This is a genomic window from Bacillus cereus, assembly GCF_025917685.1.
Taxonomy (GTDB): domain Bacteria; phylum Bacillota; class Bacilli; order Bacillales; family Bacillaceae_G; genus Bacillus_A; species Bacillus_A cereus_AT.
Genome location: NZ_CP089518.1, coordinates 535,001 through 650,343 on the forward strand (window position 1 = coordinate 535,001; position 115,343 = coordinate 650,343).

Below are 115,343 nucleotides of genomic sequence, written 5' to 3' on the forward strand. Positions count from 1 at the left end.
AGGCGCCCAAAGGTTCCCTCAGAATGGTTGGAAATCATTCGTAGAGTGCAAAGGCATAAGGGAGCTTGACTGCGAGACCTACAAGTCGAGCAGGGACGAAAGTCGGGCTTAGTGATCCGGTGGTTCCGCATGGAAGGGCCATCGCTCAACGGATAAAAGCTACCCCGGGGATAACAGGCTTATCTCCCCCAAGAGTCCACATCGACGGGGAGGTTTGGCACCTCGATGTCGGCTCATCGCATCCTGGGGCTGTAGTCGGTCCCAAGGGTTGGGCTGTTCGCCCATTAAAGCGGTACGCGAGCTGGGTTCAGAACGTCGTGAGACAGTTCGGTCCCTATCCGTCGTGGGCGTAGGAAATTTGAGAGGAGCTGTCCTTAGTACGAGAGGACCGGGATGGACGCACCGCTGGTGTACCAGTTGTTCTGCCAAGGGCATAGCTGGGTAGCTATGTGCGGAAGGGATAAGTGCTGAAAGCATCTAAGCATGAAGCCCCCCTCAAGATGAGATTTCCCATAGCGTAAGCTAGTAAGATCCCTGAAAGATGATCAGGTTGATAGGTTCGAGGTGGAAGCATGGTGACATGTGGAGCTGACGAATACTAATAGATCGAGGACTTAACCATATAATATGTAGCAATGTTATCTAGTTTTGAGAGAACATAAAAAAACTTGTTGACTTTTAAAGTGGATAAGTTATAATAATGATTGTCTCAAAAGAATAATGTCTGGTAATGATGGCAGAGAGGTCACACCCGTTCCCATACCGAACACGGAAGTTAAGCTCTCTAGCGCCGATGGTAGTTGGGACCTTGTCCCTGTGAGAGTAGGACGTTGCCAGGCAATATTATTCCGCAGTAGCTCAGCGGTAGAGCTATCGGCTGTTAACCGATCGGTCGTAGGTTCGATTCCTACCTGCGGAGCCATTGGAGAGCTGTCCGAGTTGGCCGAAGGAGCACGATTGGAAATCGTGTATACGTCACAAGCGTATCAAGGGTTCGAATCCCTTGCTCTCCGCCATAAGGATTTATAATATTTGGCCCGTTGGTCAAGTGGTTAAGACACCGCCCTTTCACGGCGGTAACACGGGTTCGAATCCCGTACGGGTCACCACTTTGGAGGATTAGCTCAGCTGGGAGAGCACCTGCCTTACAAGCAGGGGGTCGGCGGTTCGATCCCGTCATCCTCCACCATATAAATTTTATATGAATAGTATTATCGCGGGGTGGAGCAGCACGGTAGCTCGTCGGGCTCATAACCCGAAGGTCGCAGGTTCAAATCCTGTCCCCGCAACCAAATGGTCCCGTGGTGTAGTGGTTAACATGCCTGCCTGTCACGCAGGAGATCGCCGGTTCGACCCCGGTCGGGACCGCCATTTTAATAAGGCTCGGTAGCTCAGTCGGTAGAGCAGAGGACTGAAAATCCTCGTGTCGGCGGTTCGATTCCGTCCCGAGCCACCATTTATCTTAATAAAATACGCCGGCTTAGCTCAATTGGTAGAGCAACTGACTTGTAATCAGTAGGTTGGGGGTTCAAGTCCTCTAGCCGGCACCATGTAAGTTTCGGAGGGGTAGCGAAGTGGCTAAACGCGGCGGACTGTAAATCCGCTCCTTCGGGTTCGGCAGTTCGAATCTGCCCCCCTCCACCATTTACATAGGGGCATAGTTTAAAGGTAGAACTGAGGTCTCCAAAACCTCCAGTGTGGGTTCGATTCCTACTGCCCCTGCCAAATATATTTACACAACATGGCGGTTGTGGCGAAGTGGTTAACGCACCGGATTGTGGCTCCGGCATTCGTGGGTTCGATTCCCATCAGTCGCCCCATTTTTATTTTAAAAATTACAAATAATCTAATTGATACTTACATATAATTAAGTAAGAAATCGATGGGCTATAGCCAAGCGGTAAGGCAACGGACTTTGACTCCGTCATGCGCTGGTTCGAATCCAGCTAGCCCAGCCATTTTTGCGGAAGTAGTTCAGTGGTAGAATACAACCTTGCCAAGGTTGGGGTCGCGGGTTCGAATCCCGTCTTCCGCTCCATTAAAATTTCATATGGCGGCATAGCCAAGTGGTAAGGCAGAGGTCTGCAAAACCTTTATCACCGGTTCAAATCCGGTTGCCGCCTTTATTATTGTGCCGATGTGGCGGAATTGGCAGACGCGCACGACTCAAAATCGTGTTCCTTCGGGAGTGTCGGTTCGACCCCGACCATCGGTATCATGAACGGCGTAATAAAAAGACTCTACACCAAATGTGTAGAGTCTTTTTATGTTTTCATCGCACTACAAAATAGGCACTAATAGTATGTACGAGCTAGTGTGTTGGTGAAATAGTTATAAATGAATAAGATAAGTATAAAATTTTTCTCTATCAAAGCCCATGTTATACAGTTGAAGCAGACTGTGAAACACTAAAGGGATAAAAATGAACATTCATTTTTATCCCTTTATATAATTCCATTTTATAGAGAATCTCTCCATCCTGGTGACATGAAGTTAAATCCGACACCACCAGTAGATATTAGCACATTATCAACTGTTAATTTTGTAATTTCTAAAAACCTCTTTTCAAACTCTTCTCTGTTGTACTTGTACATAGTTGAGTGGCACGACCACATTGGCGTTGAAGTACTCAACCAGTCCCCTAATCCCTTTAATTCAGGAAACGACTCAAATTGAATTGGTTCATCTAATTTCATGAATCTCACTTGATAGATAGTTGGGTTTAGTTTTTCTCCTATCCCTTTAAGACCATGTGCTTTTTTTTCATTTGAATGTGTCATAATAACTCTCCCCATCCCTCTTTCAAATTTTTGAATTCCTAAAAAAAATTTCCTATTTTAATTATACAGCAATAGGAAGTAATCAGGGGAAGTTATGGTAACTTTTCCCTTTTCCTTATTGTTTAGCGAGAAATAAAGTAATAAATGAAATATAATAAATTTAATCAAGGGAGAAATGAAAGTAAAAAGTATCAGTTATTTATTGTGATTCCATTTTGGCTCCGTTTCATTTTAATTTATCATGTTTAAAGAAGCTCAAAATTTTTAAAATGCTTTAAAATAAAGGATTTTAAGGGGAGCACTCTATATAACTATATAAATGTCACCTAAAAAGGCTCAAAATCGTGTTCCTTTGAGAGTGTCGGTTCGACCCCGACCAACGGGGTATCGACGATGTAAAAAGACTCTAACAGAAATGTTAGAGTCTTTTTTGTTAAATTATGCTATGTGATTATAAAATTCGTAATAAACTTAGGAATTCATGTATAATATAACTTGTCGAAAGAACAAAATGATAGTGATTTATATTATGTCTGTAATATGAATCAAAAATGAACTTTTTATATTTCTTTTAAAAATGTGTTGAATACACATTATATTTTATATTAATATTTTTATGTAGATTTAAAACGGGAAAGAGAGTGGAAAGTATGGGCCGTAAATGGAACAATATTAAAGATAAAAAAGCATCAAAAGATGCAAATACAAGCCGTATATACGCGAAATTTGGACGTGAAATTTATGTGGCAGCAAAACAAGGTGAGCCAGATCCAGAATCAAATCAAACACTAAGAGTCGTATTAGAGCGTGCGAAAACATACAACGTGCCAAGAACAATTATTGATCGTGCGATTGAAAAGGCAAAAGGCGGTTCAGAAGAAAATTATGACGAGCTTCGTTATGAAGGCTTTGGACCAAATGGATCTATGGTAATTGTAGATACACTGACAAATAACGTAAACCGTACTGCAGCAGATGTACGAGCTGCATTTAGCAAAAACAGTGGTAACATGGGCGTAAACGGTTCTGTAGCTTACATGTTTGATGCGACAGCTGTTATTGGTCTTGAAGGTAAAACATCAGATGAAGTTCTTGAAATTTTAATGGAAGCAGATGTAGATGCACGTGACATTCTAGAAGAAGAAGATTCTGTTATCGTTTATGCTGAACCTGATCAATTCCATTCAGTGCAATCTGCACTTAAAGATGCTGGTGTTGAAGAATTTACAGTTGCAGAATTAACAATGCTTGCACAAAATGATGTAGAACTTCCTGAAGATGCTCAAGCACAATTTGAAAAAATGGTTGATGCATTAGAAGATTTAGAAGATGTACAGCAAGTTTACCACAACGTAGACTTAGGAGAATAATAAGACAGAAGATCCTTTCGTTTAACGAATAGGGTCTTTTTTTTGTGAAGTTAATTAAGATGATGAATTATTAAAGGTGTATTGTTGTAGGTAGGGAATATGGTTATAGATTGTACATGAAATAATTGTATTTCTAGGAGGCATTTCTATGGAGCATAAAACACCAAAGCATATTGTTGCTGTATCAGGTTATTTAACAAATGAGAAGAATGAAGTACTTTTAACAAAGGTGCACTGGCGAGCTGATACGTGGGAAATGCCTGGAGGCCAGGTAGAAGAAGGAGAAGCCCTCGATCAAGCTGTTTGTAGAGAGATAATGGAGGAAACGGGCTTAACGGTGAAGCCAATTGGAATTACAGGAGTGTATTATAACGCTTCTATGCATATTTTAGCTGTTGTCTTTAAAGTAGCATATGTTAGTGGTGAAATAAAAATTCAACCTGAAGAAATAAAAGAAGCCAAATTTGTTGCTTTAAACGAAGAAAATATTGATGAGTATATAACGCGTCCGCATATGAAATCAAGGACACTCGATGCGATGAAAGCAACGCAGTTCATTCCATACGAAACATGGGAAGTGCAGCCATATAATCTTATAGGAAGATTGTAACGTTTAGGTTAGTTATTTGAGGACACCTCAAATTGCTAACCTTTTCTTTATGTATACTGTTTCAGAAAAAGGTCACAATAATAAAGTGTGGGCTATTAATGAGTGGGAGAAGTTGTATTGTCAGCCAATAGTGAGACAGTATGATAGCTAGTATTGATTTTAGGAACGTTTGTTCTGTATAATAGTGATATATCGTATATACTTAGATTGCTAGATGTTTAAAAGTATAAATTTATAAATGATATAATAAAAGAATAAAGTTAAATTAAGCTTTTTTATGAAGATAGTTATGGAGGTCTTAATTCTTTTTCTGTTACTAATTATTAAGGAGAGTCCTACTGCCTGCCTATAAATAATGTATATTCAACATTTCATATGAATAGTAGATAAAAAAGGACTGTGATACAATACATTTTTACACCTTACAATGTTGTAAGGTACGTGTAAGAGAAATCGATGGGATATTCTTTTACAACAATGTATTCTTAAGTTAAGAGTTATATATGCTGTGTGGAAAAGAGGTGTTCGAGATGAAAGAACGAGTATTATCTAGAGTGAACTATCATCAAAAAGTTGCATTAAATCCATTAACTAAATTTCTTTATAAAGCCATTATATTATTATTATTGTTAAGTTTTGCATTATTATTCGTTGGAAATGTAATGATTGAGCGAAGTGATATTAGTAAATTACATGTACCTGCTAATTTAGAGGTGCCAGAATCATTAACACACGCATTTATTGCGACAGAAGATAAAAGATTTTATCATCATAACGGTTTAGACTATATAGCGATTATCAGGGCGTCTATTGAGAATATAAAAGCTGGTGGTGTTGTGCAAGGAGGAAGCACGATTACACAGCAGTTATCTAAAAATGCTTTCTTATCTAATGAACGTACATTTTCTCGGAAGTGGAAAGAAATTTTTTATACGAAAAAGATTGAACGTACATTCACAAAGGATGAGATATTAAAATTGTATGTAAGTAATATTTACTACGGAGAAGGCGCATGGGGGATTGAAAAAGCAGCAAACCTTTACTTCGGTAAAAAAGTGAATCAATTAACACTGGCTGAAAGTGCAATGATGGCTGCTGTAGTAAAAGCACCGGCTTATTACTCACCTGCACAAAATTATGATAAAGCAGTTGAGAGACGGAATGTAGTTTTAAGGTTAATGGAGAAAGAAGGGTATATAAATCATGATGAATATGTGCAAGCAGTTAGCGAGAAACTAGTAATTCGTCATGATATAAAAATAGAGCAATCAATGTTAAATAGTGCGCGTAAAAAAGCAGTAAGTTAAGAGAAGTTCCTACAGAGGAGCTTCTTTTTTTGAATAAATTGTGACAAATTGTGACACAATATCGTCACAATTATTGTGTTTTTGTAATTTATGTGAGCGTGTTCATTGCGTGACGTATATAAGTGTTGATATTATGTGTATTGTGTACAATGCTGTATACAGAATATGAATTTAAAGAGGAATGTATATGAAATCAAATAAACTCATGGTTCTTGGTGTAGTTTTTTCTATCGCAGTATTGATTGTAATTGGAACAATTGCGTATAGCATCATAAATGACAAGAAAGATAAAGGGAATGAGATGTTTGCTTATTCTACGCAACAATCTCTAGGGAAAGATGATGCCCCAGTTAAGGTAGTTGAGTTTGGAGACTTTAAATGTCCAGCTTGTCGTACTTGGGATGTAACAGCATTACCACGATTAAAAGAAGAGTATATTGATAAAGGTAAAGTGCAGTTATATTTTATTAACTTCCCGTTTATCGGAAAAGACTCTGATTTAGGTGCAGCCGCTGGTGAAGCGATTTATAAACAAGATCAAGATTCATTCTGGATTTTCTATGATGAGATTTATCAAAATCAAAAGAAAGATACGGAAGAATGGATTACAGAAGAATTACTTCTTAATATTGTGAAAGAAAAGCTTCCGAAAATTAATGTAGAACAGTTTAAAAAAGATTTACACAGTAAAGAAATGAAAGACAAAGTACGTAAAGATTCAGATCGTGCTCAAAAATTAAAAGTTCAAGGTGCTCCTTCAGTATATGTAAATGGAAATCTTGCAAACCCTGATTTCGATAGTATGAAGAAGGCAATTGATAAAGAATTGAAAAAGTGATGAGTTATCTCATCACTTTTTCGACTTTTTTCGATAAAATTCTTGCTTCGTATTTTTTTACATGCTATACTACTTTACATAAGTTATTTTAATATCTTATATTTATTTCATATTTGCGGGTGTAGTTTAGTGGTAAAACAAGAGCCTTCCAAGCTCTGGTCGAGAGTTCGATTCTCTTCACCCGCTCCAAATTTTATTTAATGTTTTTCTAATAAATTGTGATCAACGCAGTGTTTCGTTTCTAAGATAAACGAGGCATTGCGTTTTTTAATGTTTGAAAAGCGTAATTGTATGCGAAAATAGAAGTAAAGAATAGTATTCCAAAAGTGAATTACTAACCAATATAGTCGTTACATAAGGGATGGATTCATCGGAGGAGGCGATAAAGAATGGATTTTGAACAATTAAAGCAAGAAGTAATTGCGTATAGTAAAACGATTGGTATAGATAAAATAGGGTTTGCTAGTGCATCACCATTTGAGGAATTAAAGCAACGATTAATCCAGCAGCAACAATTAAATTATCAGTCTGGATTCGAAGAGCCTGATATAGAGAAGAGAACGAATCCACAGCTTTTACTACCTGGTGCAAAATCAATCATTGCGATTGCTTTAGCGTACCCTTCAAAATTAAAAAATGCACCATTAAGTAAGCGTGGAGAGCGCCGAGGGATTTTTTGTCGTGCTTCGTGGGGACAAGATTATCATCTCGTTTTACGAGATCGTTTGCAAAAGTTAGAGGCGTATTTAATCGAGAAACTTCCGGATATAGAAGTGAAATCAATGGTCGATACAGGTGAACTAAGTGATCGAGCTGTATCAGAGCGTGCCGGTATTGGATGGAGTGGTAAGAACTGCGCTATTATTACGCCGGAATTTGGTTCGTATGTATACTTAGGAGAAATGATTACGAACATCCCATTCCCTCCGGATCAGCCAATAGAAGATCAATGTGGAAGTTGTACGAAATGTATTGATATTTGTCCTACAGGTGCTTTAGTACAGGGAGGACAGTTAGACTCGAAGAAATGTATCGCATTTTTAACACAGACAAAAGGGTTTCTGCCTGAAGAATATCGCGATAAAATAGGAAACCGTATATATGGATGTGATACATGTCAGACGGTTTGTCCAAAAAATAAAGGAATGGATTTCCACAATCATCCTGAAATGGAGCCTGACCCTGAGTTAGTTAAACCGTTATTAACACCACTTTTAACAATTAGTAATCGTGATTTTAAAGAGAAGTATGGAATTATGTCTGGTTCATGGAGAGGTAAAAAGCCATTGCAACGAAATGCTATTTTAGCACTTGCACATTTTAAAGAAACAGCAGCAATTCCTGATTTAATCGGTGTTATGAAAGATGACCCAAGGCCAGTACTTCGCGGAACAGCAGCATGGGCACTTGGGAAAATTGGCGGAGATGGAGTAGGCGAAGCAATTGAAAAAGCGATGGAACGTGAGAAAGATGAAGAGGCTCTTCATGAAATGAATCGTGGACTTGAATTGTTAGCGCAGAAAAAAGAGTAGATAATATTTCCCTTTTTCATATTGTAATATGGGAGGGAGACGAAATGATTGTAAAAGCGAATATTGAAAAGCAAGTACAACAGTTTTTAGCATATATCACAGAGAAACGAACTGATGTGGATGGTATTGCTGAAGATTTATTACGAATGGTACAGAGAAAGAAACAATTGTTTCAAAAACGTAGTGCAGATATAGTGAAAGCAACTGCGGATATTTCTTTCATTAGACAATTAAATAGTAGTGAGCATCAAGAAATTGATTATCAAGTACACTTGAAATATTTAATTAAGCATAAAGAATTATTTTATATCGAAGAGGAACAATTAAAACGGCGAGTTTGTTTAAAAAATAGTCGTATAATAGATGATTATGCTCTTGAGGTGTCAGAAGAAATAGGGATAGGTGAAAAGTTAGAACGAGAAGTCACGAAAGAAAAATACGGTTCATATCAATATAATCGTTTAGAGGCAGTGAAATATGCAGAGCGTTGGTGGGATGATCGCAATCCTGCATACCGTAATTTCCCTGATAATTGTACAAATTTCATTTCACAATGTCTGCACACTGGAGAAGTGCCAATGAACGGACATCCTAATATTCGTAAAGGGTGGTGGCAAAGGGGAAACCAATGGAGTTGGAGCTGGGCTGTAGCACACTCTTTTTATTGGTATTTGTCAGGTGCTACAACAGGGCTTCGGGCAGAAGCGGTAGAAAAGCCAGAAGACCTAATTCTTGGCGATGTAATTGCGTATGATTTTGAGGATGATGGTAGGTGGAATCATACGACAATTGTAGTAGCAAAAGACGCAGATGGTATGCCGCTTGTAAATGCACATTCAGCGAATAGCCGTCGGCGTTATTGGAATTATGAAGACTCTAGTAAATATACACCGCAAATGAAATATAAATTCTTTCATATCATTAATGGGTAGAGATTTTTCATTCAAGTGGTATAATACGTAGTAGACAAAAAATAGAGGTGAATATCGCGTGGGAGTACATGTTGTTTTATATCAACCAGAAATTCCAGCAAATACAGGAAATATTGCACGTACTTGTGCAGCAACTGGAACAGAATTACATTTGATTAGACCGCTTGGATTTTCAACGGATGACAAAATGTTAAAGCGTGCAGGATTAGATTATTGGCAGCACGTAAAAGTTACGTATTATGATTCAATCGAAGAATTTTATGAGAAAAATAAAGATGGTGAATTCTTCTATTTAACAAAGTATGGCGAGAAAGCTCATACAGCATTTGATTATAGCAAACGTGAGAAGGATTACTATTTCGTGTTTGGAAGAGAAACAAATGGATTACCAGCTAATGTAATTGAAGAAAACTTCGATCATTGTTTACGTATTCCAATGACGGATAAAGTACGTTCATTAAATTTATCTAATACAGCAGCAATTTTAATTTATGAAGCGTTCCGTCAACAAAATTATCCAGGATTAGATTTAGAAATCGTTTATTAAAAGTCGCCATTTGGCGACTTTTTTATTTTTTTTAGAAAATATGTAATCATACATTTTAAAAAAGGTACATATTCATATAGAATGAGGTATATGAATAAAAATAGATAAGACGGGTTGAGATAAATATGAAGGAACAATATAATAATCAAAATACCTTTTTAAGTATGATAGATATGGATTTAGTAAGACAGGGACTGCTACATGCTATTCAAGATTTAGTTTTTATTGTGAAAGTTATTGATGATGAAACTTTTAAATATATTTATGTAAATAAAATAGGGATGGATCATGCCAGGCTAGGAACAGAATGTTATGGGAAAACTTTTGCAGAAGTATTACCAGAAGATACGGCAAGGGTATTACAAAGGCAATATGCAAAAGTAATGAGAGAAGCGAGAGCAAATACATTTTGTGATGTAATTAGTTTGCCAACTGGTAATATACATTATGAATCTTTACTTAATCCAGTATGTGATGTAAATGGAATATGTCAGTTTATTATTTGTATTACTAGGGATATTACAGCACAGGTTAAGGAAAAAGTGGAAATAGAAGAAAAACAAATGTTATTTAAGTCATTATTAGAATATAATAATGACTCCATTGTATCTGTAAATTCTATTGGTAGAATTACATATGCAAATCCAGCAACATATGAAATATTTGGATATCGATATGAAGAACTAAGTAATCAATTTGTTTTTCAGTTTATAAATAAGGAATATGAACAAGCTTTTCAAACTATATTTAAGGAGGCTTTACAGGGAAGAGCAAAACAAATTGTTGCAAAGAAATATATTCATAAAGAAGGATATGAACTTTATATTTCCGTTAGGACAATCCCCATTATTGTGAATAGTGAAATCGTCGGGGTGTACATAGTTACGAGGGATGTTACAAGGCAAGTATTAAATGAGATGAAAACAGAATATTTGGCTTACTTCGATCAGTTAACGGGGTTAATGAATAGAATATCATGTACAAATAAACTAAATGAATTTTTAGCTGAGAATAAAAAATTCGCATTGGTTTTTATAGATTTGGATGAATTTCACCTTATTAATGATACATTTGGTCATAAAGAAGGAGATCAAGTCTTAAAAAAAGTTACTGAATGCTTACGGGACGTAAAAATAGAAGATATGCATTTATTTAGAGAACATGATGATCAATTTGTTATGTTAATAGAAAATATAACGAGAGAATGCGTAGAGGAAGTTGCACAAACAATACTAAAAAAAATTAGTGGGCATTTTGTACTAGAAGAAGAGGATGTTTATTTGAGTGCATCAATTGGGATTGTAATGGCCCCAGAAGATGGAATGGATGAAAAAATACTTTTCCAAAGAGTCGACTCAGCTTTGGAAAAAGCCAAGGAAAAAGGAAAAGGGTATTATCATTTCTATTGTAGTGGATTAGATTGTGAACGTGAACAAAGGTTTATAATAGAAAATCAGTTACATCGTGCTATAGAGAAAGATGAATTTTTCCTATATTATCAACCTCAAATTAATATTGAAACGGGAAAGATATCCAGTATGGAAGCATTAATAAGGTGGGAGAATAAGGAGCTAGGATTGGTCTCGCCAAATCAATTTATCCCACTTGCTGAAAGAACAGGATTTATTATTAAACTTGATGAATGGGTAGTACATCAAGTGTGTAAACAAATACGTGAATGGTTAAATAAAGGATATGAAGTTGTACCAATTGCAGTTAATATTTCAGCTAGACATTTTCGTTCTATTACATTGATAGAGATGATTACACGCGCTTTAAACAAGTACAATGTACCCCCTCATTTATTAGCAATAGAAGTTACAGAAGGGGCTCTTATACATAAAGATGTATCGAAAAGAGTGCTATTGCAGTTAAAAGAACAAAATTTAAAGATTCATTTAGATGACTTTGGAACGGGATATTCATCTTTAAGTTATTTAAAAACATATCCGATTGATACGTTAAAAATTGATCGTTCTTTTATGGAAGGTATACATATAGATGAAAGAGATACGAATATTACGGCTGCAATTATTCATTTAGCACATACTCTAGGATTAAATGTAATTGCAGAAGGAGTAGAAAAAGCGGAACAAATACAATTTTTAAAGGAAAAGAATGTGAAACTCGTACAAGGTTATTTTTATAATCGTCCTTTATCGATATGCGATGTGGAAAATATTTATTTTAAATAGTTTATAAAAACAAGAAAAAAAGTGATGTGCTAAAAAGCACATCACTTTTTATGTGTACCTGGTTTATCGTTATAACCAGATGTGAAAATAGCTGTAAGAAATGTGAGTGATACACCTAAAATTAATAATAACTTCATACTAATTTCCTCCTTACTTTTTCGGTTTACGAATCCTATTTGTGAATCGAAATGTATGTAAGGTTCCTAGAAGAAAAGAATTTATTTACAATGAATAGTAGCATGAAAACGTTAATACCCTTATTATACAGAATTTTCTTTGAATTTTGGAGAGAATTTTATAGAGCTATTATATATTTCGTTTTGATTTAAAGAATGTTTAAGGACATCCTAGCATACCTTTTATAATAATCCGATTGAACAAGGAGATGGGGGAGGAGCTATAATGGATATTCTAAAAAAGATTGAACAGCATCGAGCAGCAGAAGAACGTTTACAATGGGAAGGTACGTTTGCGGAGTATTTGGAGCTTGTGAAAGAAAGACCATGGGTGGCTCAAACAGCACACTCTCGCATTTACAATATGATAAAAGATGCCGGAATTGAAGAAGTTGATGGTAGAAGGAAATATAATTTCTTTAGTAATCAGCTGTTTGGATTAGAGGATGCATTAGAACGCCTTGTAGAAGAATATTTTCATCCATCTGCAAAACGATTAGATGTTAGAAAACGTATTTTATTATTAATGGGTCCTGTTAGTGGTGGTAAATCAACTTTAGTTACGATGTTGAAACGAGGATTAGAAACATATTCACGTACAGATCGTGGAGCTATTTTTGCGATTAAAGGCTGCCCAATGCATGAAGATCCATTGCATTTAATTCCGCACCATTTACGTGATGACTTCTTTGATGAGTATGGAGTAAGAATTGAAGGGAATTTATCACCATTAAATGTGATGCGTTTAGAGCAAGAATATGGATCAAGAATTGAGGATGTAGTTGTAGAGCGTATTTTCTTCTCTGAAGATCGCCGTACAGGGATTGGTACATTTAGTCCGTCAGATCCAAAATCACAAGATATTGCCGATTTAACAGGTAGTCTAGATTTTTCAACAATTGCAGAATATGGTTCAGAATCAGATCCACGTGCGTATCGATTTGATGGAGAATTAAATAAGGCGAACCGCGGTATGATGGAATTCCAAGAGATGTTAAAATGTGATGAGAAATTTTTATGGCATTTATTATCGCTTACACAAGAAGGGAATTTCAAAGCAGGAAGATTTGCGCTTATTTCAGCAGATGAATTAATTGTAGCTCATACGAATGAAACAGAGTATCGCTCATTTATAGCGAATAAGAAAAATGAAGCATTGCATTCAAGGATTATTGTAATGCCAGTACCATACAATTTACGAGTTAGTGAAGAAGAACATATTTATGAGAAAATGATTCGTGAAAGTGACGTGTCCAATGTTCATATTGCACCGCATACACTTCGTGTTGCAGCAATGTTCACTATTTTAACTCGTTTAAAAGATCCGAAGCGTCCGGATATTGATTTAATTAAGAAGATGCGTTTATATGATGGAGAAACGGTAGAAGGTTATAATGCGATTGATGTAGAAGAATTGCAACGCGAATATCAAGATGAAGGTATGAAGGGTATTGATCCTCGTTATGTTATTAACCGAATCTCTTCTACAATTATTCGAAAAGAGGTACCATCTATTAACGCACTAGATGTACTTAGATCGTTAAAAGATGGATTGGATCAGCATCCATCGATTAGTAATGAAGACCGAGAGCGTTATATGAATTTCATCTCATTAGCGAGAAAAGAGTACGATGAAATTGCTAAGAAAGAAGTACAAAAAGCGTTTGTTTATTCATACGAGGAATCAGCTAAGACACTCATGGATAACTACTTAGATAACGTTGAAGCGTATTGTAATAAATCAAAATTACGTGATCCGTTAACGGGAGAGGAAATGAGCCCGGATGAAAAACTTATGCGTTCGATTGAAGAGCAAATTGGAATTTCAGAAAATGCTAAGAAAGCATTCCGTGAAGAAATTTTAATTCGAATTTCTGCTTATGCCCGTAAAGGAAAGCGCTTTGATTATAATTCACATGAACGTCTTCGTGAAGCGATTCAGAAAAAACTATTTGCTGATTTAAAAGATATAGTGAAAATTACAACATCAACGAAAACGCCAGACGAAAATCAGCTTAAGAAAATCAATGATGTTGTTGCACGCTTAATTGATGAGCATGGATATAATTCTTCATCTGCGAATGAATTATTACGCTATGTAGGTAGTTTGTTAAATCGATAGTTTGATAACAAAACGCTGTCTCTTGTTCTTGGGACGGCGTTTTGTTATCTATTGATACTTGTAAAAAGTGTCATAGCTTGTCCAAATATAATAAATTAAGATGCGATTTTATGAATTTATTGTCAATTATTTTTACAATATGCATATGATAGAGTAACCAACCATTCATACGAAAAAAGCCAACACAATACAATATGTTGCAATACGAAAATGTGTGCAACAGTGCATTGTGTTTCTTTCTTATCAACGGCTGAATGTTTCTTTCTATTATGTGAGTGGCAAAATTTTGTTTAGGGTGCTCGGAGTATTGTATGAAAAACGCTATATATGTTTATGGGATGATTTTCAATGGGCAGTTACCTTTCAAATATTCTAGTTTGGCATATTACAGAACAAAATTTATAGATTGCTGTTCATAGAGGAAGACAATTACAGTAAGGAGGGAAAGGAATGGGCGAAGAAAACCAACCAAATTATACAATTTCACAGGAAAACTGGTCCCTCCATCGCAAAGGATATGACGACCAACAACGCCATCAAGAAAAAGTGCAGGAGGCAATTAAGAATAATTTACCCGATCTTGTAACAGAAGAAAGTATTGTTATGTCTAATGGCAAGGATGTTGTGAAAATACCGATTCGTTCTTTAGATGAATATAAGATTAGATATAATTATGATAAAAATAAACATGTCGGGCAAGGAAACGGTGACAGCAAAGTTGGTGATGTCGTTGCGAGAGATGGATCAGGTGGTCAAAAACAAAAAGGCCCAGGAAAAGGGCAAGGTGCAGGAGATGCAGCTGGGGAAGATTATTATGAAGCAGAAGTCTCAATTTTAGAATTGGAGCAAGCGTTTTTCAAAGAATTAGAGTTACCTAATTTAAAGAGAAAAGAAATGGATGAAAATCGGATTGAACATATTGAATTTAATGACATTAGAAAAACAGGATTGTGGGGAAATATTGATAAGAAACGAACGATGATATCAGCGTATAAACGAAATGCGATGCGTGGTAAAGCATCCTTCCATCCAATTCACCAAGAAGATTTAAAGTTCCGTACTTGGAATGAAGTGTTAAAGCCAGATTCAAAGGCTGTTGTATTAGCGATGATGGATACGAGTGGATCGATGGGAATATGGGAGAAGTATATGGCACGTAGCTTCTTTTTCTGGATGACGAGATTTTTACGTACAAAATATGAAACAGTTGATATTGAATTTATTGCTCATCATACAGAAGCGAAAGTCGTTACAGAAGAAGAGTTTTTCTCAAAAGGAGAAAGTGGGGGAACAATATGTTCTTCTGTATACAAAAAAGCACTTGAGTTAATCGATAATAAATATTCGCCAGACCGCTATAATATTTATCCATTCCACTTTTCAGATGGTGATAATTTAACTTCGGATAATGCGAGATGTGTAAAGCTTGTGGAAGAGTTGATGAAAAAATGTAATATGTTTGGATATGGGGAAGTGAATCAGTACAACCGCCATAGTACGCTAATGTCAGCTTATAAAAATATTAAAGATGAGAATTTCAGATATTATATTTTAAAGCAAAAAGCAGATGTATTCCATGCGATGAAAAGCTTCTTTAAAGAAGAATCGGGTGAAAAGATGGCATAATCCCTTTTAAAGGGATTATTTTTTTGTGAAGTTTTTGCGAAATATTTATATTGTTAGTTGACAATGAAAATGAAAATCATTATCATTTATTCGAGAAATGATTACATTTTGATTTATATATTTTGGAGGAGATGTAAAGTTGAAAAAAAATAAAAGAAAACGTATAAATGCAATGATTATAGCGGCGGCGTTATCACTCCCGTTTGCTGTGTATTCAACACCTGCTTTAGCAGCAGTAGCAATTGAGGCGAATAAAGCTGGACATGCTTTAGAAGATGGTACATATGATGCTGTTATTAAAGCGTATAAAGATAAAACAAATGAAGAGTCCATGGCAGCTGTTTATATAAAGGATCCGAATTTAACAATTGAGAATGGAAAGAAAATTATAACGGCAACGTTAAGTGATAGTGATTTCTTTCAATACTTGAAAACAGAGGATATTCATACTCCTGGTGTGTTTCATGATGTGAAAGTAATATCTGAGGATAAAAAGAAAAATGGGACGAAAGTGATTCAATTTGAAGTTGGAGAATTAGGGAAAAGATACAATATGCAGATGCACATTTATATTCCGACAATGGCCTATGATAATAAGTATCAAGTGCAGTTTGAAGTAAATACATTAAATTTAGAAAACAATGTTCCAGAAGAACAAAAGGAAAATAAAGAGGATAAAGTGGAACAACAAGATGAAGGTGCGAATGTAATATTAGATAAGCAATTACAAATGCATATTAATAAATATAATTTAAATAGAGAGAATCTAAATACTCCAATAACTAAGGAAGATTTATTAAAAGTTAAATCTTTAATAGTTGTTGAGGCAAAAAATAAAGGAATACAAGACGTAAGCGGTCTAGAATATATGACGAACTTAGAAAACTTAACGTTGGAAGAAGTTAAGTTAGAAAATACACAGTTTATCTCGAAGTTGAGACAATTAAAATCATTAAGTATAACCTATGGTGAAATTGAAGATATTGGACCTTTGGATGAGTTAGAGCATATTGAGAATTTAAGTTTAAGAAACAATAAAATTTCAGATTTAAGCCCATTGAGCCAAATGAAGAAGATTAAAATGTTAGATTTAAATAGTAATTATATAAAAGATATAACACCACTGTTTACAGTAACTTCTTTAAGGACTCTAACTTTGGCAAATAATCAAATTAGTAATGCTAATCTTGCTGGGATTGAGCAATTGAAAAATGTAAAAAATTTATCTTTAAGTAACAATGGACTTACTAATATCGAGCATATTACCTCAATGAAAAAGTTAGTGGAGTTAGACCTTTCTAAAAATGAATTAAAAAACATCGAACCTTTATTAAGATTATCTACTGTACAATCACTTAATTTAGAGGAAAACTATATTTCAGATATAACGCCACTTAGTCAATTAACAGGTTTATATGATTTAAAGCTGGGCTCGAATGAAATTCGTGATGTTAGACCTGTTCAAGAATTAGGAAAAAGAATGTACATCGATATTCAAAGACAAAAAATCTTTTTAGATGAAGCAAGTGTAGATGAGGAAATAAAAATTCCAATATACAATCTTAAAGGAGAACCACTTCAAAATATTAATTTGAAAAATGAGGGTGCTACTCTGAATAACGGATTTATAAAATGGAATAGTCCTGGAGAAAAAATATATGAATTTAAACTAGATACGAATTCTGCTGAAAGTAAAATAAGATTTAATGGGATGGTTATACAGAATATAGTTGAAAAACAAAAAGACAGTAAAAATGTAATTCTTGATAAAACTCTACAACAACATATTAATAAAGAAAATTTAGGTAGAGAGAATCTCAATGCCCCTATAACAAAAGAAGATTTATTACAGATTAAAGAATTAGAGATACTTAAAGAAAAAGGAAAAGAGATAAAAGATGTAACAGGTTTAGAGTACATGACGAACTTAGAAAACCTCACTTTAGAAGGAGTAGGCTTGAAAAATATTGAGTTTATCTCAAACTTAAAACAATTGAACGCTATGAATGTATCTCATAATCAAATTGAAGATATAACACCGTTATCTTCATTGAAAAATCTACAGTGGTTAAATCTTGCAGACAATCGTATAAAAGATGTATCGGTTCTTGGCTCAATGTTAGACTTACTTAGTTTAAAATTAGCTGGAAATGAGATTCGTGATATAAGGCCGTTAATACAATTAGGTCAGTGGTTTACAATTGATGTCGGAAGACAAAATATCGTTTTAAATGATGCAAAAGTAAATGAAGAAATTCAAGTTCCTGTATATGATTTAGAAGGAGAAATCATTGAAAATATAAAACTGACAAGTGAGGGTGGAACGCTTAATAACGGAGTAATAAAATGGAGTACTCCAGGCGAAAAGGTATATAAATTTGAATTAGATTCTGATGAAATTAGTATAAGATTTAACGGAACAGTTATCCAGAATATAGTTGAAAAAGAAGAAGTTGAAGAACCCAAAGAAGAAGTGAAAGAACCAACAAAAGAAGTTGAAGAATCAAAAGAAGAAGTGAAAGAGCCAACAAAAGAAGTTGAAGAAACGGAAGAAGAAGTAAAAGAGCCAACAAAAGAAGTTGAAGAAACGAAGGAAGAAGTAAAAGAACCAACAAAAGAAATTGAAGGATCAAAAGAAGAAGTAAAAGAACCAACAAAAGAAATTGAAGGATCAAAAGAAGAAGTAAAAGAACCAGCAACAGAAGTTGAAGGGCAAAAAGAAGAAGTGAAAGAACCAGCAACAGAAGTTGAAGGGCAAAAAGAAGAAGTGAAAGAACCAGCAACAGAAGTTGAAGGGCAAAAAGAAGAAGTAAAAGAAACACCAAAAGAAGTTGAAGAAACGAAAGAAGAAGTAAAAGAACCAACAACAGAAGTTGAAGAAGCGAAAAAAGAAGTGAAAGAACCAGCAACAAAAGTTGAAGGGCTGAAAGAAGAAGTGAAAGAATCAGCAACAGAAGTTGAAGGGCCGAAAGAAGAGGTAAAAGAATCAGCAACTGGTTTGGATCAAGAGACAAAAGAGGATAATCAAGTTGGGCCAGTGACAATCGTAGGACAAGAGAGTGCGAAAGAAAAAGATTCAAATAAACAACATGCTAATAAGCAAGAGGAAAATAAGAAGTCTTTAGCAGCAACTGGTGGTCAAGCTAACACATCGACTTTATTTTCTGGATTAGCACTTGTTCTTTCAGCACTAAGTATGTTTGTATTTAGAAAGAGATTATTTAAGAAATAAAAAACGTTTTATCTTATTATTATATAAAATGATTATATGAGTTTCTGAGAAGACCTTGTCATAGCAATTTCATGTTGAAATATGCTTATGATAAGGTCTTTTTGAATAGGGGAAGGATATTGATACGAGGATGTTTCGATCGCTTAAATAATGGAGCGATTGTAGCAAAAATTGTAAGTCCTTTTCGTTCACTATATGTTCAAAATGTATGAAGAAATAATATGAAATATTGCATTTTATATTATTTTATCTGGATAATATGTTAAGTTCGTGAATGGAATATTTACATAGGGGGAAATGATATGAACAAGAAATCAAAGATCAATAAAGTCATGCTTAGTATTAGTACAATGGCTCTATCGTTAGGGGCAATTCAAACTCATGTGTCAGCGGAAGAAAAAGTTCCATATAATGTATTGCATTCGAAACCAGTTGGAATTGAAAAACCGGTAGATGAGATTGGACACAATTCTAAGGTTGATGAAACATTATCTTTTCAAGAACGTTTAAAAGTAGGAGACTTTTCACAGCGACCAGCAGCTATTATGAAGAGTTCAGAAGTAAAGCAAGTTAAAGAAAGCTATTCGATGGCTGATTTAAACAAAATGAATGATCAAGAATTAATTGAAACTTTAGGAAGTATTAAGTGGAATCAAATTACAGACTTGTTCCAGTTTAATGAAGACGCGAAAACTTTTTATCAGGACAAAGGAAAAATGCAAGTAATTATAGACGAATTAGCTCATAGAGGTAGTACATTTACGAAAGATGACTCGAAAGGGATTCAAACGTTTACTGAAGTATTACGTTCGGCGTTTTACCTTGCATTTTATAATAAAGAATTAAGCGCTTTAAATGAAAGAAGCTTCCAGGACAAATGTTTACCAGCGTTAAAAGCTATTGCAAAAAATCCAAACTTTAAGCTTGGAACAAATGAGCAAGATACAGTCGTATCTGCATACGGTAAATTAATTAGTAATGCATCAAGTGATGTTGAAACGGTGCAATACGCATCGAATATTTTAAAACAATATAATGATAATTTTAATACATATGTAGACGATCGTATGAAAGGACAAGCTGTGTACGATATGATGCAAGGCATTGATTATGATATACAGTCTTACTTAAATGAGGCTCGTAAAGAAGCGAATGAAACGATGTGGTATGGAAAAGTAGATGGGTTTATTAATGAAATAAATCGTATTGCTCTTCTAAATGAAGTAACGCCAGAAAATAAATGGCTCGTTAATAATGGAATTTATTTTGCTAGCCGTTTAGGAAAGTTTCATAGCAATCCAAATAAAGGATTAGAGGTTGTTACACAAGCAATGCATATGTATCCACGTTTAAGCGAACCGTATTTTGTTGCGGTAGAACAAATTACAACAAACTATAATGGGAAAGATTATAGCGGGAATACGGTAGATTTAGAGAAGATACGTAAAGAAGGCAAAGAGCAATACTTACCAAAAACGTATACATTCGACGATGGATCTATTGTGTTTAAAACTGGGGATAAAGTGTCAGAAGAAAAAATTAAGAGATTATATTGGGCTGCGAAGGAAGTAAAAGCGCAATATCACCGCGTAATCGGAAATGACAAAGCTTTAGAACAAGGTAATGCAGACGACGTATTAACGATAGTAATCTATAATACTCCAGATGAATATCAGTTAAATAGACAATTGTATGGATATGAAACAAACAACGGTGGAATTTATATTGAAGAGACAGGTACATTCTTTACATATGAGCGTACGCCAGAGCAAAGTATTTATAGTTTAGAAGAGTTATTCCGTCATGAGTTCACTCATTATCTTCAAGGGAGATATGAAGTTCCCGGTTTATTTGGAAGAGGAGATATGTATCAAAATGAAAGATTAACTTGGTTCCAAGAAGGGAATGCAGAATTTTTCGCAGGATCTACTCGTACAAATAATGTAGTACCGAGAAAGAGCATCATTAGCGGATTATCATCTGATCCTGCAAGCCGTTATACAGCAGAGCGTACACTATTTGCTAAATATGGTTCTTGGGATTTCTATAACTACTCGTTCGCATTGCAGTCTTACTTATATACGCATCAGTTTGAAACATTTGATAAAATTCAAGATTTAATTCGCGCGAATGACGTGACAAGTTATGATGCATATCGTGAAAATCTAAGTAAAGACTCTAAGCTAAATAAAGAGTATCAAGAGTATATGCAGCAGCTAATTGATAATCAAGATAAGTATAATGTACCGGAAGTAGCAGATGATTATTTAGCTGAACATGCACCAAAATCGTTAACAGAAGTGAAGAAAGAAATTAGTGAGACGTTGTCTATGAAAGATGCAAAAATGACAAAACATGAGTCTCAATTCTTTAATACATTTACATTAGAAGGTACGTTTACAGGTGATGTAACAAAAGATGAATCAGAAGACTGGAACGCAATGGGTAAAAGAGTAAATGAAGCTTTAGAACAATTGGCGCAAAAAGAATGGAGCGGCTACAAAACGGTTACAGCATATTTCGTCAATTACCGTGTGAATAATTCCAATCAATTTGAATATGATGTAGTCTTCCATGGTATCGCAAAAGATGACGGAGAGAATAAAGCTCCGACAGTTCATATAAACGGTCCTTATAATGGGCTTGTAAAAGAAGGAATTCAATTCAAAAGTGATGGATCAAACGACGAAGATGGAAAAATCGTTTCTTATTCATGGGAGTTTGGAGACGGAAGAACAAGTACGGAAGTTAATCCAGTACATGCATATGAAAAAGAAGGAACTTATAAAGTAGCGTTAAGAGTAAAAGATGATAAAGGAAAAGAGAGTAGAAGTGAAACAACTGTTACGGTTAAAGATGGAAGTTTAACAGAATCTGAACCAAATAATCGTCCAGAGGAAGCAAATCGTATCGGACTAAACACTACTATAAAAGGTAGCCTTATCGGCGGGGATCACACCGATGTTTATACATTTAATGTAGCATCAGCGAAAGATATCGATATTTCTGTTTTAAATGAGTATGGAATTGGGATGACGTGGGTACTTCACCATGAATCAGATATGCAAAATTATGCTGCTTACGGTCAAGCTAATGGAAATCATATAGAAGCAAAATTAAATGCAAAACCAGGTAAGTATTACTTGTATGTATATAAATATGATAATGGCGATGGAACGTACTCATTATCACTAAAATAAGTACTCTTCCAATGTATGTTTAACTTTACTTTTTGTGGAAAATAGTATATTATATAGATATACAATATATCGGTTATTTACTAGGAGGAGCCTGTCACAATGGGTTTCTCCTGTTCTTTTTTAGAGACCTGTCTTACAGGTTTTTCTTTAAAAATTAAATAACTGAAAATTAAGATTAATAATCTTTGAAAGAGGTGAGGCATACACATAACAAAAAAGGGATTGTTTAAGAAAGGGGGATAAAAATGATGTTGTTCGGTTATCCACTTGAAACAATTTATTTATACGGATTTATAATTGCAACTATACTTACTGTTATTTATATCTTTTTTGGAGATATTTTTGAATCAATATTTAGTGTTGGGGGCGGATCTGTATCCGTTGTAACGTTGCTACTTAGTTTTTTCGCCATGTTATGTGGACTTAGTTATATAGGAGAATATTTATACTCCTATAACAGTCTCGTTATTTTCGGGGCCTCATTTGCTATATCTTTTATCGGTGTTTTCATAATGAAAATACTAATTTTAAAACCAATTGCAGAAGCAGAACAAAATACTGTCCAACGCATGGATGAATTTATAGGATGCAAGGGAGAAGTCATTACTACAATCCCTAGAGAAGGATTTGGAGAAGTGTTAATCTCCTCTCAATTTGGAAGTAATGCAATACCAGCGAAAACAATTGGAAAGAAAGATATTTCACAAGGAACCGAGGTCATTATTGAGGGAGTTCAAGATGGTGTTTTACTTGTACAAAACATCGCTTATTCTTTAAAAAAACCAAAATTATAAGGGGGAATTTACATGACGATTCCATTAATTATCGGTGGAGTTTTACTCGCAATTTTAATTCTACTTATTTTAGTATTCATTACGAAGTATCGAACAGTTGGCCCGGATGAAGCATTAATTGTGACAGGGAACTGGCTTGGTGGTGGAAAGAATGTTGTTACTACTGATGACGGAAAGAAGATTAAGATTATCCGCGGTGGTGGTACTTTCGTAGTTCCAATTATGCAAAGAGGAGAGCCTCTTAGCTTATTAAACTACAAATTAGAAGTTGGAACACGTGATACGTATACGAAACAAGGTGTACCGATTACAGTAAACGGTGTTTCTATTATTAAAGTAGGATCGACAATTGAAGAAGTATCTACAGCAGCTGAACAATATTTAGGAAAAGAAACGGAAGAGTTAAAAATAGAAGCAAAAGAAGTGTTAGAAGGGCATCTACGTGCTATTTTATCTTCTATGACAGTAGAAGATGCTTATAGTAATAGAGAGCAATTCGCACAAAAGGTACATGAAGTAGCTTCTACTGATTTGAAGAAGATGGGTCTTCGCATCGTCTCCTTTACAATTAAAGAAATAATGGATAAAAATGGATACTTAGATGCGCTTGGTCAGCCACAAATTGCAATGGTTAAGCGTGATGCAACAGTTGCGAATGCAGAGCGTGAAAAAGAGGCACGAATTGAAAAAGCTCGTGCTGAGAAAGAAGCAAAAGAAGCAGAATATCAACGTGATGCACAAATCGCTGAAGCTGAAAAACATAAGGAATTAAAAGTACAATCCTATAAGAGGGACCAAGAACAAGCTCGTGCAGATGCGGACCTTTCTTACGAATTACAACAGGCGAAAGCGCAACAAGGTGTTACAGAAGAGCAAATGCGAGTTAAAATCATTGAGCGTGAGAAACAAATTGAATTAGAAGAAAAAGAGATTGCGCGTCGTGAAAAGCAATATGATGCAGAAGTGAAGAAAAAGGCAGATGCAGATCGCTATGCTGTTGAACAATCAGCAGAGGCTGAAAAAGTAAAACAAATGAAAAAGGCAGATGCAGATCAATATAAAATTGAAGCAGAAGCAAGAGCGCGTGCAGAAGAGGTACGTGTGGAAGGTTTAGCGAAAGCAGAAATTGAAAAAGCGCAAGGTCAAGCGAAAGCGGAAGTACAAAAGGCACAAGGTACAGCGGAAGCAGATGTTATCAGGTTAAAAGGTTTAGCAGAAGCAGAAGCGAAACAAAAAATTGCAGAGGCATTTGAATTATATGGTCAAGCGGCAATTATGGATATGGTTCTTAAAATGCTTCCAAGTTACGCGAAAGAAATTGCAAGTCCACTTAGCAATATTGATAAAATTACAGTTGTTGATACAGGCGGCGGTGGTAAGAATAGCGGTGCCGGGAAGGTTGCAGGATATGCGACTGATTTAATGGCAACAATGCAAGAAACATTAAAAGCTTCTTCTGGTATTGACTTAAAAGAACTATTAGAAGGATTTGCAGGGAAAGGTGCCGTGCAACAACTATCAAATGATAAACCTGTAGTATCAGTAGTAGAAGATGAGAAAAAAGCAGTAGAAAAAGATAAAGAATAGTAAGACGGAAAGAACCTCTAGTAAATGGCAGTAGAACTACAAGAAATGATTGATAAATTTAAAGTGTAATAACAATTATTAAGAAACGAGGTAGTAATTTTACTTCGTTTCTTTTTTTATGCAGATAAAGATAAAGAAATATATAGTAACCGTGTTATGATTAAACGTGATAATAAAAAACTGTATTTTCTTTAAATTCTATCTTTATTCATGTTAGGGGAATGGTTTTGACATTTAAAAAATTAAAGCTACAACCGAGAATTACATTAACTATTAGTACACTTATTCTTGTTGTACTGCTGTTAACAAGTTATTTATTTTACTATATATTATCTGAAACGGTAGAGGAACAAATTGGAAAAAGGGCGTTGCATGTTGCAAAAACAGTTGCTGCTATACCGGAAATCGGGGAAGCTTTTCAAAAAGAAAATCCAGCTTCTATTATTCAGCCAATTGCAGAAAAAATTCGAATCGAAACAGATGCCGACTTTATTGTAGTTGGAAATAAAGATGGTATTCGTTACGCACATCCTATGCGGGATAAAATAGGAGAGAGAATGGTTGGTGGAGATAACAAAGGGGTTCTATTAGAGGGGAAGTCTTACGTTTCGGAAGCAACGGGATCATTAGGGCCTTCATTACGAGGAAAAGCCCCAATTCGTAATCAGGATAATGAAATTATTGGCGTAGTTTCTGTTGGATTTTCAATGGATGATATTCATGGAGCGATAGAAGTATATGGAAAGCGTGTGTTTTGGATTACAATAATAGGTCTGTTAATTGGGATAATTGGCTCTATATATTTAGCAAGAAGTATAAAACGAATGATGTTTGGAATGGAGCCAGAGGAAATTTCATCTTTATATGAGGAGCATAGTACAGTTATTCAATCCGTACGTGAAGGGATTGTAGTAATCGATAAAAATGGAATGGTTAGTTTAGTAAATCAAGCAGCACATGACATTCTTTCTTTAGATAAACAACAAAATATAATGGGAGAATTTATTTTAAATGTTATTCCTAACTCATCGATACTGGATGTACTTCAAACTGGCGAAGAACAATTTGATCGTCAATTAAATATAAAGGGACAGGATGTTATTGCCAATCGCCTACCTATTAAAGTTAATAATAAAGTAACTGGTGTAGTATCCAGCTTGCGCTTGAAATCTGAGATGGATCAATTAACAGCGGAATTATCTCAAACACGGCAGTATACAGAGGCATTACGGGCGCAAACGCACGAATATAACAATTTATTGTATACGCTTTCGGGTCTTATTCAATTAGAGTCTTATGAAGATGCTTTAGAGCTTATTCATAAGGAAACGGCAGTATATCAAGAGTTCGTTCAATTTATTATGAAAAGAATTCGAAATCCGTGGTTAGGTGGGATTTTAATTGGATTTTATAATAGGGCACGAGAGTTGAAGATTGATTTTACGCTAGATCGAGAAAGTAGTTTAGAAAATTTAAGTCCACATATTGAGAGTAATTACGTTGTTTCTATTTTAGGGAATTTGATCACGAATGCATTTGAAGCAATTGAAAGAAATCAAGATTATGATAAGAAAGTAAGAATGTTTGTAACAGACATTGGGGAAGAAATATTAATTGAAGTAGAAGATTCAGGACAAGGTGTTCATGATGAAATAATTACAAGCATATTCTATAAAGGTTTTTCGACGAAAGTGGGCGGAAAACGTGGATATGGATTAGCAAAAGTGAAAGAGTTAGTAGAAGATTTAAATGGGAGTATTGCGATTGAAAAAGGGGATTTAGGTGGTGCTTTATTTATCATTGCATTACCGAAAGAGAGAGGCGAATTGTAATGAATGAGGGGATTGAAGTATTGATTGTAGAAGATGATATTCGGATTGCGGAAATTCATCGTCGCTTTACTGAAAAAATTGAGGGATTTAAAGTAATTGGAACAGCAACGACTGGAGAACAGGCGAAGGAATGGTTAGAATTTGTAAAGCCGCAGCTCGTTTTATTAGATGTATATTTACCTGATATGCAAGGGACTGAACTCGTCACATATATTAGGCATAATTTGCATGATACAGACATTATTATGATTACAGCTGCGTCAGAAACAGATGTCGTACGTCATGCTTTACGAGGAGGAGTAACAGATTATATCGTAAAGCCACTTATGTTTGATCGATTTAAAACAAGTTTAGAAAATTATCAAAAGAAGATTATGCAGTTAAAGAGAAATGACCAATTATCACCAGAACAAATTGAACATCTCTGGTCCCAAAGAGGGGTGAAGGGCAACTCAATCGAATACGCCCCAAAAGGAATAGATCCTTTAACTTTAGCAAAAATAAAAAAGCATATGTTAACAGTTAATGAAGAAGGTATTACCGCAGAAGTGTTAAGTTCAATGGTCGGAGTGAGCCGATCAACAGCGAGGCGATATTTAGAGTATTTAATATCTGGAAAGAAAGTACATGCAGAGCTTATATATGGAAGTGTAGGGAGACCGGAGAGAAGGTATTTTCTTGTTTCTTCATAACAAAAAAACAGTAGAGGATTTTATTTTCTCTACTGTTTTTTACGTCTTATATTGGAATAATCCCAATTACAATTCCGGTAATTAGCATTACCATTGTCGTTCCAACAGCCCAAAGTAAAGTAAAGCGTTGATGTTCACCAAAATCAACTTTTGCCATACCAACTAATAAATAAGTAGAAGCAACGAGTGGGCTTAGCAAGTGAACAGGTTGCCCGAGTAATGAAGCGCGTCCCATTTCAGCTGCACTAATTCCGTAAGCAGCGGCAGCTTTTGTTAAAATAGGTAGTACACCGAAGTAAAAAGCATCATTGGACATGAAAAATGTGAACGGCATACTGAGAAGAGCTGTAATAATTGGTAGTTGTGGTCCAAGAGCATCTGGTATAAGAGTCACTACACTTTGAGCCATTGCATCTACCATTTTTGTCCCTGATAAAATACCAGTGAAAATTCCAGCGGCAAATACGAGAGAAACAACCGCTAATACGTTTCCAGCGTGAGAAGCAATACGTTCTTTTTGTTGTTCCAAGTTTGGATAATTAATCATAACCGCAATAGCAAAAGCGACTGTAAATAAAACAGGTAACGGCATAACTTCTAGTATGAGACAGACGAGTAGGGAAACAGTTAATAAAAAGTTAATCCATAGCAGTTTCGGGCGTTTATGTATTTCTGCTTCGACTGTCGCAGCTTGCTCATCCATTGTTTTCATGTGTTTTAAATATTGTACATCCATAATTCCTAAACGTTTTCTTTCTTTTTTTCCAAGATAGTAGGCAACGAAAACTACCCAAATTGCACCAGCAATCATTCCTGGTATAAGTGGTGTGAAGAGCTCTGATGCATCAAGTCCAAGAGCACTCATAACCCGAGCAGTTGGTCCACCCCAAGGTGTAAGATTTGTAACACCTGCCCCTAACATAACAACCCCAGCTAATATAAGCGGATTCATCCCAAGACGTTTATATAGTGGATACATTGCGGAAACTGTAATCATATACGTTGTTGTTCCGTCACCATCTAATGAAACGATAATAGTAAGAATAGCTGTACCAACAACAATTTTTAAAGGATCTCCTTTTACAAATTTTAAAATTTTACTAATGACAGGATCGAATAAACCGCTATCAATCATAATTCCGAAATATAAAATGGCGAACATAAGCATAATACCAGTAGGTGCTAGCTTTTGAATTCCTTCTAACATCATAGGGCCCATATTGGCATAAAAGCCACCAATTAATGCGAATATAATTGGAACTAGTATTAATGCTACTAGTGCAGACATACGTTTCGTCATAATCAAAAACATAAAGACAAATACCATTGTAAATCCGAGTAATGCTAACATGTAATCTCCCCCTCTAAAAAATGATTGCGCTTTCAGAATAAAATAAAAATTCAGATAAAAGGTTTTTTATTTATAATAAAAGGTTCAATTTGAATGGTAAATAATTTGAAAAATAACATCATTAGAAGCATAATCTTTATTTTGATCATTTTGTTCACAGGGTAATTTTGAATTTTTAAAAAGATAAATGCCTTCGTACAAGAATGGTAGAATAAGATGGAAATAGCGAAGCGTGAAGTAGGGAGTAGATTTTGCATGCAAACAAGAATAGAAGAAATTTATAGTTCGTGTAAAGGAAAAGTAGAAGAGATTTTTATTAATGAATCCTCTTACGTATATGAATGGGAAAAGTTAATGATGATCCGAAAAAATGACGGTGAGATTGAAAAAGTCGCAGTAGGGATCAGTGGGAATATAAGATTAGTAAATGTAGAAGTTGGACAAAACATTGATACGGATACATTATTAGTTAAGTTAGAAGATGATTTATTAATTACTGGTTGTGAATGATGAGAGATGTGTAGAAGTAACTGCACATCTCTTTTTTGTTCCATATATTACAAAAAGAACATTGTTTTTTCACAAATCTCACACAGTTTCTTGATATTCTTCTAGTTGAGTATAAATGTAACGAAGAGATTTTTTAGAATAATGTATTCTCGTTGAGGGGGATTATATTTTTTAGGGAGGAAATAGGGATGAGAGTAAAGTATGCTGCACTTGCTATATGTTTATGCTTCGTGTTTACAGTAGTAGGGTGTGGAAAAAAGGAAATAGAAGCTGTTGCAGTTGATGAGAAAAATGATAAGTGTGATATTTGTCAAATAGGGGTAATGGATAATCAATTCGCAACAGAAATTATTTTGGAGAATGGAAAGGCGTTAAAGTTTGATGATATCGGTTGTATGTATAAATGGATGGAGATCAATTCAGGTGAAAAGACGAAAGAAAAATTTGTTCGAGATTATGATTCGAAAGATTGGGTTTCGTTAGAAGATGCTACTTACGTATATGATAAAACAATAACGACACCGATGGCTTATAATGTCATTTCATTTAAAAATAAAAAAAATGCAGAGAGTTTTGTATCTAACTATAAGGGGAAAGTTCTTTCATATAAAGAGCTATCAGAGCATAAATGGGAAATGAATAAAGAGATGATGGGGAAATCGAAAACAGGGAATCACGGTGGGCATCATTAATAATAAAAAAAGACAACTATATAGTTGTCTTTTTCTATTATTGCTCAGGTGCAAATATAGAAAAGGTGTAAAATTTTTAGAAGAACGGTTACAATGGAATGTAGTAACCTAAAGCAATCATTTATCCCTCTATTGGTGGGCAGTAAGACCCTGTCTCAAAATGCTGCGAAAGCAAAGGAGTTAGGTGGGGATCAACTGCCCGTAAAAGCCCGATTGGTGTGGGCTAATAATCAGTGGGGGATGAACAAAACCCCCACTGATTAAAGTTTCACTTTATGTACTTTTTAGAAATGTATACAAATGCGGTAAAAACGTGCTAAACTAATTGCTTCATAATGTTAATGATGAGGCCATCAGGCGTATCATTCCAATAGGTTGAGAAACATAGTATAAGTTTAAGATAATCCGATTAAAGAAGGAATCTAAAGGGCTTATGGATAAATGTACTCAAGAAGAGTTATTGTATGTGATGGAGGAATGGTTAAGAAAACATTATCTTTCATAGGAGCTGTAGTTGTGAGAAAACAAAAAATTTTATTATGTATGTTATTAGGACTTTTAATGACGGTAGTGGCTTGCGATAAGCAAGAAGAACCAGAATCGAAACCGGTTCATGTGAAAAACGAAAAGAAAAAGGAAAAGCATAAAGAACAAGAAGAAGTTAAAGAAGAAAAAAGTATAAATTTAATGGACAAACAGTTGTTACTTTCAGCGACTCTTGGAGACACAGAGACAGCTATGAAGTTGATTCAGGATGGAGCGAATATAAACGTAGAAGGTGACAACGGAGAAACGCCTGTCCTTGCAGCAACGTATCAAAATCATGTAGAGACAGTTAAAGCATTAATTGGTGCAGGTGCTAATATTGAAAGTAAAGATGAGAAACAAAGTAATCCATTTCTTTATGCAAGTAGAGAAGGATATACAGACATTGTAAAGCTACTAATTAATGCAGGGGTTAATACAAAAGAGACTACTAAATCAGGCGGAACAGCACTCATTTCAGCATCTGAACGTGGCCATGTAGAGGTCGTAAAAGAATTATTAGAGCATACAGATATTGATGTGAATTATAGAAATGCTCGTGGTGGAACAGCTTTAGTAGAAGCAATCGTATTAGGAAATGGTAGTGAAAATCATAAGAAAGTAATTCAAATGCTTATTGACCACGGGGCAGATGTAAATATGGCCAATAAGGAAAATATTACGCCGCTGCAATGTGCTGAAAAAAGAGGTTTTAAAGATATTGCGAATATGTTGAGGATGGCTGGAGCGAATGAAGTAGTACAGCCGCAACCACAACTGGTGGAATAACAAGCTGAAAAAATAAAAAGTACGAAATAATCCCATTTAGATAGACAGAATGAAGAAATCAGTTAGTATGATGGATTCAGTAATGTGTATTTGAATGGGATTTTTGTTTTGAAAAAATTATTTAAAAAGAGGAATAGATAAGGAATTCTTATGTACGTATTCTATAAAGCTTTGCTAGATGGTATTTATATACATAGTAACTAAGGAGGCTACAAATGAAATTTTCAGAACTTGAGTTAATGGCAATTCAAGCAGAGGTTTTATTTGTTCATAATCAAGTAGGAAGAATAAAGTGTGTAAATGAAAATGGAGATCTGAAAGCACCACGTTTTTTTCTTAGCAGAACTCGTGAAGGGAATATAACGAGATATCATTATAACCTGGATAGTGAAATGATAAGTAAGATTGAGAAATTAATTCGAGAACACTCAAATCACATAGAGATAGCGAAGGTCATTAAAGTATTAAATGAAGAGAGAACGGTGGAGAATATTTGGATGGGTCCTGCTTTCATGTTCCCTAATAATTTACATAAGCCAACTAGAACAATACAAATAATAGAGAAGAATAAAGAGCTTTTGCGAGAAAATTTTCCTAATTTAATAGAGCAGATGGAATGGAGGCAACCTTATTTTGCAATTGTAAAAAATGAAAAGGTAGTTTCTATATGTTGCAGTGCAAGAAGTACTCCCGCAGCTGCTGAGGCAAGTGTGGAAACTTTAAAAGAGTTCCAAGGAAATGGATACGGTGCTGATGTTGTTACAGCTTGGGCAATATCAATACAAGAGGAAAACCGCATTCCGCTTTATAGTACTTCTTGGGATAACTGTGCCTCGCAAGCAGTGGCGAGAAAACTAAAACTCATTAACTATGGAATGAATTTGCATATCGATTGAATTTTAAACATTGCTGTGTTCTGTTGAAGTTTATTCGTATATTTAGATTATTGTAAAAGGAATATGTTGAATATTAACATTCGGTTAACACCTAATTAACAATTTATCAAAACTGACTTAATAAATGCGTAATATAGTAAAGGTAACAAAATAACTAGGGTAGAGAACATTTGAGAACACCCGCTTACATATAACGTGCCACTTTCTTAAGTGTGCTCTATTCCCTAGAGTTCAAATAAGGAGAAAGGTGTTCTATGTAAGTAGGTGTTTTTAGTTTGGATAAAAATAGAAAAGCTAGGTGGAATCAATGTTTAAAGAACCTTATATTGCGATGATAAAGGATTGGAAAGGGTATAAAACATACAAAAAATTACCGAAAACAGTTTTTCTTATGACTGGTTCAATGCTGGAGTTACCAGAGCGTGTATATGAATTACAGAAACATGGACATGATGTATTTCTTCATTGTGATTTTATACAAGGATTAAATACGAACACAGAGGAAGCACTTTTATATATTCAAGATGTTATCGGAGCACAAGGTATTATTTCGACAAAGGGATCGACAATTCGAAATGCCAATAAAATTGGATTGAAAACGATTCAACGTATTTTTATCGTTGATACTTTATCTCTTACAAAATCAATTGAAAATTGTAAAACGACTAAACCGAATGCAGTAGAGATTATGCCTGGTATTATGCCTTCTATCATTAAACAGCTAGCAGAGGAAATAGAATTTCCTATTATTGCAGGCGGACTAATTCAAACGAGAGAAGACGCGGAAATTGCAATTCGTGCAGGAGCAAGTGCAATTTCAACGAGTCATTATGAAGTGTGGATACAAGAAGAAAAAAGGAGTGCAACCTTGTGATTGAATTGAAAAATGTTTCAAAGGTATATAAAAATGCGGAAGAGACAGCGGTTAAAGGTGTATCGGTTCAAATTAAGAGGGGAGAATTTTTTGTTTTAGTTGGCCCTTCGGGATGTGGAAAAAGTACATTATTACGAATGATTGCTGGCTTAGAAGAAATTTCTTCGGGGAATTTAATTATTAATGAACGTGTTGCAAATGATTTGGAGCCGAAAGACCGTAATCTATCAATGGTATTTCAAAATTATGCATTATATCCACACTTATCTGTAGAAGAAAATATTTTATTTGGGCTTAAGGTAAGAAAAATACAAAAAGAAGAGCGGCAAAAACGATTAATAGAAGCTGTTGAAATGGTAGGACTGAAAGAGTATGTGAAAATGAAACCGGGGCAATTATCAGGTGGACAAAGACAGCGTGTTGCGCTTGCTAGGGCGATTGTGAGTCAAGCACCGATTTGTTTAATGGATGAACCACTTTCGAATTTAGATGCGAAATTACGTGCGCAAATGAGGATTGAAATTAGAGAAATTCAGCAACGATTAGGAATTACGATGATTTACGTTACTCACGATCAAATAGAAGCAATGACTATGGGAGATCGTATCATGGTTTTAAATAAAGGAAGTATACAACAAGTTGGAACACCGCTTGATATATATAACGAACCAGCAAACGAATTTGTTGCGAGTTTTATAGGTTCTCCTTCTATGAATATAAATGATGGAGAGGTGGATAAAGAAAAAGGGGTATTACATATAGGGCAATTGCAAATTCCATTATCTATTGGACAGTTAAAGCGATTACAAGAAGGAACAATTCGAATAGGCATGCGTCCTGAGCATATTGCATTGTCTGAGGAAGGACAAGAAGTTACGCTACAATCTATAGAAGTATTAGGAAATGAATCTATATTAAACTTTGCGGTAAATGGTGCAACTTGGAGTGCGAAAGTTATCGGGCAGTTACTTCTGAACAAAGGTGACAAAGTAAAATTATTATTCTCGCAAGATAAACTATGCTTCTTTCATCATGATACGAATGAACGATTAAAAGTGGTAGAAGAAGAGTTGAAAGTGGTGGCGAAATAATGATTGAAGTAAGTAAGTTACCAGCTCAAACAAAAGTGTCAAACAAGAAAAATTTATGGGGCAGAACGAAAGATTTAAGAATAGGATTATTGTTTTTGGCGCCATCTATTTTACTATTTTCGATTTTTCTTTTCTATCCATTGTTTAGGACGATTTACTATAGCTTTTATTTAACAGATATACATGGAGAAGCTAATCTTTTCGTTGGCTTAGAAAATTATCAATATTTATTTTCTGATCCTGCTTTCTACAAAAGTATAAAGTCAACTTTACTATTTGTTTTATATACAGTGCCTACGAGTATTATATTTGCTTTGTTTCTTGCATTGATTGCAAATGGCAAGGTAAGAGGTATTGGGTTATTTCGAGTCCTGTTTTCTTCAACGATGGGAATATCAGTAGCTGCTAGTGCAGTGATTTGGCTATTTTTATTTCATCCAAGTGTAGGATTATTTAATAATATATTAGCCTCTATGAATCTTCCTGCAATCGCATGGTTAACGAGTCCGGACTGGGCACTGTTTTCTGTATCGGTTACAACGATCTGGGTGAATACAGGATTTGCATTTTTAGTTATATTAGGTGGTTTACAAAATATTGATACGTCTTTATATGAGAGTGCATCTATAGATGGTGCTAGCTATTTATATAAGCTCCGTCGCGTGACATTACCGATGCTATCACCAACTCTATTTTTTATCGTGACAGTAACGTTAATTAGTGCGTTCCAAAGCTTTGGACAAATTGATATTTTAACGCATGGTGGACCGAATGATGCAACGAATTTAATTGTGTACTCGATTTATAAAGAAGCATTTGTGAATCATCAATTTGGAACAGCAAGTGCACAAGCGATGGTATTATTCGTTTTCATTTTTATTGCTACATTGATTCAATTCAAGTTTGCTGAGAGAAAGGTGCATTATAAATGATCGTTAAACAGTGGAAACAAAATTTCCTATTATACATGCTGCTCATTATTAGTGCAGTAATGGTGTTTTTTCCTGTACTCTATGCGTTTTTAATAAGCTTTATGACACCAGATGATATTCAAATGAGAAGGTTATTTCCGACCCAATTTACTTTCGATAATTTTATTAATATCTTTCAAAAAGTACCGCTTTTTACATACTTGTACAACAGTTTAATTGTATCAACGATTGTTATGATTGGACAACTTATCGTATCCAGTTTAGCAGCTTATGCTTTTGTTTTTCTTCAGTTTAAAGGGAGAAACGTAATTTTCTTCCTGTTTATTTCAACGATGCTTATTCCGTGGGAAGCAACGATGGTACCGAACTTTTTAACGATTCAAAGCTTTGGTTGGATCAATAGCTTTGCTGGGATGACAGTGCCATTTTTTGCAACAGCTTTCGGTATTTTCTTACTACGTCAACATTTTATGACACTTCCGAATGAACTGAAAGAAGCTGCTTTTATTGAAGGGATTGGAAATGTAAGGTTTTTATTCAGCGTTGTAATTCCGTATTGTAAAACGAGTTTTATTACGCTTGGAGTATATAGCTTTTTAACAACATGGAATATGTATTTATGGCCACTTTTAGTGACCACTGATGAAAAAGTAAGAACGGTTCAAATTGGTGTGAAGCAGCTTCAGTCACAAGAAGTTGCAACTGATTGGGGAAGCGTAATGGCTGGTGTTACGGTTATCGTTATTCCAACATTGATTTTACTATTTTTAGGACAAAAACAATTACAACAAGGATTAACAAAAGGTGCAATTAAATAACTAAGAGAAGGTGAGCTTAAAATGAGTTTAGTAAAAAAAGGTGCTGCTCTATTAATGGCAGCAACAATGGCATTATCTAGTGCCGCTTGTTCAAATAGTAAAACAGAGGGAAAACCTGAGGCGCAGGCAAAAGTAGCACCAGTTGAAAAAAATGGTGATAAAACTGTAATTCGCTTTTGGCATGCGATGGGTGGAAAAACACAAGGTGTACTAGATGGTCTTGTTGCAGACTATAATAAGTCACAAAATAAATACGAGATAAAGGCAGAGTTCCAAGGGACATATGAAGAGTCTTTAACGAAATTTAGAACGATGTCTGCAACGAAAGAAGCGCCAGCTCTTGTTCAATCGAGTGAAATTACAACGAAATATATGATTGATAGCAAAAAAATCACACCAATTGATAGCTGGATAAAAAAAGATAAGTACGATACGTCAAAATTAGAAAAAGCAATTACAAATTATTATTCAGTTGATGGAAAAATGTATTCTATGCCATTTAATTCATCTACACCAGTATTAATTTATAATAAAGATGCTTTTGCAAAGGCGGGCTTAGATCCAGAGAAAGCTCCGAAAACATATGCGGAATTACAAGAAGCAGCGAAAAAGTTAACGATTAAAGAAGGTGGAAATGTAAAACAATATGGATTCTCCATGCTTAACTATGGTTGGTTCTTTGAAGAATTGTTAGCGACACAAGGTGCTTTATATGTAGATAACGAAAACGGCCGTAAAGATGCTGCAAAGAAGGCGGTATTTAACGGTAAAGAAGGACAGAAAGTATTTGGAATGTTAGATGATTTAAATAAAGCTGGTGCGCTTGGAAAGTATGGAGCAAGTTGGGATGATATTCGTGCCGCGTTCCAGTCTGGACAAGTTGCTATGTATTTAGATTCTTCGGCTGGTGTTCGTGATTTAATTGATGCATCTAAGTTTAATGTAGGCGTTTCGTATATTCCGTATCCAGAAGATTCGAAACAAAATGGTGTTGTTATTGGCGGTGCATCATTATGGATGACGAATATGGTTTCAGAAGAAACGCAACAAGGTGCTTGGGACTTTATGAAATATTTAACGAAGCCAGATGTACAAGCAAAATGGCATACAGCAACAGGATATTTCTCAATTAATCCAGATGCATATAATGAGCCGTTAGTAAAAGATCAATACGAAAAATATCCACAGCTAAAAGTAACAGTAGAACAATTGCAAGCGACGAAGCAATCTCCAGCAACTCAAGGTGCATTAATTAGTGTATTCCCAGAATCAAGAGATGCAGTTGTAAAAGCATTAGAAGCAATGTATGACGGAAAGAATAGTAAAGAAGCTTTAGATGAAGCTGCAAAAGCAACCGATAGAGCAATTAGTATTTCGGCTCGTACGAGTCAAAAATAAGAGAAAGCCGTATCCCAAAAGGATACGGCTTTTTTACAAGGAGATAAGGGATCAAAAAAATGAAGAAGTTTTATCTCTTTTATATGAGTAAAGGGTCTAGAATGAATCTTGTCCTTTTCATTATTTGTTTAACTCCATTGCAACCTGTTTCCCATTTACAAAAACCTCTGCCACCGCTACTACAACTTCCATCACTTTTTTCATATCTCATCTCTCCTTGTTTTTTGTTTCATTTCTTACTTTTAGTATAAGGAAATACAGTAATTGCAACCATCGAATTGGATGACAAGAGACTTACATTGTTGTAAGGATAATAGTTTTAGTTTGTAATAAATGTGATTTTGGATCAGGATTCAGAAATTTCTGTTGTTTTGAACTATAATTAGAAAGAGGGGGTAGAATATGAAAAGAATTCTTGTTATTAGTGATATTCATGGAGAAATAGAAAAGTTCGAACAGCTATTGGAAGAAGCTCACTACGATGCAAAACAGGATCAACTAATTTTATTGGGGGATTATGTAGATCGTGGCCCGAATGCAAGTGCTGTCATTGAAAAGGTAAAAGAGTTAAAAGAAGAGGGAGCCTTCGTTTTAAAGGGAAATCATGAAGATATGATGATTAAGGCGTTAACGACAGATGAGGAGCGTCCATGGAGCCATTGGGTAAAAAGGAATGGTGGAGATAAAACGTTATATAGCTATGGATTTGTAGAAGAAGACATTGCGGTTAATGAGGAAAACTTCCAAAAACCGATTTTACAATCTCATGTATTAGAGGAACATGTAACGTTTATTCAAGGATTAGATCATTACATTGAAACAGAAGAGTATATCTTTGTGCATGCTGGTGTTGAGCCAATGAAACGAGTTTCTGAATCTGAACCATACACGTTAATGTGGATCCGTAATGAATTTCATAATGGGTATAGTGGTGAAAAGGTTGTTGTATTTGGACATACGGAAACGAAGACGCTTCATGGTAATGATGATTGTGGAGTGTATTTTGGGGATAATCGTATTATAGGGATTGATGGCAGTGCTGTGTATGGTGGCCAGTTAAATTGTTTAGAATTGCCGAGTAAAAAGGTGTATGTAGTAAAAAATTGAAAGGGATAAGGGAAATCTTATTTCTTTCAATTTTTTATTAAGCAAAATTTAAGAAAGAGCTTTTATAATAAAGGTTCAAAATTCTAGATCAAGCAAAACCTTAGAAGGAAATAGTTAAAAATAAAATTACATAATATGATTACATTCTTTCGTTATGAAGAGAAGAAATGTAATAATAAATAGAATTGAAATAGATTGTGGAAGGTGAGAATATGCGTTTACTTGTAGTAGAAGATAATGCTTCTTTATTAGAATCTATTGTCCAAATCTTACGTGATGAGTTTGAAGTAGATACAGCGTTGAATGGAGAAGATGGATTATTTTTAGCACTGCAAAACATTTATGATGCAATCCTACTTGATGTGATGATGCCAGAAATGGACGGATTTGAAGTGATTCAAAAAATACGTGATGAAAAGATTGAAACGCCAGTCCTGTTTTTGACAGCGAGGGATTCTTTGGAAGACCGGGTGAAAGGATTGGATTTTGGTGGAGACGACTATATTGTTAAGCCGTTTCAGGCTCCTGAATTAAAAGCGAGAATTCGTGCTTTACTACGTAGAAGTGGTAGTTTAACAACACAGCAGACCATTCGCTATAAAGGGATTGAATTGTTCGGGAAAGATAAAGACGTTCAAGTAGATGGACAAGCAATTAAGCTTACATTAAAACAGTATGAACTTCTAGAGTACCTCATTCAGAATAGCGGTAAGATTTTAATGCGTGAACAAATTTTTGATCGTGTTTGGGGATTTGATTCAGATACGACAGTAGCAATTGTAGAAGTGTATGTGCATCATTTACGTAAAAAATTAGAAGCATTCGGTTATCAGAAAGCTATTCAAACCGTTCGAGGTATTGGATATATATTAAAAGAACAATGAAAAAAGGAAGTATGTTTCAAAAAACACGCATTCGTCTGACTATATTAAATTCGTTAGTGTTTATTATATTAATTGGAGTGTTAGGAAGTTTAGTGTATTCATATACATCCAATGAAATTTATAAGGGAGTAGATGAATCGATAAAGGACTTTATTATAAAGATAACGAGAGAAAAGCCACTAGGACCTCCACGATTTGAGGTGGGTAAAGAATTACGTATAGGGGATTCAAAAGCTTTTTACTTAATATGGGACGAAAGTAAGCAATTGCGAGAGATTGATCCGAGAGTTCGAGATCGTAGTTTTCTGGAAGAAAACAAAATAAAGCTATTCCCCAAAAAAATTGGAGATTTCTATGATATAGAAATAAAAGGAAAAAGTTATAGAACCGTGGCAGTCAAAGAAACTATACGTTCGGGAGAGAATGTCACATTTCAAATATTACGTGAAACTACGACTGAAACAGAAGTACTGCGTACATTGTTTTTAATTCTTATTATTGGTTGTAGCATAGGAAGTTTATGTGCAATAGGTATCGGCTTTTTCTTAGCTGGCAGGGCACTCGTACCCATCCAAAATTCATGGGAGAAACAGCAGCAGTTCGTGTCTGATGCATCACATGAATTAAGGACACCACTTGCGGTTATTCAATCAAAAACAGATATATTATTCCAGTCACCATCTGCGACGATAGAAGAAAAAGCGATGGATATTTCTACAATTTCAAAGGAGTGTAGACGATTATCGAAGCTCGTAGCTAATTTATTATTGTTAGCACGTTCGGATTCTAATCAAATCGAGATGGATAAGAAAACATTTGAAGTGGATAAATTGTTAGAAGAAATAGTAGATCCATATAAAGAGATTGCTTCTTATCAAGAAAAAGAGATGATATTAAAAGTAGAGCGTGACATATCGTTTATTGGCGATAGAGAGAGAATTCATCAATTGATGGTCATCTTGCTAGATAATGCGATGAAGTATACGAATGAAGGTGGATATATTCAAATTAATTGTATGCAAACGAGTAATTCAATTCGCATACAAGTGAAAGATAACGGGATAGGAGTTAAAGAAGGGGATATTCCAAAGTTATTTGATCGTTTTTATCAAGGAGATAAAGCGAGAAGCCCATCAGAGGGAGCGGGATTAGGTCTTTCAATCGCTAATTGGATTGTAGAAAAGCATTATGGGAAAATATCGGTAGAGAGCAAATGGGGAGAAGGAACTTGTTTTGAAGTGATTTTCCCTAAAAATCAAAGATTATAAGTAAGAAGACGACCTTGTTTTTACAAGGTCGTCTTTTTTTAAGGGAAAGTTAAGGAACAACTTGTATCATGTATTACATCATGGAAACTTGTAATAGAAAGAGACGCTGGAGTAGATATTTTTGAATGAATTAGATGAATCATACTGTTATTTCTAACAGAGATGAAGTTTATGTATAGTATAAAAAAAATTATGGGAAAGCTGGAAAAAGAAAGTGTGAGAGGGAGGAAGAAGTCTTGAAAAAGAAAATGATGACGGTATTCACTATTGGAGTAATGAGTTTAAGTATATTAGGAGGGGCCTCTCCTTCTGGAACGACAAAAGGAAAGACCGATTATACGCAGCGTAGTAAAGAACAATTAAACGATGGGAAAATACATGCAATGCATACAGAAGAAAAGGCAGAAAAGCTAGGCATTGAAACGGGTGGAAAAGAACAAATTACGTTAGAAAAAGAAATTCATGAAACGGAAGTAGGAAGAGAAGCGGAACAATTAGGTATCTCGGTAGAAGGAAAAGATGTTGGAATTCTTTCAGAAGAAATTTATGAAACAAAAGTGAGGCAAGAAGCGTTAAAATTAGGAATATCTATAGAGAATACGTCGATTGTAAGTTTAATTGATCAAATTAATAAGATTAAAATTAATAATGAAGCAGAAAAGCTTGGTGTTTCAACTGAAGGAAAAGAAGTAGAAGAAATTGAGGAAGAAATCTATGGAACGAAAGTTAGAGAAGAGGCAGAAAAGCTAGGTATTGCTCAACGAGGAAAAGAGATGGAAGAGTTAGCACAAGAAGTATACGAACAAAAAGTGCAGGAAGAAGCAAAAAAATATCATATTGATTTATATGGCAAAGATATATATCAAGTATTAAGAGAAATCAATGAACAAAAAGTGATACAAATGGCGGATGAGCTTGGTATGGATAGAGCAAATTTGAATATTCAAGATTTAGCGGAGAAGATAAATCTTGAACAACCTGAAAAGGGAAAAGAGCTTAAGTTTGTTCCTATGGTTCAAACAGATGCTGATGCGTTTTATTCGTATTTAACGAATTAAAAAGGGCGTGAGAGTGATACGAAAATGGAAGTGGTATATATGTATGGCCTTACTATGTATAGGGGTATGGGGTGCATATACAAATGGAATTACAAATTATGTGGAGAAAGTAAAGAGGTTACTATTTTCAAGTGTACAAAGTCAAAAACGAATAGAGTTTAGTAATAACGATGAAAAAGTCATGTTATCAAATGTGCCTTTAATTCAGCAATTACCGGAGTTAGATAGAGGCTGCGAAGTAACAAGTTTAGCGATGATGTTACAATATGCGGGTGTTTCTGTAGATAAGATGAAATTAGCGAGTGACATCAAAAAGGTAGATTTTTTAGACGATGGTGTAAGAGGAAATCCGAATGAAGGATTTGTGGGGAACATTTATACGTTTTCTGAATCGGGATATGGTGTATATCATGGACCACTTTTTCAATTAGCGAAAAAATATTTACCGAATGAAGCTGTGGACTTAACAGGGAAGAGTATTGAAGAACTTTATAAGAGTGTAAGTAATGGGCAACCGGTAGTAATGATTACGAATGCAACATATGCACCGCTAGATGAGGATGAATTCACTATATGGGAAACAAATGGTGGAGATGTTTCTATTACTTATAATGAACATTGTGTTGTTCTTGTTGGATATGATAAGGAGTCTGTATATATTCAAGATCCACTTAATGAAAGCCCGAATATCAGTGTATCGAGAGAAGATTTTGAAAAGGCGTGGGTACAAATGGGGAGCCAAGCGATTAGTTATGTGAAAAGCTCAAAATAAATTAGGAGGAAAAGGGGTATGGACTTAGGCATAACGGGTGACGAAATTAAGTTAATGAGTTATACAGATGAGTGGAAAAAAGAATTTTCTAAAGTGAAACATGAAATACAAGAAAATATGCATATAGAGGCGAATCGTATTGAGCACATTGGCAGTACGGCTATTGAAGGTATGGTATCCAAGCCAATTATAGACATATTAGTAGCTGTAGATGATTTAAATGCAGTAGGAAAATCTATTATAGATGGTTTTAAATCTATAGGTTTTTTACGATTAAAGGTGGAACGACCTGGTGAAATTATCTTTGCAAAGTTTACTGATTCTACTTTTCAAAAACGCACACATTATATTCATTTAGTAGAGTATGAAAAGGGGATTTGGAATAATTTAATCTTCTTCAGAGATTATTTGAGTGCAAACGAGGAAGCAAAGGGAGAGTATATAAATTTAAAATTAGATTATGCTAAGAAGCATTCAGCCGGGATAAAGAATTACACGGATCATAAAGAAAGTTTTGTGAAAGGTATTTTTCAGAAGCGAAAGTGATATGAAACAAGAGAACTTCTATATGGGGTTCTCTTATTTTGTAATTTAATCTTTTTAAAAATAACTAAATATGCAAAAATGCATAATTGAGCAAAATAATACATGTTATTATTATGTATTGTTTTCTAAGTTGTTGAAATAACGAAGAGTGCAGCGGCTGTAGAAAAATAAGTTAATTTGATGGATGAAGAAAAGAACTACAAGAAATGATTAGTAAATTTAAAGTATAATAACAGCAAATAAGTAAGGTGAAAATAATATCACCTTACTTATTTTTCTATTCAGCAATTAGGGGAGTCATTAGTGGGATGAAAAAAAGAAAAAAACTATGGAATTTATGGAAAACGATTACATTGCTAGTTTGTACAGTTGTAATTTTTTCTTTACTTGTTACAGATATATTAATTAGTCATAATGTAGAGCGGACAACGGAGGATAGCCAGGCAGAGAAAGCGAAAACGATTGCACATATTGTGGCTAATGATTCGATTGTAATCGATGGTTTGATTGGGAAAGCAGATACTTCTGCAATTCAAACGTATACAAATAGAATATTAAAAAACACAGGTGTTCAATTTATTGTAGTTATGGACATGAATGGAATAAGAAAATCACATCCAAATCCTCAAAAAATAGGTCATCATTTTATTGGGGGAGATGAAGGGCCTGCTTTGAAAGGAAAGGAACATGTATCGCTAGCAGAAGGAACGTTAGGTATTTCAATGCGAGTGTTTGTACCTATATTTTCTGAAACAGGTGAACAACTTGGAGCGGTAGCCGTTGGTATCTCGGCAGATAATGTAAAAGAGAGAGTTAAGGAAAGTAGACATATTATTTATATCGGTGTCGGAGTTGGAGTACTAGTCGGAATTATAGGAGCAATATTGCTAGCTAGACATATAAAGAAAAGTTTATTCGGTCTTGAGCCGCACAGGATAGCGAAAATTCTTGAAGAAAGAAATACGATGTTACAATCTGTAAAGGAAGGCATTATTGCTGTAGATAAAGAAGCGAGAGTAACGTTAATTAATAATGAAGCGAAACGTCTATTTAAAAAAAGTGGACTTGAAGAAGATTTTATAGGTAAAGACGTTGAGTTGTATATGCCTAATTCGCGTATAAAAGAAGTATTACAAACGGGAGAGGTACAATTAAACGAAGAACAAAATATTTACGGAATTACGATTGTGACGAATCGTGTTCCTTTATATGTAAAAGGAGAAATAGTTGGCGCGATTGCAACATTTCGTGATAAAACAGAAATTAGAAAACTAGCAGAGGAACTAACTGGTATTAGGCTATATGCGGAAGCATTACGGGCACAATCTCATGAGTTTATGAATAAGATGCATGTCGTATTAGGGCTTACACATATGAAACAATATGAAGAATTACAAAAGTATATAAGCGGCATGGTATCAGAGCATCAATATGAAATTGGTGGGGTTATGAAAAGAATAAAAAGTCCAGTATTTGCTGGTTTTTTACTAGGTAAACTTAGCTATGCTAGGGAGAAAAATATAAAGTTAATTATAAGTGAAGATTCTTACTTGCCGGAAATATATGATGAAAGTATTACTCATGAACTTATTACGATTGTAGGGAACTTAATAGATAATGCATTAGAGGCAGTGATACATTGCAAAAAGAAACAAGTTGAAGTTGGGATACAATATCAGAATGCATTAACTATTACAGTGCAAGATACGGGGAAAGGTATAGAAGAAGCCGCAGTGGATGCATTATTTACAAAAGGTTATTCCACAAAAGGGGATAATCGCGGTTATGGTTTGTATCTTGTAAAAGAAAGTATACAGCGAATAAATGGGGAGATTCACATTTCCTCCTTATTAGGAGAGGGAACAACGATAACAATTGAAATACCTAAAGGTAGGGATGAGAAGCAAATATGATTAAAGTTTTAATTGTAGAAGATGACCCGATGGTAGCAATGTTAAATACACATTATTTAGAGCAAGTGGGAGGATTTGAACTTGTTCAAGCAGTTAACTCAGTAAAATCGGCGATAGAAGTATTAGAGAAATCACGAATAGATTTAGTCTTACTTGATATTTTTATGCCTGAAGAAACTGGGTTTGAGCTTTTAATGTATATTCGGAATCAAGAAAAAGAAATCGATATTATGATGATTTCAGCTGTACATGATATGGGGAGTATTAAAAAAGCATTACAATATGGCGTAGTAGATTATTTAATTAAACCATTTACATTTGAACGATTTAAAGATGCATTAACTATATATCGAGAAAAACTTACTTTCATGAAAGAACAACAAAAAATTAGTCAATCGGAATTAGATTCGTTAATTTTACAAAAAGAAAAAAGAGAGTCCTTTGACTATAAAGAGCTTCCGAAAGGATTAACAAAGCAAACATTGCAACTCATTTGGCAGAAAATCGAATCGCTTAATGGACAAGCATTTACAACTGATGAAATGGCGAAATTAGTAGGAGTTTCAAGAGTCTCTATTCGAAAGTATGTAATGTTTTTGACTGAAATCGGAGTATTAGAGAATGAAATGGTGTATCAAAATGTGGGAAGACCGGTGAGTAAATTAAGGTGTATTGACCGGAATAAAATAGATTTTTACGTATAAGCGACTTATTATAGGTCGCTTATACTTTTTTTAATTACAAAAATAGTTACAAAACTTACAAAAACTATTTTTAATATTGAAAGCGTTTTAATATTGTTATTAAGAAAACAAGGGGGTGCCATATGGGGATTCAAAAGAACGTGGGAGCGGTATCATTTTCTGAGGAAAACGAAGTACAAGGGGAATCTTTCGCTTCTAAAATTATGAATGTAAAAATCGGTGTAATACCTTTACCGTTATATGTAGTATTGGCTGCTATTATTTATGGGGCATCTGTATATAATAAATTGCCAGCAGATATGATTGGTGGATTTGCAGTTATTATGATCATGGGGATTTTCTTAGGTGACATTGGGATGAGAATTCCAATTCTAAAAAACATCGGTGGTCCAGCAATTCTTTCGTTATTTATTCCATCGTTACTTGTATTTTTCAACTGGATGAATCCAGCTTCAATGGAAGCTGCGACTATGTTAATGAAAAAATCGAACTTTTTGTATTTATATATTTCTTGTTTAGTAGTGGGAAGTATTTTAGGAATGAACCGTAAAGTATTGGTACAAGGTTTCATTCGCATGTTTATTCCTTTAGTAGTAGGAACGTTAGCTTCTATCGCAGTAGGCTTATTAGTAGGCTCACTATTTGGATTTGAAATGAAGCAGACATTTTTCTTTATCATCGTGCCAATTGTGAGTGGTGGTATTGGGGAAGGGATTTTACCGTTATCACTAGCTTACGGTGATATTTTAAATGAATCATCAGCAACATTTGTATCACAGCTTATTCCAGCAGCTATTATCGGAAATATGTTTGCAATTGTGAGCGCAGGTTATATGAAGCGTTTAGGTGAGAAGAGACCCGAGCTTAGTGGGAATGGTGTATTAGTAAAAACAGATAATCAAGCAGAGTTATTAAAAGAGCAAAATACAGAAAAACCAATTGATTTCTCATTAATGGGAGCTGGGTTATTGATTGCATGTACATTCTTTATTTTCGGAGGGTTTGCTTCTAAGTTTATCGGTATTCCAGGAGCAATCATTATGATTTTTTCAGCAGCACTTGTGAAATACTTTAAATTAATGCCAGCAAAAATGGAGCAAGGTGCATTCCATTTATATAAATTTATTTCAAAGAATTTAACTTGGCCGCTAATGGTCGGATTAGGATTGCTATATATTCCGTTAAAAGACGTAGCGGCAGTTCTTTCTGTAGGATATGTTGTTGTTTGTGCATCGGTTGTTCTTACAATGGTAGCGTCAGGTTTTCTTATAGGAAAAGTGATGAAAATGTATCCAGTTGAATCAGCGATTGTAACTGGATGTCATAGCGGTTTAGGTGGAACTGGAGATGTTGCTATTTTATCAGCTTCAAATCGTATGGAATTAATGCCGTTCGCACAAATTTCGACGCGTTTAGGCGGGGCAGCAATGGTTGTAATAGCAACAATCTTATTAACAATGTTTTCATGATTAAACAAGCTAGCTATATTCATATAGCTAGCTTGTCAAATTAAGGGGAGATTATAAGTATGTTAGAAAATCAAATTAATGAAAGATCATTGTTATTGCATAAAGAGTTAGTAGGGAAAATTGAGATTACAAGTAAGGTAGAAGTAAATACAGCGGATGATTTAAGCCTGACTTATACACCAGGTGTAGCGGAGTCTTGCAAAGCAATTGCGGCAGATGAAGAAACAGCGTATGACTATACAGCAAGAGGGAACATGGTGGCAGTTGTTTCAGATGGAACAGCAGTACTTGGTTTAGGAAATATTGGACCGAAAGCGGCTATGCCTGTTATGGAAGGGAAAAGTATTTTATTTAAGAAGTTTGCGAATGTAGATGCTTTCCCGCTATGTTTAGGTACGACTGATGTGGATGAAATCGTTACCCTTGTGAAAAATCTAGAGCCTACATTTGCAGGTATTAATTTAGAAGATATTGCAGCACCACGCTGTTTTGAAATTGAAAAACGATTAAAAGAAGAAACGAATATTCCTGTATTTCATGATGATCAGCATGGGACGGCTATTGTTGTTTTAGCAGCTGTTATTAATGCATTAAAAGTTGTAAGTAAACAAATGGACGATGTGAAAATTATTATTAACGGTGCGGGTTCGGCAGGAATTGCAATTGGAAAATTATTATTAAAAGCTGGTGCAAAACACATTACGTTAGTTAGTTTAGAAGGTATTGTTTGTGAAGGTGAAACATGGATGAACGAAGCGCAAATCGAAGTTTCAAAGAAGACAAATCGAGAATATGTACGTGGCACATTAAAGGAAGCGATTCATCAAGCTGATATTTTCATCGGTGTATCTGCTCCAAACGTATTAACGAAAGAACTTATACAGACGATGAACGAGAAACCAATTGTGTTTGCAATGGCGAATCCAATTCCAGAAATATTTCCAGAGGACGCATTAGAAGCTGGGGCAGCTGTAGTAGGAACTGGACGTTCGGATTATTCAAACCAAGTAAATAATGTATTGGCGTTCCCTGGAATATTCCGTGGTGCGCTAGATGTTCGTGCGACTGATATTACAGAAGAGATGAAATTAGCGGCAGCATATGGGATCGCTAACATAATTACGGACGAAGAACGTAATGCGAATTATGTAATTCCAAATCCATTGGATAAAAGAGTTGTTCCAAGTGTTGCAGAAGCAGTAGCAAAAGCAGCCATTGATTCAGGAGTGGCACAAATTACGAAAATGCCAAGTTATAAATAGTCAAAAGCAGTGCCTTAAAAAGGCACTGCTTTTTTTGAGATAAGAAATCAAAACAATGAAGAAGTGTAAATTTATTCAAGCCCCTTTCATTATTTATTTAATTCCATTGCAACTTGTTTACCATTTACTAAAACCTCAGTTACTGCTACGATCACTTCTATCATTTTTTTCATCTCTCATCTCTCCTCGCTTCATTTCTTACTTTAAGTATAGGAGAAGAGAGATAATCCAACTATCGAAGTACGTGACGTAGAAATTACATTGTTGTAAGGAAGTGTTTCAGTTTTGTCACTTTATTCGGCGTTAATTACAAACTGATCATAATATTTTTCATTCACATATATATTTAATGCCCATAATCCAGAGGAAGGTAGTGACATTACGAGAGGGAGTTCCTTTATGGTTGTATCGACTGTATTTGAAGTAGTCCAAGTTTGTTTGGAAGTTTCTTTTTGAAAGAGTACTGGTGTTGGAGTTGTAGTTCCTTGTTTTAACGCGATAATAGATAGTTTTCCAGTTGGCATTTCAGGATCTAGGAAGAACCACATTATTTCATTTTGTTCATTTGCGATAATAGAGCTATCAGCCATTGCAATTTTTCCTTCAATGCCTTTTAAGGGCATCTTCCCCTCTGTAAAGGAAGGTGCTTCTTCCCAATTTACATCTTTTAAAACACTAAGATGAAAAAAGGAAGGTGCGTTAATTTGAGAGGATGACGTTTCTAGTATTTCTTTTTTAGGTACATTTGAATCTGGTTGCACTTGTGCGCAGCCAGTAATGAGGAAGGAGAAAAGTAGCATAGTTCCGATTTTTTTCATGGTGCCACACTCCTAATTTTTATTGTTAGTGTAATTGTATTTGCTAGCAGGCGGGACAATTCCTTTAAATCATAAAAAGAGGTCGTAAGTTTTGTACGACCTCTTTTGACATTTTCTATATTTGTTCAGTTGAAAAGGTTGGCTCTCTATCTTTTTGAGGCATTGTTAAGAAAATAACAGAAAGAACGATACATACTCCGCCTAATAATTGATATGCTCCAAAAGATTCATTTAGCCAAGCGATTGAAACGATGGCAGCTACAAGTGGTTCAATGCTAGATAAAATACTCGTTTCTGTTGCTGCTAAATATTTAAGACTACCGATATAAAGAAGGAAAGAAAGAGTGCCGCTTATAATGATAAGAATAAGCATAGAAAAAGTTTGAAGTGTGAAAGTTTGCGAAATCTGATTCCATCCAAAAGAACGATTACAAATAAGCAGTGCAATCCCTCCAATTAACATCCCCCAGCCAATTACTATAGTTGTTCCGCATTCTTTAATAAGAGAAGCCGGATGAAGGGTATAAAACGCAAAACCAATCGCTGTTAATAGGCCAAAAGTAATAGCGGCTTTAGATAAAACAATATTTTCAATTGAACCGTTTGTAATAATAAAGTATGTCCCTGTTAGAGCAGTGATAATTGCGATTATTTGCATAGAAGCAGGGAATTTCTTTTGCTCAAGCGCAACGTAAATTGTAATAAGAACAGGACCTAGAAATTGAAATAGTGTTGCTGTGACAGCGTTACTAATATGAACTGTTTCGATAAAAGCGTACTGCGCACCAAGCATGCCAAGAATAGAGAAAATTATAAGCTGTATAAAGTGTTTAGGGTGTTTCCAAATGTGAAATATGTTTTGTTTTTTAATAAGTAAGAAAGATAAAATGAATATTCCAGCGAGCAACAGCCGAATTGTTAAAAAATCAAGTGATGATACGTTAGTATGTTGAAACAGCCACTGAATCATGGGACCAGATAATCCCCATAGGGTAGCTCCTGTAATAATCATCATAAGTCCAATGCGTCTATCATTGTTCATTATCATGCATCTCCTCTCTAGTATTTGATTATTAATGCGTTACATGATAAAAGGAATTATATAGAACTTCTGGTACTGTAAAAAGTATCAGTTATGTGTTTTTGAGAGGGGTCAGTTATTGTGTTAGAATTAACGCCTAATTTGAATGCAAATAGTAAGACGGCATTGTATGTACAATTGTATGAGTATATAAAAAAAGAGATCAAAGATGGAACGATTCCGGCTTTTACGAAATTACCGGCTAAGAGGAAGCTAGCAACATATTTACAAGTGAGTAAAAATACAGTTGAAGCTGCTTATGAGCAACTTCTTGCGGAAGGATATATTGAGTCGATTTCTAGAAAAGGATATTTTGCATGTGAAATCGAGCAAATGATTCATGCGGAAGGTAGCGAAGAGGTAATAGGAGAAGCGCCTTTTCAAGATAAGGAGTATAAATTTGATTTCACTCAAACGGGTGTGGATACTAATACTTTTCCGTTTCATGCATATCGAAAAATTACGAATGAGGTATGGCAATTTGAAAATAAAGATTTACTTTTTATTGGACATCCGCAAGGGGAGGTAAGTTTACGAGAAGCAATCGCGAGCTATTTGTATGAATCTAGAGGTGTACGATGCGTAGCTAGTCAAATTGTAATAGGAGCGGGTACACAAATATTAGTAAAAATGTTATTTCAGCTGTTAAAGGGAAGTCGTTATGCAGTTGAGAATCCTGGGTACCATCGGAAAATGGTTGTTTTTGAGCAAGGGGAACAAAATGTCCAAATGTTATCTTTAGATGGAGATGGAATTTGTATGTCACAGTTAACTGATAGCCATGCAAATGTTGTATTTGTTACACCTTCGCATCAGTTTCCTTGCGGGATGATTATGCCAATTACGAGAAGAATGCAGCTTTTACAATGGGCGAAAAAAGAAGAAGGAAGATATATTATTGAAGATGATTATGATAGTGAATTCCGATATTCAGGAAAGCCGATTCCGGCGCTGCAAGGGTTAGATAGAGATGGGAAAGTAATTTATATGGGTACGCTGTCTAAAGCGCTATTGCCATCATTACGGATGAGTTATATGGTGTTGCCAAAACCGCTCATTAAGCAGTATCAGGAGCAATATTTATTTTATACACAAAGCGTTTCAAGAATGGATCAAGAGGTCATTAAGAAATTTTTAAATGATGGGCATTGGGAAAAACATATTCATAAAATGCGTGTTGTGTACCGAAAGAAGAGGGACCGTCTTGTTTCGGTAATAGAAAAATATTTTTCTAATGGAGTTGAAGTAATAGGAGAGGACTCTGGCCTACATATTTTATTAAAAGTGCATAATGGGATGGAAGAGAAAGAGTTAGTGGAAGCTGCAGCTGAGAGGAGTATTAAAGTATATCCTGTTTCGATGTATTATAAGGAAAGGACTTCCCCCGAAAATACAGTATTGCTTGGATTTGCGACTTTATTAGAGGAAGAAATTGAAGAGGCTATTCAATTATTATATACAGCATGGTTTACAAGGAAGTAAAAAAACATCCTCATAAATGGAGGATGTTTTTTATTATTTTTCTTCATCTAGGAAAAGAACCATATGCTCTTCATCCCAATATTGTCCGTTATATTTTAATGAACGTTCCTGCACACCAAATGTTTTAAATCCTAATGACTCATAAAGTTTTTTTGCACCATCGTTGCCAACAACAACATCGAGCATAACTTGCTCTACTTCTAGAGATTTAGCAAGTTCAAGACATTCCTTAATAAGTGCTTTTCCTGCTCCAAGTCCGCGTGCTTTTGGAGACACGTATACTGAACCAATTTTCGCTTTATGTTCTTGTTTTACATATGGTTTCGTTTCCAGTGTTGCAACTCCGATTAATTCTCCATCTTTAAATGCACCTAGTGTATAGTTCTCATCTTGTGCTAATTTTTGGGCTTTATATTCAATAGCACACTCTTTATTAATAATATCTTCATAAGAAGAGCTGAAAGCTTCCGGGTTTTGTTTTAATCCTTCTACTCGAAGTTCTAAGTAAATTTCTGCTTCGTCTTTTGTTAATACATGGATATCCAATTATATCACCCTCCAAATCTTTTACAGTTGTACCTATATTTTATATTGAAATAAAAATAATTTCAAAAGCTTAGCTTATATGAGCTGGTTTTATAAATAAAATAGCACCAGTAGTGCTGACTACTACTGGTGATTTTCCGCATATATTATTCAAAGGGTAATTCAATTATAAATTCTGTTCCGACTTCTAATTCGCTTTTAACTTCGATAGAACCATTATGAAGTTCTACAATTTCCTTTGCAACAGCTAGTCCAATACCTTTTCCGCCTGTAGCCCTTGTTCTAGATTTATCGACACGGTAAAAGCGATCGAAAATGTGTGTGATATCTTCTTTTGGAATACCTTCACCTTCATCTTGTACACTTATTGTAAAAGTATTCACACTGGTTAGTACACGTATTGTAATAGAAGTGTTTTCTGGCGAATGTTGATAAGCGTTGTGTAATAAATTTAACATCACTTGTTCCATACGCCTTTCATCTATACAAACTTCTAAATCTTCTTTGCAATATACATGAATTTGCATTTGTTTGTTCGTTAATGTTGTTTTTGTTTTCTCAACCATTCGCTCTAAAAATGGTCTAAGAAGCATTTTTTGTTTTTTTATAACAAATTGGTGCTGTTCTAATTGTACAAGCATAAATAAATCTTGTACAAGATCGGTTACACTATCTGTTTCGTCTTCAATGATTTGTAAGTATTCTTCACGTTCTTCTTTCGTTAAAGAGTCTCTCTTTGCTACCTTCGCATAACCTTTCATATAGGTTAATGGAGTTAATAATTCGTGAGCGACACTAGCGAGGAATTCATTTCGTTCTTTTTTCATATACGTAAGTTCACTAGATAAATCTTCAATAGTTTTTGCTAAGCTTCCAAGTTCATCATTTCGTTTAATTCCTAATTGAATTGGCTTGTTCAATTTGGACATTTTTTCAGTAGCTCTTTTCATCTTTATAAGAGGTTCTGTAATAACCCGAGAAAAAACAAAGACAGAAATAGTTGTTAAAATAATTGTCAAAATACTAATGATAATAAATTGATCCATGAGTTTAAGTAACATATTTTCTAAGAAAGATGTCTTTAATAACATATGTAAGTTACCTTGAAATCCATTTATTTCAAGTGGGCTTACTGTTGAGATGAATTTCGATTTTTTCCAGTTTTTTTCTACAATCAACCCGTTTTTAGGAATAGTTTCCGTTTTACAAGTAAGTTGCTTTTGCATTTCTTTCGTTACGGGTTCTGAGGTGGAAATGATTTTGCCGTTATTGTCAGTTATAATGATAGTGATATCGGTATTAGCAATTAATTCTGAGCCAATTAATTCTTCAGCTGCATGCTCGATAGTGAACTCTTGATACCAAGGGCGTTTAGGACGTTCAATGTTTGGATTTTGTTTAGAATGTTCATTCCATTTTGCACGGTTTACAATTTTGTCACGATACCGATTACCTTTCTCTAATAGAGCAACTGTTTCCTCTTCAACCCGCATTTTTGAAAGGCTTTTATAAAAAGATACGAAAGCAATTGTTTCAATACATAAAGCTAATATTAAAAAGTATGTCCCAATTTTAAGGGAAAGTTTACTCATTTTCTCACCATACCTTATTTTATATAAAGTGAAACTTTGGAGATTTCACGGATTATTATCCTGCATTAATTGGAGCCTTATTGCCCATTAATGCAGGATAAAGGATCAGTGGTATACTATTATCGACTGACCAAATTAATTATTCACTTTTCCATTTATATCCGACTTTATAGACAGTTTCTAAGTAATCTTCAACTGGAAATCCTTTTTTGCGTAACTTATCCCGTATATTACGAATATGTGAATCGATAGTTCTGTATTCGATGTCTGTTTGATAGCCCCAAATCTTCTCGATTAAATCGTCTCGGCTGTAAGCACGGTTTGTATTTTGTAAAAATAGTCCGAGCAACGAAAACTCAATAGGAGTTAGTGAGATTTTTTCATTATAAGCTGTAACAGTATGTTTCGTTTTATCCCACTCAATACCATTGAAGCTAACAAAGCCGTCTTTCTTTGTGCGGCGTAATATAGCCTCGATTCGCGCGACTAATACATGTTCATCGAATGGTTTTGTAATATAGTCATCTGCTCCCATTGTTAGGCCTTTGACCATATCGTAGTTTTGGTTGCGAGCTGTAAGCATAATAATTGGAACGTTGGAAATTTGACGGATTTGATAGCACGTATCCCACCCGTCCATATTTGGCATCATAACATCTAATAAAATAATATCGAAGTCCTTCTGTTCGATTAATTCTAGCGCTTCAAGGCCAGAAGTAGCTTTCATACAAAAATGGCCACGAGGACTTAAGAACAGATCTAATAATCGTAACATACGTTCTTCATCGTCTACCAATAAAATTTTCACCATAATCTTGTGCACCCCAAACTATTCATTCTACTTGTATAGTTTACATGAAAATAATAAAAAACTCTTTTTATGTGATTAAATGGATGGCTGATTTTTTCAATCAGGGCAATTGACATAAAAAATGCACTAGTTTTGCACAACTATTTTTTATAATAGAAAACGTAGCGACACAAATACCCTATGTTGCGACATAACGTCATGTCATTTTATTTATAAAATGACAATTCCATTCTATTGTGTATGTGAGATAGAGAGGGTTTTCGTATTCACCTCGCATCGGATAAGAAAAATTTCCTATCTCACACTTTTTTTAAAAGGGGATTGTACACATGAGTAAAAAAGTAGAGCATTTACAAAAAGAAAAGCAAGATCGTAATGCGGTTGTAATGTGTGTTGCGGTATCTATGCTTATTATGATAAGTTGTGTAAATAAATTTTTCGGGATTTTATAATAGAAAAAAAGCTTATTGCCTCTTAAGGAGCAATAAGCTTTTTTTATGTATTCTATATAATAAACCAAGGTAAAATTGCTAATCCAGAAGTTACAATTGCTGTAGCACATATTAAAAAGATAGCTCGTTTGTTTTGTTTCATGTCATATTCTCCTCTACATATCAATTGCATCATGCTATACGTTCATTTAATAATCAGCGGGAGATGGATCCTCTTTGCTGAGTAAAGTTTCACTTTATCCCGCTATTTGCGGGCAGTAAGACTCCCATCTCAAAATTCAGTGGGGGATGGAGCTCCCAACTGAGTAAAGCTTCACTTTATATTTTTAGTATAACGAATGGAAAGGATTGGAACGATCGATAAAGGTGACATGAAGATTACATTGTTGTAATGAAAAAAGCATCTTAATTAATAAGAAGATGCTTTTGAAAAATTATATTAAAATGTTAATTATTTAAGAATAAAACCATATGCTCTTCGTCCCAATATTGGCCATTATGTTTTAAGGACCGTTCTTGCACGCCGTAAGTTTGGAAGCCGAGAGACTCATATAATTTTTTTGCAGCAGTGTTATCAGCAACAACATCAAGCATGAGCTGTTCTACATTTAATTTATCGGCATTTTCAATAATCGCTTTAATTAAAGCTCGTCCTGCACCGAGACCACGTGCTTTTGGAGAAACAAAAACGGAGCCGATTTTTGCCTTATGCTCTTGCTTAATAAATGGCTTTGTTTCTAGAGTAGCAATACCGACTAAATCATTATCTTTGAAGACACCTAGAGTATACTTATCCGGATTACTTAATCGCTTTGCCATGGCAGCGACAGGGTTTTCATGTTTAAGAACATCTTCATAAGAAGAGCTAAAAGCCTCAGGGTTTTTCGTTAAACCTTCCATACAAACTTTCAAATAAATTTCTGCGTCCTCTGTTGTTAATAAGCGAATTTCCATAGTTGTAACCTCCTTGGTTGATCCTAATTTAATCCATTAACTCTTATAAGAATAAGGGTAGCTAAATACATTCTGTGATTATTCTTTCTTAATTTGTAAAAGAATGAAAAGATATATGCTACTATGTTTTCATTTTATTTATGTAATGAAATTGTATATTAACTTTATTAACTATTCAAGTGTTATATATATTACATTTTTATAACTAAAATACCTCCTCAATTGAGGAGGTATTTTTTAATTATTCGATTGATAACCATCGATTCGTTCTGGATGTGTATAAATATTGCAAGATTCATTTCGAATGAATCCTACTACGGTAATGCCTAAATCGTGAGCGAGTTGCAATGCTAGTTTAGTTGGAGCTGATTTAGATAGGACAATTTCGCAACCAATTTTTGAAACCTTTAACAAAATTTCAGATGAGATTCGTCCGCTAAACGCGATGATTTTCCCTTGAACAGATATATTGTTCCGTAAACAATGACCGTATATTTTATCTAGTGCATTATGTCTTCCGATATCCATTCTTGATATGAGAATATTTTTTCGATCGCATAACGCGGTATTGTGCACACCACCTGTTTGGCGAAATGTAGTTGAAGATTGTTGTAAGGAAGTCATTAGGTGAAAGCATTCTTCGGGAGTAATAGATATATGTATATCGTGTAACTTTTTTGCTTTTGCGGCATCATTGACGAAAACAAAACCTTGTCTACTTTTTCCGCAACAAGAAGTTACGTATCTTTTATTATATAAAGTTTGATAGAGTGGATTAATTTTTGATGATTTTACATGGGCAATTCCGTTTTCCTTTTGAACCCATAATTCCTCAATATCTTTATAAGAAGAAAGAATTCCTTCAGAAATTAAAAAACCAATTACCATATCCTCAATGTAATTAGGAGTACATACAACCGTTACGTATTCTTCGCCATTCAACTTAATTGTAATAGGAAATTCTGTCACAACATCATCAGTTTGTTTTGAAAATGTACCGGATTGATAGCGTACAATTGTATACGTTTCTTGAGTAGGCCCCATATTAAATTCCCCTTTATATGTATTTTTCCCCATATTTATCATAAAACATCGGAAAAATAAAAGCATCTACTATCAGAAAGATGGCAGATTATTTTGGTTATTATTGTATATGTACGATATAATAGATTAGTAGAATAGTGACATTTTCAAGCTTGCGTAGCTATACCTTATAACATCGAGAATCGACTTCATAAGAAAAGTATTTCAACAGAGCGTTTCAAAAATATGTACAGAAATACGTTTTTGAAAACGGATTCATAATCGTATTGTACAGTGAGTTGTAAGGAGAGGGGAAACTATGACAGAACAGACAGTCCGTGTAACCGTTGATGGTAAAGAACTTTTTGCATCAGGTGAAAAGACGATACTCCAATTATTTAATGAAAGTAATTTAGAACATCCTCAAATTTGTCATGTACCAGAGGTAGATCCTATTCAAACCTGTGATACATGTATTGTAGAAGTAGATGGGAAGTTAATGCGTGCTTGTTCAACTAAGCTAGAGAATGGTATGCATATTGAAAGACAATCGCAGCGTGCTAAAGAGGCGCAGACTGAGGCGATGGATCGAATATTAGAGAATCATTTATTGTATTGTACAGTATGTGATAACAATAATGGTAACTGTAAAATCCATAATACAGTACATATGATGGAGATTGAAGAACAGAAATATCCGTATGAACCGAAAGTAAGTGCATGCGAGGTGGATACATCGCATCCATTCTATCGATACGATCCAAATCAATGCATTGCTTGTGGACAGTGTGTAGAAGTATGCCAAAATTTACAAGTGAATGAAACGTTATCAATCGATTGGAGTTTAGACCGTCCACGTGTTATTTGGGACAATGGTGTAAGTATAAATGACTCATCTTGTGTGAGTTGTGGGCAATGTGTAACAGTATGCCCATGTAATGCGTTAATGGAAAAAACAATGCTGGGTGAAGCAGGATTTATGACAGGTTTAAAACCAGATGTGTTGGATCCAATGATTGATTTTGTAAAAGATGTAGAACCTGGATATAGCAGTATTTTAGCGGTTTCAGAAGTAGAGGCTGCGATGCGTAAGACGAAAGTTAATAAAACAAAAACAGTTTGTACATTTTGTGGTGTAGGTTGTTCATTTGAAGTATGGACGAAAGATCGTCAAATTTTAAAAGTACAACCTGTTTCAGATGCACCGGTTAATGGTATCTCTACATGTGTAAAAGGTAAATTTGGTTGGGATTTTGTAAACAGTGAAGAGCGTATTACAAAACCGTTAATTCGCCAAGGGGATATGTTTGTTGAGGCTTCATGGGAAGAGGCTCTTGAAGTTGTTGCATCTAATATGCAACATATTAAGTCAGAATACGGTAGCGACGCATTTGGTTTTATTTCTTCTTCTAAAGTAACAAATGAAGAAAACTACCTTATGCAAAAACTAGCCCGTCAAATATATGGAACGAATAACGTAGATAACTGCTCGCGTTATTGCCAATCTCCAGCGACAGACGGTTTATTTAAAACTGTCGGTATGGGTGGGGATGCTGGAACAGTAAAAGATATTGCTGAAGCAGGTCTTGTTATTATTGTTGGTGCAAATCCAACAGAAGGTCATCCTGTACTTGCAACTAGAGTAAAGCGTGCTCATAAATTACACGAGCAAAAATTGATTGTAGCAGACCTTCGTAAACATGAAATGGCAGAGCGTGCTGATATATTTGTTCACCCGAGTCAAGGAACGGATTATGTATGGCTTGCTGGTATTACGAAATATATTATTGATCAAGATTGGCATGATAAAAAGTTCATAGCTGAAAATGTAAAGAATTTTGATGAATATAGCAAAATGCTAGAAAAGTATACGCTTGATTATACTGAGAAAATTACAGGGATTTCTAAAGATAACCTTAAAGAGATGGCTCGTATGGTATATGAAGCAGATGGTACTTGTGTACTTTGGGGAATGGGTGTAACTCAAAATACAGGAGGAAGTACAACGTCAGCTGCAATTTCAAATTTACTGCTTGTTACGGGCAACTATCGTCGTCCTGGTGCAGGTGCGTATCCGTTACGCGGACATAATAACGTACAAGGCGCTTGTGATATGGCAACATTACCGAACTGGCTTCCAGGTTATCAAGCAGTTTCGGATGATGTGCATCGTGCGAAATTTGAAAAAGCATACGGTACTACCATTCCGAAAGAACCGGGACTAAATAATATCGCAATGTTACTAGCAGCGGAAGAAGGAAAACTGCGTGGTATGTATGTTATGGGAGAAGAAATGGCTTTAGTAGATTCAAATGCCAACCATGTACAACATATTTTAGCGAATTTAGACTTCCTCGTTGTTCAAGATATGTTTTTATCGAAAACAGCTCGTTTTGCTGATGTTATTTTACCGGCAGCACCAAGCTTAGAAAAAGAAGGAACATTTACAAATACAGAACGCCGTATTCAAAGATTGTATGAAGTATTGAAGCCACTTGGTGATTCTAAGCCAGATTGGTGGATTTTACAAAAAGTAGCTCGTGCACTGGGCGGAGACTGGAATTATGGAAGTCCAAGTGAAATTATGGATGAAATTGCATCGCTTGCCCCGTTATACTCACAAGCAACGTATGACCGTTTAGAAGGCTGGAATAGTTTATGTTGGGGTAGCCATGATGGTAGCGATACACCATTATTATATGTAGATGGATTTAACTTCCCGGATAAGCTAGCTCGTTTATCATTAGATGAATGGGTACCACCAGTAGTAGCACCAGATGAGTATGATTTACTATTAAATAATGGCCGTATGCTAGAGCATTTCCATGAAGGAAATATGACGAATAAGTCAGCTGGCATTTTATCTAAAGTGTCTGAAGTATTTGTTGAAATTTCACCTGAACTTGCTAAAGAACGCAATGTGAAAGATGGCGGTCTTGTAGAATTAGCATCACCATTTGGAAAGATTAAAGTACAAGCGCTTGTTACAGATCGTGTAACTGGAAATGAGTTATATTTGCCAATGCATGCGACAGTAAATGAAGAGGCAATCAATATTTTAACAGGGACAGCAACAGACATTTATACTTGTACACCAGCTTATAAACAAACGATGGTGAAACTACGCGTATTACGTGAAAAAGGGAATCGTCCGTTACCATCTTCAAACCCGAGAGATAAAAAACGTCATCCGCAAAATGGTGTTGAAATTGAGCAAAAGTGGCAAAGAAAACAATACGTATCACTTGTGGACCAGAATTAGGGGGCGGAGATCATGGCAAAAGAGATTACTTTAATAAAAAAGAAGGTCGTAACAGAAGAAGAAAAGAAACAGCAAGTAACAGATGAACTGTTAAATGAGCTAGCTGAAAATAGGGAAGCAGTAGAAGAGACGATGCAGCTATTAGGACAGTTGCAAAAAGCTGGAATTTTAGATGCAGCGATTAGTTTACTTGCTGCAAAAGAAGATGTTTCCAAAATAGCTGTTGAACAATTAAATCGTGAACCAGTAAAAAATGCATTAAACAATATGATGGGGGCGGGAGAGGTGTTATCTTCAGTGGACCCAGAAATAACGAAACAAATAACATCTAGTTTAGTCACTGGATTACAATTTGCAACGGATGAGCTGAAAAATGGAAAAAAAACAAAAGTGATGGATTTCTTTAAGGTATTAAAAGATCCAGATATCAACAGGGCGATAACATTTGGTTTTAGTTTCTTAAAAGCATTTGGACAAGGACTAGAGAAAAAATAGAGTGAGTGAAAAAAGTGATGGAAGTAGCCATCACTTTTTTCATTATATGTATAAGAGTGTTCATGTTAAGCGGAATATATTATTATTAAAAAGATGGATTGAAATTGGAAATGTGGAATCCATCTCAAATATAGTTTTAGAATGTGGAGGAATATATGCAACACCGTAAAAGACTATCTATACCAGGAGTAATGAGACATTCCTTTCAAACTGTACAATTTGCTTTTTGGAATGTGCTAACATTTCAGCTCGTCTATAAATTGTTAGCTGCAATCGTATTTATCCCCCTCTTAGGTATTATTTTCAATAAGTTATTGTACTTTGGTGGTTATGCAAATGCGACAAATGATGAATTAGTAGCATTTTTGAAAACACCATATGGGATTTTGGCGATTGTAATTTTATCGATACTAGCATTGTTTCTTATTTTTACGGAATTTGCAGTGCTTATTATTATTTCGTATTTCGCTCATAAAAGGCAAAAGGTAAGATTACGTCCGATTTTGTATAAAACAGTAACGTATTTACCTTCTCTTTTTACATATTGCTTACCAGGATTTGTGTTGTATGCAGTTGTGCTATTACCGCTATTAAGTATGGGATATAAATCTGCATTAATTCCTGAAATTCAAATTCCTAATTTTATTACAGGTGAACTATTTAAGACGACAATGGGTCAGGTTGGCTATTATGCTTTCTTTGCTGTAGTTGCTTATTTAAATCTTCGTTGGATTTTTGTGTTACCTATTATTGTATTAGAAGAAAAACCATTTCGCACGGCAGCACGTAAAAGTGCGAACTTAGTAAAAGAAAGCTTTTTTAAAGTGTTGTTCTTTTTAGTAGGAGTTTTCATCTCTGTAGGAATGGTCTTTCTTTTATTTATAGGAGTGTATTTACTCTGTTTATGGGGCGTATACGAATTTACGAACCCAGAAGGGACATTTGCGCTATTAGCGGAGTCAACGATTTCAGTCTTCTTAACGAGTACATTGTATTTATTCAGCTTCATTATGACGCCGTTTTATATTATGGCGTTAACAAGATTATACTTACAGAAAGTTTCGGTTGAAGATGTTTTATTAGAAGAAGGATTAGATTATTCAAAAACAAAAGCAGATAAATGTTTCTTTAAAAAACACCGTTGGAAATTTATTGGTGTATATATCGTGGGGATTATTACTGCTGGAATGATCGTTGCCTTCATTGTGACCTTTATTTCAAACACATATAAAGAACCAATTATTATGGCGCACCGTGGATATATATCAAAAGGTGTAGAGAATACGAAAGAAGCAGTACAAGGTGCCATTGATGCAAAAGCAGACTATGCAGAAATAGATGTTTTGCAAACGAAAGATGGCGAACTAGCGGTCATACATGATTTGAAGTTGAAACGTCTTGCGAATGCGAATGTGCATGTATCGGATTTGACGATGGATGAGCTAAGAAAGCTTACTCTTAGTCAAGATGGATTCTCGGGACAAATAAGTACACTTGATGAGATCATTAAGCTTGCAAAAGGCAAAATAAAACTTAATATAGAAGTGAAACTTCACGGTAATGAGAAGGATTTCGTAAAGAAAGTACTAAAAACAATTAAAGAGAACGATTTTGAGAAACAATGTGTAATTCAAACGTTACATTATCCGCTTATTAAAGAGTTTAAGCGTGCAAATCCGGATATAAAAGTAGGGTATGTATTGTTTGCAAGCAGGGCTAATTTAAAGAATGTACAGGCGGATTTCTATGTAGCAGAAGAATATATGTTAAATAAACGCCTAGTGAAAGAAGCGAGAAAGCTAAATAAACCACTTTACGTATGGACAGTAAATGATATGGAAAGTTTAAAGGCATATTATAAGTTAAACGTGGATGGTATCATTACCGATTACCCTGAAGACGCACGCGAAACAATTAAGATGTTAAAAGAGCAAGAAGATCGTGAAAGTGACATGTTTGATAAAATTTCTGAAACGACAGAAGATTTATTCTCAAAGTTATTTATAAGTTATCCAGCTGCTGGCTAAATGCTAGTAGCTGTTTTTTTTATGAAAAGAATATATTTCTAAAGTATTGTACAAAGTAATAAGTGTATATGTATACGTAACTACTTAGTTTTTTTGCATTGTTACATTATTGTCAAATAATAAATAATTACTATGCGTTTTGAATGGATATAATGTAAATAGAGTGATAGATAATGCGATGGTACAAATAACCCAACAGAATCAATGTTTCGTATATTTACACTATTCTAAATATATAAACTTTAAAAAAATAGTATGTTAGCGTTTTCATAACTTTTAAGTTATGCTAGAATAAGGACATAAGTTATTAATTATTACAAAAAGAAAAAAGAATTCCTTTTTTCTGTTAATTATAAGGGGGCATTTCATTATGCGTATTGGGGTACCAGCAGAAATTAAAAACAACGAAAACCGTGTGGCAATGACACCAGCAGGTGTTGTACATTTAATTCGTAACAATCACGAAGTATTCATTCAAAAGGGTGCAGGTTTAGGATCTGGTTTCACAGATACTCAGTATGTTGAAGCAGGAGCGAAAATTGTTGATACAGCTGAAGAAGCTTGGAACATGGAAATGGTTATGAAAGTTAAGGAACCAGTTGAAAGCGAATACAAACACTTCAGCGAAGGTTTAATCTTATTCACATATTTACACTTAGCTCCAGAACCAGAATTAACAAAAGCGTTAATCGAGAAGAAAGTTGTCGCGATTGCATATGAAACAGTACAATTAGAAAACCGTTCTCTACCATTACTTGCACCTATGAGTGAAGTAGCTGGTCGTATGGCTGCACAAATCGGTGCACAATTCCTTGAGAAAAACAAAGGCGGTAAAGGTATCTTACTTGCAGGTGTTCCAGGGGTTAAACGTGGTAAAGTAACAATTATCGGTGGTGGACAAGCTGGTACAAATGCTGCTAAAATTGCAGTTGGACTAGGTGCGGATGTAACAATCATCGACTTAAGTGCAGAACGTCTTCGTCAATTAGATGACATTTTCGGAAACCAAGTAAAAACTTTAATGTCTAATCCTTACAATATTGCAGAAGCTGTAAAAGAATCTGATCTTGTAATCGGTGCAGTATTAATCCCAGGTGCAAAAGCGCCAAAACTTGTAACAGAAGAAATGATTAAATCAATGGAACCAGGTTCTGTTGTTGTAGATATCGCGATTGACCAAGGTGGTATTTTCGAAACAACTGACCGTATTACAACTCATGATAACCCAACTTATGAAAAACACGGCGTTGTTCACTATGCAGTTGCAAACATGCCAGGTGCGGTTCCACGTACATCAACTCTTGCATTAACAAACGTAACAGTACCATATGCAGTACAAATTGCTAACAAAGGCTACAAAGAAGCTTGCCTAGGCAACTCTGCATTACTAAAAGGTATTAACACATTAGATGGCTACGTAACATTCGAAGCAGTTGCAGAAGCTCACGGTGTAGAGTACAAAGGTGCTAAAGAATTATTAGAAGCAGAAACAGTATCTTGCTAATAGAAGCATTATACAAAACAAAATCGAACAATATATAAAACAACATGATAAGAGCTAAGAGATAATACCTCTTAGCTCTTCTTGGTAAAAGGGGGCATTCATCGTGGCCAACCTATTCAAAAAGAAATCCGTTACGCAATTGTTAGGGGAAAGTAAAAGTAAAACTTTGACGAAAACGCTAGGGGCATTTGACCTAACAATGCTAGGGATTGGTGCGATAATTGGTACAGGAGTTCTAGTATTAACGGGATTAGTAGCAGCAAGAGATGCTGGTCCAGCAGTTATTTTTTCATTTATGATTGCAGCAATCGTTTGTGGATTTGCAGCTTTATGTTATGCGGAGGTTGCATCTACACTTCCTGTTTCAGGTAGTGTGTACACATATTCATATGCAACAATTGGTGAATTTGTTGCCCATTTAATGGGATGGACATTGTTATCCGTATATGTCGTAACAACTGCCGCAGTAGCTGGCGGATGGACAGGTTATTTCAATAATTTAGTGAGTGGATTGGGACTTGAAATTCCAAAAGCATTGTTAACGATTCCATCGCAAGGTGGTATGGTGAACTTACCGGCAATTATCGTTACGTTGGTTATAACTTGGTTATTATCACGAGGTACGAAAGAAAGTAAGCGTGTGAATAACATAATGGTATTAATTAAAATTGGTATTGTTGTTTTATTCATTGCAGTTGGTGTATTCTACGTGAAACCAGAAAACTGGATACCATTTGCACCGTACGGCTTAAGTGGAGTCTTTGCCGGAGGAGCAGCAGTATTCTTCGCTTTCTTAGGATTTGATGCATTAGCAACTTCTGCTGAAGAAGTAAAAAATCCGCAACGTGATCTACCGATTGGTATTATTGCTTCGTTAGTTATTTGTACAATCATTTATGTTGTAGTTTGTCTCGTTATGACAGGTATGGTTTCTTACAAGGAATTAGATGTACCAGAAGCGATGGCATATGTACTAGAGGTTGTAGGGCAAGATAAAGTGGCTGGTGTAATCGCTATTGGAGCTGTAATCGGTATTATGGCTGTAATTTTCGCTTACATTTATGCGACAACACGTGTATTCTTCGCAATGAGCCGTGACGGTTTATTACCAAAATCTTTTGCGAAAATTAACAAGAAGACAGAAGCACCAACATTTTCAGTTTGGTTAACAGGAATTGGTAGTGCTTTAATTGCTGGATTTATCGATTTAAAAGAATTGTCGAATTTAGCGAATATTGGAGCGTTATTAACATTTGCGATGGTTGGTGTAACTGTCATCATTCTTCGTAAAACACATCCGAAATTACAACGTGGATTTATGGTACCACTTGTACCAATCTTACCGATTATTTCAGTTGCATGCTGTCTATTCTTAATGCTAAATTTACCATTAACAACATGGATTTACTTCGGTATTTGGTTAGCAATCGGAGTGGTTGTATACTTTGTTTATTCGAAAAAACATAGTCATTTAAAAGACGATGGAAGTTCGCAAGATAGTTTAGAAAAAGCTAATTAAAAAAAGCTAAATAAAAGGGATATAAGATAGTAAGCCTTGTGCGTCTAGGGAACGCGCAAGGCTTTTTATTATGTAAATATAAAGGGAATGGATATGGTTTTGTAGAATTTTGTATGTCGTAATATGCAAAAGGGGTGTAAGAATGAGAATAAAAGAAGATATAAAAGTTGTCGTTGGAGCAGAGGGATACAATAATAACCCTGGTTGGTTACATACGAATGAAGAAGAATTAAATTTATTAAAAAGAGCAACGTGGCTTAATAAATTTCAGCTTAATTCTTTATCAGTAATTTTAGCGGAACATGTATGGGAGCATTTATCGTACGAAGAAGGAATCGAAGCGGCAAAAATTTGTTATGAGTTTTTAACGGAGGATGGATATATTCGTTGTGCAGTGCCAGATGCATTTTTTCCAGATGAAGAATATCAGGAAGGTGTACAAGTAGGCGGACCAGGTCCATTAGATCATCCAGCAGCAAGCCACAAAATCGTTCATAACTATAAAACGATCACGTCCATGTTTGAATCAGCAGGTTTTCAAGTGAGGGTTTTAGAATATTGTGATGAGAATGGTGAGTTTCATTATAATGATTGGGATGAAAAGAAAGGATTCATTTATCGATCGAAACGTTTTGATCATAGAAATCAAGATGGTAAATTAGAATTTGCTTCGTTAATTGTGGATGCAGTGAAAGTTAATAAAGTGAAACTTTAATCAGTGGGTGGCTTCATCCTCACTGATTATTAGCCTTCACCAATCGGGCTTTTACGGGCAGTTAATGTGGGTTAAATAAGAGAAGGATGCACGATAGTTTTCGTGCATCCTTTTTGTATGAAGAGTATGATGGATGCGGAGAATATTGATATGTGCATGTTGAAATGTGAACGGAATTGTCAAAAAAATCTTTCGGATTTTATTGACACATATGAGTAGGCGCTCATATAATAAAAGTATAAGATATATGAACAGTTGTTCATATGTTCAATTAAAGAGGTGAGCTATAATGGCTGAAAATAAAGTAGAAACACCGCAGGAAACTTGTTCTCAAACGGTAATTCATGAGGAAATCGTGGATCAAGTGAAGCAAACAATTCCGACGGATGAAAGTTTAAGTAAAGTAGCAGAATTATTTAAAGTATTAGGTGACCGTACACGTACGAGAATATTACATGCATTATTTGAAGCTGAAATGTGTGTTTGTGATTTAGCTTATTTATTAGGAATGACGCAATCTTCAATCTCACATCAGCTTCGTGTATTAAAGCAAGCAAAGCTTGTAAAGAACCGTAAAGAAGGAAAGGTAGTTTATTATTCATTGGCTGATCAACATGTAATTCATATCTTCGAGCAAGCATTTGAACACGTAAACGAGGAAGAATAAAAACGCGAGGAGGGAGAACGATGGCAGAAGCATTAGTGAAAAAGAAACTTATGCTAGAAGGCTTAGATTGTGCGAATTGTGCAATGAAAATTGAAAAGGGTGTTGGGAATATAGAGGGAGTAACATCTTGTTCTGTAAACTTTGCAACTAAGACGATGCTTTTAGAAACACCACAAAATAAAGAAAATCAAGTTGTTACAGAAGCGAAGCAGCTCGTTACAAAATTGGAGCCGCATATTAAGGTACAAGAAGAGAAAAAAACAAAAGCGGCGAAAGAAGTATTTATATTAGAAGGTTTAGACTGTGCGAACTGTGCAATGAAGATTGAAAATAAGGTAAAGGAAATGTCAACAGTTTCAGAAGCGACTGTTGATTTCGTATCAAAGAAATTAAGAGTAGAAGTTGCGAATAAAAGAGAACTTGAATCGACTGTGCAAGATATAAAAAATGTTGTTCAAAAGTTAGAGCCAGATGTAAAAGTTGTTCGTGAAGAGGAAAAAGGACACGACCATGGCCATGATCATGGTGATGGAAATGTGAAAAAAATGATAGGAAGATTAGTAGGCGGCGGAATTTTGACAGGAATTGCTGCATTAGCCGGATTACCGCAAATGATAACAATTCCATTATTCGTTCTTGCTTATTTATTAATAGGTGGAGATATCGTTTGGAGAGCGGTAAGAAACATCACTCGCGGCCAAGTGTTTGATGAAAACTTTTTAATGGCAATTGCAACTTTAGGAGCTTTCGCGATTCAACAATATCCAGAAGCAGTTGCGGTAATGCTATTTTATCAAGTAGGGGAACTATTCCAAAGTATTGCGGTAAATCGCTCTCGAAAATCAATTACTTCATTAATGGATATTCGTCCTGATTATGCAAATGTGAAAGTTGGAAATGAAACGAAACAAGTATCACCAGAAGATGTGCAAATTGGTGAGTATATTATCGTGAAACCAGGTGAAAAAGTACCGTTAGACGGGAAAGTAGTTGAGGGAACATCAATGATGGATACTTCAGCGTTAACAGGTGAATCCGTACCGCGTGAAGTAGAAGTTGGTAATGACGTATTAAGTGGTTTTGTAAACCAAAATGGTGTATTAACAATTGAAGTTACAAAAGAATTTGGTGAATCTACTGTATCAAAAATCTTAGATTTAGTACAAAATGCAAGTAGCAAAAAAGCGCCAACAGAAAACTTTATTACGAAGTTTGCGCGTTATTATACTCCAGTCGTAGTTATAACAGCAGCGATTATGGCATTTATTCCACCACTTATTTTAGAGGGTGCTACATTCTCCGATTGGATTTATAGAGCTTTAGTGTTCTTAGTAATCTCTTGTCCATGTGCACTCGTTGTATCGATTCCTCTTGGGTTCTTTGGAGGTATTGGTGGGGCATCTAAAAGTGGTATTTTAGTAAAAGGAAGTAACTATTTAGAAGCATTGAATGATGTGAAATATATCGTTTTTGATAAAACAGGAACATTAACAAAAGGTGTCTTTAAAGTTACGAAGATGGAGCCTAGTGAAGGTACTACAGCTGAAGAGCTATTAGAATATGCAGCATTTGCAGAAGTATATTCTAATCATCCGATTGCACAATCTATTCGAAATGCATATGGAAAATCAATCGATGAAAATAGTATTGAAGACTATAGTGAAATTTCAGGTCATGGTACGGTTGTAAAGGTACAAGGAAAAGAAATTTTCGCAGGTAATGCTAAATTAATGAGAAAAGAAAACATTACATTTAAGCAACCAAATACAGTAGGTACACTCGTTCATGTTGCTGTAGATGGTAAATATGCAGGTTATATTGTTATCTCTGATGAGGTAAAAGAGGATTCAAAACAAGCAATTCAAAAGTTAAAAGAACTAGGTATTAAGAAGACAGTCATGTTAACTGGTGATGCAAAATCAGTTGGTGAAGCTGTTGGTAAAGAATTAGGTTTAGATGAAGTGCATGCCGAATTATTACCACACCAAAAAGTAGAAGAAATCGAAAAAATTGATGCAGCAAAACACGGTAAAGAAAAGATTGCATTCGTTGGTGATGGTATTAACGATACGCCAGTATTAGCACGAGCGGACGTTGGTATTGCGATGGGCGGTTTAGGATCAGATGCAGCAATTGAAGCTGCTGACATCGTCATTATGACCGATGAGCCTTCAAAAATCGCGACAGCTGTGAAAATTGCAAAACGTACACGTAGTATTGTATGGCAAAATATTATATTTGCATTAGGTGTAAAAGGGCTAGTTTTATTACTTGGTGCCTTTGGTATTGCAACAATGTGGGAAGCGGTCTTCTCAGATGTTGGTGTGACATTACTTGCAGTTTTAAATGCAATGCGTGTACTACGAGTGAAAGATTTATAAAAAAGAGGATGCAACCCGCGTCCTCTTTTTTATCGGTTATTTTGTTGAAATTGACTCAATAAAATAATATCAAATATTATTTTAGTTTTGAATAACGTAATATTGAATTTTACAAATAAAAAATATTCGCCATGTTATTTTAATATATTTTTTACAAATATCCATATAGTATTGAAAAAACAGAGAAGGAGGAAACTTCTCTGTTTATTTTTGTATGTTTTTTTCAACTTGTTCGCGAACAGTTTGAATATAATTCATTTTATGATCCCAGCACTCTTGGCTTAAATCGACAGGATACTCTTCGGGGTTTAAAGTTCGCATGTATTCTTCCCAAAATAGAGCGAGACTCTGTTCGTTATATTTTTGAATATCTAATATACTTGGTAGTTCATATGTTCTTTCACCGTTAACGAAAATGTCTTTATGCAGTTCACGTGCTTCAAAGTTTGTTACGAATTTACTTATATATGTGTGAACGGGGTGGAACATTTTTAAGCGTTTTTCTTTTTCGGGCTCTTCAGAATCTAACGCAATATAATCGCCTTCAGCATGATTATTAACCCTGTTGACTATGCGATAAATTCGTTTAAGCCCTGGAGTTGTAATCTTTTCAGGATTAGATGAAATTTTAATCGTGTCATTTAATTTCCCGTCAGTATCTTCAATCGCAACTAGTTTGTAAACAGCCCCTAATGCTGGTTGCTCAAAGGATGTAATTAATTTTGTTCCAACACCCCATACGTCAATTTTTGCTCCTTGAGATTTAAGGTGCATAATTGTGTATTCATCTAAATCGCTAGAAGCAATAATTTTTGTATTTGTAAATCCAGCCTCATCTAGTAATATTCTTGCCTTTTTAGACAAATAAGCCATATCGCCACTATCAAGACGAATGCCATAGAAATCAATACGATCTCCAAATTCTTTTGCGACACGAATCGCATTTGGAACACCAGATTTTAATGTGTCATATGTATCAACGAGAAAGACACATTTTTTATGAGTTTCAGCGTATTTTTTAAACGCGACATATTCATCGCGATACGCTTGAACGAAAGAGTGAGCATGTGTGCCAGCTACAGGTATCCCGAAGCGTTTTCCAGCACGAACGTTGCTGGTAGATGAGAAACCACCAATAAAGGCAGCTCGTGTTCCCCAAAGGGCAGCATCAAACTCATGAGCGCGTCTTGTACCGAACTCTAAAAGCTCATCATTATTTGCAGCGTGCTTCATACGTGCAGCTTTTGTAGCAATTAATGTTTGGTAATTTACAATATTTAAGAGGGCGGTTTCAATTATTTGTGCCTCACCGAGTGGCGCATCAACCCGTAATAAAGGCTCATTATTAAAAACAACTTCACCTTCTTGCATACTACGAATCGTTCCAGTAAATTTCATGTTTTGTAAATAATGAAGGAAGTCTTCTTCGAATTGCAGCTCTGCTAAATAAGCGATGTCACTTTCGGTAAAACTGAAATTTTCTATGTACTCTACAATTTTCTCAAGACCAGCAAAAACAGCATAGCCGTTTTCGAATGGAAGCTTTCGAAAGTATAAATCAAAAACAGAACGGCGATTATGAATACCATCTTTCCAATATGTATAAGCCATGTTGATTTGATATAAATCTGTATGTAAGGCGTAACTATCGTCTTTATAATGATTCATTGCGAAAACACCTCCGTAATTTGGTTATAGTATACCAATTTTTCCCCTTGCGTAGCAAAGAAGTAATAGGGAGTGAAGTCAAGAGAGAAAAAAATGAAATAATGCATATTTTTTAGAAAATTTACATTTATCAATTTATATTTCTCTAGATTTTATGTATTATTAGAGTAATGGGGGTAATGAGAATGGAGGAGGACAATGCAACAAACATTAGAAAAAATAGGCAAGCAAGTTTTTTATAAACGGCTACAGCAAAAAATGACACAAGAAGAATTATGTCAGGGCATTTGTTCTGTCTCATACTTAAGTAAGATCGAAAATGGAAAGATAGAAGCATCAGAAGAGATTCTACAATTGCTCTGCACAAGATTAGAGATTGCCGTGACGGATTTGAGAGATGTAGAAGAAGATGTGAAGGTGAAGTTGGACGAGTGGTTGAATGCATTAGTTCATTTGGACAAGCAACAAGTAGAACGCATATATGAAGAGTTGCAAGGTGAAATGCAGCATGTTTTAGATTTTGAAATTATAAATTATTATAAACTGCTTTATACGCGGTATTTAATGATGAAACGAGATCTACCAGCTCTTGAAGAAGAGTTGGATAGATTAAAAAAGGTGTATAAGAAATATTCACCATTTCAAAAAATGCTTTATACGTATAGTAGAGCACTATTATACTCTGTGCAATACAAATATACGCAAGCTTTAGATTACTTACTAAAAACAGAAACTATGGCTAAAGAGTTAGGATATTATGAAACAGGAATATATTATAATTTAGCACTGACATATAGTCAGATGGAAATAGACCATATGACGTTATACTTTGCTAATGTTGCATTGGAAGGTTTTAAGAGTGAATATAAGTTTAGAAATATAATAAATTGTCAATTTTTGATTGCATTTAGCTACACTAGAAAAAAACAGTATAATGAAGCGATGGAAATTTATAATCATATCTTGAGGGAAGCGAATTCTTTTGCAGATAAAGATAATATTATGTCGATTGCTCTAAATAATATAGGTTATTTACACTATCGTCAAAAAGATTATTTGAAGGCGAAAGAATATTATTTAGAATGCTTGAAATACAAAAAAGAAGAAGATATGAATTATATTGATGCTATGTATGAGCTCTCGTTACAGTGTATTCAATTAGGAGAGCTTGAGGAAGCTGCAGAATGGATTGAAAAAGGTGTTTCTGCGGCAAGAAAAGATGATAGATACAAAGGAATGCTATATTTATTATTAAATTTACGATATAAGTATTTTGAAAAAAGGGACGTCTATAAAAAGTTTTTAGAAACAGAAGTAGTTCCTTTCTTTAAGGTAGAGGAAAATATAAAGGATTTAAAGAAAGTATACTTAGAATTAGCCGAATACTTAGAAGAATGTTTGGATTTTAAAGAAAGTAATCGCTATTATAAATTAGCGATTAACTTATTAGAAGAATAGAGAGGGGGGATAGTATGAAAAAATTAATCGCAGGAACATTTGTTGTTGTGGCAATTGCAGCAGTAGTGTTGGATATTCAGTATGCTTGGAAACCAGATACTCTTGGTCAAGAAGCTAAAACAGTTCAACAAATTAATTCATAATAAGGAAACCCCTTTCCAACAGGAAAGGGGTTTCTCAATATTTGCTCCCTAAAATTCTACAAAACTTGAGAAATTAATTAATTGAATTTTTAGTATATTAATAGTGAAAACATAATGCTAATATGAAATTACTCTTTTTCAAAAAAATTTTTTATTAGGGGGAAGGTTATATGAAAAAGAAGAGTTTAGCATTAGTTTTAGCGGCAGGAATGGCAGTTACTGCGTTCGGAGGGACAGGCTCTGCATTTGCGGATTCTAAAAATGTGCTCTCTACGAAGAAGTACAATGAGACGGTAAAGTCACCTGAGTTTATTTCTGGTGATCTAACTGGAGCGACTGGTAAGAAAGCGGAATCTGTTGTGTTTGATTACTTAAACGCGGCAAAGGGTGATTATAAGCTAGGGGAAAAGAGTGCGCAAGATTCTTTTAAAGTGAAACAAGTGAAAAAAGATACTGTAACTGATTCAACAGTAGTACGTATGCAACAAGTTTACGAGGGAGTACCTGTATGGGGATCTACTCAAGTAGCTCACGTAAGTAAAGATGGTTCTTTAAAAGTATTGTCTGGAACAGTTGCGCCTGATTTAGACAAGAAGGAAAAGCTGAAAAATAAAAATAAGATTGAAGGCGCAAAAGCAATTGAAATCGCGCAACAAGATTTAGGAGTAACACCTAAGTATGAAGTGGAACCAAAAGCGGACTTATACGTATATCAAAATGGTGAAGAGACAACGTACGCATATGTTGTGAATTTAAACTTTTTAGATCCAAGTCCAGGAAACTATTATTATTTCATTGAGGCAGAAAGCGGTAAAGTATTAAATAAATACAATACAATTGATCATGTGACAAATGATGATAATTCGCCGGTTAAACAAGATGCTCCTAAACAGGATGCTAAAGCAGTTGTAAAGCCTGTAACAGGAACGAATAAAGTGGGAACAGGTATTGGAGTGTTAGGTGATACGAAGTCACTTAATACAACGCTATCTGGATCATCTTATTATTTACAAGATAATACGCGCGGAGCAACGATTTTCACATATGATGCGAAAAACCGTTCAACATTACCAGGAACATTATGGGCAGATGCTGATAATGTATTTAATGCAGCGTATGATGCGGCGGCAGTTGATGCTCATTACTATGCGGGTATAACGTATGATTACTATAAGAATACATTTAATCGTAACTCAATTAATGATGCGGGTGCGCCATTAAAATCAACTGTGCATTATGGAAGCAAGTATAATAATGCATTCTGGAACGGTTCGCAAATGGTATACGGAGATGGTGATGGTGTAACATTCACTTCATTATCTGGCGGTATTGATGTAATTGGTCACGAATTAACGCATGCTGTTACGGAAAATAGCTCGAATCTAATTTATCAAAATGAATCAGGAGCGCTAAATGAAGCGATTTCTGATATCTTTGGTACTTTAGTAGAATTCTATGATAACCGTAACCCAGATTGGGAAATTGGTGAGGATATTTACACGCCTGGTAAAGCAGGAGACGCGCTTCGCTCTATGAGTGATCCAACGAAATACGGTGACCCAGACCATTATTCTAAGCGTTACACTGGTTCAAGTGATAACGGTGGAGTTCATACAAACAGTGGTATTATTAACAAACAAGCTTATTTATTAGCAAATGGCGGTACGCATTCTGGTGTAACTGTAACTGGTATCGGTAAAGATAAGCTAGGTGCAATTTATTACCGTGCAAACACACAATATTTCACGCAATCTACTACATTTAGCCAAGCTCGTGCTGGTGCAGTACAAGCTGCAGCTGATTTATACGGTGCGAATTCTGCTGAAGTAACAGCAGTTAAGCAATCATTTAGTGCTGTGGGTGTAAATTAAGGCTTTAAGGGAAGTTATTAATAAAATACTTCAAAAATAAAGAAGGAGCCTATGCTCCTTCTTTATTTTTTTCTCCATTTTTTCCACAAATAAAGCAATCCAATGCAACCTGCGATTGTTACAATCCACTTCGCTTCATTTGTTCCGTTCATAACTTGGTATGCCGAATATACTTCAATCAATAAGGCCGGTATTTTACCTATTGTGCTGGCAATACTGAAAGAGAGTAATGACATTTTTCCTAGAGCTGCAAATAAAGTAACGATACTTGATGGGATGAAAGGTATCAATCGAAACGATAAAACGAGTAGAAAGGCCTCTCTGCCTTCTACATAAAGAAGACGCTCTACCTTTGGGTGCTTATTCACTTTATCGTGAGTGAACTTTTGAAGGCCTATGCGATAAATATAAAACGAGATAATAGCCCCTAATGCCTCGCCTGCGATCGAAATGATTGTGCCATTCGTTACATCAAAGAGCTGTATATTAATGGCGGTCAAAAAAATACTAGGGATAAAACCTAAAAGACTAATGATGATGTTGATTAAGATACTAAGTGGAATTGCGATGGAATAATAGTCTGTTAAGAAGTTTTGAATTGTTTCAGCCATTGTTTAAAATCCTTTATCTTTTTTTGCATTACACCATATTTCCATTGTATAGGCAAGTGCAAATTTACATAATGTAGAAAAACGTTGATAGAGAAGGTGTTTTATACCTTATATAGGTATTGGGTATATAAAAATAGGGGTATATTTTTAAGGTTTTATAAAATGTGTATAAATCCTTTGAATAAAAGGGTTTTACGACGATTACGATTGGTATATATATTCGGGAAATAATTTTTAAAATAATGGGGTATATATTTAAAAAGGGGAAAAACAGTGATTTGATGAAAATAGAGTGGTAAATATAGCAAAATAGCTGAAGGATTTAAAAAATGTATGTGTTTTTTCGTTGTGAAATTGACTTTTAATGAAGTTACGATAATAATCATGGAAGAGGTGATATGATGAAACGGATAAGCAGTCTTTTCTTGAGTAGTTTATTGGCACTAATGCTGATCTTAAGTGGATGTGCAGGAAAAGAACAAAAAACAGAGAAACAAACAGGGAATCAAGGTACGTCAGTAGAAAAAATTAGTGATAATATTTTAGATGAAATGGAAGGTCCACCTAAAAATGGTCATACGATTGAAAGGCATGTAGGCAAATCAGAAGAGGATTTGAAGAATCGTTTGAAGACAGATAAAGTATCAGCGGCAAGTACATACTATGATAAAGAAACAGCGACGAAAGCTGTGAAAGATAGTTTGAAGCAACATGATAAAGAAATTCAAGATTGGTTAAAAAATTCTAAAGAGACTCGTCTCGTATTAAATACAACTCATTCATTCCCGGTTGGGAAAACGGTAATAAAGAAAAATATGAATGTAAAAGACAAGTTAGTAAAAACCGTTACTGTTTTAGCGAGAGATAAGTCAGGAGATTTAGGATATAAGATTATTACTTCTTATCCATCTGACAAATAAGAAGGGGGAGTACATATGCATACGACATTACAATACTTTCTTAAATCATACTGTACGTTAAGTATTCATGAGGATGAAATAGTAAGCGTGATGGAAGAGTTTATAGAGCAAGAAGATGAAGAAATTGTTTTGAAATTACGCGATGAATTAATATATATGAAGAAAAAGAACGCGTGGGAAGAAGCGTGCGTATTAGCTGCGAAGCAAGGGAATCGTATATGGTCTTTAGAAGAAACGAAGGATCATCTTGAAACTTTTTTACTATTACTGCAAAAGAAAAAGGCGTGAGTAGATCACGCCTTTTTCTTTATGCTTTTTGAAATTTGTCCGTTTGATAGTATCTCATTGTTTTGGGGCACTTTTATATACGCTTTTTGAAATTTGTCCATTTGATAGTACTTCACCATTTTGTGTTACTTTTTTATACGTAACCGCTGTTATTTTATCATCAGTTCTACTAATTACTTGAGAAGAAACTTCAACATTTTTACCAGTATTTGTACCGAAAATGCGTGTAGTAATACTACCTCCATTTGAAAATGCTTGAATATAAATATGATTACCTGTATTGTTTTTAAATTGTAAGTCCGGACCATAATCTGCCACTGCTGCATCTTGCCCAAGTGGTAAATAATTTACGGGCATAGAATGATTACTTCGAGAAACAATTCCTAAATCTGCTCTTAAAGCTGCGCTATATAAAGTACTACTGACTTGGCAAACGCCTCCGCCTGCACTTTGTATAACTTTGCCTTGTGAATATACTGCTGCAGATTTATAACCATGTGCAGCATCAGTTACACCAACACGGCCATTAAAACTAAACGTTTCATCAGGTGCTACAATAACTCCACTTAAAGTATTAGCTGATTTGTTTACGTTAAAGGATTGATTACCATTACGGCCAGCCATTGGAGTAGAGTACTCAGCAATTACTTCTTTAATCCCCATTTTCTGTATATCTTCTGTAGAACGTTCTGGTTTTATTAATGTAACAGGTAATGTAACATCTGATTTACCAGTAGTAATAGCTTCGTTTGTTAAATTGCTTAGTTTGCCTTTATCAATTTTTTCTCCGTTTTGACTTTGACTAACATTTACAGTAGAGCCTTCAACACTTAATTCTGCATTAACAGGATTTTTTAATGTTTCATTATATTTATCTTTTATAAAGGTTTCATAAGCTGTTGTATTTAATTGTGGTGTCAATTTATAGTCACGTTTTAATTCATCGTTTTCAGCTTGCTTCCGCATTTTGTAACGACTCATTACGTTTCCTTCTTGTTCTTTAAAGATTTTGTTTACAATATCTTTCTCTTTATAATTTATACCTAAATCTTTCCATATGTAAGTTTGTTTATCATCTTGGAATATGTAGGTAAGGGATTTTTGATCTAATTCATTTATTTTTTGATTAATAATTGCTTGAATATCTGCTTTATTTTTTCCATCAAGAGAAATACCTTCAAACGTAGTATTTGGTAATGCGGTGTTATTTAATTGATTATTTAATTTGGATACATATTGATATCCACCAATACCGCCTACACAAAGTAATATGCCCCCTGCAATTGCAGAACCGATCAGTATTTTACTTAGCTTCATTTATTTCCCCCCAGAAATTTGTGTATAAATATATGTATTACATTTTTTGTATAAAAATGATGAAAATAACAGTATGTAAGTCCTAGTATACTATTATTTTCATTGTGTGTGTAATATTTTTATAAAAAATGTTACACTGTTGTAATAATTGTCTCTTTTTGTCACAATATGCATAAAAATTTGTTGGAAATTATAATAAAAAGGCTGTCTAGAAAAATCTAGCAGCCTTTTTATTATAATTTTTTATGCTCATTTTTATTCGTAACACCGAGATGTTCTTGAAGTGTTGTCGATATATTATTGACGCTTTTTTCGTTTGGAACGTAATAATAAATACCATCTATATATTTATCTGTACCTTCCACTTGAAATTTGTCCATTTTTAAACTTGAATCCATTGAATTTTTTGCAATTGTCATCATATCATCAAAAGTTAAATTTGTTTTTAAATCATTATCGACAGCATCTAGTAGACCACCGATTTTATTAATAGAATTAAGAGATAGTGCTTTTTCGGCAATAGCTTCTAAAACAAGTTGTTGTCGTTGACCGCGCATATAATCGCTATCGATATGACGAGTTCTAGCTAGTGCAAGTGCCTCTTCTCCGTTTAAATGTTGACGTCCTTTTTTAAGATGAATTGCATTTGCTTCGTCTTTACTATTTTGTTCTGTAAACTCAACCGGAACATCGACAGTAATACCACCAAGGGAATCAACGATTTTGATAAAGGATTTAAAGTTGAATTTTACATAGTAGTCAACTGGAACGTCTAAAAAGTTCTCTACTGTATCAATCGTGCTGTCTACACCACCGAATACGTGCGCATGTGTAATTTTATCGTATTTATCACGTGATTTAATGTAGACGCGTGAATCACGTGGAATGCTGACAAGTTTAACGGATTTATCATTTTTATTAATTGTTGCAAGTAATAAAGCATCTGTACGGGTTGCTTTTCCGTAATCTTTTTCCCTAATATCACTTTCATCAACACCCATGATAAGAACAGAAATATTGTCAGTCATAGGTTTAACAGCTTTTTCACGTTTGCTGGATTTATCTCCTCGGCCGAGTTCAGAATAGGCGTTGCTTAAGACGGATTTTGCTTTACTGTATATATGGAAGGAGTAACCTCCTGCTCCAAGTGCTACAATTAGTAATGGAATAAGAAGGAACCAAAGTAGGCGTGTTTTCTTTGAGCGTCCTTTTTTGGCTCGCATATTGTTGTTTGTGTCGGATTTCATCATTTTTTCTCCTTTAAAACTATCCAAGTGTATACATCTAGGTGTATTTAAAACACATAAAAAATATTTTACGCTAAATAAAAGCGATTGTACATGTATAAAAAATAGATGTCTTGATTATTTATAAGACATCTATTCGTTATTGTATACAAAAGATAGGGATAAGAAAATGATAAAATTTTACCTAATTACAACATAATACTTACAATAATCGCAGATAAAATACTAACAAGAGTAGCGCCGTATAGCAATTTTAGACCGAAGCGGGCAACGACATTTCCTTGCTCTTCGTTTAACCCTTTTACCGCACCAGAAATAATTCCAATGGAAGAAAAGTTAGCAAAAGAAACGAGGAAGACAGAAATAATACCAACTGTACGGATAGAGAGAGTGCTGGAAATTTTACTAAGATCCATCATTGCTACAAATTCATTTGTTACAAGCTTCGTTGCCATAATGCTACCAGCTGTGACAATTTCAGAACTTGGTACGCCGATAAGAAATGCAATAGGGGCGAATACATAGCCTATTATTTGCTGGAAAGTAACTCCAAATATAATGAGGAATAGGTCATTAATACAACTAATTAATGCGACGAATCCAATGAGCATAGCACCGACGACAATTGCTACGCGAAAACCATCAAGAATGTATTCTCCAAGCATTTCAAAGAAACTTTGTTTTTCCCCTTTGATTTCCAAAATGTCTTCATCATCGTTAACGTCGTAAGGGTTAATAATGAGTACGATAATAAAACCGCTAAATAAATTGAGAACGAGTGCGGTTACTACATATTTTGGTTCGATCATTGTCATATAGGCACCGACAATGGACATAGATACTGTTGACATAGCAGAGGCGCAAAGTGTATAAAGTCGATGTTTTGGAATTTGGGCTAATTGTTTTTTTACCGTAATAAAAACTTCTGATTGGCCGACAATAGCGGAAGCGATGGCGTTGTAAGATTCTAATTTACCAAGACCGTTTATTTTACTAAGAAAGAAACCAATCCAATGAATAAAGAATGGTAGTATTTTGAAATGTTGTAATATACCAATTAAGACTGAGATGAAAACAATCGGTAATAATACGTTAAGGAAAAATGGCATTTCTCCTTTATTTGCAAGACCCCCAAATACAAAATTTATTCCACTGGCAGCATACTCAAGTAGCCTCGTAAACAGATTGGAAATTATCGTAATAAGTACGAGGCCAATTGCTGTATTTAATAATAAATAAGTTAAAATTAACTGTATAATAAGCATGATAAAAATTGGTTTAAATTTAATATGTTTTTTATTGTTGCTAGCAATGTAGGCAAGGAAAAAAACAACGATAAGTCCAACGAAAAAAGTGATAAATTTCATAATAGGCCCCCTAAAAGAGATATTCTGCTATATATGTTTTTCATTTAAAAGGAGAATATGCATGTTTGGTAAAGAGAGGAATAGAGGAATCATGAATATATGTAGAGTACATCACGTTGCAATTATTAGTTCAAATTATGAAGTGTCAAAGGATTTTTATACACGAATATTAGGTTTCAAAGTGATAAATGAAGTATACAGAAAGGAACGAAATTCTTATAAGTTAGATTTATGTGTAGGAGAAGAGTATCAAATTGAATTATTTTCATTTCCAAGTCCGCCAAACCGCCAAAGCTTTCCAGAGGCTGCTGGGCTTAGACATTTAGCTTTTGCCGTTACTGATATAGAAGAAGCTGTTAAACATTTAAACCGATGTGATGTTGAGACGGAATCGATACGTGTTGACGAGATAACGGGAAAAAAATTCGTCTTTTTTCAAGATCCTGATGGTTTGCCATTAGAATTGTATGAGGACTGAAAATTGGTGAATTTTATATAGGGTTGCTTTCAAGTAAATGAAGAAACTAAAGTGAAACTTCTTTTTTAAAGGAGGTGTAACTTTAGCTAAGAAAAGCTAAAGAACATATGTGGATATTTTAAAATTATTGATGGTAGCTGTTCTGATTGCACTAACAGGTTTTTTTGTAGCTGTAGAGTTTGCAATTATAAAGGTGCGTAGCAGTCGTATTGATCAACTCGTTAGTGAAAAAAGACGAGGCGCATTGGCAGCCAAAAAGGTAACTTCAAATTTAGATGAGTATTTATCGGCATGTCAGTTAGGAATTACGATTACTGCTTTAGGACTCGGGTGGTTAGGAGAGCCGACGATTAAGCATTTACTCGAACCACTGTTTTTAAAATTAGATTTATCTCCTGCAATTGCAAGTACAGTTTCATTTATTATTGCATTTGCAGTTATTACGTTTTTACATGTTGTAATTGGTGAACTCGCTCCAAAGACTTTTGCAATCCAAAAAGCAGAGCAAGTTAGCTTATTATTATCAAAGCCCCTTATTTATTTTTACCGAGTTATGTATCCATTTATTTGGGCTTTAAATGGCTCTGCACGATTTGTGACAGGCTTATTTGGCTTACATCCCGCTTCTGAACATGAAGTTGCACATTCTGAGGAGGAACTAAGATTAATCTTGTCTGAGAGTTATGAGAGTGGCGAGATTAATCAAGCTGAATTTAAATATGTAAATAACATCTTTGAATTTGATAATAGGGTAGCAAAGGAAATCATGGTACCTCGTACTGAAGTTGTTGGTTTATATGAAGATGAGCCGTTTGAGACACATATTAAAGTAATTGCACAAGAAAAATATACGAGATATCCAGTATTTGGCGAAGATAAAGATGAAATTATTGGGATGGTTAATGTAAAGGACTTATTTATTCGTTATATGGATGGTAATCGAGATGAAGAGTGTTCGATTACACCATATACACGTCCAGTTATTGAAGTATTAGAAAATATCCCAATCCATGATTTACTATTGCAAATGCAAAGAAAGCGCATTCCATTAGCTGTATTATATGATGAATATGGTGGCACAGCAGGGATCGTTACATTAGAAGATATTTTAGAAGAAATTGTTGGAGAAATCCGAGATGAATACGATGAAGATGAACATCCACCAATAGAGCATATAAGTGAAGTGTGTAAAATTGTAGAGGGAAAAGTGCTTATTAGCGAAGTAAATGATTTATTTGGCATACATTTGGTCGCTGCTGATGTTGATACAATTGGTGGGTGGTTTATGGTACAAAATCAAATCGTTGCTGAGGGGGACATTATTGAGAAACACGGCTTTTCTTTTAAAGTTCTTGAAAAGGATATGCATCAAATTAAGCGAGTTGAAATAAAGAAAGTAGAAGAATGAATTTTTTATTATATAAACTTTAATAAAAAGGATATATAGAAAAATAAATGTTTGCGCTTTCAAAAAAGGTGCTTTATAGTGAAGGTGGATACTGAAGAATTCTTTTTAATGATACTCGTATTTTATAGGGCGAATTCTTTGGATAAGGATTTAGAATGAAAAGTATAGGTGATGAAAAATGATAGCAACGAAGGATATACGTATAGAAAAAGATTTTTTAGGTGAAAAGGAAGTACCGAGTGTAGCTTATTATGGTGTACAAACATTACGTGCCGTAGAAAACTTTCCGATTACAGGATATCGCATTCATCCGTCACTCATTACGGCAATGGCAATTGTAAAAAAAGCGGCAGCGCTTGCGAATATAGATACAGGTTACTTGGCTAAAGATATCGGACAAGAAATTGTAGAAGCTGCACAAGAGATTATGGATGGAAAGTTCCATGATCAATTTATCGTAGACCCAATTCAGGGCGGGGCAGGGACTTCAATTAATATGAATACTAATGAAGTAATTGCTAATAGAGCGTTAGAACGTATGGGGTACGAAAAAGGTGAGTATGCGAAAGTTAGCCCAAACACTCACGTGAATATGGCGCAATCAACAAATGATGCGTTCCCAACTGGGATTCATATTGCAACTCTTATGATGCTAGAAGAACTTCTTGTTACAATGGAAGAACTTCACTCTGCTTTTCATGATAAAGCAAAAGAGTTTGATCACGTTATTAAAATGGGGCGTACACATTTGCAAGATGCAGTTCCAATTCGCCTTGGACAAGAATTTGAAGCATATAGCAGAGTGCTAGAGCGTGATATAAAAAGAATTAAACAGTCTCGTCAACATCTATACGAAGTTAATATGGGTGCGACAGCTGTCGGTACAGGATTAAATGCAAACCCTACTTATATAGAACAAGTTGTGAAGCATTTACGAACTTTTAGTGGTTTCCCTCTTGTTGGTGCAGAGCACTTAGTTGATGCGACGCAAAACACAGATGCATATACAGAAGTATCTGCAGCGCTAAAAGTATGTATGATGAATATGTCTAAAATTGCAAATGACCTTCGTATTATGGCGTCTGGTCCACGTGTTGGGTTAGCAGAAATTCAATTACCAGCTCGTCAACCAGGTTCATCCATTATGCCAGGTAAAGTAAATCCAGTTATGGCAGAAGTAATTAACCAAGTTGCTTTCCAAGTAATCGGAAATGACCATACAATTTGCTTAGCGTCAGAAGCTGGGCAATTGGAGTTAAATGTAATGGAGCCAGTACTCGTATTTAATTTAATTCAATCCATCAGTATTATGAATAATGGATTCCGTGTATTCCGTGAATACTGTATTAAAGGAATTACAGCAAATGAAGAATTGCTGAAGCAATATGTTGAGAAAAGTGTTGGAATTATTACAGCGGTGAACCCTCATATTGGTTATGAAGTAGCATCTCGCATTGCACGCGAAGCGATTGAAACAGGGAAATCTGTTAGGGAGCTATGTTTAGAGCATGGTGTACTTACAGCAGAAGAGCTTGATATTATTTTGGATCCATATGAAATGACGCATCCTGAAATTGCTGGTGCTTCTTTATTAAAGAATAAAAAAATGTAATGTAAAAAGAACCGATCCATTTGGATCGGTTCTTTTTTTTAGAAGATATTAAATACAGCGTTTAATTGAAGTAAGCTAATAACGGCTAAGAAGATTAAACTGTATTTCATTGCTGTTTTAAATAAGGCAGATTCTTGACCAACTAGTCCAACTGCCGCACAAGCAACTGCTACTGATTGTGGTGAAACCATTTTCGCCATTGTACCACCTACTACGTTTAATGCAACGAGTGTAGAAGGAACGATGTTTAATTGGTCTGCAGTTACTGCTTGAAGTGGTGCGAATAATGAGCCACTTGATACTACTGATCCTGTAATGAATACGCCAATCCATCCTAAGATTGGAGAAAGAACTGGGAATGCATTACCAGTAGAAGAGAATGCAAGTCCAAGTGTAGATGACATACCAGAGTAGTTCTCTACGTAAGCTAAAGCGATAACGCTACAAATTGTATATACTGGAGCCTTTAGTTCTTTAATTGTTTCAACCATCAGTTCTTTAATCATTTTACCTTTTACGCGGTAAACGATAAGTGAAACGATAATTGCTAATACAATCGCAGTAGTTGTAGAAGAGAATACATCGAATTTGAAAATAGCTGCGAAAGGTGTATCGGCTTTTGTAATTGGTGTAGTTTTCATAACCATATTATGAAGACCAGGGAACTGAATGTTAAATACTAAGTTTGCTAACGCGCCATCCGGAGCAAATAAAGCTTTAATTGGTTTTAAATTAAAGATTGTTACGAATGCAGTTAAGAATACGAATGGAGACCAAGCATATAAAATTTGATTGAATGTATGAGATTCTTTTTCTTCTTGTTTATCTTCTTTAGCAGAAGATTTTGGCTGCCAAACACGTAAGAATAATGCAAGAGAGATCATACTTACAACGGCTGCGAAAATATTAGTAAGTTCTGCACCTAAGAAGTAAGTTACAAGGAACTGAGTAATTGCGAAAGAAAAACCACTTACAAGAATACCTTGCCAAGTTTCTTTAATACCTTTAATTCCATCGACCATTGAAACAAGTAAGAAAGGTAAAATAATGCTAATGAAAGGTAAAATAAGAACAGTTTGACGACCTATAGTTAATGCATCTAATTGAGTTAATTGTGCAGGTACTGTAACTGGAATACCCATAGCACCCATAGCACCACCAGCGATATTTGCTACTAAACAAATACCTGCTGCTTTTAATGGATTAAAGCCCATACCTACAAGTAGTGCAGCTGTAATAGCAACTGGAACACCTAGACCAGCTGCGCCTTCTAAGAAAGCACCGAAAGAATAAGCGATTAATAACACTTGTAAACGTTGATCATTTGTAATGCTTGAAATACTATCACGAATTATGTTGAATTGCTCTGTTTTAACAGTTAATTTGTAAAGGAAAATTGCTGCGATAACGATAGTACAAATTGGATAAAATCCTGATAGAATACCGAATCCGGCAGATGCTACAGCTACTGTTGCTGGCATTTTATAAACGAATATAGCAAGAATAATAGCGACAATCACACTGTAAAGACCAGCGATGTAACTTTTCATTTTGAGTCCCATTAAACAAATGATGAAGCAGAAAATTGGAAGTGCTGCGATTAGTGCAGATAACCAAATATTGTTTAATGGGTCATAAATTTGTGTCCAAGTACTCATAATAATGACAACTCCTATCTATTTTATGTGAAGAAATTCACATTATTTGTGAAACTATTCACAATCAACTTACATGCTTAGTATATTCTCCTTCACCACTATTGTCAACGTAAAAAAGTATAATTATTCCATAATAGTATTAAAAGTAACTTTTTGTTCATAAAGTAGACAAAAAGCGTAATCAAATTAATTTGATTACGCTTTTATAAATTATTTACATATTCTTTCATTTTTTCATATGTCATTGGTCCTACATGCTTATATTGAATGACACCGTTTGAATCGATGACAAAAGATGTTGGAATACTGATAATTTGATATGCGGCACTTGCCTGTCCTTTCTGATCTAGTAGGACGGGGAAGGTATATTTGTTTTCTTCAAGAAATTGTTTTACATTGTTCGGGTCTTTTTCAGTAGCTGTCGCATTTACAGCAACAATTTCAATTCCCATATCTTTAGTATCATGATAAAACTTTTCCATATCAGGCATTTCTATTTTGCATGGACCACACCAGCTTGCCCAAAAATTCAATATTACTTTTTTTCCTTTATAGTCTGTAAGACGAACTTCTTGACCAGTGGTTGTTTCCAGGAGGAAATCGAGGGCAACATTGCCAACTTCAGTTCCAATGGGGGTGTTTGATTTTGAAGCTATATCTTCTTGTTTGTCTAATAGGAAGTGATTGGTAATAGTCCAGCCAACCGCAATGCTAAGTAACGCAATAATAAACCATTTTTTAATACTACATCCTCCTCCTTACTTAAATTTCCTTTTTTATCGTAACAAAGAGGTTAAATATGGTCAAATTACTTTACGATAGGTTATCAATTATAGACTATATTTTACAATATCATTACTGTACATTTCAGTAAGGTGAAAATATAACAAAAAGCCTGATAAAACAACGTTTGTAAGCAAAGTATCGCTGGCCCTTTATTTTGCTTTTTTATTGTATCATATAGTATAATATTCAAAATCAGGAGAGATTTTTTCTTGAACTGTGTGCTGATAAAAGTCGGAAAATTTTCTCAGCATTATGGGTTGATAAAGTTATGTCGTAACAGGAAATATAAGAACAGATATATAAATAAATAAAAAGAAAATAAAAAATGAAAATGAGGGGAACTTTATGAACCAAAACCAATTTGACTGTCGTATTTCAGAAGAAGACGTACAGATGTTAAGAGCATTAGCTCATCCATTGCGTCTACGTTTAGTAATGGAACTAATGCAGCGTGGAACATGTAATGTAACACAATTACAAGAGGTATTAGAAATTCCACAATCAACTGTTTCACAGCATTTAACGAAACTAAAGCAAAATAAAGTAGTACGCTTTGAGAGACGCGGGTTAGAAGTGTACTATCAAGTTCATAACGATAAAGTAAGTGAAGTAGTAAAAACATTATTTTCTTAATTTTTGAATATTATGGAAAGAAGACGTGTGAAATATACGTCTTTTTTTATTTGGAAAGGATGTACTAATAGGAAGAATTGAGAGCGTATATAGTAGTGCGTCAGAAAGAAACAAACTATTGAAGTGCTAAATTGATGGAATATATTCTGAAGGGATATGAAAAGATAGAAAGGAGTGTTGTAAGCTAAAGGAGGAATAATATAATGGATGTAAAACGTGTGAAACAGATATTATCTTCTTCAAGTAGAATTGATGTTACATATGAGGGAGTCCCCGTATGGATTGAGAGCTGTGATGAGCAGAAGGGGAGTGCTCAAGTGTATGACGTATCCAATCCAGGAGAGAGCGTTCACGTGGATGTGACGGCTTTAGAAGAGAGGTAATAGAAAAGACGCTTCTAATTTTAGAAGCGTCTTTTTTATTTGCTATTCCATCATGTGTGCAATTTTCTTAGAGAACATAAGAAGTACTAATCCTAGCACGATTACGATAACACCGATGCTCGCGAATACTTCTAAATATCCTAAAGATTGAGTGAAAGCAGCTAACTGTCCAGCTAATAAGTTTGCACAGCCAGTACCAGCTAACCATACACCCATTAATAAAGAAGCTAATTTAAGAGGAGCGATTGCACTTACCATAGATAATCCGATTGGTGATAAGAATAATTCACCAATTGTATGGAACATGTAAGTGAACACAATGAACAGTAAGTTTGCTTTCATTGTAATGTTACCTTCATCGCTACCAGTTTTTAAAACAGCTAAAGTTAGAATTAAATATCCAACTCCTAGTAAAATCATACCTAATGCCATTTTTGTTGGGATTTTTAAATCACCATTTTTTGTTTTTGAAAGTTTAATCCATAATGCAGAAACAGGTAATGCTAATAAGATAATGAACAATGGGTTTACAGATTGGAACCAAGGTGTTGGAATTGTAAATCCACCAATTGTACGATCTACGAATTTATCTGTATAAAGTGTTAAAGAACTACCAGCTTGTTCAAATCCTGCCCAGAAGAATACAACGAAACAAGTTAAAATTAAAATTGCAGCTGTACGTTTTTTCTCTTGTGCTGTTAAAGGTTTTTTCTCAATTACTTTTGCATTGTTTTCTTTAGATTTTTTTCCGACAACAGTTGTTCCGATAGATCCTAAGTAACGAGGTGCTAATGTATTAAATGCAATCTGACCAATGATCATACCGATACAAGCTGTTAAGAATCCGTATTTATAATCTGTGAAATAACCGCAAATGAATGGAGCGATAAAAGCTCCTAAGTTAATTCCCATGTAGAAGATAGTGAAGGCACTATCACGACGAGAATCGTTTTCGCTATATAATTGACCTAATAAAGTCGAAATATTTGGTTTGAAGAATCCGTTACCAATAACTAATAATCCTAAGCCTAAGAAAAGTCCAGTTTTAGTGTTCATTGAAAATAGTACAAAGTTACCAAGTGCCATAATGATACCGCCGATGGTAATGGCATGTCGTTTCGTAATGAAATGGTCAGTTAGCCAACCACCAATAATCGGTGTGAAATATACAAACATTGTGAAAAGACCGTAAATTTGCACAGCAACTGCTTTATCAAATCCTAAACCGCCACTTACTAAGCTCGTTGTTAAATAAAGAACTAATAAGCCACGCATTCCGTAATAACTAAATCTTTCCCATGCCTCTGTAAAGAACAACAAATATAATCCTGGTGGATGTTTTTTTGGTGATTGTTGCTCTCCAGCTTTGTCTAATTTTAAAGCTGCATCCATGTTTGTTTCCCCCTAATCCTGTATAACGGATATTTATGTAATTATTTTAATTCACAAAATATTTAGAAGTCAATAGAATTATATGGAAATAGAAAGAAAATTTCTAAAAAAGTTCTATTTTTCTTCAACCGTTATTGTATTTTTCCCTGAAAACGAGATAATAAGCGTTTTCAAATGTAGTAATTGAATTCTAAAAGAAAGTAAAATAGTGATTAATCAGAAAATTTAGATTAGAATATCTATTCCGATATAGAGAAAATACACTGTATTTACTTTTATAATATAACATATTGGGAATAAAAATACAAAATGAAATAATGTGACACTTCAGTGAAATGAAAAAACCAGCTCCATAGAAAGGGAGCTGGTTAGGGAAATATTATTTAACAAAGCGTTTTTCGATATCATCTAGTAGTAGGTTAGCAGCCATTACACCGCCTGCTGTATTCCAAATAACATCGTCAACTTTGTATGCTTTTCCATTTTTTACTGCATTTAAGTTTTTAAATAGAGGATCGTTTATATATTCCTTTTCTAGTTCAGAGCCTTTTTTCTCGTTTCCTTTATCGAATGTGAAGTAGAATAATACATCACCATCCATTGCAGAAATACGCTCTTTAGATACGTTACGCTCTGCAAAATCATCTTTATTTTGATCTCCAGGACGTTTAAATCCAAGTTCTTTTAAAATAACACCAGAGAATGTATCACCATGATAAATACGAACATCACCAGGCATAAAGCGTACCATAGAAATTTCTTGATTTACTTTATCGCCTAGTTTGCCTTTTAAATCTTTCATACGTGATTCGTAATCAGCTAAAACCTTTTGACCTTCTTTTTCTTTATTTAATGCTTTCGCATAAAATTTGAAGTTATCTTTCCATTCACCGCGTAATGTTTCTGAGAAAACAGTAGGTGCGATTGCTTTTAGTTGCTCATACACTTTTTCGTGACGCATTTTATTGCCGATAATTAAGTCTGGTTTTAAAGAAGCAATCGTTTCAACGTTAACTTGTCCTTCATCACCAACAACTTTTACATCTTTCATTTCATCCTTAATATGTGGATACCATGGATCTCCAGTCCAAGACTTTACAGCCCCAACTGGTTTTACACCTAACTCAAGTAAGGCTTCAGTTCCTTCATTTGTTAAAATAACTACACGTTTTGGGTTTGCTGGAACTTCTGTTTTACCCATTGCATGTTCAACCGTAATCATTTCTTTTTTATTATCTTCTTTTGTAGACTCTTCTTTGTTATTTGATTTTCCACAAGCGCTTAAAAGAAGTGAAAAAGCTAGTAGAAATACAAATACTGTGAACGATTTCTTTTGCATGAAATTCATTATGTACCCCCTACATGTTGAGAATATTTTTCAATAGCAAGCATGATATTAATACTTCGTGGTCCAATTGTCAATGAAAATAATTCTCATTATCGTTGACAATGAGAATTGAGTTGAAATACACTTACAACGTATCATTATACATTGAAGGGGAAACGCTGCATGTTATTAAAAACAAATCAAGCAAAATGGATTGGATTATTTGTTGGAATCATTGCAGTCGTTATTTGTATTTGGGGAAGTATTATTTTCGGATATACAAATACGAGTTGGAAATTAGCTTTAGATGCTTTTTTCCATTTTAATGGTTCAAATGAGCATATTATTATTCAAAATGTGCGTCTACCAAGGGCGTTAATTGCAGCTAGTGTTGGTGCTAGTTTAGCCATAGCGGGTTGTTTAATGCAAACTTTAACAAAGAATCCGCTTGCTTCACCAGATTTTATTGGATTAAATTCAGGCGCTGCGTTCTTTATAGTTGTAGCAATTGTACTCTTTTCCGTGACATCATTATCAGCTTTCACATGGATTTCCTTTTTAGGAGCGGCAGTTGCAGCAGTACTTGTATTTGCCTCTAGCTCTTTAGGAAAAGAAGGGACAACGCCTCTTAAGTTAACGCTAGCAGGTGTCGCGATAAGCGCGTTGTTTTCATCATTAACACAAGGGTTACTTGTTTTAAATGAAAAAGCATTTGAAGAAGTGTTATTTTGGCTTGCCGGATCTGTGCAAGGAAGAAAGTTAGAGATTTTACAATCTGTATTCCCGTATTTATTAATAGGCTGGATTGCATCTCTCATGATGGCAGGGAAAGTAAATACATTAATGATGGGGGAAGACGTTGCAAAAGGACTTGGACAACGGACAATTTTAATGAAATCATTCGTACTACTTATTATTGTACTACTGTCTGGTGGTTCAGTTGCGGTCGCTGGTCCAATTGGATTTATTGGTATTGTTACTCCGTATTTTTCCAGATTCCTTGTTGGAGTAGATCACAGGTGGAGAGTACCGTATAGCGGCTTGTTAGGTGCAATACTATTACTCTTAGCTGATATAGCAGCTAGATATGTCATTATGCCACAAGAAGTACCAGTAGGGGTTATGACAGCATTTATCGGGGCCCCATTCTTTATTTATATTGCACGTAAGAGAGGGCTTAGCAAATGAAGAAGTATATTCCGTTTCGTATAGGAAAAGGCGGGCTCTCGTTTTTAATGTATAAACGAGCTTGTCTCGTCTTATTCAGTTTACTAGTTGTTTTAATAGGATTATTTTTTGCGAGTGCAGGTATGGGAGACATGAAAATCGCTCCTTATGATGTATGGCAAGCGATTACTGGAAATGGCGATGCGATGTCAAATATGGTTGTAAATAAGTTTCGTATGCCGCGTATTTTGATTGCTATCCTTGTAGGAATCGCACTTGCTGTAGCAGGATGTATTTTACAAGGTCTCGTTCGAAATCCACTGGCTTCTCCTGATATTATCGGGATTACAGGTGGTGCAAGTGTTGCAGTTGTATTATTTTTAGCTATATTTAGTGATAAAAATAACGCGCTAACTGTAAGCATTCATTATATGCCACTTGCAGCTTTTGCTGGTGCAACGATTGTAGCGTTATTTGTATATTTATTTGCATGGAGAAATGACGGGTTATCACCGATTAGTCTTGTTTTAATTGGTGTTGGATTTTGGGCGTTAACGAAAGCGGCAACAACTTTATTTATGTTGTTAGCACCAATTTATCAAGCGAGTCAAGCAAATGTATGGATTACAGGCACTGTTTACGGGTCTTCGTGGCAAAACGTTATGATACTTGCGCCGTGGGTTCTTATTTTAACGGTAATATCATTTATAGCGGCTAGACATTTAAATGCGCAAGAGCTAGGGGATGATATTGCGGTAGGACTTGGTGTTCCTTTAACGAAGTCACGTGTATTCATGTTATTACTTAGTACAGCTTTAATTGGCGGTGCGGTTGCCTTTGCTGGAGGAATTGGATTTGTCGGTTTAATGGCACCTCATATTTCACGAAGACTAGTTGGTTCTTTATATGGTGCATTACTCCCAGTTGCGGCTATTGTCGGTGCAATTTTAGTACTTGCTGCAGATTTAATTGGGCGTACAGTTTTCGCGCCACTCGAAATTCCAGCAGGGGTATTTACATCAGCAATTGGTGCACCTTATTTTATTTATTTACTTTATAAAAGTCGGAATTCATAAAGGGAGATGAATATGCAAAAAGCATTGGAGACGAAACGTTTGACGTTGTCTTACGGTGAAACAATTATTATTGATGAGTTGAATTTAGAAATTCCAAAAGGCGAAATTACAATCTTTATCGGTTCTAACGGTTGCGGGAAATCAACTTTATTACGTTCACTAGCTAGATTATTAAAACCAACAACTGGTGACATTTTGTTAGATAATCAAGCCATTCAAAGTATGCAAACGAAGCAAATTGCTCGTCAAATGGCAATTTTACCGCAAGGACCGCAAGCACCAGAAGGGCTTACAGTATTGCAACTTGTAAAACAAGGACGTTATCCATATCAAACATGGCTGAAACAATGGTCAGAAAAAGATGAGGAAATGGTACAAAAAGCCCTTGCAGCAACAGGTATGACAGAATTTGCTGAGCGTGATGTGCATGCGCTTTCAGGTGGACAACGTCAACGTGCTTGGATTGCAATGACGCTTGCACAAGATACAGATATTATTTTACTGGATGAGCCTACTACATATTTAGATATGACTCACCAAATTGAAGTGCTAGATTTATTATTCGAATTAAATGAAACAGAACAAAGAACGATTGTTATGGTATTGCACGATTTAAATTTAGCATGTCGTTATGCAGACAACATCGTAGCTATTCAAGATAAACAAATATATGCGCAAGGTAAACCAGAAGAAGTTATTGACCAGAAGTTAGTTCGGGATGTATTCCGTATGGAGTGTCAAATAAGCGCTGATCCGTTATTTGGGACACCGCTCTGTATCCCGCATGGAAGAGGAAGACGTGTACTTAAAGAGGCTGTTCAGGCGATGAAATAACGAAAAAAGACGATGAGGATTCATCGTCTTTTTTATTTTTGGCAAGAAAATAATAGAAAAAGGGGAATACGTAAACGTCGTTCATATTCTTCTTCATCCTGAAAACAGTTTCGATTTGGTGTAGCTTCTTTTAAGTTTGTAATCGTAAATCCGGCTTGTTGTAACAATGTAAAATACTCTTCCGTTGTACGATGGTATTTAATAACTTCTTGCTCAATCCAAGGCTCAACGCGTTTTCCCATTTTAAAATAATCATCGACGAGCCAGCTTGTTCTTTTCCCGCTCGTTTGTAAGCTTTCAAATGAAGAGGTAATAATAGGATGTTGAACGCTAAAAGTAAAGGTTCCATTTGTTTTTAAAGTTTCGTATACATTTTGAAAAATGATAGGAAGATGTTCAATATAATGTAAGGCGAGTCTAGATGTTACTAAATCAAAAGTAGCAGGAGGGTATGTGTAGTCTTTGAGGTTTAAAAAATGGACGGTGCCATTTTTATTTTCTAGTTGTTTTTTAGCTTTTTCATACATAAGTTCGGAGCCTTCAATACCAGTGTAAGAGTGGCCGCCTTTTTCTAATAACTCCTCACCGAATTTAGCGTCGCCGCAGCCTAAATCAAGGATTTGTTTTCCTTGCACATCACCAATGAGTTGAAAGAAGGCTGGTTTTTCAAGTGACTCATTTGGGCTATTTTCTCGGTATCTTCGTTTCATATATTGTTTAAAAAATGCTTCGTTATTATATACATCAGATTCAGTAAATGCCATGATTGAAGCCCCCTTAAATATTTTTTTTATTCTATCAAATATGAAAAGTAAATGATAGATTTCTTTTAATGAATCATATATAATCTAGAATTGTAAGCGGTTACTTTAAACTATTTTTCTATAATAAATTCTGAAAACGTGTTAAGCTAGTAGAGGGATTATTAGAACTATTAAGACAATAATTCGCTTACATGAACGATGGGAGGCTTCACAATGTCTAGTAAAACACTTGCGAAATTTTTAGAAGAAAATTTAGAGGATTTAAAATCAAAGGGGCTTTATAACGTAATTGATCCGCTTGAGAGTTCAAATGGACCGATCATTACAATTGGCGGAAAAGAATATATTAACTTATCTTCAAACAACTATCTTGGATTAGCAACAGATAGCCGTTTGCAAGAAGCAGCAATTGGTGCTATTCATAAGTACGGCGTTGGAGCAGGGGCTGTTCGTACAATTAACGGTACTTTAGATTTGCATATTAAATTAGAAGAAACAATTGCAAAGTTTAAACATACAGAAGCAGCAATTGCTTACCAATCAGGATTTAACTGTAATATGGCAGCGATTTCAGCCGTTATGGATAAAAATGATGCGATTCTTTCAGACGAATTAAACCATGCTTCTATTATTGATGGTAGTCGTCTATCAAGAGCAAAAATCATCGTTTATAAACATTCTGATATGGAAGATTTACGCCAAAAAGCAATCGCGGCGAAAGAATCAGGTCTTTACAATAAATTAATGGTAATTACAGACGGTGTCTTCTCAATGGATGGAGATGTTGCAAAACTACCAGAAATTGTTGAGATTGCAGAAGAATTAGATTTAATGACGTACGTAGATGATGCACACGGTTCAGGTGTACTTGGTAAAGGTGCAGGAACTGTAAAGCACTTCGGTCTGTCTGATAAAGTTGATTTCCAAATTGGTACATTATCAAAAGCAATTGGGGTAATTGGTGGATATGTAGCAGGGAAACAAAACTTAATTGACTGGTTAAAAGTTCGTTCACGTCCATTCTTATTCTCTACAGCATTAACACCAGCTGATGCAGCAGCTTGCATGAGATCAATTGAAATCTTAATGGAAAGCACAGAGTTGCACGATCGTTTATGGGAAAATGGTCGCTATTTAAAACAAGGGTTAAAAGAACTTGGCTTTAACATCGGAGAAAGTGAAACGCCAATTACACCTTGTATTATTGGTGACGAAGTATTAACACAAGAATTTAGTAAACGTCTAAATGAAGAAGGCGTATATGCAAAATCTATCGTGTTCCCAACTGTAGCAAAAGGAACAGGACGCGTTCGTAATATGCCTACAGCAGCTCATACGAAAGAAATGTTAGATGAAGCAATTCGTAAGTATGAAAAAGTAGGGAAAGAAATGGGCATCATTTAAGTAACGACATCTTTTGAATAGCTTGCAAATGAGGAGTGGGGAAAATGAAAAAAATTCTAGTAACCGGTTCTTTAGGGCAAATTGGTTCTGAACTAGTAATGAAACTTCGTGATGTATACGGTGCATCAAATGTTATTGCAACAGATATTCGTGAAACAGATAGTGAAGTAGTAACATCTGGTCCATTTGAAACGTTAGATGTAACAGATGGACAAAAACTACATGATATTGCAAAGCGTAATGAAGTAGATACAATTATTCATTTAGCAGCTTTACTTTCAGCAACGGCAGAAAAAAATCCGTTATTTGCTTGGAATTTAAATATGGGCGGACTTGTAAATGCATTAGAAGCAGCTCGTGAATTAAACTGTAAGTTCTTCACGCCAAGTTCTATCGGTGCATTCGGTCCATCAACGCCAAAAGATAATACGCCACAAGATACAATTCAGCGTCCTACTACGATGTATGGGGTAAACAAAGTAGCAGGAGAATTACTATGTGATTATTATCATCAAAAGTTTGGCGTTGATACGCGTGGTGTACGTTTCCCAGGCTTAATTTCTTACGTAGCTCCTCCAGGAGGCGGAACAACTGACTATGCAGTTGAAATTTATTATGAGGCGATTAAAAAAGGTACATACACCTCATACATTGCAGAAGGAACGTATATGGATATGATGTATATGCCTGATGCTCTACAAGCGATCATTTCATTAATGGAAGCTGATCCAAGTAAGCTAGTGCATAGAAATGCATTTAACATTACAGCAATGAGCTTTGAACCAGAGCAAATTGCAGCATCAATTCGTAAGCACATTCCGAACTTTACAATGGATTACGCAGTAGATCCAGCTCGTCAAACAATCGCTGATAGCTGGCCAAACTCTATTGATGCGACAGCAGCAATGAAAGAGTGGGGCTTTAAAGCAGAATATGATTTAGACAAAATGACAACGGACATGTTGGCTAAGTTAAAAAAAAAGCTTGCATCTGAGTTAGTAATGAATTAATAGGAAGAGCCGATTCTTAGGAATTGGCTCTTTTATTTGTATTTTTAAGAATATACAAATAATTAAAAGCGTGATAGAATGAGTTAATTTGTGCATGAAGGGGAGAGATACAATGGAGAAATGGGAATTAGCAAAGGAAATTTATAATACATCGCGTTTAACGGGAACATTTAAGCTTCGATCAGGACAAGTATCAAATCAATACTTTGATAAGTACTTATTTGAATCTAATCCAGTACTATTATTAGAAATTGCTAAACAATTGAAAGAGCTCATTCCTCCTGAAACGGAAGTACTCGCAGGTTTAGAGATGGGAGGACTTCCAGTAGCAACGGCATTATCTTTACAAACAGGTATACCAGTTGTATTTGTAAGAAAAGAAGCGAAGAAGTACGGTACATGTAAGTTAGCAGAAGGCGTTGATATTACTGGGAAAAATGTTTGTGTTGTTGAAGATGTTATTACGACAGGCGGTCAAATATTATTAAGCACGAAAGACTTAAGAGAACTGGGTGCGAAAGTCCATCATGTTCTAGGCGTCATTGAACGAACGAAAGCGGGAAGAGAAAACTTATTAGAAGATGGCTTACAGCTACATTCTTTATTTACTATGGATGAGTTAATTGAAGGAGAAAAGCAACATGCAAAGAGTTGACGTCGTATATGCACTAATACATGATGAAGAAACGGATAAAGTATTAATGGTACATAATGCAGAACAAAACGTTTGGTCATTGCCAGGCGGAGCTGTTGAAAAGGGTGAAACGTTAGAGGAAGCTCTAGTAAGGGAAGTAAAAGAAGAGACAGGTTTAACTGCCGTGGCAGGTGGACTTGTTGCGATTAATGAAAAATTCTTTGAAGAATCAGGGAATCATGCGATACTTTTTACATTCCGAGCAAATGTAGTAAAAGGTGAACTGATTGCGGAAGATGAAGGAGAAATTTTTGCAATAGAGTGGGTGGATCGAACGATCGCAAATGAACGATTCCCATTCTACGATGGAGGATTCGAGGCATTATTAGAAGTAGCCATTCCATACAAGTTTCAACCAGAAACAAAGTAATTGAACGAAAAAAAGGAGCCAAAAGGCTCCTTTTTTCTATTCAATCGTCTTCAGTAATAGTTTCTTCAATAATGGTTTAATCTTCAAACGTAAATCTTCAGCGTGATTTGCAACTAAGAAGTGGTGGTTATAAATGTTTTTCATTAATTGATAAGTTGCTTCTTTCGCTTCGCCTTCTTCGATGAAGATTCCGATTACTTCCATACCACTTTTACGAGCAAGTTTGACAGCTTCATGCGTATCTAAAATACCGTCTTGTTGATAGTCTAGCGCAGAAGGTTCACCGTCTGTAAAGACAAGTAAGAATTTATGCTTTTCTGGTCTTTTCGCAAGCTTTTCAGAAACGATACGAATAATATATCCGTCGCGGTTATCTTCTTCTTCGCGAAGCTGCATAATTTCGGGACCAACGTTTGGCAACGTTGAGTTTTTATACGTTACAACTTCATGGATAACGTTCGGTTTATCTTCAGGTTTAGCACTAGAAGCATCTTCCCAAAAGCCGCTAATAGCGTGCGGGATTTTTAAAGATTTCAATGCTTCATGGAATAGGACAACACTTTTCTTCGTTTCTTCCATTTTGTTATACATAGAACCAGAGCAGTCCACTAGTAATTGGAATGCAACGTCGAGCTCTTGTGATTCTTGCCCTTTTTTATAAAACATGCGTGGCTGCTTTTCAGTATAAATACGAAGGAATTTCTTGCGAAGTCTTCCGTAATATTTATCACTATTTGCATTCGTTTTATTTTCAATCGTTTTCTCGATAATTTTCTTTAATTCTTTTACATCTTTATTAACGACTGATTTGATAGCTTGGTAATCTTTTTTCTCATCAGCATTTGCTTTGCGAGCTTCTTTAAATGTATGAGAAGCACCTACATTATACTTACCGTATGCACCCTCGTTTTGGCTAGAAGCGTGTGAAGCTCTTGCTTCTTCTGTATCAGCGCCATCAAAGTTGGATTGTGTACTCTTTTGAGAAGTACCTTGTACAGAACCAAGTGCTTGGTCGCCATCTTCTGATTCACGAGCAGTATCGCCCATCATGTTTGTTTTTGTTCCGCTTTCTAATTCAAAGCGTAAAAAGTTCTCGTTTTCGTTATTTTTATTTTCACGATGCCATGTGGAGAAGCTTTCATCCATTTTGTTTTTATTGTCATCGTCATCTATGAGCTGCGTATCGTCATTTGCTAAATCTTCAACGCGGCAGTTCTTTTCGTCTGCAATGACAGATAAATAAAGCGGAGCATGTCCGAAATAATTATTAAGCATATCACTTTCAAGAAGTCCTTCTAAGCGATAGCGAATTTTCTCAACGATATACATAATATCTTCTGTATTACGTGCTTGGAATGTTTCATGCAAAATTGATTCAATTTGTTCGAAATATTCATTATTAAACATTTCATATTTATCGCTCGTTAATGAAAGATAGCAGAGACAAAATAGACGATCACCGTGATAGTTACGAACACGATTGATTTCATTTTGTGAGCCGAAGTAATTGCGATACATTTCTTTTCGGCGTCTGAAAACATGCTTTGTGCCAGGGCGTAAGTTTTTTACGATTTCCTCAACACGTAAATCTTCTAATAGAACAAATAATTGTGTTAAAAACTTTTTTAGAGGCGATTCTTGTAATTCAATCGCATAAGAACGAATTAAAGTCATGTCCGAGTAATGTTTATTACCAAGTGCTTTCAAAAACACTTCGCTTTTTAATCCGATTACTGTATCCTCTTCTTTTCGATCATCCCAAAAGTGACTAATGACAACCTTTTTTTCAATTTCGTCGTAGTATGCTTTATAGCCATACTCAAGATAGGCATCGTCTTCTTTTAGAAGAGCATACATTAAGTTTTCCATTTGTAGAAACAGCGACGCATCAATTTTTTTGTCACTAAAAATTTGTCTCATGAATTATCCCTCAAAGAAATAACTTTCTGCTAATTCACGGACAGTCATTTGTTCTGTTTCATCGTTTAATTTTGCGATAATACTACGTTCAATTGCACGCATAACAGGAATATATACACCTAAATCACATGCATCGATAATGCCACGAATACTAGCCGCTTCTTCACTTACGCGCCCGTCACGAGCTAAAGGCATAAGATCGCTTGCGAATGCAACGAACTTTTCAATTGTTGCAATATCATTTAATTTTGATTCAGATAGTAATAGTTCTTTTAATGTATCACCCTGAATGTAAGGAACTTCAATAATAACGAAACGGTTTTTTAATGCTTCGTTTAGTTCACTTGTCCCAACATAACCTTCGTTAATCGCAGCAATTACGCGATATTCGTCATCACCGTATACAACTTCTTGTGTAAATGGGTTTGTAATCATTTTACGGTAATCTAGTGCACCGTGAAGAAGTGGTAACGTTTCAGGTTTTGCCATATTGATTTCATCAATATATAGGAAATGACCGTTCTTCATTGCTTTCATAAGAGGACCGTTAACGAACGTAACTTCAGATGCTCCGTCTTTCGTTTGTAATGTGTTGTATCCTAAAATACCTTCCACATCTAAATCGACAGAACAGTTAATGCTATGCATTGGTTTTTGGAATAAAGAAGAAAGAGTTTCCGCCAGTACCGTTTTACCACTACCAGTTGGTCCTTTTAGTAGAATGTTTTTACCAAGTAAAAGTGCTGTAATGGCATCTTCAATAATGCTGTTATCAGATGCTTTATATATTTTCTTTCCAATTAAATGTGCATTTTCGCCAGCTTCTTGTTTATTTTTTTCGTGAATTGTAGAAAGTTGCTGTTTTAAATCAGCATGTATATGAAATTGTTCTAACATGTATTTCCCACCTAACATTATTTTCATAAAGTAATACATCTTATGATAACTTGTTTTAATATGGTATGCAAAGAAAAGGAAAGAGAGAAAATGTAAAAGAAAAAGCAATCAATATTATATTGATTGCTTATAGTAAAGGAGAAATGAGTCGCATGAAAGACTCTAATATTCGTTTTTTGATACTTCTTTTTTGGAACGAGTTCCATTTAATTTCAGTGGAATGCTTAAAGTCTTCTTCAAAATCATGTTTAATATCATGAACGGTTTCGGATTCATAAAGTACACTAATAATTTCATAATTTAATTCAAAGCTACGTACATCCATATTTGCTGTTCCAATTGTCGCTATTTTATCATCAACGAGTACAATTTTCGCATGCATAAAACCATCTTTATAACTGTAAATGGAAGCACCAGCTTTTAAAAGTGGAGTGAAATAGGATTGAGATGCTTGATCACTAATAATACTATCACTTTTACCTGGATATAAAATGCGTACATCTATGCCGGAAATTGCACTTAAGCGTAATAATGTTAAAGTTTCTTGATCTGGAATAAAGTATGGTGTAGCGATCCAAATAGATTTTTTAGCAGATCCCATAACAGCTAGTAATGTATTACGAATACTTTTATCATCTGAGCTTGGTCCACTTGCTACAATTTGCACCGCACCTGCTGCATCCAGAATTTCTTTTCCTGGGAAGTATTGTCTATTCATAAATTGATCCCAAGAATAAGTATTCAATCCACTAGACGCATAGAGCCAATCTTCTAGAAAGATTGCTTGTAATTTATATAATGCTTTTCCTTCTATTTTTAAATGACTGTCTCGCCAAACGGGGAATTTTTTTGAGCGGCCAAGATACTCATCACCGACGTTGAGTCCCCCGGTAAAACCAATTTCTCCATCTACAATAACGATTTTTCGATGGTTACGATAATTGACCGTTTCAAGTAACCAAGCTGAAAAAATAGGGTCAAATTCTATAATTTCAATTCCAGCTTCTTTCATAGGCTGTAAAAAGCGTCTTCTTAACGTGTTACTTCCGAGTCCATCATAAAGGAAGCGTACAATAACACCGTCTTTTGCCTTCTTTATTAAAGCATCCCGAACTTTTGTACCAATTTCATCAGATTTATAAATATAGTATTGAATATGTATATGGTGTTTTGCATGCTCAATAGCTTGCAGAATTTCTGAAAATGTTTGATCTCCGTTTGTTAAAAGCTTTGTGGTCGTTCTATCTGCGGCAGGACCGCCTCCAAACTTTTGTACGACTTCTGTTAAATGTACGGAACGTTCATGTAAAGGAACTGTGAGTGACAATTCTAGTCGTCTTCCTTCTAATATTTCACGGAATAATTTTCTTTGTTCTTCTGAGCGGTGGAGATGTTTTTTTCTTCTCCAACGGCTACGCCCAAAAATAGAGTATAAAAGCACACCGACAACAGGAAGAAGTGCTAATACTAAAAACCACGCTAGGGTGCTTTGCGGGGATCTATTTTCGATAAAAATAACGAATGAAATTCCTACGATTGTAATAGACCATAGGACACCCACAAATGTATATAGCGAAATAACCGATGTATTTAAAAGGAAAAGAACGATAGATACAATTGTAAATATTAATAATAATTGAATGATAGGCTTCTTCATTTCTATAAAATTCCTCTAATCTTTCTTAAATATAGACTTCTTATATAAAAGGTGTAATCCGACATTCTTATTATAAAGCGTTTTGTTTTTTTTACAAAATATAGACATTTTCCCCATGCTTTCCGCATTTGTCCTACATACAGTATATTGTTACGTTTTTATCCCGCTATTTGCTGGTTAATGATCAGTGTAGGAGGGACAAAAATCTTGTCCCTTATATAGGAAAGGGAATGAGGTTTCTTTCCTGGATTTGTAGCAGGTGCATTATGAAGCCCAGGATATGGTTATCCATATTACGCGGATTCTTATTAAGGTGAGAAAATGGAAAGGAGAGGGGAATAATGAATTATATAGAAAATAACGGATTGTATTATCGTCATAATCATGGAGGACACCATCATAATGGCGGGCATAATCACCATGGTGGACACAATCATTATGATTATCATCATCATCATCACGGTGGTGGATGGGGTGGCGGCTCGTGGGGCGGAGGATTTTTCCCAGGAAGTTTTGCTGGAGGCATGTTAGGTGGGCTTACAGCTGGCGCATTAACGGGTGCAGCAGGTGGAGGCTACTATCCAGCACCGTACCCAGTAACATATCCAGCACCATATCCAATGCCATACCCGGGTTATCAGCAAATACCATATCAGTATTAAATTAAAAAAGAGGATATCCTCTTTTTTAGTTTAATACTATATTTATAAAATTCTTCCAAAATTAAGGTGAAAATATGTTAATATTTTGTTATTGTAATTCAGTATATTAAATGCAAATTTTGATTTTATCCCGCTATTTGTGGGCAATAAAACTCCCACCTCAAAATTCAGCTGGAACAAAGAAGTTAGGTGGAAGCCCAGCTTCCCGTAAACGCCTGATTGGTGAAGACTAATAATCAGTGGATGATGAACCCCCCACTGATTAAAGTTTCACTTTATATTATTATTCGTGAATAGTTGCATTTTATATTTTAATCTCTATTTCATTATGTATCGGCAGTTAGATTTACATCTTAACATCTCATAAAATAAAAGAGATTAGGTGTGAGGCCACATTAATAGGGAGTAGAGGCTAATATTGATGAAATTGTCACTTTAAAAATTAAAAGAATGTAAGAGAATACGGTATAATAAGTTTAGATAAACAGAGAGATGAGAAGCTTCTACTATCATTAAAATGGCACCATATTGCTTTTTTTATAAATAATATTATGTTATTTTAATCGGCCTATTTAGAAAGAATTTGTGATTTATGTAAAGGCATATTGTTAGAAAATGAAATATCTCTATTTCTATGAAGAGAAACGAGTTGTGTTTTAGTCAGATAGGAAGCAAGGAGAGATGCGCATGCTAGAACAAAGAGGTCATGCATTATATGACTCTTCATTGCGAGATTTAAAATTAGCATTAGATGAGTCTTCAATTGTTGCTATTACAGACCGAAATGGTCGTATTACATATGTGAATGATAAATTTTGTAAAATCTCAAAATATAAAAGAGAAGAGTTAATAGGAAAAGATCACCGTATTTTAAATTCTGGATATCATCCGAAAGCATTTTTTCAAATTTTATGGAAGCGTATTTTGAGTGGGAAAGTTTGGACGGGGGAAATTCGAAATCAAGCAAAAGATGGTACGTATTATTGGGTTAAAACAACAATTGTTCCATTTCTAAATGAAAAGGGTGAACCCTATCAATTTATTGCAATTCGAAATGATATAAGTAGTAGGAAAGAAGCAGAACAAAGATTACGATTAAGCGAAAGTCGTTATAGGGAACTTGCTTATCACGATGCGTTAACAAGTTTACCAAACCGTTTACAGTTAATTACGACTGTAAATAAGATGATTGCAGAGAAAATAGAGTTTGGCATGATTTACTTTGATTTAGATCGTTTTAAATTAGTGAATGATACGTTAGGTCATATGATAGGAGATTTACTTTTAAGCGAAGTTGCTTCACGGTTGCATTATGTGCTAGGAGAGAAAGATGTTCTGGCTAGGCTGGGTGGCGACGAATTTGTGTTGTTAACAAAAACTCATACACATGATGAGATGGGGCAGTTAGCGACATCGGTATTGTCATGCTTTCAAGCGCCATTTATGCTTGAAGGTCATGAAGTATATATTTCAGCTAGTCTAGGACTTTGTTCCTATCCGCAAGATGGAAAAGACGTTGAAACGTTATTGAAAAATTCGGATTTAGCCATGTACAGTGCAAAAGAGCAAGGAAGAAATGCGGTGTGCTTCTTTACAGATGAATTACGTGCGAAAATAAACCGTAGAATGAAAATAGAATTTGCTTTGCAAAAAGCAATTCGTGACGAAGAATTAAAAGTGGCATTACAGCCTATTATTGATTTGAAAACAAAGAAATGTACTGGTATTGAAGCTTTAGTACGTTGTAATACAGAAGAAGGACCTATTTCACCAAGTGAATTTATACCTGTAGCTGAAGAGTGTGGACTTATTATAAAACTAGGAGACTGGGTACTAGAAAAGTCATGTCGACTGTTTAAAACTTTACCAGAGTATCAAGAGGGACTGAAGTTATCTGTTAATTTATCAATGCAACAATTGATGCAAAAGCGATTTATTTTATCTGTTCGTAGTATATTGAAGCGCACAGGATTTTCACCAAATCGTTTAATATTAGAAATAACAGAAAGTATAGCTGTACGTCATTTTGATTATATTATTGCTACATTACAAGAATTAAGAAGTATGGGGATTTTAATCGCTTTAGACGATTTCGGAACAGGGTATTCCTCATTATATTATTTAAAAAAACTCCCACTTGATATTGTGAAAATTGATCGTAATTTTATTCGTGAGTTTCATTATGATCACGCACAACCTGAGCGAACGATTGTAAAATCGGTTATTGAGATTGCCCATAGTTTAAATTTATTAGTGGTTGCTGAAGGGGTAGAAACGGTAGAACAAGAAGGTTTATTACAATCAATGGGTTGTGATTTTGTGCAAGGTTTTTATTATGCAAAACCGCTAGATGTAGGTGAACTAAAAGAAAAGTTATTAACTGATTTTTAATAAAAAAAGAGAAGCGGAATGCTTCTCTTTTTTATTATTTTTTTTGTGAATCTTTCATTAAAATTGGATAAAGAATAAGGCCTAATACAAACAACCCAATTCCTAAGAAGAAAGTTTTTAAATCAGCAGTTCCTGTTTTAATAACCCAAATGGAATATAAAAATGCTAGTGCAGTAATGATACCATCTTTTATGCGAGATCCAGGCATTATGTCATACGTTTCGCCCGTAATAACTAATTTTAATTGATACAAGGTAGAAACAAGGTAGGGGATTAAATATGCTAATGTCGCTACAACAATAGCGAAATTATATGCTTCTGAAACCGTACCAGAAATCGTTGAAAATAAGAAAATTTGTGTCATTACATTTGTAATAAATAATGATTTTGAAGGACTGCCTTTTTTATTTGTTTTTCCGAAGAACTTAGGGAAAAGCCCATTTTTTGCTGCTTGGTAAGGTACTTCTGAGCTAACAACGATCCAGCCTACAGTAGAGCCGAATAAAGATACGAGTGCAAGTAAGGCCATTATATAAGCACCTTTACTACCAATTGCTAAATTTAATGCATCTACTAATGGCTTTTGAGACTCTTTTAAAACATCTTGCGGAAGAGCGCCCATTGTTAGTAGAGTAATTGCCATGTAAATAAGAAGAGCAATAATTAATCCGAAAATCGTTGCTTTTTTAACATCACGCTGAGATTTTGCACGATTAGAAAGCATAACTGCTGACTCAATACCGATAAACGCCCAAAGTGTTGCAATAGCCGCTGAATTTATTTGTCCACCTAATGAAATGGCTTGTCCAGATTCATTCATAAATGTTTGACCGTCTCCGAAATTAGAGGCATTGAAAATGAATAATGTGATTACAATAAACATTGTAAATCCGATGATTTTTGCAATGGTAGCAAGAAGATTCATATTACCAGCGCGATCAATATTTTGAGATAGAATATATTGAATACCCCATAACATAAGGCTACATACGAGGAAAGTTAACCCTTTTCCAAGTTCTAGTGAAAATCCATTTATTGAAAAGAGAATTTGCTTACTTTGTAAAATAGGAAAGAAGGTTGATAAATATCCTGCAAAGGAAATAATTACAGATGCTGTAGCAGCCCAGTTAGCAGCCCAATATCCCCAAGCCATACTATAACCTGCAACTTTACCTGCCTTTTTGGATGTAAACATTGCTTGGGCATAACTTTGTGGTCCGGCTTTTAATTCTGGTTTTCGAATTGCTAAATTTCCAAATACGAGTGCAATCATAAATACGCCAAGTCCTGTAATACTCCATGCAAGTGTAGAACCCATTGGACCTGATACGTGTGCTAAATTTGCTGGGAGCATAAATACGCCACCGCCAACCATATTCCCGATAACAAAAGCTGTTAAAACCCATAATCCCCATTTTTTCGTTTCCATTTTTGTTAACTCCTTTGTAGTAAGATTTGCTTAAACATCATTTTTTACTAGCTTTTTGGCAATAAAAAAAGAGCCATGTAGATAAAAAATACCTACATGGCTCTTTGCCAAAGCGTAGGTACAACGGGAATAACCCTTGTACCTACGCGTAATTTTTCCGCTAGGTTTCAAGGGTTAAGTATGATGATGATGTTTTTGTGCAAATGTAACTACAATTGTTGTATAAGTAAGCATAGTTCTTTGCTCCCTTTCTCCTCTGATTTTGAAGTTAGTATACTACATGTTTTTTTGAATGAAAAGAAAAATATAAATTTTTTTATAAAAATACGTATCCTTGGTTAAATATTTATCTATATTTTTCTTGAACTGGAAAATAAGTGAGAGATTGGCAGAAGAGTGTAGCGTGGTATAATACATATAGAATTAGAAGGTGACAAGGGGCTATTGTAGATGATGAGTAAGTATGAACAAATTTATACAGAAATCAGTAAGTCTATTGATAATAAACAATTAAAAGAGGGATGCAAAATCCCATCAGAAACTGAATTAATGAGGCAGTATGAAGCAAGCCGAGGAACTGTAAGAAAAGCGGTAGATTTATTGCAAGAGCGTGGATATGTACAAAAAATTCATGGAAAAGGTGTTTTTGTATTAAAGCGAAAAAATATTGAGTTTAACTTCGGTGGCATTGTAAGTTTTCAAGAAGAAAATGAGCGTCTAGGACGTCATTGTATTACAGAAGTCGTGGAAATGGAGAAAGAAGAAGCGACAAAAGAGGTTGCCAAATTATTAAACGTGAAAGAAAAAACAGAAATAGATCATATTAAACGTGTGCGAAATATTGATGGAGAAAAAGTAATTTTAGATATAAATCATTTTGTATCTGAGTTTATTCCAGGGTTAACGAGAGAAATTGCAACGGCATCAATTTATAAATACATTGAGAAAGAATTAGGGCTACATATTAGTTATTCGCAGAGGGTAATTGAAGTGCAGCCGTGTACAGATGATGACCGAAAGTATTTAGATTTAAATGGCACAGATTATGTTGTCGTTGTGAAAAACTTTACTCATTTATACGATGGGAGTCAATTCGAATATACGGAATCACGTCACCGCTTAGATATTTTTCACTTTTCGGATGTGGCGCGAAGAAAGTAAAGAGGTGAAACGAAATAACGTTTCATCTTTTTTTTATAAAAAAATCATCAACTCGTATATACGAGTGTTGACTAACTTATATATACGAGTTAATATGTAAGTGTAAACGGTATCAAAAACAGAAAAGAGGGACGGGAATATGGGGAAAGACTATCGTAAAACAGCAGAGGAAGTGTTGCAGTATATTGGTGGGAAAGACAATATTGAACAAGCTGCGCACTGTGTAACGAGGCTCCGTATCGCTTTAAAAGATGAAAGTAAAATAGATAATGATAAATTGCAGTCTGTTTCATTAGTAAAGGGAGCGTTTCATAATGCTGGGGTATTTCAAGTTGTAATTGGTCCAGGTGATGTCGATCGAGTATACGCTGAATTGATAACGCTTGCAGGTATGGAGGAATCGACAGTAGCTGACGTGAAAGATTCTGGAAATCAAAAGTTGAATCCGGCTCAAAAGTTTGTAAAAGTATTTTCAGATGTATTTATGCCGATATTACCAGCGATCGTAACAGCTGGTTTACTAATGGGGATTAACAATTTATTAGGGGCAAAGGACTTATTTTTTGATGGTAAAAATTTATTAGATGTTTATCCGAATTTAGGCGGGCTTTGGGATTTAATTAATATGATGGCCAATACAGCATTCGTATTCTTACCAGCACTTGTCGGTTGGTCAGCAACGAAGCGTTTTGGTGGTAGTCCAATACTAGGTATTGTTATGGGCTTAATGCTTGTGCATCCGGCCTTATTAAACGCCTGGGATTATGGAAAAGCAGCGACTGGTTTAGAAGGTCAAAAGATTGAGTACTTCAATATTTTAGGATTGTTCCAAATTGAAAAGGTAGGATATCAAGGTCAAATCCTGCCGGTGTTAGTAGCAGCGTTTGTATTGAGTAAAGTAGAGATTTTCCTAAAGAAACATGTACCAAATGCAATTCAATTATTAGTTGTACCAATTACAACAATCGTTGTAACAGGTGTGTTAGCATTAGGAATTATTGGTCCAGTTACACGTCATATTGGAGATTTATTAACAGCTGGATTAGTGGGCGTATATGAAACAGTACCAGTAGTTGGAGCAGTATTATTTGGAGCATTATATGCACCGCTTGTAATTACAGGTATGCACCATATGTTTATTGCTATTGATTTACAATTAATTGCACAACATGGCGGTACATTTATTTGGCCGATGATTGCTCTTTCTAACATTGCGCAAGGTAGTGCGGCACTTGCAATGTTCTGGATTTCTAAAAATCAAAATGATAAAAGTATGGCATCGACATCAGCAATTTCCGCGTACTTCGGTATTACAGAGCCAGCGATGTTTGGTGTGAATTTACGAAATAAGTTCCCGTTTTATGCAGCAATTATAGGATCTGCTGTGGCATCGATATTCATTACATTAAATGGTGTATTAGCACCTGCTATCGGAATTGGCGGATTGCCAGCATTTATTTCTATCATTCCGAAATCGATTCCAATGTTTATTGTAGGAATGATTATCGCAGTTGTAATCCCGTTTACGTTAACATGGTTATTTGCGAAAAGAGTTAAATAGAAGTAGGAGGAAGTTAAACATGAAGGATTGGCATAAAAGTGTAGTCTATCAAATTTATCCGAAGAGCTTTAATAGTTATTACAATAAAGAAACCGGTGATATAAAAGGGGTTACAGAGAAACTAGATTATTTAAAAGAACTCGGAGTGGATTATATTTGGTTAACACCGATATACCAATCACCACAAAATGATAATGGGTACGATGTAAGTGATTATTATAGCATTGATCCATCTTACGGAACGATGGAAGAGTTTGAAGAGCTTCTAGAAAAAGCGAAAGAACGTGACATTGAAATTATGCTTGATATCGTTGTAAACCATAGTTCGACGGAGCATAAGTGGTTTAAAGAAGCGAAAGAAGATAAAAATAGTCCATATCGCAATTATTACATTTGGCGTGATGAAAAAAATAATTGGCAGTCTAAGTTTGGTGGATCTGCTTGGAAATATGATGAGAAGACAGAGCAATATTTTTTGCATCTATTTGATGAGACACAAGCAGATTTAAATTGGGAAAATGAAAAGCTTCGTGAAGAAGTGTATGATATGATGCGCTTTTGGCTTGATAAAGGGGTAACTGGATTCCGCCTTGATGTTATTAACTTAATTTCAAAAGACCAACGTTTCTTAAGCGATGACGGAAGTACTGCGACAAGTGATGGACGTAAATATTATACGGATGGTCCGCGTGTTCATGAATATTTACAAGAGATGAATCGAAATGTATTTGAAGGGAAAGAGGTAATTACAGTTGGAGAAATGTCATCGACGACAATTGATAATTGTATTAAATACTCAAACCCTGAGCGCAATGAACTCAGTATGACGTTTAGTTTCCATCATTTGAAAGTAGATTATCCGAATGGTGATAAGTGGACGAAAGCTGATTTTGATTTTATGAAATTAAAAGAAATTATGTCTAACTGGCAAATTGAAATGCAAAAGGGCAGGGGATGGAATGCATTATTCTGGTGTAACCATGACCAGCCTCGCATCGTGTCACGCTTCGGTGATGATGGGAAGTACCGAAATGAATCTGCGAAAATGTTAGCGACAGCTATGCATATGCTGCAAGGAACGCCTTACATTTATCAAGGGGAAGAAATCGGTATGGCGAATCCTAAATTTGAGTCCATCGAGCAATATCGTGATGTGGAATCGTTAAATATATATGATATAAAGCTAGAAGAAGGATTATCAAAAGAAGAGATTATAGGGATTTTAAAACAAAAATCTCGTGACAATTCCCGTACTCCGATGCAGTGGAATGGAGAGGTGAACAGCGGTTTTACAACGAGTACACCTTGGATTTCCGTTGCTGATAGTTATACAGAGATTAATGTAGAAAAAGCGTTAGAAGATAAAGAATCTGTATTTTATCATTATAAAAAGTTAATTGAACTTAGAAAAACTTATGATGTAATTACAGAAGGGGAATATGCTATTTTAGATGAAAATCATTCTAAGACTTGGGCATATACTCGTACTGTAAAGAATGAAGTACTACTTGTTATAAATAACTTCTATGGAGAAGAAATAACATATTCTGTACCAGGTAATGTTCAATTAGATGGAATGAAACAAGAAGTATTATTGTCAAATTATAAAGATTCAAGCAAGGATATTACAAATCTTAATTTAAGACCATATGAATCAATTGTATATCGATATACGAAATAAAAGGTTGTATGCCCGCGCGGCATACAACCTTTTTATTTTAAGACACCACTATACAAAATATCCACTTTTACTTCAGGTTTAAACTTCACTTTTGCATAATCTTTATTCCAATTTTTTTTCTTCCATAAATCAGGATGATAAGCGATAAGATGTCTTCCGATACCGAAAGCATCACAATTTGCTTTTTGTAGCTTTTTCGTTATTTGTTTAGCTTCTTTCGTAAGTTGTTTCGATAATTCTCTATTTAGCTTTTCTCTTTCACCCATTTTATAAAGATTATCCCTTGGAGCTTCAAGCGCTATAATTTTTAGTTGAAGCTTAATGTGAGCATAAACATTTCCTTTTTTATCTGTTGTTATTTTTAAGTCTCGTTTTAATTTCTGATTGCTCACTTCCATTGTTAAATAATCAGATGTCTTCTCTGATTCATCACTAGTAAGTTTTTGGGTTATACGGGCACTTGTTCCCATTTTTCCGGTTAATAACACGAATAAAACAGCTTGTTTCAGGGGTAAATGTCCAGTTAATTTGTCTTTATTAAATAAAGCTAACCCGTCTGTAATAACTTCTTTTCCTTTTATTTTTATTGAAGGGAGAGTGAAATCTTTACCCGGATCTAACATTTTTGTAGCAGCTGTTTCTAAAGTTTCTTTTGGAAACACACTCATATCTTCTAAGCTTTTCACTTTTTTCTTTAGAAAATCTCCAATCAGTAAATTCCCTACTTTCTTCTTTTCGAGTATCTCGGATGTGTCACCATCTACTGAAATAAGCTTCACTAAAGCAGTTGGGTTTGTTGGGTCTCGAAAGCTGACATCTAAATAGGGTAGTATACCTTTTTGTTGGATTTTTGTTCCTAATAATTGAACACCGTATTTAAAGTAACGGATATTCCCAGTTACATTTTTTTTCAGTGCATCGCTTGTATCTCTTATGTTATGTCCGGTTGCTGAATGTACTTCATTCTCGAATGAAGACTGTTCGCCACTTGAACTTTTTACGAGCTCAATCGTTTGCTGAAGTTTATTTTCTTCTGTAATATCATATCCAATACTATAAGCTAATCTTGCCTCTCTTAATGGTTCTTGATCCCAACAGGCAGAAAGGAATGAACTAGCACATAATACAAAAAGTAATTTAATTCTTTTTTTGAACATACTGCTCTCCTTTCTTATTTCTTATTACTGAATAAAGTAGAAATAAAAGAGGGAGGACAACTATGAAAATATAGGTGAACTTATCAGTGAAAGTTGCAATTACTTTTAATTCTTCAGGTGTAACTATAAATAAGGCTACACTAAAAGCAATAATACCAACGATTGGAACAGCTTTTTTATGATTAGCAAGATTGAATATATGTCCAATTCCGATTGAAGCAGCACAATAATAACTAGCAATAGAAGCCACAACTGTTATCATCCATATTGGTATGAATAGTAAATCAGTCCGGTCTATAATCCCGATATGCAAGGAGCGTAGTAAGTAAGCAACTGGCTCTGGAATAAGCTCAACTTGTTTTGGACTAAATACGATAAAGCAAATCCAAACTGTAAAGGCATAAAAAAGAGTTACAAATCCATTAGCTATAGAAATTGCCTTCAGTTTTGCCACAGAACTCCCGTTTACTTTTGGGAAAGCGATAAGAATAATTTCAAAACCATACATGGCTGTAATTGTTTCTTTGGATGCTTGAATAATATTCCACCATCCAGCCTCTGTAATGGGGAAAATATAAGAAAAATCAGCTCGCGAGAGCCCAAGGGCAATTAAAAAAGCCATTGGTAAAATGAGGATAGAAGCCATGACGTAAAACCGTACGATAACTTTAAACGTATTATAAGCTACATAACAACAAGCAATTGTAAATAGTATGAGAATGGCATACCAAGGAGTTGCTTGTAATATCCATACTTTAATGACATTACAAGCATTTAACATAACCGTCATACCGATAAGGGTAAAATAAAAAACATAAGCAAAACCTAATAGTTTTCCAAGTTTATTACCAAATAGCATACAAACACTTTCATACATATCTGCATCAGGAAATCGTTTTAAGAGAAGCCACATAAGTAAAATAATAAGTTGAATTGCAAAACCAGCGATGAGAACAGCAATCCATCCACCACCTTTCGCTATTGGGTGAAGACGGTTTGGTAGAGAAAGTATACCAACACCGATTTGGCATTGAATAACGAAAAAGGTAAATTGAACTAGTGAAATTTTACTTTGCGTGTTTGTCACCGTTCTCATCCTCTCTCGTTACATGTTGTCGTTGCATTGTTTTAGGTTTTGGATCATGTGGTCGTTCCCAAAACGACCAAATTGGTAGTCTTACAAAAGAATCTTTCATATCTTTTATCCGCATTGGTGCAAGAGGAGAAAGATATGGTGTATGAAATGAATGTAGCTGGCATAAATGAACGAAAGTTATAATTAGACCGAATGATATTCCTACGTACCCGAATATAGCAGCAAGGATCATTAACGGAAAACGAAGGATCCGAACTGCTGAGCTCATATCGTTTGATGGAACAAGAAAAGATGCAATTGCAGTTAAAGCTACAACGATAATCATTGTGTAAGAAACGAGTCCAGCTTTTACAATTGCATCCCCAATTACTAAACCGCCTACAATACCGATTGTTTGTCCAACGCGGCTCGGCAGACGAATACCAGCTTCGCGCAATAATTCGAAGATCAATTCCATTAAGAGAGCTTCAAAAATAGGAGGAAGTGGCACTTTTTCTAATGAAGCTTTAATTGTATAAACGAGTTCGAGTGGCAACACATCAGGATGAAAAGCGACAGTTGCGATATATATAGCTGGTAAGAGAAAGGCAATTAAAAAACTTACTAAGCGAATCATTCGCACGAAAGAACCGACAATCCAGCGATTATTATAGTCATCAGGTGATTGATAAAAAGCGAATAATGTAACAGGAACGATAAGAGCTGTTGGATCTCCGTCAGATAAAATAGCAACTCGCCCCTCCATTAAATTGGCAGCCACTCTATCTGGGCGCTCTGTATTTAATTGCTGCGGGAATGGTGAGAAAGATGTATCTTCTATAAATTCCTGTATGTAGCCTGGTGGCATGAGTGCGTCTGTCTTAATCATTTCTAATCTTCTTTTTACTTCTGCAACGAGATCGTCATTAGCTATATTTTGAATATAAGTAATTGCCACTTTCGTGTGCATTTCTTCACCAAGTGTGAAATATTTAACGACGACATTTGGACTTTTTATGAGTTTACGAATAGAAGCTAAATTGGTTGCTAAATCTTCTACAAAACCGGTATGTGGTCCACGTACAATGCCTTCATTATCCGGCTCTGTTATATCTCTTTTTAAAGATAGAGCTGTTTCGAAAATACAAAAGCTATCGACGTGTTCATGAAAATATAATGATTTTCCTTGTAATAAAAGCTGCACCCCATAATTTAAATTCGTTTCTTTTTTCATATTTAATGTAGAAAAAGCTTTATCTAAAGCCAAATCCGTCCGCGTTAATAAAGGCTCAAGAGCCAATTGGTGAATTAAATTTGGGTCTGCTAAAGATTCAATATATAAGATTGTTCCTTTTCCGTTTTGAAAAGGGATATCTAATTTTTTTATATCATCCGAGTGGCAAAGTTTATTTTCAATATAATTAACGTTTTCCGGAAGTGATGGAAACATATGCTTTTGGTTCTTGCTTTCTTGCTGTTCTTCGTGTTGTGTCATAAATTCCACCTCTTTTAGAATAAAATTCCTTCTGTTAATTTTTGTTTTTTATAAGAAATTTATGCTTGGATTATTTGAAAAATTAGCTTGAAAGTTACGTTACATCATCTTTTATACTAAAGAAAATAGGATGTAGAGGATGGTGTAGATGACTTTAAAATATATGTGGGGATGGAAAGAAATTTTATATTTATTTGTTTTTGTATTTCTGATTGTACCAATAATGGTTGAATCTCTTTTTTATGATTATGCTTTAAAAATAATAGGGAACTCATTATATGCTGGAGTATTAATGGGACTTATGATGGCAGTGATATTTACCTTTGTAGTATATCTTTTTTGCATAAAAAGATATAAATTGTCGTGGAAAGATATTGGAATTCGGAAGCTTTCATGGAAAGATTTATTGTGGACAGTTGTAGTGGTTATTTTCTTAATTATAGTTAGTGCTGCTGTATTAATGATAATGGAGAAAATGGGTATTTTCTTTGAAAATAGTAAAACAGAGACGGTCCAAAATAATAAATCAATCTACGCATTTTGTATCGCGGTAATTGGAGCGGCGGTTATATCTCCAATCTACGAAGAGATTTTATATCGAGGTGCTTTTTATACGTTTTTTCGTGAGAGATATGGCATATGGGGCGGCGTACTTATAAGTTCCATAATATTTACCGTTGTTCATATTCCAACATATAACACATTACCGGTGAATTTTTTAAGCGGAGTAGCATTTGCGTGGTTATATGAGAAAACAAATTCTATTTTATCGGCTATGATTGCCCATGCACTATTTAACTTCATAGCAGTA

General features: G+C 35.0%; 94 protein-coding genes, 16 tRNA genes and 2 rRNA genes (2 of these 112 running past the window's edge). 86 read left to right on the forward strand and 26 right to left on the reverse strand.

Annotated elements, in window-relative coordinates; translation table 11 throughout:
* The 17 genes from LUS72_RS02695 to LUS72_RS02775 form a co-directional block, all read left to right on the forward strand.
* A 23S ribosomal RNA gene (locus tag LUS72_RS02695) occupies nt 1-622 on the forward strand; it begins 2,300 nt to the left of the window's first position.
* 101 nt (nt 623-723) lie between these two features.
* Nucleotides 724-839 (forward strand): 5S ribosomal RNA (gene rrf, locus LUS72_RS02700).
* Between the two features lie 8 nt (nt 840-847).
* Nucleotides 848-922, forward strand: a tRNA-Asn gene (locus LUS72_RS02705).
* 2 nt (nt 923-924) lie between these two features.
* Nucleotides 925-1,016: transfer RNA gene (locus LUS72_RS02710), tRNA-Ser, on the forward strand.
* An 18-nt stretch (nt 1,017-1,034) separates the two neighbouring features.
* Nucleotides 1,035-1,109 (forward strand) — tRNA-Glu (locus LUS72_RS02715).
* 4 nt (nt 1,110-1,113) lie between these two features.
* A tRNA-Val gene (locus tag LUS72_RS02720) sits at nt 1,114-1,189 on the forward strand.
* A gap of 26 nt (nt 1,190-1,215) precedes the next feature.
* Nucleotides 1,216-1,292, forward strand: a tRNA-Met gene (locus LUS72_RS02725).
* 3 nt (nt 1,293-1,295) lie between these two features.
* Nucleotides 1,296-1,371: transfer RNA gene (locus LUS72_RS02730), tRNA-Asp, on the forward strand.
* A 9-nt stretch (nt 1,372-1,380) separates the two neighbouring features.
* A tRNA-Phe gene (locus LUS72_RS02735) sits at nt 1,381-1,456 on the forward strand.
* A gap of 18 nt (nt 1,457-1,474) precedes the next feature.
* Nucleotides 1,475-1,550, forward strand: a tRNA-Thr gene (locus LUS72_RS02740).
* Between the two features lie 10 nt (nt 1,551-1,560).
* A tRNA-Tyr gene (locus tag LUS72_RS02745) sits at nt 1,561-1,644 on the forward strand.
* Nucleotides 1,645-1,651: 7 nt separating this feature from the next.
* Nucleotides 1,652-1,725 (forward strand) — tRNA-Trp (locus LUS72_RS02750).
* A 19-nt stretch (nt 1,726-1,744) separates the two neighbouring features.
* A tRNA-His gene (locus LUS72_RS02755) sits at nt 1,745-1,820 on the forward strand.
* 63 nt (nt 1,821-1,883) lie between these two features.
* Nucleotides 1,884-1,958: transfer RNA gene (locus LUS72_RS02760), tRNA-Gln, on the forward strand.
* A gap of 5 nt (nt 1,959-1,963) precedes the next feature.
* Nucleotides 1,964-2,038: transfer RNA gene (locus LUS72_RS02765), tRNA-Gly, on the forward strand.
* Nucleotides 2,039-2,052: 14 nt separating this feature from the next.
* A tRNA-Cys gene (locus tag LUS72_RS02770) sits at nt 2,053-2,123 on the forward strand.
* A gap of 10 nt (nt 2,124-2,133) precedes the next feature.
* A tRNA-Leu gene (locus LUS72_RS02775) sits at nt 2,134-2,215 on the forward strand.
* 244 nt (nt 2,216-2,459) lie between these two features.
* Here the strand turns inward: LUS72_RS02775 and LUS72_RS02780 are convergent.
* The gene (locus tag LUS72_RS02780; RefSeq protein ID WP_097832528.1) at nt 2,460-2,780 is read right to left on the reverse strand and encodes a DUF3884 family protein; all 321 of its coding nucleotides are present in this window, start codon (nt 2,778-2,780) and stop codon (nt 2,460-2,462) included.
* 650 nt (nt 2,781-3,430) lie between these two features.
* On the opposite strand from LUS72_RS02780, the gene LUS72_RS02785 reads away from it, so the two are divergent.
* The 17 genes from LUS72_RS02785 to LUS72_RS02865 all read left to right on the forward strand — a co-directional run bounded on the left by LUS72_RS02785 (nt 3,431) and on the right by LUS72_RS02865 (nt 27,372).
* Nucleotides 3,431-4,150 carry a YebC/PmpR family DNA-binding transcriptional regulator gene (locus LUS72_RS02785; RefSeq protein ID WP_071743856.1) on the forward strand — a complete coding sequence of 240 codons (720 nt, stop codon included), beginning with the start codon at nt 3,431-3,433 and terminating at the stop codon, nt 4,148-4,150.
* A gap of 148 nt (nt 4,151-4,298) precedes the next feature.
* Nucleotides 4,299-4,760 (forward strand): NUDIX hydrolase, encoded by a 462-nt coding sequence (locus LUS72_RS02790; protein WP_097832527.1) that lies wholly within the window; start codon nt 4,299-4,301, stop codon nt 4,758-4,760.
* Nucleotides 4,761-5,290: 530 nt separating this feature from the next.
* Nucleotides 5,291-6,067, forward strand: coding sequence for a transglycosylase domain-containing protein (locus LUS72_RS02795; protein ID WP_097832526.1), 777 nt, complete (start codon nt 5,291-5,293; stop codon nt 6,065-6,067).
* A 187-nt stretch (nt 6,068-6,254) separates the two neighbouring features.
* Entirely contained in the window at nt 6,255-6,905 is a 651-nt protein-coding gene (locus LUS72_RS02800) for a DsbA family protein (RefSeq protein WP_071743853.1), read from the forward strand.
* A 115-nt stretch (nt 6,906-7,020) separates the two neighbouring features.
* Nucleotides 7,021-7,094 (forward strand) — tRNA-Gly (locus LUS72_RS02805).
* A 200-nt stretch (nt 7,095-7,294) separates the two neighbouring features.
* Nucleotides 7,295-8,437: a tRNA epoxyqueuosine(34) reductase QueG gene (gene queG, locus LUS72_RS02810; RefSeq protein WP_097832525.1), complete on the forward strand. Its 1,143-nt coding sequence runs from the start codon at nt 7,295-7,297 to the stop codon at nt 8,435-8,437.
* A gap of 44 nt (nt 8,438-8,481) precedes the next feature.
* The gene (locus tag LUS72_RS02815) at nt 8,482-9,369 is read left to right on the forward strand and encodes an amidase domain-containing protein (protein WP_097832524.1); all 888 of its coding nucleotides are present in this window, start codon (nt 8,482-8,484) and stop codon (nt 9,367-9,369) included.
* A gap of 58 nt (nt 9,370-9,427) precedes the next feature.
* Nucleotides 9,428-9,916, forward strand: a complete 489-nt coding sequence (gene trmL, locus LUS72_RS02820; RefSeq protein WP_000538149.1) for a tRNA (uridine(34)/cytosine(34)/5-carboxymethylaminomethyluridine(34)-2'-O)-methyltransferase TrmL — start codon at nt 9,428-9,430, stop codon at nt 9,914-9,916.
* 125 nt (nt 9,917-10,041) lie between these two features.
* Entirely contained in the window at nt 10,042-12,111 is a 2,070-nt protein-coding gene (locus LUS72_RS02825) for a sensor domain-containing protein (RefSeq protein WP_097832523.1), read from the forward strand.
* Between the two features lie 402 nt (nt 12,112-12,513).
* A complete protein-coding gene (locus LUS72_RS02830) occupies nt 12,514-14,409 on the forward strand; it encodes a PrkA family serine protein kinase (RefSeq protein WP_000353273.1) in 1,896 nt (631 codons plus the stop codon).
* A 450-nt stretch (nt 14,410-14,859) separates the two neighbouring features.
* Nucleotides 14,860-16,035, forward strand: coding sequence for a sporulation protein YhbH (gene yhbH / locus LUS72_RS02835; protein WP_016089393.1), 1,176 nt, complete (start codon nt 14,860-14,862; stop codon nt 16,033-16,035).
* A gap of 139 nt (nt 16,036-16,174) precedes the next feature.
* Entirely contained in the window at nt 16,175-19,267 is a 3,093-nt protein-coding gene (locus LUS72_RS02840) for an NEAT domain-containing protein (protein WP_264448594.1), read from the forward strand.
* A 302-nt stretch (nt 19,268-19,569) separates the two neighbouring features.
* Nucleotides 19,570-22,467, forward strand: a complete 2,898-nt coding sequence (gene colA, locus LUS72_RS02845; RefSeq protein ID WP_097832251.1) for a collagenase ColA — start codon at nt 19,570-19,572, stop codon at nt 22,465-22,467.
* Nucleotides 22,468-22,712: 245 nt separating this feature from the next.
* Nucleotides 22,713-23,261 (forward strand): NfeD family protein, encoded by a 549-nt coding sequence (locus tag LUS72_RS02850; protein WP_097832252.1) that lies wholly within the window; start codon nt 22,713-22,715, stop codon nt 23,259-23,261.
* Between the two features lie 12 nt (nt 23,262-23,273).
* Nucleotides 23,274-24,848 (forward strand): flotillin lipid rafts scaffold protein FloT, encoded by a 1,575-nt coding sequence (locus LUS72_RS02855; RefSeq protein WP_097832253.1) that lies wholly within the window; start codon nt 23,274-23,276, stop codon nt 24,846-24,848.
* A 221-nt stretch (nt 24,849-25,069) separates the two neighbouring features.
* Nucleotides 25,070-26,680 (forward strand): ATP-binding protein, encoded by a 1,611-nt coding sequence (locus LUS72_RS02860; protein ID WP_071772137.1) that lies wholly within the window; start codon nt 25,070-25,072, stop codon nt 26,678-26,680.
* Nucleotides 26,680-27,372, forward strand: coding sequence for a response regulator (locus LUS72_RS02865; protein ID WP_097832254.1), 693 nt, complete (start codon nt 26,680-26,682; stop codon nt 27,370-27,372). Before LUS72_RS02860 ends, LUS72_RS02865 begins: the two co-directional genes overlap by 1 nt.
* A 46-nt stretch (nt 27,373-27,418) precedes the next feature.
* Here the strand turns inward: LUS72_RS02865 and LUS72_RS02870 are convergent, their stop codons facing one another.
* The gene (locus tag LUS72_RS02870; RefSeq protein ID WP_097832255.1) at nt 27,419-28,723 is read right to left on the reverse strand and encodes a CitMHS family transporter; all 1,305 of its coding nucleotides are present in this window, start codon (nt 28,721-28,723) and stop codon (nt 27,419-27,421) included.
* Nucleotides 28,724-28,978: 255 nt separating this feature from the next.
* Here LUS72_RS02870 and LUS72_RS02875 point away from each other — a divergent pair, with 255 nt between their 5' ends.
* The 19 genes from LUS72_RS02875 (at nt 28,979) to LUS72_RS02965 (ending at nt 48,231) form a co-directional block, all read left to right on the forward strand.
* Nucleotides 28,979-29,233: a hypothetical protein gene (locus tag LUS72_RS02875; RefSeq protein ID WP_097832256.1), complete on the forward strand. Its 255-nt coding sequence runs from the start codon at nt 28,979-28,981 to the stop codon at nt 29,231-29,233.
* A gap of 188 nt (nt 29,234-29,421) precedes the next feature.
* Nucleotides 29,422-29,925 (forward strand): nitrous oxide reductase accessory protein NosL, encoded by a 504-nt coding sequence (locus LUS72_RS02880; RefSeq protein WP_097832257.1) that lies wholly within the window; start codon nt 29,422-29,424, stop codon nt 29,923-29,925.
* Between the two features lie 441 nt (nt 29,926-30,366).
* Nucleotides 30,367-31,239 (forward strand): ankyrin repeat domain-containing protein, encoded by an 873-nt coding sequence (locus LUS72_RS02885; RefSeq protein ID WP_141533468.1) that lies wholly within the window; start codon nt 30,367-30,369, stop codon nt 31,237-31,239.
* A gap of 215 nt (nt 31,240-31,454) precedes the next feature.
* Nucleotides 31,455-32,135: a GNAT family N-acetyltransferase gene (locus tag LUS72_RS02890; RefSeq protein ID WP_097832258.1), complete on the forward strand. Its 681-nt coding sequence runs from the start codon at nt 31,455-31,457 to the stop codon at nt 32,133-32,135.
* 307 nt (nt 32,136-32,442) lie between these two features.
* Entirely contained in the window at nt 32,443-33,009 is a 567-nt protein-coding gene (locus LUS72_RS02895; protein WP_097832259.1) for a glycerol-3-phosphate responsive antiterminator, read from the forward strand.
* The gene (locus LUS72_RS02900; RefSeq protein ID WP_141533467.1) at nt 33,006-34,100 is read left to right on the forward strand and encodes an ABC transporter ATP-binding protein; all 1,095 of its coding nucleotides are present in this window, start codon (nt 33,006-33,008) and stop codon (nt 34,098-34,100) included. The genes LUS72_RS02895 and LUS72_RS02900 overlap by 4 nt, the downstream gene beginning before the upstream one ends.
* Entirely contained in the window at nt 34,100-35,032 is a 933-nt protein-coding gene (locus tag LUS72_RS02905) for a carbohydrate ABC transporter permease (protein ID WP_097832261.1), read from the forward strand. Before LUS72_RS02900 ends, LUS72_RS02905 begins: the two co-directional genes overlap by 1 nt.
* Nucleotides 35,029-35,850 carry a carbohydrate ABC transporter permease gene (locus LUS72_RS02910; RefSeq protein WP_097832262.1) on the forward strand — a complete coding sequence of 274 codons (822 nt, stop codon included), beginning with the start codon at nt 35,029-35,031 and terminating at the stop codon, nt 35,848-35,850. The genes LUS72_RS02905 and LUS72_RS02910 overlap by 4 nt, the downstream gene beginning before the upstream one ends.
* A gap of 21 nt (nt 35,851-35,871) precedes the next feature.
* Nucleotides 35,872-37,248, forward strand: a complete 1,377-nt coding sequence (locus tag LUS72_RS02915; protein ID WP_097832263.1) for an ABC transporter substrate-binding protein — start codon at nt 35,872-35,874, stop codon at nt 37,246-37,248.
* Between the two features lie 402 nt (nt 37,249-37,650).
* Complete coding sequence (locus tag LUS72_RS02920) at nt 37,651-38,355, forward strand: metallophosphoesterase family protein (RefSeq protein WP_097832264.1); 705 nt, start codon at nt 37,651-37,653, stop codon at nt 38,353-38,355.
* 212 nt (nt 38,356-38,567) lie between these two features.
* Nucleotides 38,568-39,239, forward strand: coding sequence for a response regulator transcription factor (locus LUS72_RS02925; protein ID WP_264448596.1), 672 nt, complete (start codon nt 38,568-38,570; stop codon nt 39,237-39,239).
* A gap of 11 nt (nt 39,240-39,250) precedes the next feature.
* Entirely contained in the window at nt 39,251-40,507 is a 1,257-nt protein-coding gene (locus LUS72_RS02930; RefSeq protein ID WP_141533466.1) for a sensor histidine kinase, read from the forward strand.
* Between the two features lie 236 nt (nt 40,508-40,743).
* Entirely contained in the window at nt 40,744-41,565 is an 822-nt protein-coding gene (locus LUS72_RS02935) for a transporter (RefSeq protein ID WP_097832267.1), read from the forward strand.
* Nucleotides 41,566-41,608: 43 nt separating this feature from the next.
* Nucleotides 41,609-42,337 carry a C39 family peptidase gene (locus LUS72_RS02940; RefSeq protein WP_141533465.1) on the forward strand — a complete coding sequence of 243 codons (729 nt, stop codon included), beginning with the start codon at nt 41,609-41,611 and terminating at the stop codon, nt 42,335-42,337.
* 18 nt (nt 42,338-42,355) lie between these two features.
* Nucleotides 42,356-42,883 (forward strand): GrpB family protein, encoded by a 528-nt coding sequence (locus LUS72_RS02945; protein ID WP_097832269.1) that lies wholly within the window; start codon nt 42,356-42,358, stop codon nt 42,881-42,883.
* 308 nt (nt 42,884-43,191) lie between these two features.
* Complete coding sequence (locus tag LUS72_RS02950) at nt 43,192-44,796, forward strand: sensor histidine kinase (protein ID WP_097832270.1); 1,605 nt, start codon at nt 43,192-43,194, stop codon at nt 44,794-44,796.
* A complete protein-coding gene (locus LUS72_RS02955) occupies nt 44,793-45,500 on the forward strand; it encodes a response regulator (RefSeq protein ID WP_097832271.1) in 708 nt (235 codons plus the stop codon). Before LUS72_RS02950 ends, LUS72_RS02955 begins: the two co-directional genes overlap by 4 nt.
* Before the next feature lie 122 nt (nt 45,501-45,622).
* A complete protein-coding gene (locus tag LUS72_RS02960) occupies nt 45,623-46,969 on the forward strand; it encodes a 2-hydroxycarboxylate transporter family protein (protein ID WP_097832272.1) in 1,347 nt (448 codons plus the stop codon).
* A gap of 59 nt (nt 46,970-47,028) precedes the next feature.
* Nucleotides 47,029-48,231: an NAD(P)-dependent malic enzyme gene (locus tag LUS72_RS02965; RefSeq protein ID WP_097832273.1), complete on the forward strand. Its 1,203-nt coding sequence runs from the start codon at nt 47,029-47,031 to the stop codon at nt 48,229-48,231.
* A gap of 293 nt (nt 48,232-48,524) precedes the next feature.
* Here the strand turns inward: LUS72_RS02965 and LUS72_RS02970 are convergent, their stop codons facing one another.
* Both LUS72_RS02970 and LUS72_RS02975 read right to left on the reverse strand, forming a co-directional pair.
* Nucleotides 48,525-49,049 (reverse strand): DUF4871 domain-containing protein, encoded by a 525-nt coding sequence (locus LUS72_RS02970; protein ID WP_097832274.1) that lies wholly within the window; start codon nt 49,047-49,049, stop codon nt 48,525-48,527.
* A 115-nt stretch (nt 49,050-49,164) separates the two neighbouring features.
* Complete coding sequence (locus tag LUS72_RS02975; RefSeq protein WP_097832275.1) at nt 49,165-50,091, reverse strand: DMT family transporter; 927 nt, start codon at nt 50,089-50,091, stop codon at nt 49,165-49,167.
* A gap of 120 nt (nt 50,092-50,211) precedes the next feature.
* On the opposite strand from LUS72_RS02975, the gene LUS72_RS02980 reads away from it, so the two are divergent.
* Nucleotides 50,212-51,612, forward strand: coding sequence for a MocR-like pyridoxine biosynthesis transcription factor PdxR (locus LUS72_RS02980; protein WP_097832276.1), 1,401 nt, complete (start codon nt 50,212-50,214; stop codon nt 51,610-51,612).
* Nucleotides 51,613-51,645: 33 nt separating this feature from the next.
* Here the strand turns inward: LUS72_RS02980 and LUS72_RS02985 are convergent, their stop codons facing one another.
* From LUS72_RS02985 to LUS72_RS02995, 3 genes are all read right to left on the reverse strand, one after another.
* Nucleotides 51,646-52,158: a GNAT family N-acetyltransferase gene (locus LUS72_RS02985; protein ID WP_000351210.1), complete on the reverse strand. Its 513-nt coding sequence runs from the start codon at nt 52,156-52,158 to the stop codon at nt 51,646-51,648.
* Between the two features lie 146 nt (nt 52,159-52,304).
* Nucleotides 52,305-53,750: a HAMP domain-containing sensor histidine kinase gene (locus LUS72_RS02990; RefSeq protein WP_097832277.1), complete on the reverse strand. Its 1,446-nt coding sequence runs from the start codon at nt 53,748-53,750 to the stop codon at nt 52,305-52,307.
* A gap of 139 nt (nt 53,751-53,889) precedes the next feature.
* Nucleotides 53,890-54,561 (reverse strand): response regulator transcription factor, encoded by a 672-nt coding sequence (locus tag LUS72_RS02995; RefSeq protein WP_097832278.1) that lies wholly within the window; start codon nt 54,559-54,561, stop codon nt 53,890-53,892.
* A 329-nt stretch (nt 54,562-54,890) separates the two neighbouring features.
* Between LUS72_RS02995 and LUS72_RS03000 the strand changes: the two genes are divergently transcribed.
* Nucleotides 54,891-55,013, forward strand: coding sequence for a hypothetical protein (locus tag LUS72_RS03000; protein ID WP_002125145.1), 123 nt, complete (start codon nt 54,891-54,893; stop codon nt 55,011-55,013).
* Between the two features lie 447 nt (nt 55,014-55,460).
* Here the strand turns inward: LUS72_RS03000 and LUS72_RS03005 are convergent, their stop codons facing one another.
* On the reverse strand, nt 55,461-55,967 hold the full coding sequence (locus tag LUS72_RS03005; protein ID WP_097832279.1) for a GNAT family N-acetyltransferase: 507 nt from the start codon (nt 55,965-55,967) through the stop codon (nt 55,461-55,463).
* Between the two features lie 237 nt (nt 55,968-56,204).
* Entirely contained in the window at nt 56,205-57,011 is an 807-nt protein-coding gene (gene fdhD / locus LUS72_RS03010) for a formate dehydrogenase accessory sulfurtransferase FdhD (protein ID WP_097832280.1), read from the reverse strand.
* 298 nt (nt 57,012-57,309) lie between these two features.
* Between fdhD and fdhF the strand changes: the two genes are divergently transcribed.
* From fdhF to LUS72_RS03050, 8 genes are all read left to right on the forward strand, one after another.
* Nucleotides 57,310-60,252: a formate dehydrogenase subunit alpha gene (gene fdhF, locus LUS72_RS03015; RefSeq protein ID WP_097832281.1), complete on the forward strand. Its 2,943-nt coding sequence runs from the start codon at nt 57,310-57,312 to the stop codon at nt 60,250-60,252.
* Nucleotides 60,253-60,264: 12 nt separating this feature from the next.
* Nucleotides 60,265-60,747, forward strand: a complete 483-nt coding sequence (locus tag LUS72_RS03020; RefSeq protein ID WP_097832282.1) for a helical membrane plugin domain-containing protein — start codon at nt 60,265-60,267, stop codon at nt 60,745-60,747.
* A 155-nt stretch (nt 60,748-60,902) separates the two neighbouring features.
* Entirely contained in the window at nt 60,903-62,774 is a 1,872-nt protein-coding gene (locus LUS72_RS03025) for a glycerophosphodiester phosphodiesterase (RefSeq protein ID WP_264448597.1), read from the forward strand.
* Between the two features lie 370 nt (nt 62,775-63,144).
* Entirely contained in the window at nt 63,145-64,278 is a 1,134-nt protein-coding gene (ald, locus tag LUS72_RS03030) for an alanine dehydrogenase (protein ID WP_264448598.1), read from the forward strand.
* 103 nt (nt 64,279-64,381) lie between these two features.
* Complete coding sequence (locus LUS72_RS03035; RefSeq protein ID WP_071743815.1) at nt 64,382-65,797, forward strand: amino acid permease; 1,416 nt, start codon at nt 64,382-64,384, stop codon at nt 65,795-65,797.
* 142 nt (nt 65,798-65,939) lie between these two features.
* Nucleotides 65,940-66,512, forward strand: coding sequence for a class I SAM-dependent methyltransferase (locus LUS72_RS03040; protein WP_071743814.1), 573 nt, complete (start codon nt 65,940-65,942; stop codon nt 66,510-66,512).
* Nucleotides 66,513-66,801: 289 nt separating this feature from the next.
* A complete protein-coding gene (locus LUS72_RS03045) occupies nt 66,802-67,179 on the forward strand; it encodes an ArsR/SmtB family transcription factor (protein ID WP_000829678.1) in 378 nt (125 codons plus the stop codon).
* A 20-nt stretch (nt 67,180-67,199) separates the two neighbouring features.
* Nucleotides 67,200-69,560 carry a heavy metal translocating P-type ATPase gene (locus tag LUS72_RS03050; RefSeq protein WP_097832819.1) on the forward strand — a complete coding sequence of 787 codons (2,361 nt, stop codon included), beginning with the start codon at nt 67,200-67,202 and terminating at the stop codon, nt 69,558-69,560.
* 204 nt (nt 69,561-69,764) lie between these two features.
* Here the strand turns inward: LUS72_RS03050 and LUS72_RS03055 are convergent, their stop codons facing one another.
* Nucleotides 69,765-71,228, reverse strand: a complete 1,464-nt coding sequence (locus LUS72_RS03055) for a nicotinate phosphoribosyltransferase (RefSeq protein ID WP_097832820.1) — start codon at nt 71,226-71,228, stop codon at nt 69,765-69,767.
* A gap of 198 nt (nt 71,229-71,426) precedes the next feature.
* Between LUS72_RS03055 and LUS72_RS03060 the strand changes: the two genes are divergently transcribed.
* The 3 genes from LUS72_RS03060 to LUS72_RS03070 all read left to right on the forward strand — a co-directional run bounded on the left by LUS72_RS03060 (nt 71,427) and on the right by LUS72_RS03070 (nt 74,700).
* A complete protein-coding gene (locus LUS72_RS03060; RefSeq protein ID WP_097832821.1) occupies nt 71,427-72,686 on the forward strand; it encodes a tetratricopeptide repeat protein in 1,260 nt (419 codons plus the stop codon).
* Between the two features lie 14 nt (nt 72,687-72,700).
* Entirely contained in the window at nt 72,701-72,829 is a 129-nt protein-coding gene (locus LUS72_RS03065) for an NprX family peptide pheromone (protein WP_002204499.1), read from the forward strand.
* Nucleotides 72,830-72,999: 170 nt separating this feature from the next.
* The gene (locus LUS72_RS03070; RefSeq protein WP_097832822.1) at nt 73,000-74,700 is read left to right on the forward strand and encodes a M4 family metallopeptidase; all 1,701 of its coding nucleotides are present in this window, start codon (nt 73,000-73,002) and stop codon (nt 74,698-74,700) included.
* A 62-nt stretch (nt 74,701-74,762) separates the two neighbouring features.
* Here LUS72_RS03070 and LUS72_RS03075 read toward each other — a convergent pair whose 3' ends face one another.
* Entirely contained in the window at nt 74,763-75,311 is a 549-nt protein-coding gene (locus tag LUS72_RS03075; RefSeq protein ID WP_097832823.1) for a TVP38/TMEM64 family protein, read from the reverse strand.
* A 401-nt stretch (nt 75,312-75,712) separates the two neighbouring features.
* Between LUS72_RS03075 and LUS72_RS03080 the strand changes: the two genes are divergently transcribed.
* Together LUS72_RS03080 and LUS72_RS03085 are read left to right on the forward strand one after the other, a co-directional pair.
* Nucleotides 75,713-76,231, forward strand: coding sequence for an RNase A-like domain-containing lipoprotein (locus tag LUS72_RS03080; protein WP_141533277.1), 519 nt, complete (start codon nt 75,713-75,715; stop codon nt 76,229-76,231).
* Between the two features lie 15 nt (nt 76,232-76,246).
* Nucleotides 76,247-76,519, forward strand: coding sequence for a hypothetical protein (locus LUS72_RS03085; RefSeq protein ID WP_097832825.1), 273 nt, complete (start codon nt 76,247-76,249; stop codon nt 76,517-76,519).
* 54 nt (nt 76,520-76,573) lie between these two features.
* On the opposite strand, the gene LUS72_RS03090 is transcribed toward LUS72_RS03085, so the two are convergent.
* From LUS72_RS03090 to LUS72_RS03100, 3 genes are all read right to left on the reverse strand, one after another.
* The gene (locus tag LUS72_RS03090; protein ID WP_097832826.1) at nt 76,574-77,836 is read right to left on the reverse strand and encodes a VanW family protein; all 1,263 of its coding nucleotides are present in this window, start codon (nt 77,834-77,836) and stop codon (nt 76,574-76,576) included.
* Between the two features lie 233 nt (nt 77,837-78,069).
* A complete protein-coding gene (locus LUS72_RS03095; RefSeq protein ID WP_141533278.1) occupies nt 78,070-79,086 on the reverse strand; it encodes an LCP family protein in 1,017 nt (338 codons plus the stop codon).
* A 185-nt stretch (nt 79,087-79,271) separates the two neighbouring features.
* Nucleotides 79,272-80,450 carry a NupC/NupG family nucleoside CNT transporter gene (locus LUS72_RS03100; RefSeq protein ID WP_097832828.1) on the reverse strand — a complete coding sequence of 393 codons (1,179 nt, stop codon included), beginning with the start codon at nt 80,448-80,450 and terminating at the stop codon, nt 79,272-79,274.
* Between the two features lie 91 nt (nt 80,451-80,541).
* On the opposite strand from LUS72_RS03100, the gene LUS72_RS03105 reads away from it, so the two are divergent.
* From LUS72_RS03105 to aspA, 3 genes are all read left to right on the forward strand, one after another.
* Nucleotides 80,542-80,928, forward strand: coding sequence for an SMU1112c/YaeR family gloxylase I-like metalloprotein (locus tag LUS72_RS03105; RefSeq protein WP_097832916.1), 387 nt, complete (start codon nt 80,542-80,544; stop codon nt 80,926-80,928).
* A gap of 109 nt (nt 80,929-81,037) precedes the next feature.
* Nucleotides 81,038-82,336 carry a hemolysin family protein gene (locus LUS72_RS03110; RefSeq protein WP_097832829.1) on the forward strand — a complete coding sequence of 433 codons (1,299 nt, stop codon included), beginning with the start codon at nt 81,038-81,040 and terminating at the stop codon, nt 82,334-82,336.
* A 178-nt stretch (nt 82,337-82,514) separates the two neighbouring features.
* The gene (gene aspA / locus LUS72_RS03115; RefSeq protein WP_097832830.1) at nt 82,515-83,948 is read left to right on the forward strand and encodes an aspartate ammonia-lyase; all 1,434 of its coding nucleotides are present in this window, start codon (nt 82,515-82,517) and stop codon (nt 83,946-83,948) included.
* Between the two features lie 38 nt (nt 83,949-83,986).
* Here aspA and LUS72_RS03120 read toward each other — a convergent pair whose 3' ends face one another.
* Together LUS72_RS03120 and LUS72_RS03125 are read right to left on the reverse strand one after the other, a co-directional pair.
* Nucleotides 83,987-85,606, reverse strand: a complete 1,620-nt coding sequence (locus tag LUS72_RS03120; RefSeq protein ID WP_097832831.1) for an L-lactate permease — start codon at nt 85,604-85,606, stop codon at nt 83,987-83,989.
* Between the two features lie 203 nt (nt 85,607-85,809).
* Nucleotides 85,810-86,199 carry a TlpA disulfide reductase family protein gene (locus tag LUS72_RS03125; protein ID WP_206763994.1) on the reverse strand — a complete coding sequence of 130 codons (390 nt, stop codon included), beginning with the start codon at nt 86,197-86,199 and terminating at the stop codon, nt 85,810-85,812.
* A gap of 538 nt (nt 86,200-86,737) precedes the next feature.
* Here LUS72_RS03125 and LUS72_RS03130 point away from each other — a divergent pair.
* Together LUS72_RS03130 and LUS72_RS03135 are read left to right on the forward strand one after the other, a co-directional pair.
* Entirely contained in the window at nt 86,738-87,025 is a 288-nt protein-coding gene (locus LUS72_RS03130; protein ID WP_001075218.1) for an ArsR/SmtB family transcription factor, read from the forward strand.
* A gap of 203 nt (nt 87,026-87,228) precedes the next feature.
* Nucleotides 87,229-87,408 carry an acid-soluble spore protein H gene (locus LUS72_RS03135; protein ID WP_002169177.1) on the forward strand — a complete coding sequence of 60 codons (180 nt, stop codon included), beginning with the start codon at nt 87,229-87,231 and terminating at the stop codon, nt 87,406-87,408.
* Nucleotides 87,409-87,450: 42 nt separating this feature from the next.
* Here LUS72_RS03135 and LUS72_RS03140 read toward each other — a convergent pair whose 3' ends face one another.
* On the reverse strand, nt 87,451-88,800 hold the full coding sequence (locus LUS72_RS03140; RefSeq protein WP_097832832.1) for a peptide MFS transporter: 1,350 nt from the start codon (nt 88,798-88,800) through the stop codon (nt 87,451-87,453).
* Between the two features lie 379 nt (nt 88,801-89,179).
* A complete protein-coding gene (locus LUS72_RS03145; RefSeq protein WP_097832833.1) occupies nt 89,180-90,148 on the reverse strand; it encodes an ABC transporter substrate-binding protein in 969 nt (322 codons plus the stop codon).
* A gap of 162 nt (nt 90,149-90,310) precedes the next feature.
* On the opposite strand from LUS72_RS03145, the gene LUS72_RS03150 reads away from it, so the two are divergent.
* The 3 genes from LUS72_RS03150 to LUS72_RS03160 are packed head-to-tail and all read left to right on the forward strand — an operon-like array spanning nt 90,311 to nt 93,204.
* Complete coding sequence (locus LUS72_RS03150) at nt 90,311-91,315, forward strand: FecCD family ABC transporter permease (RefSeq protein WP_097832834.1); 1,005 nt, start codon at nt 90,311-90,313, stop codon at nt 91,313-91,315.
* The gene (locus tag LUS72_RS03155) at nt 91,312-92,370 is read left to right on the forward strand and encodes a FecCD family ABC transporter permease (protein WP_097832835.1); all 1,059 of its coding nucleotides are present in this window, start codon (nt 91,312-91,314) and stop codon (nt 92,368-92,370) included. Before LUS72_RS03150 ends, LUS72_RS03155 begins: the two co-directional genes overlap by 4 nt.
* 12 nt (nt 92,371-92,382) lie before the next feature.
* Nucleotides 92,383-93,204, forward strand: coding sequence for an ABC transporter ATP-binding protein (locus LUS72_RS03160; RefSeq protein WP_097832836.1), 822 nt, complete (start codon nt 92,383-92,385; stop codon nt 93,202-93,204).
* A gap of 32 nt (nt 93,205-93,236) precedes the next feature.
* Here LUS72_RS03160 and LUS72_RS03165 read toward each other — a convergent pair whose 3' ends face one another.
* Nucleotides 93,237-93,968, reverse strand: a complete 732-nt coding sequence (locus LUS72_RS03165) for a class I SAM-dependent DNA methyltransferase (protein ID WP_097832837.1) — start codon at nt 93,966-93,968, stop codon at nt 93,237-93,239.
* 213 nt (nt 93,969-94,181) lie between these two features.
* Here LUS72_RS03165 and LUS72_RS03170 point away from each other — a divergent pair, with 213 nt between their 5' ends.
* The 4 genes from LUS72_RS03170 to LUS72_RS03185 all read left to right on the forward strand — a co-directional run bounded on the left by LUS72_RS03170 (nt 94,182) and on the right by LUS72_RS03185 (nt 97,446).
* Entirely contained in the window at nt 94,182-95,372 is a 1,191-nt protein-coding gene (locus LUS72_RS03170) for a glycine C-acetyltransferase (RefSeq protein ID WP_000095914.1), read from the forward strand.
* Between the two features lie 44 nt (nt 95,373-95,416).
* Nucleotides 95,417-96,382, forward strand: coding sequence for an L-threonine 3-dehydrogenase (locus LUS72_RS03175; protein ID WP_071772176.1), 966 nt, complete (start codon nt 95,417-95,419; stop codon nt 96,380-96,382).
* 112 nt (nt 96,383-96,494) lie between these two features.
* A complete protein-coding gene (gene pyrE, locus LUS72_RS03180; protein ID WP_141533279.1) occupies nt 96,495-97,037 on the forward strand; it encodes an orotate phosphoribosyltransferase in 543 nt (180 codons plus the stop codon).
* Entirely contained in the window at nt 97,024-97,446 is a 423-nt protein-coding gene (locus tag LUS72_RS03185) for an NUDIX hydrolase (protein ID WP_097832839.1), read from the forward strand. The genes pyrE and LUS72_RS03185 overlap by 14 nt, the downstream gene beginning before the upstream one ends.
* Before the next feature lie 36 nt (nt 97,447-97,482).
* Here LUS72_RS03185 and LUS72_RS03190 read toward each other — a convergent pair whose 3' ends face one another.
* The 3 genes from LUS72_RS03190 to LUS72_RS03200 form a co-directional block, all read right to left on the reverse strand.
* A complete protein-coding gene (locus LUS72_RS03190; protein WP_097832840.1) occupies nt 97,483-99,366 on the reverse strand; it encodes a vWA domain-containing protein in 1,884 nt (627 codons plus the stop codon).
* 3 nt (nt 99,367-99,369) lie between these two features.
* The gene (locus tag LUS72_RS03195) at nt 99,370-100,263 is read right to left on the reverse strand and encodes an ATP-binding protein (RefSeq protein WP_071743789.1); all 894 of its coding nucleotides are present in this window, start codon (nt 100,261-100,263) and stop codon (nt 99,370-99,372) included.
* A 127-nt stretch (nt 100,264-100,390) separates the two neighbouring features.
* Complete coding sequence (locus LUS72_RS03200) at nt 100,391-101,920, reverse strand: cardiolipin synthase (RefSeq protein ID WP_097832841.1); 1,530 nt, start codon at nt 101,918-101,920, stop codon at nt 100,391-100,393.
* Between the two features lie 341 nt (nt 101,921-102,261).
* On the opposite strand from LUS72_RS03200, the gene LUS72_RS03205 reads away from it, so the two are divergent.
* Both LUS72_RS03205 and LUS72_RS03210 read left to right on the forward strand, forming a co-directional pair.
* The gene (locus tag LUS72_RS03205) at nt 102,262-102,582 is read left to right on the forward strand and encodes a cobalt transporter (protein ID WP_097832842.1); all 321 of its coding nucleotides are present in this window, start codon (nt 102,262-102,264) and stop codon (nt 102,580-102,582) included.
* 687 nt (nt 102,583-103,269) lie between these two features.
* Nucleotides 103,270-104,973, forward strand: a complete 1,704-nt coding sequence (locus LUS72_RS03210; protein WP_097832843.1) for a putative bifunctional diguanylate cyclase/phosphodiesterase — start codon at nt 103,270-103,272, stop codon at nt 104,971-104,973.
* Between the two features lie 34 nt (nt 104,974-105,007).
* On the opposite strand, the gene LUS72_RS03215 is transcribed toward LUS72_RS03210, so the two are convergent.
* The gene (locus LUS72_RS03215) at nt 105,008-106,402 is read right to left on the reverse strand and encodes an amino acid permease (protein WP_097832844.1); all 1,395 of its coding nucleotides are present in this window, start codon (nt 106,400-106,402) and stop codon (nt 105,008-105,010) included.
* A gap of 450 nt (nt 106,403-106,852) precedes the next feature.
* Between LUS72_RS03215 and treR the strand changes: the two genes are divergently transcribed.
* From treR to treC, 3 genes are all read left to right on the forward strand, one after another.
* Nucleotides 106,853-107,563 carry a trehalose operon repressor gene (gene treR / locus LUS72_RS03220; RefSeq protein ID WP_097832845.1) on the forward strand — a complete coding sequence of 237 codons (711 nt, stop codon included), beginning with the start codon at nt 106,853-106,855 and terminating at the stop codon, nt 107,561-107,563.
* 139 nt (nt 107,564-107,702) lie between these two features.
* Nucleotides 107,703-109,124, forward strand: a complete 1,422-nt coding sequence (gene treP / locus LUS72_RS03225) for a PTS system trehalose-specific EIIBC component (protein WP_097832846.1) — start codon at nt 107,703-107,705, stop codon at nt 109,122-109,124.
* A gap of 19 nt (nt 109,125-109,143) precedes the next feature.
* On the forward strand, nt 109,144-110,805 hold the full coding sequence (gene treC, locus LUS72_RS03230; RefSeq protein WP_097832847.1) for an alpha,alpha-phosphotrehalase: 1,662 nt from the start codon (nt 109,144-109,146) through the stop codon (nt 110,803-110,805).
* Between the two features lie 32 nt (nt 110,806-110,837).
* Here treC and LUS72_RS03235 read toward each other — a convergent pair whose 3' ends face one another.
* Genes LUS72_RS03235 through gerKA form a run of 3 tightly spaced genes read right to left on the reverse strand, consistent with a single transcriptional unit; the run spans nt 110,838 to nt 114,532 of the window.
* Complete coding sequence (locus LUS72_RS03235) at nt 110,838-111,962, reverse strand: Ger(x)C family spore germination protein (protein WP_097832848.1); 1,125 nt, start codon at nt 111,960-111,962, stop codon at nt 110,838-110,840.
* Nucleotides 111,943-113,049 carry a GerAB/ArcD/ProY family transporter gene (locus LUS72_RS03240; RefSeq protein WP_097832849.1) on the reverse strand — a complete coding sequence of 369 codons (1,107 nt, stop codon included), beginning with the start codon at nt 113,047-113,049 and terminating at the stop codon, nt 111,943-111,945. The genes LUS72_RS03235 and LUS72_RS03240 overlap by 20 nt, the downstream gene beginning before the upstream one ends.
* Nucleotides 113,030-114,532 carry a spore germination protein GerKA gene (gene gerKA / locus LUS72_RS03245; RefSeq protein WP_097832850.1) on the reverse strand — a complete coding sequence of 501 codons (1,503 nt, stop codon included), beginning with the start codon at nt 114,530-114,532 and terminating at the stop codon, nt 113,030-113,032. Before gerKA ends, LUS72_RS03240 begins: the two co-directional genes overlap by 20 nt.
* Before the next feature lie 148 nt (nt 114,533-114,680).
* Here gerKA and LUS72_RS03250 point away from each other — a divergent pair, with 148 nt between their 5' ends.
* A protein-coding gene (locus LUS72_RS03250; RefSeq protein WP_097832851.1) for a CPBP family intramembrane glutamic endopeptidase crosses the window boundary here: on the forward strand, nt 114,681-115,343 show its 5' portion. The gene runs 24 nt beyond the window's last position; only the first 663 of its 687 coding nucleotides appear in the window; the start codon lies at nt 114,681-114,683; the stop codon falls past the right edge of the window.

What these genes read in the sequence shown, in the direction of transcription:
- treP (WP_097832846.1), top strand. Translation starts at nt 107,703, where the DNA reads ATGGGGAAAGACTATCGTAAAACAGCAGAGGAAGTGTTGCAGTATATT.
- ald (WP_264448598.1), top strand. Translation starts at nt 63,145, where the DNA reads ATGCGTATTGGGGTACCAGCAGAAATTAAAAACAACGAAAACCGTGTG.
- LUS72_RS03210 (WP_097832843.1), top strand. Translation starts at nt 103,270, where the DNA reads ATGCTAGAACAAAGAGGTCATGCATTATATGACTCTTCATTGCGAGAT.
- LUS72_RS03000 (WP_002125145.1), top strand. Translation starts at nt 54,891, where the DNA reads ATGAGTAAAAAAGTAGAGCATTTACAAAAAGAAAAGCAAGATCGTAAT.
- LUS72_RS02870 (WP_097832255.1), bottom strand. Translation starts at nt 28,723, where the DNA reads ATGTTAGCATTACTCGGATTTACAATGGTATTTGTCTTTATGTTTTTG.
- LUS72_RS02955 (WP_097832271.1), top strand. Translation starts at nt 44,793, where the DNA reads ATGATTAAAGTTTTAATTGTAGAAGATGACCCGATGGTAGCAATGTTA.
- LUS72_RS02990 (WP_097832277.1), bottom strand. Translation starts at nt 53,750, where the DNA reads ATGAGTAAACTTTCCCTTAAAATTGGGACATACTTTTTAATATTAGCT.
- LUS72_RS02905 (WP_097832261.1), top strand. Translation starts at nt 34,100, where the DNA reads ATGATTGAAGTAAGTAAGTTACCAGCTCAAACAAAAGTGTCAAACAAG.
- LUS72_RS02940 (WP_141533465.1), top strand. Translation starts at nt 41,609, where the DNA reads ATGGCCTTACTATGTATAGGGGTATGGGGTGCATATACAAATGGAATT.
- LUS72_RS02850 (WP_097832252.1), top strand. Translation starts at nt 22,713, where the DNA reads ATGATGTTGTTCGGTTATCCACTTGAAACAATTTATTTATACGGATTT.
- LUS72_RS03145 (WP_097832833.1), bottom strand. Translation starts at nt 90,148, where the DNA reads ATGAATTTCATGCAAAAGAAATCGTTCACAGTATTTGTATTTCTACTA.
- LUS72_RS02950 (WP_097832270.1), top strand. Translation starts at nt 43,192, where the DNA reads ATGAAAAAAAGAAAAAAACTATGGAATTTATGGAAAACGATTACATTG.
- LUS72_RS03070 (WP_097832822.1), top strand. Translation starts at nt 73,000, where the DNA reads ATGAAAAAGAAGAGTTTAGCATTAGTTTTAGCGGCAGGAATGGCAGTT.
- LUS72_RS02945 (WP_097832269.1), top strand. Translation starts at nt 42,356, where the DNA reads ATGGACTTAGGCATAACGGGTGACGAAATTAAGTTAATGAGTTATACA.
- LUS72_RS03235 (WP_097832848.1), bottom strand. Translation starts at nt 111,962, where the DNA reads ATGTTCAAAAAAAGAATTAAATTACTTTTTGTATTATGTGCTAGTTCA.
- LUS72_RS03065 (WP_002204499.1), top strand. Translation starts at nt 72,701, where the DNA reads ATGAAAAAATTAATCGCAGGAACATTTGTTGTTGTGGCAATTGCAGCA.
- LUS72_RS03020 (WP_097832282.1), top strand. Translation starts at nt 60,265, where the DNA reads ATGGCAAAAGAGATTACTTTAATAAAAAAGAAGGTCGTAACAGAAGAA.
- LUS72_RS02855 (WP_097832253.1), top strand. Translation starts at nt 23,274, where the DNA reads ATGACGATTCCATTAATTATCGGTGGAGTTTTACTCGCAATTTTAATT.
- LUS72_RS02895 (WP_097832259.1), top strand. Translation starts at nt 32,443, where the DNA reads ATGTTTAAAGAACCTTATATTGCGATGATAAAGGATTGGAAAGGGTAT.
- LUS72_RS02915 (WP_097832263.1), top strand. Translation starts at nt 35,872, where the DNA reads ATGAGTTTAGTAAAAAAAGGTGCTGCTCTATTAATGGCAGCAACAATG.
- LUS72_RS03135 (WP_002169177.1), top strand. Translation starts at nt 87,229, where the DNA reads ATGGATGTAAAACGTGTGAAACAGATATTATCTTCTTCAAGTAGAATT.
- treR (WP_097832845.1), top strand. Translation starts at nt 106,853, where the DNA reads ATGATGAGTAAGTATGAACAAATTTATACAGAAATCAGTAAGTCTATT.
- pyrE (WP_141533279.1), top strand. Translation starts at nt 96,495, where the DNA reads ATGGAGAAATGGGAATTAGCAAAGGAAATTTATAATACATCGCGTTTA.
- LUS72_RS02795 (WP_097832526.1), top strand. Translation starts at nt 5,291, where the DNA reads ATGAAAGAACGAGTATTATCTAGAGTGAACTATCATCAAAAAGTTGCA.
- LUS72_RS02995 (WP_097832278.1), bottom strand. Translation starts at nt 54,561, where the DNA reads ATGGTGAAAATTTTATTGGTAGACGATGAAGAACGTATGTTACGATTA.
- LUS72_RS03095 (WP_141533278.1), bottom strand. Translation starts at nt 79,086, where the DNA reads ATGATGAAATCCGACACAAACAACAATATGCGAGCCAAAAAAGGACGC.
- LUS72_RS02875 (WP_097832256.1), top strand. Translation starts at nt 28,979, where the DNA reads ATGCAAACAAGAATAGAAGAAATTTATAGTTCGTGTAAAGGAAAAGTA.
- aspA (WP_097832830.1), top strand. Translation starts at nt 82,515, where the DNA reads ATGATAGCAACGAAGGATATACGTATAGAAAAAGATTTTTTAGGTGAA.
- treC (WP_097832847.1), top strand. Translation starts at nt 109,144, where the DNA reads ATGAAGGATTGGCATAAAAGTGTAGTCTATCAAATTTATCCGAAGAGC.
- LUS72_RS02885 (WP_141533468.1), top strand. Translation starts at nt 30,367, where the DNA reads ATGTACTCAAGAAGAGTTATTGTATGTGATGGAGGAATGGTTAAGAAA.
- LUS72_RS03170 (WP_000095914.1), top strand. Translation starts at nt 94,182, where the DNA reads ATGTCTAGTAAAACACTTGCGAAATTTTTAGAAGAAAATTTAGAGGAT.
- LUS72_RS03140 (WP_097832832.1), bottom strand. Translation starts at nt 88,800, where the DNA reads ATGGATGCAGCTTTAAAATTAGACAAAGCTGGAGAGCAACAATCACCA.
- LUS72_RS02965 (WP_097832273.1), top strand. Translation starts at nt 47,029, where the DNA reads ATGTTAGAAAATCAAATTAATGAAAGATCATTGTTATTGCATAAAGAG.
- colA (WP_097832251.1), top strand. Translation starts at nt 19,570, where the DNA reads ATGAACAAGAAATCAAAGATCAATAAAGTCATGCTTAGTATTAGTACA.
- LUS72_RS03130 (WP_001075218.1), top strand. Translation starts at nt 86,738, where the DNA reads ATGAACCAAAACCAATTTGACTGTCGTATTTCAGAAGAAGACGTACAG.
- LUS72_RS03120 (WP_097832831.1), bottom strand. Translation starts at nt 85,606, where the DNA reads ATGAGTACTTGGACACAAATTTATGACCCATTAAACAATATTTGGTTA.
- LUS72_RS03080 (WP_141533277.1), top strand. Translation starts at nt 75,713, where the DNA reads ATGAAACGGATAAGCAGTCTTTTCTTGAGTAGTTTATTGGCACTAATG.
- LUS72_RS03060 (WP_097832821.1), top strand. Translation starts at nt 71,427, where the DNA reads ATGCAACAAACATTAGAAAAAATAGGCAAGCAAGTTTTTTATAAACGG.
- LUS72_RS03040 (WP_071743814.1), top strand. Translation starts at nt 65,940, where the DNA reads ATGAGAATAAAAGAAGATATAAAAGTTGTCGTTGGAGCAGAGGGATAC.
- LUS72_RS03050 (WP_097832819.1), top strand. Translation starts at nt 67,200, where the DNA reads ATGGCAGAAGCATTAGTGAAAAAGAAACTTATGCTAGAAGGCTTAGAT.
- LUS72_RS02890 (WP_097832258.1), top strand. Translation starts at nt 31,455, where the DNA reads ATGAAATTTTCAGAACTTGAGTTAATGGCAATTCAAGCAGAGGTTTTA.
- LUS72_RS02800 (WP_071743853.1), top strand. Translation starts at nt 6,255, where the DNA reads ATGAAATCAAATAAACTCATGGTTCTTGGTGTAGTTTTTTCTATCGCA.
- LUS72_RS02790 (WP_097832527.1), top strand. Translation starts at nt 4,299, where the DNA reads ATGGAGCATAAAACACCAAAGCATATTGTTGCTGTATCAGGTTATTTA.
- fdhD (WP_097832280.1), bottom strand. Translation starts at nt 57,011, where the DNA reads ATGGGGCCTACTCAAGAAACGTATACAATTGTACGCTATCAATCCGGT.
- LUS72_RS03075 (WP_097832823.1), bottom strand. Translation starts at nt 75,311, where the DNA reads ATGGCTGAAACAATTCAAAACTTCTTAACAGACTATTATTCCATCGCA.
- LUS72_RS03055 (WP_097832820.1), bottom strand. Translation starts at nt 71,228, where the DNA reads ATGAATCATTATAAAGACGATAGTTACGCCTTACATACAGATTTATAT.
- LUS72_RS02780 (WP_097832528.1), bottom strand. Translation starts at nt 2,780, where the DNA reads ATGACACATTCAAATGAAAAAAAAGCACATGGTCTTAAAGGGATAGGA.
- LUS72_RS02960 (WP_097832272.1), top strand. Translation starts at nt 45,623, where the DNA reads ATGGGGATTCAAAAGAACGTGGGAGCGGTATCATTTTCTGAGGAAAAC.
- LUS72_RS03215 (WP_097832844.1), bottom strand. Translation starts at nt 106,402, where the DNA reads ATGGAAACGAAAAAATGGGGATTATGGGTTTTAACAGCTTTTGTTATC.
- gerKA (WP_097832850.1), bottom strand. Translation starts at nt 114,532, where the DNA reads ATGACACAACACGAAGAACAGCAAGAAAGCAAGAACCAAAAGCATATG.
- LUS72_RS02880 (WP_097832257.1), top strand. Translation starts at nt 29,422, where the DNA reads ATGAGAGTAAAGTATGCTGCACTTGCTATATGTTTATGCTTCGTGTTT.
- LUS72_RS03165 (WP_097832837.1), bottom strand. Translation starts at nt 93,968, where the DNA reads ATGGCATTTACTGAATCTGATGTATATAATAACGAAGCATTTTTTAAA.
- LUS72_RS03150 (WP_097832834.1), top strand. Translation starts at nt 90,311, where the DNA reads ATGTTATTAAAAACAAATCAAGCAAAATGGATTGGATTATTTGTTGGA.
- LUS72_RS02860 (WP_071772137.1), top strand. Translation starts at nt 25,070, where the DNA reads ATGGTTTTGACATTTAAAAAATTAAAGCTACAACCGAGAATTACATTA.
- LUS72_RS02970 (WP_097832274.1), bottom strand. Translation starts at nt 49,049, where the DNA reads ATGAAAAAAATCGGAACTATGCTACTTTTCTCCTTCCTCATTACTGGC.
- LUS72_RS03090 (WP_097832826.1), bottom strand. Translation starts at nt 77,836, where the DNA reads ATGAAGCTAAGTAAAATACTGATCGGTTCTGCAATTGCAGGGGGCATA.
- LUS72_RS02910 (WP_097832262.1), top strand. Translation starts at nt 35,029, where the DNA reads ATGATCGTTAAACAGTGGAAACAAAATTTCCTATTATACATGCTGCTC.
- fdhF (WP_097832281.1), top strand. Translation starts at nt 57,310, where the DNA reads ATGACAGAACAGACAGTCCGTGTAACCGTTGATGGTAAAGAACTTTTT.
- queG (WP_097832525.1), top strand. Translation starts at nt 7,295, where the DNA reads ATGGATTTTGAACAATTAAAGCAAGAAGTAATTGCGTATAGTAAAACG.
- LUS72_RS03100 (WP_097832828.1), bottom strand. Translation starts at nt 80,450, where the DNA reads ATGAAATTTATCACTTTTTTCGTTGGACTTATCGTTGTTTTTTTCCTT.
- LUS72_RS02975 (WP_097832275.1), bottom strand. Translation starts at nt 50,091, where the DNA reads ATGAACAATGATAGACGCATTGGACTTATGATGATTATTACAGGAGCT.
- LUS72_RS03155 (WP_097832835.1), top strand. Translation starts at nt 91,312, where the DNA reads ATGAAGAAGTATATTCCGTTTCGTATAGGAAAAGGCGGGCTCTCGTTT.
- LUS72_RS03085 (WP_097832825.1), top strand. Translation starts at nt 76,247, where the DNA reads ATGCATACGACATTACAATACTTTCTTAAATCATACTGTACGTTAAGT.
- LUS72_RS02815 (WP_097832524.1), top strand. Translation starts at nt 8,482, where the DNA reads ATGATTGTAAAAGCGAATATTGAAAAGCAAGTACAACAGTTTTTAGCA.
- LUS72_RS03005 (WP_097832279.1), bottom strand. Translation starts at nt 55,967, where the DNA reads ATGGAAATTCGCTTATTAACAACAGAGGACGCAGAAATTTATTTGAAA.
- LUS72_RS03045 (WP_000829678.1), top strand. Translation starts at nt 66,802, where the DNA reads ATGGCTGAAAATAAAGTAGAAACACCGCAGGAAACTTGTTCTCAAACG.
- LUS72_RS03190 (WP_097832840.1), bottom strand. Translation starts at nt 99,366, where the DNA reads ATGAGACAAATTTTTAGTGACAAAAAAATTGATGCGTCGCTGTTTCTA.
- LUS72_RS02865 (WP_097832254.1), top strand. Translation starts at nt 26,680, where the DNA reads ATGAATGAGGGGATTGAAGTATTGATTGTAGAAGATGATATTCGGATT.
- LUS72_RS03160 (WP_097832836.1), top strand. Translation starts at nt 92,383, where the DNA reads ATGCAAAAAGCATTGGAGACGAAACGTTTGACGTTGTCTTACGGTGAA.
- LUS72_RS02920 (WP_097832264.1), top strand. Translation starts at nt 37,651, where the DNA reads ATGAAAAGAATTCTTGTTATTAGTGATATTCATGGAGAAATAGAAAAG.
- LUS72_RS03175 (WP_071772176.1), top strand. Translation starts at nt 95,417, where the DNA reads ATGAAAAAAATTCTAGTAACCGGTTCTTTAGGGCAAATTGGTTCTGAA.
- LUS72_RS02830 (WP_000353273.1), top strand. Translation starts at nt 12,514, where the DNA reads ATGGATATTCTAAAAAAGATTGAACAGCATCGAGCAGCAGAAGAACGT.
- LUS72_RS02785 (WP_071743856.1), top strand. Translation starts at nt 3,431, where the DNA reads ATGGGCCGTAAATGGAACAATATTAAAGATAAAAAAGCATCAAAAGAT.
- LUS72_RS03205 (WP_097832842.1), top strand. Translation starts at nt 102,262, where the DNA reads ATGAATTATATAGAAAATAACGGATTGTATTATCGTCATAATCATGGA.
- LUS72_RS02930 (WP_141533466.1), top strand. Translation starts at nt 39,251, where the DNA reads ATGTTTCAAAAAACACGCATTCGTCTGACTATATTAAATTCGTTAGTG.
- LUS72_RS03185 (WP_097832839.1), top strand. Translation starts at nt 97,024, where the DNA reads ATGCAAAGAGTTGACGTCGTATATGCACTAATACATGATGAAGAAACG.
- LUS72_RS02925 (WP_264448596.1), top strand. Translation starts at nt 38,568, where the DNA reads ATGCGTTTACTTGTAGTAGAAGATAATGCTTCTTTATTAGAATCTATT.
- LUS72_RS03025 (WP_264448597.1), top strand. Translation starts at nt 60,903, where the DNA reads ATGCAACACCGTAAAAGACTATCTATACCAGGAGTAATGAGACATTCC.
- LUS72_RS03200 (WP_097832841.1), bottom strand. Translation starts at nt 101,920, where the DNA reads ATGAAGAAGCCTATCATTCAATTATTATTAATATTTACAATTGTATCT.
- yhbH (WP_016089393.1), top strand. Translation starts at nt 14,860, where the DNA reads ATGGGCGAAGAAAACCAACCAAATTATACAATTTCACAGGAAAACTGG.
- LUS72_RS03105 (WP_097832916.1), top strand. Translation starts at nt 80,542, where the DNA reads ATGAATATATGTAGAGTACATCACGTTGCAATTATTAGTTCAAATTAT.
- LUS72_RS02825 (WP_097832523.1), top strand. Translation starts at nt 10,042, where the DNA reads ATGAAGGAACAATATAATAATCAAAATACCTTTTTAAGTATGATAGAT.
- LUS72_RS03195 (WP_071743789.1), bottom strand. Translation starts at nt 100,263, where the DNA reads ATGTTAGAACAATTTCATATACATGCTGATTTAAAACAGCAACTTTCT.